This window comes from Stenotrophomonas sp. 96582_Sma (genome assembly GCF_056480905.1).
The window spans coordinates 1239380-1351371 of record NZ_CM151122.1; the positions used below are offsets into that span (position 1 = coordinate 1239380).

Sequence of the window (111992 nt, forward strand, 5' to 3'; positions counted from 1 at the left end):
GCACGCCAATACTTTCCGTTGAGTGATCTGGGTGATCCGGGTCCAGTGGCCCAAGTCGCTATATATGTATTCTACAAAAGCGCCAATACCTGGTCGCTTTCGTTGGTTCAAATATATCAGTAATGGGTATTTAACCCAGATCACCCAGATCAGTGCTCTTAAAAGCTTTGTGCCACTAGGGCTAAGCCCGATCTGGGTTGCTCTTTTTAACCCGGATCATACCCAGATCACCCAGATCACTTAAAGATTTGAATGGAGGTTAATTGCTCCAATTGATTATTGTATTAATTGAGCGGTACTTCTCATTTCTAACGATTAAAAATAAAATCTTTCTAAAATGAATTGACTTCTATTTGTATAAATGTATTGTCATTACATAGCCAACTATAAGCGGAGTAAATTCATGAGTAAGCAAGACGATTCAAAACGAGCCACTTTTCAATTCCGAGTTTCAATGTCTGAATTGCAGCGTTTCAGCGAACAGGCAAGGCGTGAGAACACGACCTTGTCCGAGTTGGCTCGACAGCTTTTAGCGGACAGGGTTGAAAAATCACAGGCATAAAAAAACCCCCTTTGCAGAGGGGGCTTAAAAAAACACGGGCACAACACAAAAGGAAAAAACATGAACTTACAGAACAAAAATAACATTGATTTCAGCGATGTCAACTTCTTTGATGACGGAGACCCTCTTGCTGCTGAATGCGGTCCATTGAGCACGGTTGCTTCTGCTTTGCCGGTGATTCAAGTTGAAGAGCCAGGCCAAGTCGCTTTGGTCGAAGAAGAGGTTGCGCCGGTCGCAGAAGTGGTTGAGTTATCGACAGAGGAGAGTTCCGAAGAGGCAAAGGGTGAGGAGAATTCTTCTAAGAAAAGAAAGCCCCCAAGTGTCCCTTTACGCTTTGCGAACCATCTTCTTTCTCAAAGAAACGGGGGCGCGTGGGGAGGTCGGGTTGAAGAAGGAGGCACGCTGATCCATAAATGGAACGGCAGCCACTATGCTTATATTTCAGACTCTGACGGCATGACTATGGCTAATAAATGGCTGACCGAGCACGCCCCAGATCAAGCCACAAAAAAAGCCGAAGAGCAAGCGTGGAAGTTCTTAGAGAGTCATCTCCGCTGGCGCTGTCCCATTCCTGCATCTGACCCTGACAGAGTTGTGATTCCCTGCCGCAATTCCTACATTCATATGAATGATGAGGGAGATATCTCAGTTCGTTCTCCCAGCCCCGCTTTTGGTTTGACGCACTCGCTGAACATTGAATTGGGTAAGCCAGGGCAGGCATACCGACCTGTTCCTTTTAAAGAGAATTCAAAGTTCAAAGCGTTCATTAATGACGCGGTCAGTTCTGCTGCAATGCATGATTTTCTACAAGAGCAGTGCGCCATGCTGCTGCTTCCCCAAAACTATCAGATGGCTGTCTGGTGGTGGGGGGAAGGAGGCACCGGCAAATCGACGCTCGCTGAATTGATGTGTCTGTATCAATCTAATCCGGCCCGACCTGATCTGCACGCGTTGGATAAGAGCTTCGGCAAAGAAGTGATTCTCGGAGCATCGCTTCTCGTGACAAGTGAAGTGACATCTGGGAAGTGGTGCGAAGAGACCTGGAAGAAGATTGTTGCGCAAGACGGCATCAGTGTTGAGCGAAAGAACATCAGCACGATCAAGACTTATCGAAATCGAGCCAAATGGCTGATTTGCTCAAACGATGCTCCGTTTGTTGTAGACAAGACGAACGGCGTTTGGCGGCGAATGACGATTCTAAAATGGACGAACGTTGTTCCAGAAGAGCAAAGGAAAAAGGACTATTACATCGAGATGTTCAAGGAGGAGGGAGATGCTATTTTATGTTGGATCTTGGAGGGGGCGCAGCGTCTCGTAAAAAGAGGGCGATTCTTGCCTGAAAGTCAGTGGCCAGCAGAAGCAATCGCTATGAAGGAAGAAGTCAAGACGGTCTCTAACAACATCAAAATGTGGATGAAAGAGGAAAAGGTGAGCAAGAGTGAAGGCTTTCAGGACAAGGCGGTCATCTATCAACGCTATCTCGACTTCTGTCAGCTTTTTCAAACTATTCCTGTTGATACATCTATTTTTTGGCGAAGTATGAGCAGCTACATCTCAGGCTTTGAGCAAAAGAGAGTTCGGATGAGGGTTGGAGGTGTTAATAAGCCGACGTATGTTGCGAACGTAAAATGGTGCACGAAAGAAGAGGGTGAGGAAATAGATCTATCTTCACACAATGATTTCAATGAAGTTCCGTTCTGACTGCTATTTAAAAAGGTGCCGCTCATGAGCAGCCAATAAAAAAGCCCCTCTGAAAAAAGGGGCTTTTTTCATGCCTGCTTGCCAAATTCCGTTCTTCTGTTAGTTGTTAAGCACTGTCTGGATTTTTTTGAGGTGCTTATGTTGAACGAAAAGAACGACGCGTTTGAAGAGCGCGCAATGTCACTGGAAGATGCGTTGGAATCATTGGACGTTGGAACGTCATACATCGCAAAGATGGAGAGCGACGGGGTTCACTTCCTCAATGGCGATTTCGCGCATTTTTGGAACGAAGAACAGATGGTCGCAGAGCTGGAAGAGCAGGAGTTCATTAAACTTTTGCTGTCTCATCTCCGAAACGGCCAACAGATCATCTTGCTGAGAGAAGGAGACATTCGATGAGCCAGATGACCGATCACACCGAAAAAGTTGCTCAACTCTTCATCGAATTGATGCAGAAAGACTTGGCTCCCTTCCAACGCCCCTGGTCCCCAGGGCAACCGCGTCACACCGCGAACCTAGCGCCAGTGAACGGCACTTCGGGCCGGAACTACCATGGCGTCAACGCGCTCTACCTGCACATGCAGCAGCTCTACCAAGGCTACGAGTCCAATGCCGGGATGACGTTCAAGCAAGCTTCTGACCTGGGAGGCAAGGTCAACAAAGGCCAGAAGGCCACCCAGGTTGAATTCTGGGACTGGCCCGACAAGAAGAACGAGCAAGAGGGGGATGCGGAAGAAGAGGCCACCCAAGGCCGCAAGGGCCCACGGGTGTTCTACGCGAACGTGTTCAACGCTTCTCAGATCTCCGGCATTCCAGAGCGCTTCTATGCGCCTCCTACCGTGATGCCCGAGGAGTGGAGGCACGAAGAAGCCGAGCGCGTGCTGCGAGAATCCGGGGCCTCGATCAAGCATGACGGCGGCAACCAGGCGTTCTATCGCCCCATGACTGACTCCATCCATTTGCCGCAAATTCAGCAGTTCAAGAGCGCTGACCTCTATTACGCCACTGCACTCCACGAATTGGGCCACTGGACAGGTCATCCGTCGAGACTCAATCGAACCTTTGGAGCGTTCGGTGATGAGCGATACGCGCAGGAAGAGTTGAGAGCCGAGATCTTTTCTTACATGTGCAGTCAGCGGCTTGATCTTCCGCACGAACCTGAAAGGCACGCCGGATACGTGAAGTCGTGGATCAAGGTCGTCCAAGACGATCCCAGGGCAATCTTCAAGGCTTGCGCGGATGCGGAGCGCATCTGCAAATTCTTAGGCGTTGAACAAGCGCTCGCGAAGCGGGAAGCGTTTCAGGTCGAAGAGAAGAGCAACGTGATTGAGTTCCCAGCACCCAGGGCAGTGAAGCGGAAGAGTCGGGGATTGGCGATGTAGAACGGGAGTTAGGGGGCTGGAAAAGTTTAATAAGCGCTTGGGTTGCGCGATTGCGCTTTCGATCTATATTTAAAGTTCAATCTTTAAATATCGGAGGCATTTATGAGTAGTGCAACTACCCACAAAGAACATCGAAAGACCGCTCCACCGTTGTTGGATAAATCCCGCATCTCGGAATTCAAGACAAAATCCGCAGCCATCAGAGCTTGGGACTTGATCGAGAAAGACGACCGTCTTCCTTCGATTCGAGCAGCCGTATTGTTTGAAGCAAGACAGAAGCCCGAGCAATACCCTGACGACCGCCCCAAGGGCGAACTCAATGATGAAGGTGTATGGATTCCAGACCCGGCAGAAATGAGTGAAGAAGAACGACTGTCGCTGACCGCTCCAACGCTCGATACACCAAAGACTTACTTCTACTCCTGTTTGTCGATTCATCACTGTGCGCTGCGCTACCAAAGCTCAGTCATCGATGTTAGAGCAATCCAATTGATTGCTTCGCTCTTGGATGTGTCGTTGGAGCAGAGTGCTTCAAGCATTTACCAACAGATCTCCAAGCTCACCCGCGTTCTTTAAAGCGGAATAATTTCACACTTTTACAGAAAGACGGGTTGACGCCCGTCTTTTCTGATCTACGTTCAAAGAAGGAAGCTAGTTTTCCGCTTCCTTCTTCCATCCCACAAAAAAGGAGTCACTCATGTTCAGTTTAATTCGCGCAGCCGCGTGCTGCGCCACCCTATTATTCGTTCTCTACCATCCGAAACTGGCGTTTAAAGACCGGGCCTTTCAAGCCCTGGACACGATAGCGATCAGCATCGCCGAGATTACCGGACAGCAAGTCAGGTCGCCTACTTCCTACAAAAGGGTCACGGCTGCTGCCGATGCGGGCGAAGACTTCTACGAAGCGATGATTTCAGGCAGAGCTTACGAGAAGCAGTAAAAAAGGGGCCGAAGCCCCTTTCCGGTCAGAACGATTCCGCCCCTTTCAGCTTCTTGTCACGCTCGCGCATCTGAGCGTTTGATACGTCGGAGCGGAAGATGATCAAGCCTTGTTCATGATTGAGCATGCCGACGTATTGCACGGAGATGCCTTGAAGTGCCCAAAACGCTTCAACGCTGTCGTAGCGAGCACCGAACCCGTTTTGAAGCTTCTCGACGTTCGTAGAACTGGGTTGACCCCATTTCGCAGTCAGAAGTTCATAGACCTCTTGTTGCCGGTCAACGCCCTGCGTTTCAAGCGTCACGTCTTCGATTTTGCCTGATATGGTTGTGACTTTGCCTACAAAGTAAATGCCGTCAGGAATGGCTTTCCGACCGAAATTCACTTCCACAGAAGTATTTTGCGGCATCTCGCCAAGTTCCAGCTTCAGCTTGCCGCCCTGGTCGAAGATGCTGGCTTGCCAGCACGGTGTGTTCGTCGGCTCATACTTGTATCGAACGGAGCCGAAGGCGCGCTCTTTCTCGCACTCTTGTAGAGTTGCGGGTTGTCCGAGTTCGATGCCTCCAATTTGCTTCGATGGAAGCTCTTTAACCGGAGTGGGCTGGGGCTGTGGGGAAGCGTCAGCGGTCTTTTCGCTCTGCCGATTGCACGCAGAGAGAGCGAGCGCCAGGAGGATTGGGGAGATCTTTTTCATGATGTATTCCATTACGGTAGGGAGGTGTTTACTTGAACGGATGCCAGCCGCTTGCACGCTCAAATCTGATGTATTTGGATAGCTGCTTTTCCAAGGTCATCAACGATCTTTCAAAGCTACCCAAGTGTTCCATGCGTTTCTCTCTGCATGACGCGGCCACTCGTGGGTCGCCGGTCGGAGAGGACTCCAACTCATGAATCATTTTTTCAAGGCCAATCGCCTGCGCGCCAGCGTCTTTAATCTTTGTAAGAGTTTCGTAGACGCCATCGCGGTCTTCAAACAGGAATTGTGACTCGCGATAGCATCGAATGAATTCGCGCTGATGAGTCTCTGCGGGCTTGTCCGACTTCCCCCAGGCCGCTTGAAAGTAGTCCAACGCGCACGTGTAGATGTTGAATCGCTTATTGTAAAGCTCTAACCGCGTCTTGGCGCTGGCAATCTTCATTTGTGCAAGTGCGACGACGAACGTTGCGGCACTTACAATGCCAGCAGATATGCTGAGCGTTAGTGTGATTGCTTCCTTGTCGATGCTCACACATTTTTCCAGAGTTCAGGCGATGAAGAATGTTAAGGGCTTTTCTGGGATCGAGCAACGATCCGACTCAAAAATAGAAAAGGGAGCCGAAGCTCCCTTGGGTTTTTTGCAATTTCATGCTGCTCTCTCAGTCAAGAATGATGCTCATGCCCACCCCACCCATAGGCTTGGTTCCGTTGCCGCCGAAGCTAAGCCCCGCTGAGAAGCTCACTTTTTCGCTTGTGCGAACGCGGTAGCCCACAGCCATGGCTGACGCTCCGCCGTTGAATCCAACGCCTGCTTGGATGGCTACCTTACCCACTGGAAGGCCTGCGCCAGACGCCGACATCATCGCCATTGCGGCAGTCTGAGCACCCAAGCCATTGAGTCTTTTTTCGATGCCGTCGAAGCGACGATTTGTGGCTTCCCATTTGTCGTTCAGTTCGTTTCTGAGATCGTAGATCTGTCCGCCGTTCACGGCGTCTGTCGAGCCTTGTTCGATGCGGCCCTCTGCAACGTTGGACACTCGCTGGTTGCCCGCGTCGATGCCATTCGCTGTCAACGACGGACCATCTTTAACCGCGACGCCATTGCTGGAAACGGTGGTTGCACCTACTTTGACGCTTCCCTGTTCTGACAGTTCCACGTTGTCAGCCAGTGCAACAAACTGAGTTCCATCTTCGTTGTCTGACACTTCAACGTTGCGTCCAGCTGTCACCTTGCTTGCTGCACCAGTGTTCGCTCCGTCTTGACCGTCGCGTCCAGGCTGGCCGCTTTCACCAGCCTCCCCGGCAACACCTGGATCTCCCTTGTCGCCCTTGTCTCCTTTGAGACTCGCAAGCCACTCTCGTTCGGTGCCTTCATAGCCGTATTGTTGCGCCAGCTCATACGCAGAGTAGCCGTCTTGCCCGGCACTACCGCTTCCGGCACGTTCAATTCGTTCGTCAAGATTGTCCAAGGCACTGCTGATGGTTGTGTGTGTGCTGTTGTCTCTGAAATACCAGGTAGGTGTGACTAGGTTGCCGTTCTCAAAGCGGGTGCCACCCCCGATGATTCGCGCCACCCCTGTCAGTTGCCCCATTGCTGCCGCATCTGTGTCTCTCACGCCGTTCGCGATGTTCGTCAGTCGAGTGTCGCCAAACGCGGTGGTCTTCGATTCCACACACATTGCTCCCGCGCCTACGGCTGTGCAGTCGTCAGCAAGTGCGCTTGCGCCTGCACCTAGCGCAACAGTGCGGCTTCCTTGAACGCCTGCGTTTTTGCCGAACGCAGCGGCATCTGTGATTTTTCCGCTGGCGCTGTTTGCGTAGATGTTGCTTCCGACGAACACAGAGTCGGTTATGACCACGCCGCTCGCATCTAAAAGGTTGCTGTTTCCTACAATGGCGTTGTTGCTGCCCTTTATGCTGTTGTCGTTCCCGAACACTGCACTTGAAACGCTGCTTGCTGCTGCGTTGTCGTCCGTCCTGATGACGTTGCGGTTGCCGTGAATGTTGGGGTCGTCCATCACGCTATTGAGCATGATGGTCTTGTTGTCATTACCGACAATATTGCCCCTAACATCTTTGTTTCGATTGCCGAAGATGTTCGCGGACGTTGCGTTGTTCTCATTGCCGAACACGTTGACGTAATCGCCTGCTCCCACGGATTGGGTTCCGACGATGTTGCCATTACTTCCGTAGCTTTGGCTCGAATCATCGCCTATTACCACACCACCGTTCGACTTAACGTTTTTGCCGATTGTTACTCCGCCATTTTTTGCGCAGATGATGTCGCTATTGGCGTTGACGCCAATAGCCACCCCATCGGGGCAGGCTCGCACGTCTTCACCAATTTCGATGGGTTCTGCGGCGTTTGCAGTAGATATGGAAAAAAGAATCGCCAAAGCGATAGCAGATAACGCTAATTTGTTTTTCATTGAGTGCTCCTGTTTTTTCTGGACATTCTTTATTTCTAACACTGAATTCCAATTTGACAAGAGCACTCAAAGCCGGTTTTGCAGTAGGTGACGCGAGAGAGGTTTGGCGTGCTGCGCACAGGTCAACGAACGCGATAAAGAATGCGAATTCCTCCATTAATCACGGTGCCGTCAGAGGTTCCGAAAGTCCTGAAATCGATGTCCACCAGCGTCCCGTTAAAGTTGAGGGTTCGGATTTCCGATGAGTTGATAGAGTTGCCAGGACTAGGGGTATTCCCGTTTGCTGCTTGATAGAAGCCTTGCGTAGAACCGTTAAAGGTGAAGCTCACGTTTGCCCATGCACGCACGGGCCCATAAGATTGGGGCCAGTCGCTCGACACACTCGCGAGAGTGGTCCACTCCGAGCTTTGAACAAGAACCAAGCCTTCCTGGATGGTTCGAGTCGTGTTCGTGTTTGAGATGAAGAGCTTGCCGCTCGCAACCGTCAGGCCTTCCGCGCGGCACGCGCTCTCATCTTTGGATAGCACTTCCCCGGTCTCGATCCAGACCCAATCTGTGTAAGAAGGCGAAGGCGCATTGGTCTGACCCACAGGGCACGCGTAAGAAACGTTCCGTGTGGCTTTGAGCCGCGTCTGATACGTCATCGAACCGGTCATGCCGGACGGGCACGAGCCGCTTCTGGTGACGGTCTGATAGCTCTCTTCTTGACTGCTGCCAGGGCAACTTTGACAGCTGCTTCTGTCCGTTTCCCATCCTGTCCATACCGGTTGCCCCCATGCTTCGGGGCACGTCTTTTGACGTGTAGAAGTTGCATTCCCATAGCTGCCAGCTAGGCAGGCTGCTGGCTGAGACTCAGAAGAAGCACTGCAAAGCGCCGGGGGTGTGGAAGGAAGGGTTGGAAGAGGAACGGGCGCAGGTAGTGCCGGCAGAACGGGAGCCGGGGTTGGATCTGCAGGAAGAGCGCAAGAGCCAATCAGGTTCCAGCACTGGGGAAACGTTGTGGCTTCCCAGGCCTGATTGCTGATCCCAGGACAAGAGGGCAGTGCTGGCTTTGGACCGCACTGCGGGACGTATGGGTGGACTGGGGTAGCTTCCTGTCCACCGACCGCCGAGTCAGGAGCAGTAGGGCTGCGGCTCTGAGGCGGGTTCTTCTGCGCCTGATCGCTCTGAGGAAGGTTCAAAGGCGTGGCAATGAACTGACCGATGTTTTCGTTGTGATAGACGAAGCTCACGACACGAGCGCTCGCACATGCTTTCGTTAATGCAGCAACATCCAACCGATCGTTGTTGTTCTTCACGATGCTTGTGCCGTCGATCACGACATCGTGAGCATTGCCCGCGTTGGCAGAGACGAAATCTGAGCAGCTGGCAGCTCTGACGTTGGTGTAGTCGAGCGTAAACGCGTCTCCAAAATGCCGAATGCCGAACGGCTGTGCATCAACGACGCCGCCCCAGGCGTTTCGGATTTTGCCGCCCTCAAAGTGCTCTGGCTTGATGAAGCGCTCTTCAATCAAGCGCTCACTGCTGACGCCTTCATAGCTTCCAACCACTCCAAACGCCTGCTGGATTTCCGATGACAGTTTGTTGAGTCGCTCGCTTTCGGCGCGCGTCTGTGCACGCGCTTTCACGGGTTGGTAGAGCACGAATGCGACAGCGCCAATCACACTGACGATGCCAGTTGCAATGAGCAGCTCTGTCAATGAATACCCTTTTCGTCTTTTCATGCGTGCGCTCCCTTTCTCTTGGCCTTCTTTGATTGAAAGCGATTCAGGCAAGAGCGCAAGGAGAACGTTTTGACTAAACAGAAAAATTGAGAAATATCTCTCGTTTTTCAAGCTAGACAGTTTTCAGTCCTCTGTTTAACTGGATTTATGAGTAGTCGCACTACCCATAAATTCAAATGAAAACAGGAGACGATTTATGAAGTTGGAGCATTTATACAGAAACGAAGCCGCATTCTCGCTCGAAGACAACGCATTTGCGTTTTTCAGGCAATCGCAAAAGTCGAAGCGCGATGCACGCAGAAGCTTGAAGCAGCGCTATGACCGAAAAGCGCCAAAGGAAAACGTGCTGAACGCAATGGAGCAGGGGGTGTGGGAATGAACTACTCATACCTGCTACTGCCTGCTGTGCAGACCAAGAAATTAGACGTGGTGAAAGCAGCGGTTGGAACCGCAGTATTGCATCGCCCCCAGCACGACTTCATCAATGATGCCGATTCGCGTGGCATCACCGCCCTCGCGCTTGCCAGTATCTTATGGAACCAGGAGCCGGATGCAAACGCACGCGAAGAACTGGACGCGATTACGGCATTTCTCTTGGAATTCAAAGCGAACCCATTCCAGGAAGTCGGCGTGACGCTTGTGAAACACTACCACGCATGGACCGGACGCAGAGAGTTCGAAAGACGCCCTGGGAAGACCATTGCTGAGATCTGCGGAGGCCGAATCCCGCCAGCATTAAAAGCCTTCATCAAAGCCGATGCGGAGCGCGTTCCGGTCCCAGGAAAGCGTGTTGAAGAGCACAAGGAGGCCGCCTGATGTTCACCATTCTTCTTGCTCTCGCCATCGTCTTCGCTTTGATCATCGGCCCCATTCAACCAAATCGAGGTGACTCATGACCGTCCGTTTATGCCTGCTATCCGCGAAAGGTGGGGTAGGGCGCACCACTCTTAGTCTTGCTCTTTCAAGCTTCTTCGCTGAAATCGAAAAGAAGCGAGTCCTGTTGATCGACCAAGACCCCCAGGGCAGCGCTTTGGCGTGGTCAGCGTTGGCCGATGAAACACCCTTCACTGTCGCTCGCTCGCGCAGCAAAGGGTTCGACGTGGAAATCATCGACACGCCGCCACGTCTCAACGACAACGAAGTCCTTCCGGACGCTGATCTCTACATCGTCCCCACCGCCTTGGATGCCGTTTCTTATGTTGTGTTCTTGCGCACGATTGACCTCTTAAAACGGAAAAAGAAGCGCTTCATCGTTGTTGCGAATAGGGTCAACAAAGCGAGAGCAGAGCATAGGGAACGGCTGTCCAGCACCGAGTTGAAAGGCGCTGTTGTCATCCCGGACAGAGCCGGGTTTTCCCGCGCGTATGCAGAGGGGACAACCATCTACCAAATCAAGGGGAGAGGGATTCGACACGTCAAGTTCGACACGCTCTCCATCATCAAAAAAATCAAATCAGAGGTGAACGTATGAAAAAAATGAAAGACCTGTCTGCTGCACTCACTGTCGTGCATCAAAGCCGACACGACGCAGTGATGCATGAGAGCCTGGAAAACGTGCTGCCTGGGGACCGGTTGGCTGCCGGGGATGAATCCAGGCGTAGAACGTATTTTCAGTTCAGTGAAGAGGCGTTGACTCGCAGAAACGCACACACAGGAATGCCGGTTCACCTGAGATTTGGGATTCGAGGTGACTTAGACACCAAGCCATCCTTGCATGACTACCGGAACGACGATGGAAAACGGGTGAATCGAATGATGATGACGGTGCCGCCAAAGCTTCGGGAACAGCTGCGTAGGCTGACCGGCGCTGAGTTTGACTATGAGGTGCCCATTGCGACTTCTATCATTGCCCTTGCGTCATATGCCGCTCAAAAGCTTGTTGATGAGCGTAAGTCATTGACCGTAAAAGCTTGGGAAGACGACAGAAAGAGCCAGCGGCAGCTTTACAGGCGAGTAGTGAAGAAGCGGAACGGGCGAAATTAAAGGAAGACAGAATTCTTTTGGAAAAGGGCTTGCTAAAAATTGCAGGTCCTTTTAGGATCGATTTCACACCACTACCCGCTGCAATTGGAGCAACAGAAATGGCAGAGAAGAAGACCAACCTCGACAATCTGGCAGCTCAGAAGCAGAAGCTTCTGGAAGAACTGCGCAAGATTGAAGAACAGGAAAACAAAGAGCGTCAGGCGGAAGCCGAGAGTGCACACAGCAACATTGTGAGCCTGCTCGAAGATTTCGCTGAATTCTTTGATTCGCGTCAGCGGGCTGAAATCGCGCGTTACGTGGTATCCGGTGCTACTCGTGGTCGTAAGTCCGTCAGCAATCAGGGCAGCAAGACTCCTGTGGCTGCAAAATTCAAGCTGCCGAATGGCGAGACTTGGAGCGGTCGTGGCCGCACGCCTACGGCATTCGTGGAATGGGAAAAGTCTGACGCCGCCAAGAAGTGGCGTGAAGCTAACCCGGAACAGAAGTGGCCTGCTGCCTGAGTTCTAATGCAGTTCACGCATGATAAGCCCACCTTTCGGTGGGCTTTTTTGTGCCTAGAAAGAAGCGCTAAAAGCAACCGCTTGGACCGCTGGTCCTGGTTGCGCCTGCGGCGCGGCTCCGCCATTAAACGTGGGTAGTCTACCTACCCACAACGGAACTATTTCACGGATCTTCGTTTTAGTCGGAAAGCGCCTCTTGCGTCTTTTTCTTCGCGTTTTAAGGTCTCAGTATGAGATGACTTTTCATCTCTGCCCCTTAAAAACCGGAGAAAACTATGAACACGACTACTTTCGCACTCAACGTTGCCGATAACTTTTGGCCCCATTTCTCAGCCGGGCTCATGTTCGCATTCATTGCGATCTCAGCTTTAACGCTCTTTGTCATTCTCTACAAAGACACGTCATCTAAGAAACTCGCACAAGGCTTCCTGGAAGCCCGCGAAGTCTCTTCGAAGATTCGTCCAGGTCAACGCTACGAAGGAATTGACCATAGCGTGCACTACATCGCGACAGACCGACGTAGGCCGTATTTGGTTGTGACTGAACACGCAGAGTTCTTGTGCGACTTCGACCGCCTTGCGCGTTTTTACGCAGGCGAGAGGTTCTTCTTATGAAGCATTGCGGTTTGGCACCCCTGGTTACCAAACCTCTGATTGCGTTCCATCGCCGTGGATTACCGTAGTGGTCATAGACATTGAAAGGTGAGGTGCCCCTCCTTGCAACGGAGGCGACTGAACATCGTGAATTGGGAAGAGGCTCGATATGTCCCGATATACAGCGTCGATCAACCTGTATAGAGCATCGAACCCCATCGTAAGTCCCCGAAGCCTCATGCCGTCGCCATTGTCAGACAGCGCCACGAGGATTGGACCATCGCCCGTTTGTCCTGCGGCGATTTGAGAGTGCATATGTTCCTGCTGCCTGCGAAAAGCATTCAGGGACTGCTGCTCGCTATCTAGTGCCAGGACGAATTCGGATGTCATTTCCCCTTTTTTTGACAAAGCGCGGATGCAGGCTATCGCTTTTTCAAGCGACGTGATGCAGTCTTCCATGGCGAATGCAAAGTCCAACAGAGGCAAAGATCGGCCTTTGGCCATCTCGGCAGAAGATCGTTGGCCCTCACTTACTTGGTCAAGTATCAAGGACCGCGCTTCGTTGTAATGTCGTGCCGTTTTGACGAGGCAGTGCACCAGCCATGAACGCCACTTCCGTTTTTCGGCTGAAACGCCTGGTTCTGGAATAAATATGCTCATCATCAGGGCATGCGAGCGGAGGCCTTCAATGTTTAGATGAAGCGGCGGCATGCCGCAATGTGTCGGTATGGTCACTCGGCGTCTCCAATATTGTGAAATATTACCGGTTTTGCGTTTTAGTCTAATCTGGTTCGCCCAACGCCATTGCCAAATCTCCGCTCCGGTTTACATTGATTTTAAGGAAGTCATTTTATTGCTTCCTCCTTCAATCTTACAAAAAAATACGGAGCAGAACTCATGGGCGCGATTGCACAACAGGCATCTTCAAAACACTATATCAGCGAAAGAAAAATCATCAGCGATTTGCACGTCTTGTTTAACGCTGCATCAGCGGGAGGAGCACGCGTGTCTGACAGAGCAGTGATTTACAGCGCAGAAGCCTTCGCAAGCTTCTTCGACTACCGCGAATTCGGCAACATGCATCAAGCCGTTTACAGCCAAGACCTAGAAGGTGTGCAGATCTTCAAGGGGTTGCAGATGGGTAAATACCGCTTCTTCTACGTCTCCGCAGACAGCAACGCAGTCTATGGCTTCTACTCTGCTCACGACAAATTCTTTCAAGAATTGATGCGAGAAGAAAGAGCGCTGAACAATCACTACTTCCTGGAAGAGTGTGCCGCATGACCGCAGTATTCGCAGAAATGCCAATTCAGAGGCTTTCTTGCTCGCTACCCAGCGTTCGCATGCACGCAGGCCTGGACGCTGATCTACGAGCTTTGGCAGAGCTTCAACAGAAGCCGCTAGTGCAAGTCATGCGCAACATTCTCTATCACTACTTGCAGATCGAAGAAGAACCGATGCGGTTGGAAATTGAAGATGCTCCCATTCGGCGTTCTGCGAAAGCAGAACAGGTGATGAGTCAAAAGGTAAGCGTGACAGCGGAGGTCAAAGACGCTTTTGTTCAACGTGCCCAGGCTCTCTATCTGCCGCAGACCACTATGCTACGGATGATCTTTGAAGCGGGGGTAGAGCGCTGGAAACGCAGGCTATGAAGACCATGCAAAGCGCAAAAAGAAAGAGAGCACCTTGCGGTGCTCTCTTAGATATCATTACTGAGCAATAGCACTACTCGGGTCGGGATTCTCAAACACTGCGCTCGCGACAATGGTTTTGCCTTCGGTCATATCACTGCCCATCTGGACAAAGCCGTCAATCGTGGCGTCGCTATACTTTCTCAGATCCGGAAAAATTGCGCGCATCTGACTGGGAGTCACCCCTGCATCAGCGGCATTTTTCAGCGTGCTGAACCCGGACAAGAGTCGAGCAGTCCCATTGGGTGAATCGATAACACTTTTTGCTGCCTTTACATAAGTTGTGATGTATTCCTTAGAAGACATAAATCCCCCTTTACAGGTCAATAGCGTGGATGGTTGGGTTTGCCGGACGGCTGCGCCGATATTGGGGCGAAATGGACAAATTCAAGGGGCGGGACTAAGCCCATATGCTCACCGACTTCTCAGTCTATCTCTTAGCAACGCCAGCTCAACATCAGCACGTCCAAGTGTGCTCAGCTGATCGGTGTCTCTGAGCATCATCATCTCTTGTCTTTGCCGCTTACTGATGCCCCGTTTCGGTGTCTTCTTTTTAGCGCGTTTCAACTCGCCCAATGTGCCACTTGTGGGTAGTCCGCCTACCCAACAGTTCAGTGCAGCGAGCACGCTCTTTGCTCTTTCGAGGTGTTGCAGCGGCACGCGCACTTTCACTTCTCCGGCCCGTTCGTCAATGATCCCTGCGAACTGGCTCCGCAAGACAACCAGGGCGGCTCCGCGCCCGTGCTGTTCCCTATCGAAGATCAAGGTGCTGTCTTCGACCCTCACTCTTACTCGTGGGCTCTTCCACCGCTCTTCCAGCGCTCTTCTTACCGCTTTTCTATGCGCGGAGTGGGCAACCGGCAGCTGATGGTTCTGGGCTTGCTCAGCGGCTTCCAAGCGCTTCACCAGCAAGCTTGGGGCGTTCTTCGGAAGCACGCGGTGAAAGGGCGTAGCCAGCCACCCCAATAGGTCTGACTGGCTCTTGCTTCCCAAGCACTCATTGCACGCGAGAACAATGCCTGCGTTCTTAGATCCACCAACCTGGACAGGAATGAGCAAAGAGCTTTTCGCTCGCGCTGGAAGTGGCTCACCGCAATAAGCGCATAAGCTCTTTTGTTGCTCTCTTAAACTTCGTCTGATCCATGTCTTAGCCATCGTGCTTCTCCAATTAAAGAATTGATAATTAATTGGTAGCACGTAAGCCGATTCTGACAAGAGCAAAAGCCAGAAAAAGCGGCTAAAGGCAAAAGCCTGGAAGCTGTCGCTCAGTTGCGCCTTTGGCGCGGCTTCGCGCTTTCACGAGTTTATTAAACTTTTTCAGTGCAATCCGTGTTCTCTCTTCAACCCCATATTCTCTACATCCTGCTCCTTCCAAGAACGTGAACTATTCCCGCTTTTTAATTCTGGTGCTCGTTTCGCTCTTGCCAACTCTTGAATCCGATCTACTCTCAAAGAGCAGGACTCAATTGAGCCACAATCCAACACATAAGGAGAGCTATGAAAAGAAACCTAGAACCGAAAGACGAACAGCTGAACCGCGTTGCCCCAAATCCCCGCGTCAGCTTTCAATTGAACGAAGACCTGCGGGATTGGAGCGCAGAAGCGCAATGCCGCAAAGCCAAACTCCAACGTCAAATCATTCAGCACTACTTGAACAACTTCGATGATGAAGAGCTACGGCTTGAATTGGACTTGGCAGAATCGAAAGAGACTTACGAAGATGCCCAGGCTCAGAGCGGGAGCTGGTTGCAGATGACTCGGATCTCAAAGGAAGACCAGGCTGCAATTCGGTTGCGCGCAGATGCGCTTGATCTTTCGAGAACCACTATGGTTCGGCTGATGATGCAAGCGGCGGTGAAGCGCTGGAAAGAGCAGAGCGAGAACAACTCAATTTTTTAACAACAATAGGAGAATGATATGAGAGACATTACCAAACGCCCAAAACCCGTAATCCTGGCTGAGATCAAACGCCGTCTGTCCGTTTGCCTGCCGCTCGCCTTGGTTCGGGTCTTGAACGAAGAACAGAACCGAGTCGAAATTGCCGTTCGAGACGCGCTCAAAAAACTTGATTCAAATCCTGGACTTGAATCGGTTCAGATGGATAGCTCTGAGCGCTTCGCAATCAAGCAAGAGCCAATCGTCATTACCAAAGAAGGCGAAGACCGCTATCTCGTTCGCGATGCGTGCTCTGTCTATGCTGATAAGACGCGAGTGTCTTGCGTTGAAGACATCGTTCTCTACCTGATGTTTTCCAAGCTGAGACTCTTTGCGCCCGACTTAGCGGCGGACATTCAGATGTTTGAGCGGAAAAGACTGACCAAGGAGGAGTGTATGTTGCTGTCTGAGCGTCAAAGTCAGCTGGAAACGGAGTTGCGATACATCCGCCAGCGGCTAGCCCAGTAAAAAGGAGAAGGCATGAAATGCCTTGACTGAGAAGCCCCGCATTAGGGGCTTTTTTATTGGGTGAACGAAAAGGGAGGGGGTTGAAAAAGTTTAACAAGCACTTCTTCACTCGAATCTGTGAACTATTCCCACTTCTGATGTTTAGTCATTTCTTCCATCTTGCCATTTCCACTTTTTCTAATAACCTTTAATTAAGAGTCTCGTATCAATTGAGTCTCGTTCAATCAACTAAAAAAGGAACAGCATCATGAGAAATATTATTGCATCTCAAAAATTATCAGAATCCAAAACAGTCGTTATCGTTGAGATGGTTTTAAAGTCGAATAGATGGTCAAGTAGGCGTGGAGTTGTAAAGCTCCTGGTCACTGACCAAGAAGGCATCGACAACTTGTATGAAGCGGGAAAGCTTATCGGTAATCCGCACTACCTCGAAGTTGACTCGTTCTGCTTCGACTTGGAAAAGGTCGGCCCTGGCAGCGAATACAATGAGAAACTCGCTGACATGGAGGCTCAGCTTGAAGAGATCATCTCTGAAAGCATGAGGGCTGACTTATGAGAAGGCACTCACTCAGCATCATCAAGGAGCTAGTCATCGCGCATCCCGAATTCTCAGCTCAGACCTTCGTTTTGAGCTATCTGCCGCATCAGGGTGTGGTCTTCAAAGAATACGAGAGCGTGACAAAAGCCATTGAAGAGATGGTCTACGAAGAGACAAAACGCGTCATTGCGACGGGCCAGTCAAAAGTAGCGGTGTTCGTGGAGCGACAATCGGGTGACCACCTGGTAACCGACGCGGAACTCTTAGAAGCGTTCGATGCGTTTGCGGATTACAGCCAAAAATTCGGCCGAAAGGAGATTGAGACGGTGGTCAATTTTGCTTTCCAGATCATGAATGAGGATTACAAAAACGTCTGGGAATAAGGATATTTGGGTTGGATTGATATATAATTAAGCCTCACCCCAACCAAAGGAGATAAAATGAGCGTGGTATACATCAAAGAGCGTTTCGAAGATTTTTGCAATTGGTTCACCAAGACCCCGGAAGAAAGGCAGGCGATTAGGATCATGAGGGCGGTGAAGAGGGCTCAGCAAGAGCAAGGTCATGATAAACCTCCCCGCCGGGGTAGGAAGATGTAAAAGGTGGAGTGAAATGAAGAGCGTGAAATAAGGCCTCCCTAACCGGAGGCTTTTTCTTTGGGCGTCTGTCGGTCATTTAGCACTTTTGACTGGCCCATCTGTCAGACTTTTCTGACATGTGACTGGCTTCACGCAACGCTTACAATGAAGCGGTCATCAGTGAGAACAGGGGAAGTTCGTGCGCTCTATCATCTTCGGGGCCGTAGGCCTGGCACTAGGCCTGGCTGGTTGTCAGCAGGAGGAAGCGTCTCCGCGCTCCGCGCCGCAAGGCACAGCCAAGCCCGCTCAGCCACCCCTAGTGCTCACGCAGGAGGCTTGGGCAGGGAAGGCGTTCGACGACAAAGAGGTTCGACTCAACACACCGGAGCGCTTCTACCAAGAGATCGTCAACGCTCGAAACGGGGTCAGCAAGAACGAGTTCGAAACGACTGCTGCCTACGAGAAGAGAAAGGCAGAGTTGGCTTTGCCTACCGGCATCAGGGCCGATGCGGTCTACCTTTTTGAGTCTGGTAGCCGCGTAAAATACGACGCCGACCGGGGCGCGTATGTCGCGGAAAAAACGTATTGCACGGACTACGAATTCTCGGACTTGAAGAACGTCTTGGCGTGCAGCATCGGTTCTGTGGAAGGGAAGCCGATGGTGAACAAGCGTGACGTATACGGACAAGTTCAGCTCTTCGAGAAGCGAACCGATACGCAGTATTCGATCCTGATGCCACTCGCCCAGGTGCGCAAATTTGGCACGCGCACGTCGCAATACGCGAGCTATGAATTTCCGGGCAAGTGCCCGGTTCCCGTCGAGGAGGCGAGGAAGATTGGGCCGGTGGCCATCGCTTACGGAGTCACGTTTAACGCGCCGGATTTCGTCAAGACCACCGTTGATCTGCACACATACCCCGAATACAGAAACGAATGGTCGGTTGACCGAGTGGGTGTCTCTGGAAAGGTGGTTTCGCTTGTTTGCTACACCGATGATCAAACGAAGCGCATCCTTTACCAGCGAAAGTTTTGACGACAGCACACAGGGGGTAACGTGGAAAAGACCAAGAAGAAAAAGCGGTTAGGCATGTGGAACCGTCTCGCAATTGTGGGGGCGTTCCTGGCGATTTTTGCGTGGCCGGTTGCTCTTGCCTTCATGTCCGATTCGAAGCTTGCGGAATACCGAACGTCAGACATGCAGCGCTGCAAGGAGAGGCTGATTGGTTCGGGGGAAAGCACTCATTCGGAGGCGATACGCATTTGTCTCGATGAGATGTCAAAGCAGCAAGACGATGATCTCGCGTATGTCTTCAAGGAGCAGTTGCCGGGTTGGATGATCGTCTACGCGCTTGCTTACGCTTTCGCATATCTGCTGATTTTGGCAGTCGTCAAGACGTGTAAGTGGGTGATGGCTGGCCGAAATCAGGAGAGCGAATAGTGAGCAAATGGATGTTGATTGCCGCTCTTGTCGCTACACCCTTGGGCGCAAGTTCGGCAGAGCCCGACCCGCTGTCGTGCGGAGCGTTGACGGCAGGCAAAAGCAAGAGCGACGAAGAAAAGATCGAGACTTTTGCGCGCATCATTCCCAATAGCGCGGCCAAACACCTGACTGATGTCTATCGTAAAGAGCTAGTGAAAAAAGGAGCAAATGACTACTCCGCGTTCTCGGCTTCACTCGACTACTACGCGAAAATAGCCCTGCCTCTTGCGGAAGAAGTCACCGCTCAGTTCGCGTTGATTGCGAAGGAAGAAGGCTCTTACGTGAAGAGCGTGAAGGGTTATTGCAAAGACAAAAGCATGAACATCTCTGAGTTTTTCAACCGTGCGTTTGATGCGGCGCTGATCGACAAAGTGAAAGAATTGCCAGACGAAGACAATTGACTAAAAGCGGACTTCGCTCCGCTTGACCTGAAAAAGCCTCCCATTCGTGGAGGCTTTTTTTTGTGCTCGGATTTTGGCAGGCGCTTATTTAACTTTTCCTGTCCCATCCTCCCAACCCCTTCCCACTCATGTTCGCCCTCTCACTTGACTAAAACGCGGGCTGAGGCGTGGATTTCGGCAGGCGCGAGTAGTCATTGAAGTTGGCCGGAAGCGAGGGGAGTGGCGGACGGAAGTGAGTGTGGGCGGGTGGTGATTGTCCAGGACGAAGGTGGATGGTGATGAGGCGGTCGTGCGGGAGTGAGGGGCGTTGGATAGGTGAGTGAGGCTGGGGAAAAGGAAGAGGCGGGCGATGGGAAGGGGGACGGGAAAAGTTTAATAAGCGGATGCAGGCTTAGAAGGTTGACAGGTAGGTAATGCGAAACGCGGTAGAGCGAAGAGCAGAAGCGTAAAAGCAAAAAATCAAAAGCCGAACCTGACGTGTCCAATCCGGGAATGCTGGCTTGGAGGTTAGCGGCTGGCGATGGCTAGCGGCGACTTTTTTCAAAAGTCTTGCGCCATCACTTGCAGCCTTCATGAGAAAAACCTGACGCGTCTCCCCCTGATGGATCTAAGGGGTTAGAACATACACAAGACGCACCGTGGTGTTTTCGTCTTGCGTCCAATTCTGCGTGAGTACCGCCGCAAAACTCTTAGAGCCGTAAGCGTTAGCCGGTGAATCCAATGTGTTGCACTCAATCTGACGCTGAAAAGCGGCCAGAGCCTTGTCGTGCTTGAAAGAAAAGCTGAGTGCAATGGTATTGACGAATTTGAAATCCGATCTATACCTAAACCATAGAGTTGAAGAAAGTAAAAGGAGAGAGCATTGAAGAAGCGAAAAACATACAACATTGATGCGACAACGCTCAGTCAAATGAGCGAGAGAGCGAAGCAGTTGCGGATTCCAGAAAACGCCCTCGCGCGCCTTTATTTCGAGCGGGGCCTTTCTTCAACTGACGATCAGACGAAAAAAGAATTGACGAATCTGTCCAAGAAGATTGAGCGCGATTCGATTGAAAACCAAATCAAAATCTACGACGCAGTTCAACTCATGCGACGTTCGCACGATGAATCGATTGCGCAGACGAAAGAACAGATGAGTCATTTCATCAATGCAATGAGCGAGATCCTTTTAGCATCTCCTCGCATTCAAGAACAGCCAGCTCAGAAGCATCAGACGGGCAAGAGTTTGGCTGATCAATAACCCGTCAAAAACATTTATCACACACAGGAGAACCATCTATGAAATCTAAATTATTAGTCACATCCATCGTTACCGCTCTGGCTTTGAGTGCATGCGCGACCGCCCCAGGTGTCTTCCACGCCGACAAGGGCCGTGTCGCAAGAGCCTCAATCGTGGGCTGTGCGGGAGGTGCTTTGCTGGCGAAGTTCACGGGCAACAGCGACAACGCCCTCAGAGCTTGCGCGGGTGGCGCTGTCGTTGCCGGTGTCGCGTCTTATTCGGCTCAGCTCAAAGAAGCCAAGGCCGTCGAAGAAGCAGCGAAGCGCGCGGGATTGCAAGCGCAAGTGAAGACCGAAGAAGTGGTGCAAGGAAGTGAACGCAAGAGCGAATTGAAAGAATTGCGATTGCAATACGACCCCAATGATCTTCGCAACCCGTCGGCTGAAACAGCAGCGGTCTTCGACAAGCTTGCGAGCTTGATCAAGAACAAGAAGCCCGACTCGAAGCTGGAAGTTGAGTTGAGAGGATCAGACAAAGCGATGTGCTTGAAGCCCGCTGAGCTTTTGAGAAACAGGGGAGTCGGGTTGCTTGATCTTGGCGCTTACTCAACTCCCCCCAAAGCAATCGTTTCAGGGGCGGTTGTTGGTGACGCACAAATGCCGCATGCCACCGTTTCGGCGAATTGTATCGGGGTGCACGAGATTGTCATCAGCCCAATCACCAGCTTGTAAGCAAACCATAGGAGCGGTTAGTCATGCGCTGACCGCTCTTTCTAAACAAGGAGAAATGAAATGAAGAAATCATCAATAGCCACTGCCCTTCTGCTGTTTTCATCGGCGATTGTGCATGCCGAACAAATCAAGAATGAGACTGTTGCCGTCTCATCAACGGCGAAGTGCCAAATTTTCGTCGGAGCTAAGGGTGCAGCAACCACTTCTGAACCTAACTATCGATATAGCAGTCTGCCGTTTTGCGATACGAACGCTACTCACGATCAAGAACTAGGCATCGACGGTGTAGTGATTGCCGTCTCATCAACGGCGAAGTGCCAAATTGTCGTCGGAGCTAAGGATGCAGCAACTACTTCTGAACCAAACTATCGATATAGCAGTCTGCCGTTTTGCGATCTGGAACGGCCACAGGAAGAGATGACAGACGGGTTTTTTATCAAGAAAATTGCGAATGATGGTTCGGTGATCTTATGAATACAGAAACGAGAGAAGAACGCATCAAGCGACTAATGAAAGAGAGAGAAGAGGGAACGCTCACTGAGAAGCCTGCGCCCGTTCGTGCGGAGGAAAAGCGCGTTGAGCCGGAGCCGGAACTGGATTGGGAAGAAGAGTCTCGCATCATCTCTTCAAAGAATCGGGAGCGCATCAAGAAGAACGCCGACTTGGCTGCTGCGCAAGCAAAAGCAGCAACTCAATTCGCGGAGAAAGGAGCGAGGATTGCAGTGAAATCTCTGCAGGCGTTCAAGGAAAAGACGGAAGCGAAAATTCAAGCGGAGAAAGAGAAGCGGCGGCTGAAACGCGAAGAGCAAGAGGCGATTAAGGGTGCAGACGTTGAAGCTCTGGCAACCAAAAGCAGTCGAGAGCCATCAGCGGGAAACAACAGTGTGCAGCGTCAGACACGGACAAAGTTTTGGATGCTGTGCAGTATTCCAATCGCCCTCAGCATCGTTCTTGTCGGAGCTTGGTTGTTCAAAACCCGAGACACTGTTGAAGTCACTAAGGCTTCATCGACAGAGCAAACAAAGACGGAGCGCGCAGCCGAGCCAACGCAAGTGCTCGCACCGATCCAAGCAGTTCTTCCAACGGTTGAAGAGCCACCCCGAGCGTTGCCGCCGCTTCCCCTGCAACCAGGTGTAGAAGAACAGCTCGTATTGGAAGCTCCAACTGCTGTCGCGCAGAAAAGACCGGAAGCAAAACGGCCAACTGTAAAGGGCGAACGCGCTGCAAAGCCGGTGGAGAAGAGGGCAGAGCCCGAGAAGAGCCAATGGCAAAAAGAAGTGGCTCAAAAGCTGGAAGGCTATCAATTTTAGTCTTTAATTTTCTGTGAGTAGGGGTTGTCACTCACAGAATTCGTTGTATACATAAATAATGATTCAATTAAAAGGAGAAATCAATGTTTGAGAAGTCAAAGAAGAAAATTCACTTCGGGTCTAAGTTCCTCGCCCTTCACGGGCGCTTGCTTATTGCAAGCCCAACAGAATTTTTGGGTATACGAAAAAATATGGAAGGTTCTGTGGCGCAGTCGTTCTACTATTTGCAGCAAGACCGCTACCTCCCCACTGATAAAAAGAGTGCTGAGATTTGGGAGCAAGATCAATTGTTGGCTACCCAGGTTGTCGAGGAATTCAGAAGCGTGATAGGGATTCGAGCGGTAGCTCTCGCCCTCCTGCTTTCCCTTGCGCTCGGGACAGCAGGAGCTTTCACTAAGAAAGCCGTCTCCGCAGGAACGGGTTCTGGGTCATTCATTCAATCCCTTGTGCAGAAAGCGGTCGTGTCTTCCAAGACCCAAGAGCAAGAGGAAGCCCCATCGCATCCAGATCCAATGTCCAGATATTAATAAAAAGGAGGTGCTTATGTTAGTTGGAAAATTTACAAGAAATACAGATGTAAGAATTTTGCAGAGGGCGGTAGATCGATATGAAGATGTGACGATTGACCCCAATTCAATTCACATTGTCGAGTCCAGATACCTGGACGTCCCTCTTGAAGAAGAAGAAGCCGCAATCCTGGCGGGAGCCAATTACGATTCCGACATTCGTTGTTTTGTCGTTCCAGAGAATCTCGATTTGCAAGCGTTCAAACGCTGGTTCCCCAGAGTCGAAGCGGACCTAATACCGCCCAAGGACACGAAAAACTACTTGACGAGAAGCGGGAAGCCTTTGGAGTCGTATCGACTTCCGCAAGACTCATCAACAGGCGTTACATCGCTCGCAATGCCTCTCATGTATGCCGCTTTGCCTGCCATTGCAGCACTGGCTTTCTTTGGATTCCAAGTCACCGGGTCTCTTCTCCTGAGTATCCCGCTTTTGTTTCTGTCGGCCCCATATCTGCTGACGATCTATCAAAGAGCCTGGAACGGGCAGGTTGAAATGATGAAGTCAGCCCTTCTTCTGCTGCTTCTTCCTTATTCCGTTGCCGCATCATCCGCAATGGGTAGCTCAGCGTCTCTTTCAATGATTGGATTCTTATCGACTGCGTGTTTGGCATGGGTTTTTGTAAGTGTTTTGCCGTTCATTTTTGGAAAGCAGAACGACATGGCTTTTCTGAGAGTTCGACGACTTTGGATGGCGGTCAGCGTTAGTGTGTTGATTACCCTGACTGCTGTGGTATCGGCTTCTGCGTTCGCAATTAGCGGATTTCTAGGCTCCGTGCTTTCGTCTTTCATCTTCGGTCTAACGTCTCTTTATGCGCTCTACTATTGCAAGCAGCAATCCAACGTGCGTGCCGTGAATTTGGCGAATTTCAGCAACGACAATTCAATGAGCAGGTTGGGATCGGAGCGAGAAGCGTTCCAAATTCAAAAAGCTCGGCAGGCGAAAGCTTCGGTTGAAGACCAGTCGTTGCGCATTCAAATCGGCCAAAGCAAAGGCATCGTCTCTCAAAAAGGATATGCGAATTCCCCAGCCCCTGGGGTAGGCATCAATTTCAGCATCAACGATGCGGGACGGGGAGCTGTCACCATGGGGCCGACTGGCTCTGGTAAGACGGTCGTTATCAACAACATTACTTACTGTGTGCTTGCAAACAATATTGCATACGATTTAACCCATCAAGAAAAACCAAATTCTCAAAACAACGGAGGTGAACAATGACTTTACTAGAAAGCACAAATTTTAAACCAACCACTCTTACTGGAACGGACGATGAGTCGTCTTTGAGACTAAGCCAAGTGCTCAAACTGGGGTTGGCCAACAAGAACGATAGAGATATTAAGAAAAAGGTCGTCAGTCAATTGCTTAGAACCAAATCTGGAAGACAGAAGCTTGGCCTTCTCGCCTTATGCGGGAAAGGGGCGCTTGGCGCTGAGTATGCGAATGCTTTCGATCAAGTTCTTCGAAAAGGCATTCGGTTCGGCATGTTCGAGGGTTTAGACATCGAACAAATCGAAGCTGGGTTGTTCGACGTTGGGGGTTCGGAAGTTGATGCAAGATCCAAACTCTGGGATGACGGTTCAAGAACGCTGTGCAGGTATGCCATTCACATCTGGTCTGCTGCGTCAAGAGATATGGAATCAAAGATGCGCAACTATTACTGCGACAAGCTGATTGAACACGACGAAGAATTGGCGTTCTTGCAGCTTAAATCTCACCAGGCCTATTTAAAGGGAGAAGAGAGCATATACGACGAACGCATTGTTGATCTTCACGAAGAAGTGCAGACAATCACCGAACTTCTTCTTGCAGAACCCTATCGAGATTCGGCACAAGGTCTAATCTCTATCTATCAAATTCTACGTTCAGGGGTTCAGTCGAGCACCGATAAAAATGGTGTCACTAAAACTCACTACTCCTCAGACCTCGTTAGACTATTCGACTTCATCGGCTATCAAGACGAGAATCTGTCGATTTCCGACTTTGAAGAAAGAAAAGCAAGGGGTCTCATTCATCCTGAGCTGGCTCGCCCTGGTTCTCTTTTGACTCGTGCAATCGGGCACTACACTAGCGAGTTTCAAAAATTGAGTGCGGAACAACAGACGAGTTTCACGTTGTCGCTGCAAAACAAGTTCGATCAGCTCGCACAGGGCACTAAGCTTGTTTGCTCTGAAAACGTGCCTTGGATGCTTCATGAGAAGGGAGACTTCCACCCCGAGGAAGTGATCAGAGGCAAAAGCGTCACCATTGACCTCAACGAAGCTGTTTATGGAGCAGCATCAACGATCATCAATTCACTCGTAAAACAACGGGTTTTCCGTCTCATCAAGTCACGCGGAGAAAGGCCGCAGTGGTCGAAAACAGAAACGAAGGTCGTCTGCATCATTGATGAAGTTCACTTGATTTGCGGGCTCAAAGACGCGGAGTTCTTCTCGATTTGCAGAAGCCTTGGAATGACCATTTTTGCGGGCACGCAAGGGGTCGAATCACTTAGAATCGCTTTGGGTAGCAACAACGCCGCCGACGCCTTCTTGCTTCAAATGACAAGCGACGTGGCATTCAACGTGTCTGCGGAGACCTTGGCTTACATTCAAAAGAAATACGGTAGGGCAAAGCTGACTTCTTCTGTTCATCAAGTCCAAGGCGTTGACTATTCGTCTACCTACGATGATTTGTCAACTTCGATTATGAATGACGTGAATCATCCTAATTACTCGAATTTGCGTGAGATGCGCAAATACGAAGTGTTGATGAATCGAAACTCAGCAGCGGATAAGCTGGATAGAAATCCGGACAAAATAAACTACGAAGAAGTAGCGCTCATGAGAAAGAACTCGGCTCGTGTGCAGCATAAAGAGCAGGAAATCGTCAAGCAAGAGCAGTTTGCCGCGCATGTCGGTCTCGGGGAGCCCTTTATGGGTCTTCATCGTGCTGGCGTCAAATCAGTTGACTACATCACTGTTGATTTTGTGCAATCGAAAGACATTGACGACTTGTCAAAACCGGAAACTGTGCAATATTTAAAAGACTGTTTACTTGAATTTGGAGGTATCTAATGAACGACATTGAAAGACAACAAGACGGTTTAGATAGAGCAAACGCTCTTGCAGAGGCCGCAGGTAGGCGCAGACAACTTCTCGAACAAGAAGTGAATCTGTTACGCGAGAAGCCGTCAGTGATTCCATCAGAGCGAGCGAAGCAGGAAGAAGCGTTGAAAGAAGTGCATGCAAAACAGGTCCAAGGTCAACGGAGGTATGAGAAAGAGGTATCTTCGTTTCAAACTCCGGAAGACGTTGAGCACGTGATGAGGTCTCAGTTCGGTCGCACTGAACCTCGCAACATCGAACTCGTTGAGACCGACGTTCTGCAAAAGTTGAAAGATCGTCGCGTGCGTAAGGGTATGGTAATCGATGAAAGAGCGCCGAAGCAGGTTACAACTAACCGGTGGGCTGCATTCCAGGAAGAGGAAATCGAACGCTATGAAGAGCGTCAAAAAGAACAAAGGGCGTTGGACAAGAAGTATGACGGTCCAGGTCGCGGGGACAAAGGTCCATCGTTCTCCTGAAATTGAAGCGCGGTTTGAGTAAAAGGGTCGATTGAAAAATCGGCCCTTTTTCACATTTACGGGTTTTAGTCATTCATCAATACTTGTCCATTTTCTGTTCTCTGTTTCAATTAATTTATGGGTAGTCTGACTACTCACAAACAACATTTGAAATATAGGAGAACATGACAATGAAAAAGACGCTATTACTAACTTCCCTCGCTCTTCTGCCGCTGTCAGGCAACGCTTTTGTGCTCACCACGAGTTTAGATGCGCCAGCCCGCAGGGCCCTCGAAGCAATTCAGTGCGCTGGTCTAGCCCCAAGGCTCCTGCTTATTGCAGACATGACCAAATCCAAGGACTCGCCGCGTCTCCGTGTGTTAGACTTGGACACTGGAAAAATCATCCTCACTGACTACGTAGCTCATGGCGTTGGGAGTGGCGCAGACGTGCCTCAGCGCTTCTCAAACGTCGAAGGGAGCCTTGCCACCTCTCTTGGGCTCTACCGCATATCTGAGCGCTATCAAGGCGTCTCGGGCTGGTCGAGGCGCTTAGACGGCCTTACCCAAGGCTGGAATACGAACGCCCGGCAGCGTGCCGTAGTTATGCATCCAGCCACCTATGTTCGCCCTGGACGGGTGGGGCGCTCGGAAGGTTGTCCCGCTGTCAGAAATGAAGTCCTGATGAGCTTAGAGAAGCAGGGGCTTTCTGATGCGGTCCTCTGGATTGACGGTGGAAAAGCGGTAGAGACGTGTTCCACCGGCAACCCTCTACCGCTGATTTGGAATCGACGTGTCAAAGAAAACCGATGCTTGGTCAACAACCTGAAATGGCCCTCGCCTTCATCGTATGACCAACAGAAATGGTTTGCGAACAATTGACGAATGCCGAATCTGAAATACCCTTTTTCTAACGCATTGGGGAAAGGGGTGTTTTTATGGCAAGAAATAGAAGAAGGGTCTACCAGCATTTTTTTGGGTCGGTTCCAGGCACAGTTGAGCCGTCTACACCTGTTCGCTACTGGAATGAAGGCCTCTTGGTCTTCCTTCTCATCCTTTGCGCTGCCTACCCACTGTCGCTGTTCGCGACTCAATTCATTCCCAATCCAACCCCACTCCCTTTTCGGATGCTTCTTCCTGGAAGCCTGCTGACATCGTTCGACGTGTTCGCCCTGGGAGGTTACCAAAGCCCCGTCTTGTCTGAATTCCTGCGAGTGGTCCGAACAGAGACGGTCTATCCCGCCCTCATCTATCTCCAAATCGGGTTGGCATGGGGAGCAGCGCTTTCTTTAAGCTGGTTTGCGTCTCGCTCTGCGTTCAAGCCTCGCAACAACGAGCGAGACATTTCCGGGCCACGGCTGCTGAAAGACAAGGAAGCCGTTAGCGAGATGCGGCATCGCTCGTTGTCAGTCAAAGAGCAGCAGACAGACCCACATTCCGTTCTTATCCATCCGGAATTGGTCATCTCGAAGAAGCAAGCGAGCAGGCATGTCCTGGTCGTCGGAAGCCCAGGCTCCGGCAAGTCGGTCATCATGAGTCAGACCATCCGGCACGCGATCAAGAAGAACCAAAAGTGCTTTATTTACGATGTAAAAGGCACCTACACGTCCATATTCCGGCAACCGATCATCGTCTGTCCGTTCGACCAACGGTCATACGTTTGGGACGTGGCGAAAGACGTGGATACGCCGATTAAGGCTGAGGTCTTTGCCGCGTCAATCATCAACGATCCAGGGAACGACAAAGGCAATTTCTGGATTCTCGCTGCCCGATCATTGTTAGTGGGCGCAATCAAAGAGCTGCAAGCCACTAAGCCCTTAGCCTGGGGTTTTGCAGACCTCGCCGCGTCTATCAACCGCTCGCAGGAAGAGTGGGTGGTGACGATGATGACGTGGCACAAACAAGCCACAAATCTAGTAGCTGGCGGCGGAGAGACCGTCCAGTCGATCCAAGCCACCCTAGCGGGGCTCAGCCGCATGATCAACGACTTGGCAACCGCTTGGCCAACGGTCGGCAAGCGCCGTTTTGCGATGTCAGAGTGGGTCAAAGACGGCTATGAGGGGCGTAAGCAAGTCATCGTGCAAGCTGGCCCGGACGCAGGGCTGACGGCTGCATACATCGGCGCGCTCATCAACTGCGCAGTGCCCGAGATCCTCTCGCCAAGTTTGCCGGACAACGAAGAAGGCCGGTTCCTGGGGTTCTTCTTCGATGAGTTGACCTCTATTGCGCGTCTCAACATCGATGGGCTGTTCGAAATGGGCCGGTCAAAAGGCGTAGTGGCATACATTGGCTTCCAAGACTTTATGCAAGTCCAGCGGGTGTATGGAGACAAAGAGGCGGCAACGCTTCAATCAATGATTGGAACGCACATCGCGTGTCAAATTCAGCCGTCTGAAACCCGTGACCTGATTTCTCAGCGCTTTGGGAAGAAGAAGGTGTCTTGGTATAGCCACCAAGACAAAGCTGTCGTGCACGAAGAAAGCCGTAACGCTGTGTCTCCGCATGAATTGACCGCAGAACTCGGGCCGATCAAGAGCAAGAAGATCAAACCGGACGGCTTTGGAGTCAAAGCCATCGTCTCAATCTCCGGTTGGGACCCGATGTTGCTTCTCTTTCCTGGTCGCAAATACCCGAAACGCAGAGAAGGGCAGGTGGAAGCAAAGTGGATGCGAGAAGTCGCAAAGCCCAACGTTCCAGCGCCAAAGATCGAGGTGATAGCGGGGGATAACGGCGAAGGGTATAGCGTTGAAACCATCAAGGAAGCAGACACCCAGGTGCAAGATGGAGCGCCTTTTTCCGTTGCTTCTATTCTTGAAAAGCACTTGAAGCGCAATGGTGCGAGAGACGTTGTGCGAGTCAAAATTGATAAGCCGCCCGTTGGTGATGAGAATCCGTTTGGGTTTGATTGATTGCCTTTTTTCTAACTCATGTTACTTCTATTTGATGTGCAAATAAAAAAAAATAGGAGTGACACATGCAAAACGTAACTGCGCTAAAACAAACAAGAGCGGGTGTGCAGAACGCCATCGCGTATCTCAAAAACGAGAGCAGTGATGCTCACGCCGTGGGCTACTACTATAAAGAAGATGGGAAAGAGCGGAGCGGTCTGACGTATTGGGGTGGCAATCTGACTTTGGCTTTAAAGCTCGAAGGAAAAGAAGTCACGATTGAAGCAATGACAAAGCTGGCCGAAGGCTTTGCTCCGGATGACGGCAGAGCGCTTTGTCAGAACGCAGGCCAGAAACCCAAGCTGGAAATCAAAAAGGACAAGCAGGGCAAGGTGGTTCTTGACACCAACGGAAAGCCGATTGAACTGATCAAGGGAGGTCATCGCATCGGCTTTGACATCACCATGTCAGCGCCCAAAGACATCTCCATCGCTCTAATCATTGCAGACGAAGAAGAGAAACGGCGCATCGTGAAGGCGCACAACGATGCGTGTCGCGCCGCAATGAAATACTACGAAAGCAAGGTCGAAACGCGACGAGGCCACAAAGGAAAGACCGTGATCGATACGGAAGGCCTGATCTATTCGGCGCACACGCACTTCGCTAATCGGAATTTGGAAGCGCAGCTGCACACGCACCATTTGGTTTATGGTGTGGCGCGCGGGGTTGATGGGGTATGGGGCACGTTTGACGCGTTTGAAATCTACAATCACGCGCGAACGGCTGATGAGATCTACAAAGCACATCTTTACAGCAACATGCACGAACTAGGCTACAAGCTTGAACGTTTCAACGAATTGGACGACTCACGCCGCGAAACGGGTAAAGTCATCACTCGGATTGCAGGCGTAGACGCAGACTTGATCGAGAGCGCGAGCAGCCGTCGCAAAGAGATCCTGGCTTATCAGAAAGAACATGGAGTCAGTGCCCAGGCGGCATGCATGGCAACGCGTCAGAACAAAGACGAACCACCGTTGGAAGAAATGTTCGAAATGTGGAAGGGGTGGCTCGCATCGCAAGAAGGCGACTTCATTCAGAACACTGCTGAATTGAAGGGCATCGAACAAAAAGAGTTGCTGGCAGCAAAGACGAACGAGCAAATCGTTGAGCGTCTGCACGAAAACGAATCGGTGTTCACTCACAGAGACGCAGTGCGCGAGATCTATCACGAGAATTGCGGTCTCATGTCTGCTGCTGAGATAGAAGGACAGTTGACTGCGTTTTTGAAGGAAAAAGAACTGGTTACAGTTGGAGCCAAGAAGCTGGCAAAGGAAGATCACGGGCCGCATCTGGCGCGGCGTTTCACTGAGAATCGCTACGCCGCAGGCTGGATGGCAGACCAAGAGATCGTGGTGCTGCAAAGCGCGCAGCGTCGAATGAAAGAGGACCATCATGAGATCCCGGCAGCCGCCGTTCTTTCTAGCATCGGCCACTTCCAAAGAGAGGCGGGCTTCAAGATTTCCGATGAGCAGCGACTCATTGTCAACCACGTCACCTCAAACCAAGGCGTAGTGCTGGTAGAAGGGTTGGCAGGAACCGGCAAGACAACTATTACCAAGATCACGAACGCCGCGTTCCAAAGCCAGGGCAAGCGCATGTTCGGCATCGCTGTCTCCAATGCTGCGGCGAAGAAGCTGCAAGAAGAGTCAGGCATGGAGTGCAGTTCTGTCGCTCAATTGCTTGCTGACGTAGACCGAGGCAAGGTCCAGTTCCACCGCGACGATGTTGTGGTGCTGGATGAGTGCGGCATGGTCTCAACAGGGGACTTGCTCGAAATCATGGCGTTGACGGAGAAGGCCGCTTGCAAACTTGTTCTGATGGGAGATGCAGAGCAGCTCCAACCCATTGGCGCTGGTAGTGGAATGACCCTGGTAAGGGACGTGATCGGCTCTGAAAAGCTCACGGAAATCCGCCGCCAGAAGGCGCAAGCAGACTTGGACATTGCGAAAGCGTTCTACGTCAACAACGGGCACGAGCGTCTCGAAATCGGAACGCGGTCTCATCGCGAAACGCTGGAAAAAGGAGTGGGCATTGTCGGTATGCTGGAAGCACGTGGTGCGATTGACGAATACGAGAAGAAGTCTCAGTCGATTGCTGCCCTGATCAAGGATTTCATGGCAAGCAAAGAGCCGTCATCCGACAAGATCATCTTGGCTCACGCACGCGCGGAGGTCCGGGCGATCAATAAAGGGATTCGCGAAGAGCTTCGTAAGCTGGGGCAGCTGGGCCCCAAAGATGTGGTGGTCAAGACGCTGCAAAACGGAAAGTTTGAAGGCCGGGAGTTCGTCAAGGGAGACCGCATCCGCTTCAACGTCAAGAACCGAAATCTTGGGGTCATCAACGGCACAGAAGCGGTCATTGAAAAGCTGAGCCGTTCGAGAAATGACGACAGCTTGAACATCCACGTCAGGACAGCAGACGGGCATCGCTTTCACTTCAACGAGAAGTTCTACAACACGTTCGATCACGCTTACGCGATGACCGTTCACAAATCCCAGGGGCAGGGGGCTAAGGAGGTTTTCCACTTAGGCAACATCGGGATGACCGACAACGCTTCTGCGTTGGTGGCGTTCACTCGACTGACTTCCGGGAAATACCGTCTCTACGTGACCAGCGATGAGAAAGAGCGGTTGCACACGCGTGTCGCGCTGGAACGTCTCAAAGAGAACGTGTTTGAGACCGGTTTGTGCGAGGAAGCGGATGGAAGACAAGACGCGATGCAGCGACTCAGGCTTCATGCGATGAAGTTGAGGAAGGAGCGAGAGGAAGCGGAAAAGCAAAGCCTAATCGCAGAGCGTCCGATGCCTTCCCAGTCTTTCAGATTCCACTGACCAGCAAGAGTGTTGCAGCCCACGGAAGGGCTGTTGTCATGACCAGGAGAAGCCCAATACCCATTCCCAATCCCTTCCACGGGAAGCGACTCGGTGGCAGTGGCGTCATCCCTGTCTTCCATTCCAGCTTCCTGGCCTTCCAGCGCTTCCAGAGGCCCGCTCTCCGATAGGGGTTGATAAGGATGCCGGGAGGGAGGCCATAGACGCGCCAACCCATCTGGACGGCTTTGCAGCGCCATAGCTCTTCCATGGCTTCTGCTTCGTGCTGAGTCATCTCATAAGCCGCCAGCTCCACCGGACGAAAGTGCCGGTTCCATTTCCCTGCCGCTGACCGGTGTTGTGCCCAGCGCTTCTTTAAATCGACTGATTGGCCGATATAAACGGCTCTCTCGTTGTCAAAGAAGAGCGCGTAAAGATAGCGAGTGCGCTTATAGTATTTTTGGCTGCGACCCCATTTCTTTTTCTGCATTCGTGTTCTCCTTAAAAAGTTTAATAAGCATCTTTTAAGAAGTAACGTAAAATGCGAATTGCGCAAGATCGTCAGGCATAAAAAAGCCCCGCCGGAGAAGCGGGGCGAAGGACACCGGGGCGATTGATTGATTCGATTACGAAAAGATTGACCAGCCGCGCAGCAACAACATCTGCGGAATGCCGAGCAAGAAGATGTAGAAGACGCCAAACAGAACCGCAGACCAAATAACCACAGTTTTCCATTGCTGCTTACGCAAGAACTTCGCGTGCAGAGGGACTTCACGCATATGACGCGGGTTCGAGAAGAAGAAGTAGACGAACAGAATCGAGAGCGAAATCATCGCTCCGACGATTGGAAGGATGGAGAAGCAGACAAGAGCCGTCAGCATCGTCGTCGCGAACGATTTCGGCTTGGCAATGTAATACATGTCGCACCCCCTTTCTGTTTTGATATTTTTGGATCGTTGATCGACTTTCAGTCGTTGTCAAGATCATCAGAGAGCATTTGTAGAGCCAATTTCTTCCGCTCCTTGGGTGAAAGCGATTTCAGCTGCGATTCCAGCGAATCAGGGGCCTCAGCTCTGACCCCGCCAATCTTCTGGCGTTGCTTGTCCGCTTCTGAAATCTGTCGAGCCACTTCACTGGACACGTGCGTGTAGCGCATGAACGTGCGGGGGTCAGAGTGACCGGTCACTGCCATGGCCTGGGCGGGCTGAATCGACTTGGAGAGTTCAGTGGTGCGGGTGTGACGCAAGTCGTGCAGACGAGCATGCGGCACCCCGGCGCGGTTCACCGCTCTCACAAAAGCTTGGTAAACCGAATCGCGAGAGATGCTTTTGGTCGGGTCAGTCGGTGACTGGAAAACCAATCCTTTTCCAGGCTTCGTTCCCGTAAAGAGGGTCCGCAGCGCTTCTTCTGCCCCTTCGGGGAGTGGGATGCGGCGTTCGCGGTAAGCACCGCGCCTTGGAGTCTTGGTTCCAACGAAAAGAACTTCCCCTAGTTCACCGGGGCGGGATGGCAAGAACACGTGCTGCCATTCCAGTTTTTTCATTTCGCCTGCGCGAGCGGCAGTCCACCGCAAAAAATGGATAGCAGCCAAGGTGGTCGGGTGAAGCGCTTTCATCGCTTCTTCGACCCGATGCAATTCTTGGACGGAAAGGGCGCGAGTGGTCTTCGCGTGGTGGCTCGACACGATTTCAAAGCCTGCCCACGGCTTCGGGTAGTCTGGGGCATCGTCTGCTTTCCAGAAGTCATTCGCATGCTTCCATACCATACCTAATAAAGCCAATGCTCGACGCTTTGTGGCAGCCGACGCCTCTGGCTTTTTCTCTGGAACCTTGGGGTTTGCTCTTTTCGGTGCTCGCCCGGTCAGCATGCTGAGCAAGCCCTCTTTTCCCACAAAATCGGATTTCTTCAAAGAGCGAATCGACTTCTCCATGATCGAGGCAGTCCCATGCTCTTCTGCATAAGCATCAGCAATGAACACGAGTCGTCGAATTTGTTTCGAGTCTTCTTTTGCCCCTTTTCGCTCAACCATTCCGGAAAGAGGTTGGCCATCCAGTCCAATGCGCTCACATGACTCTCGAATCCAGGCTTCAATCCAATCTCGGAGACGGTGTTCGCTGTATATTTCGTCCACCGGCTTATCGTAAAAATGAGAGAGGGCTTCAAAGCGAGCTTTGCAATGCTTTGCGTCCTTTAAAGCTCTCAGACGGCTCTTCTCATGAATCGCAGGGAGACCGGGAACGTAGGGGAAGCGGAAGGTCTCGCTCTGACCCTTGGAGCGCAGCTTGACTTGGAAATAAGGGCTGCTGCTTCCGATGCCTCGCTCATAGACCCCTGGCGACTTGGTTTGCGTCTTCTCACGCTTTGTTTTGCCAGCGTTCATTTTCAAAAACCCCGTTTGCCGGGTTGTGTCCCGAGAATGTCCCAAGCGTAGCTAAGTGCTTGTCTGTAAACAAGTGTTCCCGCATTCGTAATGCGTAGGTCGCAGGTTCGACTCCTGTTTCCGGCACCAGTTGTAATGAAAAGCCCCGGCCTTGGTCGGGGCTTTTTGTTTGCGCCCGCCGGTGATCATTGGATTACCACCTCACCGAAGGCTGCAAGCCTTCATCAACGCCTCGTCATCCCTGCGCCTCGTGCCAGCCACCACGCGAGCTGCCGGAGATAGCCACCTGCTGCTCCCGCCGATGCGCCGATCAGCAGGCGTGCGAGCACTCTGGTCCCGCGCGCGGCTCGCTCCCGCACCCAAGGCAGTACCGCCACCACCTGCGCACCCAGCAACAGCATCAGCACGTCCAGCCCAAGCGCATCCAACACCGGCAGCAACGGCGACAGCGCCGGATTGCAGGCCAGCACGATCACCAGCGCAGCCCCAAGCGTGGCCAATAGCCGGCGCCCGGCGGGCAGGGTGGTCCAGTGCAGCAGTCGGCTGATCAGGCGCATGGCATTCCTTGTGTCATGAGCGCGAACCTCAATCAGGTCCAAGCGCGCGCACCGGCTGCCGCAGCACGGTCTTCAACCGCGCCGCGTCGGTCTTGCGCGGATCGCTCAGGTAGATCTCGTGATGGGGGCCGGCGAAGGCGTAGCCCAGCGAAGGCATCAGTTCGTTGTGCAGATGGGCCAGGGCCGGACCCTCGTCATCGTAGGCGCCTACATGCAGGGTCTGCAGGCAGAGGCCTTCTTCAAGAACTTCGTGGCGAAGGCTGGCCGGAACGTCGCCCAGTTTCTCCGCCGCCTTGGCGATGGCAGCCTCCAACTGCGCTGGACTGATCCCGTCCGGCGTGCGGATCATCACCGTCCACTTCCACTCATCCTTGCGGCGAGCCACAAAGCTCGACGGATCCTCGGCGGTCCACAGGGCTTCCAGCGGTGGCACCACGTAGTCCTGGCCCCCGGCCTTCAGTGCGAACTTCAGTGCATAGCTCACCGCGTACAGCCACTGCACCGCCTCCAGATAGGCTGGCGCGATATTCGGATCGCCGTGGCCGTCGACCATCAGGTAGGGCAGGGGCGGCACCTGCACCGGAACGAACTGGCCTGCCGGTGGCTGGTACAGCGCCCGGTCGCGTTTCTTGAAGTCGATCTTGTCCATGCACCTTCCTCCTGTGCCGAGCATCCCACGCCTTGCTTTCGCAGGCATGCCTGAACATGTTCAGGCGACTTTGCCGAACACGGGCGGAGCAGCCGCCATCGCCCGATGCTAGGATGCCGCCCCCGGGTGTTCTGCCCGCCGCGGTTGCGCGGTGCGACAACGTGTCGCAGCCAGAAACGGGCCTTTCCTGCGCTCGATCATTGTCAATGCCTTTCTTAAATGGTGGGTGACGGCCTAAAATTGAAAGGCTGACTCGACCCCACCTCCCTACCTGTCTTCCGGACCGGTGGGACCGGCTTTGGCCGGAACAGGCAGGACGGGGAACGGCATTCCCTCGCAATTGGATCGACCGATGATTCCGTTGAAAACCCTTGGGCGCTGGTTGCGCCCGGGCCTGCTGCTGTCGTTGCTGGTGATGCTCACTGGCTGCGATGCGGTGGCCATCCTCAGTCCGAAGGGCCAGATCGGCCAGGATGAGAAGACCCTGCTGATCACGGCCACCGTGCTCATGCTGCTGGTCGTCATCCCGGTCATCATCATGACCCTGACCTTCGCGTGGAAGTATCGCGCCTCCAACACCAAGGCCCGCTACGAGCCGAAGTGGTCCCACTCGACGGCGATCGAGGTGGTGGTGTGGTCCATTCCCTGCATGATCGTGCTGGTGCTGGCGGTCCTGACCTGGCGCTCGTCGCACGCACTGGACCCGTACAAGCCGCTGGATTCGGACGTCAAGCCGGTCACCATCGAGGCGATCTCGCTGGACTGGAAGTGGCTGTTCATCTATCCGGAAGAGAAGGTGGCGGTCGTCAACGAAATCAAGTTCCCGGTCAACACGCCGCTGAACTTCAAGATCACGTCCGATTCGGTGATGAATGCGTTCTTCATCCCGCACCTGGGCAGCATGATCTACTCGATGGCTGCGATGGAGACCAAGCTCCATCTGATCGCCAACGAGACCGGTGAATTCCCGGGCATGTCCTCGCACTACAGCGGCGCGGGCTTCGCCAAGATGCACTTCACCGCCTACTCGGTCACCGATGCCGAATACCGCCAGTGGCTGGACCAGGTCCGCGCCGGCGAGCAGACCCTGGACAAGGCCTCGTTCAAGGCGCTGGGTGAAGCACGCAACGCCGAGTGGTATCCGGTCACCTACTTCGGCAAGACCGAAGAAGGCCTGTTCGACTGGGTCATCGCCAAGCACATGGGCGACAACAAGCATTACGGCATGAAGCACGAACACGCCGGTGCCGCCGCTGCCGATGCCGCCAGCCATGAAGCGCACGAGGGCCATGCCCCCAGTGACGCGCATGATTCCAAGGAATCGGGTGAAAACCTGGATGCCAACGAACACGAACACGCAGGCCACGCCGGCCATGCGGGCTCGGGAGAATGAACATGTTGGGTAAACTCTCAATTGAGTCGATCCCCCACGATCCGATCGTGCTGACCACCCTGGTCGGCGCGGTGCTGGGTGGCCTGGGCGTCATGGCCCTGATCACCAAGTTCAAGCTGTGGGGCTATCTGTGGAAGGAGTGGTTCACTTCGGTGGATCACAAGAAGATCGGCGTGATGTACCTCATCGTCGCCTTCGTCATGCTGCTGCGCGGTTTCTCCGACGCCATCATGATGCGTACCCAGCAGGCGCTCGCCGTCGGCGGGTCCGAGGGTTACCTGCCGCCGCACCACTACGACCAGATCTTCACCGCCCACGGCGTGATCATGATCTTCTTCGTGGCGATGCCGCTGATCACCGGCCTGATGAACCTGGCCGTGCCGCTGCAGATCGGTGCGCGCGACGTCGCGTTCCCGTTCGTCAACTCGCTCAGCTTCTGGCTGTTCGTGTCCGGCGCGGTGCTGATCATGCTGTCGCTGTGGATCGGTGAGTTCGCTGCCACCGGCTGGCTGGCGTTCCCGCCGTTGTCGGGCATCGAATACAGTCCAAGCGTCGGCATGGATTACTACATATGGGGTCTACAGGTCGCAGGCCTGGGTACCACGCTGAGCGGTATCAACTTCTTCATCACCATCCTGAAGATGCGTACCCCCAGCATGAAGCTGATGCAGATGCCGGTGTTCACCTGGACCGCCCTGGTGACCAACGTGCTGATCGTCGCTGCCTTCCCGGTGCTGACCATCACCCTGGTGCTGCTGACCCTGGACCGCTACCTGGGTACGCATTTCTTCACCAATGACGGTGGCGGCAACGCCATGCTGTACATCAACCTGATCTGGATCTGGGGTCACCCGGAGGTGTACATCCTGGTCCTGCCGGCGTTCGGTGTGTTCTCCGAAGTCATCGCGACCTTCTCGCGCAAGGCGCTGTTCGGCTACAAGGGCATGGTCTACGCCACCGCCTGCATCGGCGTGCTGTCGTTCATCGTGTGGCTGCACCACTTCTTCACCATGGGCTCGGGTGCCAACGTCAATGCCTTCTTCGGCATCACGACGATGATCATCTCGATCCCGACCGGCGTGAAGATCTTCAACTGGCTGTTCACCATGTTCCGCGGTCGCGTGCAGTTCACCACGCCCGTGCTGTGGACCATCGGCTTCATGGTCACCTTCACCATCGGCGGCATGACCGGCGTGATGCTGGCGATCCCGGCCATCGACTTCGTGCTGCACAACAGCCTGTTCCTGATCGCCCACTTCCACAACGTCATCATCGGCGGCGTGGTGTTCGGCATGTTCGCCGGCATCACCTACTGGTGGCCGAAGATGTTCGGCTTCCGCCTCAATGAGTTCTGGGGCAAGTGCGCGTTCTGGTGCTGGTTCATCGGCTTCTACGTGACCTTCATGCCGATGTACGTGCTGGGCTTCATGGGCATGACCCGTCGTCTGCAGAGCACCGTCAACCCGGCCTACGAGCCGCTGCTGCTGGTCGCTGCCGCAGGTGCCTTCATCGTGGGTGCCGGCATCCTGTGCCAGATCATCCAGGTGGCCGTGTCGATCCGCGACCGCAAGAAGACCGCCGACCTGACCGGCGACCCGTGGGATGCCCGTACGCTGGAGTGGGAAACCTCTTCGCCGCCGGCCTTCTACAACTTCGGCAGCCTGCCGGAAGTCACCGAGCTGGACGATTTCTGGGAGCGCAAGCAGCGTGGTGAAGCCTGGCCGAAGCCGGCCAAGTACACCGACATCCACATGCCGCGCAACACCGGCACGGGCGTGGTCATCGGTGCCTTCAGCCTGGTGTTCGGCTTCGCGATGATCTGGCACATCTGGTGGCTGGCCATCGTCGGCTTCGTCGGCATGATCGCCACGTTCATCTACCGCACCTTCGACCAGGACGTGGACTACTGGGTCCCGGCCGCCGAGGTGGAACGCATCGAGAACGAACACCGCAAGCACCTGGAAAACCAGGGCCTGGTGAAGTCGGAGCTGAAGGCATGAGCACCAATACCTCGACCCTGAGCCACGGGCACGCCGCGCAAGCGGCGGCCCATGGCCATGACGACCACGAGCACCACGACACCGGCGGCAACACCGTCTTCGGTTTCTGGGTGTACCTGATGAGCGACTGCCTCATCTTCGCCTCGCTGTTCGCCACCTACGTGGTGCTGGCCGGCGGTACCGATGGTGGCCCGACCGCGAAGGACCTGTTCGAACTGCCGTTCGTGGCATGGGAAACCGCGCTGCTGCTGACCTCCTCGCTGACCTTCGGCCTGGGCATGATTGCCATGCACCGCAAGCAGATGGGCCAGATGTACCTGTGGCTGGGCATCACCTGGCTGCTGGGCTTCGGCTTCATGTGCATGGAAGTGTGGGAGTTCCAGCACCTGATCCATCAGGGCTACGGTCCGGACCGCAGTGCCTTCCTGTCGGCGTTCTTCGCCCTGGTCGGTACCCACGGCCTGCACGTCAGCGCCGGCCTGCTGTGGCTGCTGGTGATGTTCGTGCAGCTGAAGAAGTACGGCCTGACCCCGACCAACAAGACCCGCATGGCGTGCCTGAGCCTGTTCTGGCACTTCCTGGACCTGATCTGGATCGGCGTGTTCTCCGTCGTCTACCTCAATGGAGCCCTGTAATGGCACATGACAACCATGCACACGACCACGGCACCGGCGGCGAAAGCCATGGCACCGTGAAGTCGTACCTGATCGGCTTCGTGCTGGCGGTGGTGCTGACCGTCATCCCGTTCTGGATGGTGATGTCGGGCGACTTCTCGCGCACCGTCAACGGTGTGGTGATCGCGATCACCGCGGTGCTGCAGATGCTGGTCCACCTGGTGTTCTTCCTGCACCTGGACCGCTCTTCGGAAAGCCGCTGGAACGTCAACGCTGCGGCCTTCACCGTGGTGGTGATCGGCATCATCGTGGTCGGTACCCTGTGGGTCATGCACAACATGAACGTGCACATGATGCACTGACGTCCTCGCGACGTTGCCACGCAGAAAGGCCGCCCTCGGGCGGCCTTTTTGTTTGTCTGCGGATGGGTAGTGCCGGCCGCTGACCGGCAATCGCGGGAAGCCGGCCGGCGGCCGGCTCTACCCCGCCACCCGGCGCAGGAACTCTTCGGCATCCATAGGCCGGCCCAGGTGATAGCCCTGCAGCTGGTCGCAGCCCAGTTCGCTCAGGTATTCGCGCTGCGCCTGCGTCTCCACGCCTTCGGCCACCACCTGCAGCTGCAGGGTGCGTCCCAGCGCAATGATCGACGACACGATGGCGGCGTCTTCGTCGTTGCGTTCCAGGTCATGCACGAACGCGCGGTCGATCTTCAGTTCGGTGGCCGGCATCCGCTTCAGGTACAGCAGGCTGGAGTAGCCGGTGCCGAAATCGTCGATGGCGATATGCACGCCCATCGCGGTCAGGTCGTTGAGGATCGCCAGGCTGGCGTCGACATCCTTCATCGCCGTGGTCTCGGTGATCTCCAGGGTCAACCGCGCCGGCTCGATCCGGTGCCGCTGCAGCGCCTCGCGCACACTGTCCAGCAGCGCCGGCGAGGCGAACTGCAACGGTGACAGGTTCACCGCCATCGACCATTCGGAATGTCCGGCATCGTGCCACGCGCGCAGCTGTGCACAGGCACGGTCCAGTACCCAGTCACCGATCGGCAGGATCAGACCGCTGCGTTCGGCGATGGGAATGAACACATCCGGCGCCAGCAGGCCCAGCTCGGGATGCTGCCAGCGCAGCAGCGCTTCGGCGCCGGTGGCCGGTGCGCCGGCGGCAGGGAACTTGGGCTGGTAGTGCAGCACCAGCTCGTCGCGGGCGATGGCCTTGCGCAGGTCCTGCAGCAGGCGCAGCTGGCGGTTGGCACTGAGCTGCATCGAGGGGGTGAAGAATGTATAGCCGTTCCGGCCGGTCTCCTTGGTGTGGTACATCGCTGCATCGGCGTGTGCCATCAGCTCGCGCTCGTTGCCGGCATCAGCCGGATACAGGGCGATGCCCAGGCTGGCGCTGACCTGCAGCTCGGCTGCATCCAGCAGGAACGGTTCGCCCGCCGCCGCGATGATCCGCTCGGCGACCACCACTGCATCGTCGGGAACATCGATGGCCAGCACGATCACGAACTCGTCGCCGCCGAGGCGGGCGAAGGTGTCCTGCGGCCGCAGCAGGCCGCCGATACGCTGCGCCACCGCCACCAGCAGGCGATCTCCCAGCTGGTGTCCGTACGCATCATTGACCGCCTTGAAGCCATCCAGGTCGCAGAACATCACCGCCACCGCCTGGTTGCGCCGCCGCGCCTTCTCGATGGCCTGCTCGATGCGGTCCTGCAGCAGCATGCGGTTGGGCAGCTGGGTCAGCGGGTCGTGCAGGGCGGCCTGGATCAGCCTGTCGTTGGCGTGCGCCAGTGAATCGGCCAGCAGCCCGGTGCGCACGCGCATCTGCCGGTCGAACAGCGAGGCCACCAGGGCGATGCCCAGGGTCGCCACCGTGGTGACGATCACCAGCACCGCCAGCCAACGCGTGTCGATGCCGCCGCTGCCGACCGCGCCGCAGATGCTGCCCTCCGGGAAGCGCGCCGCGGCCATGCCGGTGTAGTGCATGCCGACGATGGCCAGGCCCATCACCAGTGAGGCGAGCAGGCGCAGGCGCGTGGTGTTGCGCTGCTCGGCACGCAGGCGGAAGGCAATCCACAGCGCCGCACCGGCGGCGCCGATGGCAACCGCGATGGAGGCAGCGAACCAGCCCGGGTGATAGTCGATGCCCGGCTGCATGCGCATCGCGGCCATGCCCAGGTAGTGCATGGTGGCAATGCCCAGGCCCATCAGCACGGCGCCGGCCAGCAGACGTCGCCAGGGCAGGCTGGACCGCGACACCAGCCACAGCGCATAGGCCGAGGCGCCGATCGACACGGCCAGCGAGTACAGGGTGATGCCGAGGTCGTAGCCGACCGGAATCGGCAGGTCGAAGGCCAGCATGCCGATGAAATGCATCGACCAGATACCCAGGCCCATCGCCGCCGCGCCGCCGGCCAGCCACCAGCGGGCCACGCGGCCCTCGGCGGTGGCCAGGCGGCCGGCCATGTCCAGCGCCGTGTACGAAGCAAGAATGGCCACCAGCAGGGAGATGGCGACCAGGCTCTGACTGTAACTGCCAGTCATGTTGAATCCAGAGGGGGAGGGAGGGGGCGCCCGCAAGGCGCACGCCCGCGACAGCTATCGGCGCGGGCAGGCGGGACTTGAGCGGTCGCAGCACCTGCGACCCGGCTCGGCTATCCTGCCACGCCTGTTCCCGTTGCTGGAAATCATCCGATGGCCAAAGCCCGCACCGCCTACGTCTGCAATGAATGCGGCGCCGAATTCAGCAAGTGGCAGGGCCAGTGCACCGAGTGCAACGCCTGGAACTCGCTGTCGGAAATCGTGCTGGAGAGCGCGGCGGCGGCCAAGGCGCCGGCGTCGCGCCGTGCGGGTTGGGCGGGCAAGATCGATCCGCCGAAGATCACCGCGCTGAAGGACGTGGAGCAGACCGAGCACCGCCGGGTCAGCACCGGCATCGGCGAGTTCGACCGCGTGCTCGGCGGTGGCCTGGTCGAGGGCGCGGTGGTGCTGGTCGGCGGTGACCCGGGCATCGGCAAGTCGACCCTGCTGCTGCAGGCAGTGGCGAAGATGGCGGCCGAACTGCCGGTGCTGTACGTCACCGGCGAGGAGTCGCTGGCGCAGGTGGCCGGCCGTGCGCACCGGCTGGAACTGCCACTGGATGGGGTCAACGCGCTGGCCGAGACCGGCGTCGAGTCGATCCTGCAGCATGCCTCCAGGGCGGGCCCGCGGCTGATCGTGGCCGATTCGGTGCAGACCCTGTGGACCGAGAGCCTGACCGCCGCGCCGGGTTCGGTCAGCCAGGTGCGCGAGAGCGCGGCGCGGCTGGTGCGTTTCGCCAAGGAGACCGGCACCGCCGTGTTCCTGGTCGGCCACGTGACCAAGGAGGGCGGCATCGCCGGCCCGCGCGTGCTCGAACATATGGTCGATGCGGTGCTGTACTTCGAAGGCGAGAGCGGCAGCCGCTTCCGTTTGCTGCGCGCGTTCAAGAACCGCTTCGGTGCGGTCAACGAACTGGGCGTGTTCGCGATGGGGGACAAGGGCCTGAAGGAAGTCTCCAATCCATCGGCCATCTTCCTGTCCGGCGGCAGCACCCATCAGCCGGGCAGCTGCGTGATGGTCACCCGCGAGGGCACGAGGCCCCTGCTGGTGGAGGTGCAGGCACTGGTCGATGCATCGCCGCTGTCGAACCCGCGCCGTGTCGCGGTCGGCCTGGAGCAGAACCGCCTGGCCATGTTGCTGGCCGTGCTGCACCGTCACGGCGGCGTGCTCGTCGGCGACCAGGACGTGTTCGTCAATGTGGTCGGGGGTATCCGCGTACAGGAGACCGCGGCCGACCTGCCGGTGCTGCTGGCGGTGCTGTCCTCGCTGCAGGACCGGCCGCTGGCGGAAAAGACGATTGCGTTTGGCGAGGTTGGCCTGTCCGGCGAGATCCGCCCGGTGCCCAACGGCGAGGACCGCCTGCGCGAGGCGGCCACCCATGGTTTCAAGCGCGCCATCGTGCCCAAGGCCAACGCGCCCAAGGGCGGTTCGGTGAAGGGCATGGAAGTGATCGCGGTGGAGCGCCTGTCCGAGGCCATTGACGCGGCGTGATGCGCGCGGCCCTGCCTCTACAAACGTCATATACGGCAACGGTCAGCCTGCCTGTGCTAGTTTTTCCCGCTCGACGAAGGCGCCCTCCGGCGTCTTTCCGTGCCCAGGAGTAAACGATTACATGCAGGACACCGCGCTCACCGCCCCCAACGCTGAAATCCGTCGTGCCGGGGTCGATCTCAATGGACTGATGACGGTGCTGGGCAAGCACCTGTACTCCACTCCGGTGGTGGCGCTGCGTGAGCTGGTGCAGAACGCGCACGACTCGATCATCCGTCGTCGCATCGAACAGCCCGGCATCGAAGTGCCTTCGCGCATCTCGGTACAGGTCGATGCCGCTGCCGGCGTGCTGCGCATCACCGATACCGGTGCTGGCCTGACCCGCCAGGAAATCCACGACTACCTGGCTACCGTGGGCGTCGGCTACACCCGTGGCCTGCGCCAGGGCGGCGAGGACGATGAGGGCCTGATCGGCATGTTCGGCCTCGGTTTCCTGTCGGCCTTCGTGCTGGCGCGCAGGGTCAGCGTGCGTACCACCTCGTACCAGACGCCGGAACTGGGTCATCTGTACGTGTCCAGCAATGCCGAGCAGTACACCGTCAGCGAAATGCCGGCGCGCGCGGTTGGCACCGAGGTGGAACTGGAGCTGCATCCGGATTTCCTGCCGCTGGCCAACGAGGCGCGCCTGCACGAGGTGCTGGGCCGCTATTGCGCGCTGCTGTCCGAGCCGATCTTCATCGGTGCTGCGGCCGAGGCGCTCAACCCCGAGCCGCCGCCGTGGCGCAGCCAGGGTGACGTCGTCGTGCATCCGGTGCAGGCGCGTCGCCAGGCGCTGCAGTTCGCTGCGCGCTTCGAGCATGATTTCGAGCCGATCGTCACCGTGCCACTGCGCGCGGATGGCGACAGCGATGCCACCGGCCTGTTGTGGGTCCAGGACGGCGCTACCTACGGCACCAGTGACAACCGCAATCTTTCGGTGTTCGTGCGCGGCATGCTGCTGGACGACGATGCGCGCGACCTGCTGCCGCCGTGGGCCGGTTTCATCGGCGGGGTGATCGAATCCTCGCGTCTGACGCCGACCGCCAGCCGCGAAGACCTGCAGCGCGATGACCAGTACCGGGCCGTGCAGCACGCGCTGCTGGAGGCGCTGATTGATGGCCTGGCCGACGTCGCACGGCAGCAGCCGGAAGCCTGGCGACGCGTTCTCACGCGCCATAATGAGGCCTTGCTGGGCGCGGCGCTGTGCGATGACCGCCTGTTCGACCTGCTGCTGGAGCACGTGCGCGTGCCGACTTCGCAGGGCGACCTGCCGGCCAGTGCGCTGCCGGCACGGGGTGCCGTGCATGTGATTCTCGACAATGGCGGTGGCTTCGAGGAGATGCTGTTCCGCGCGATGGGGGTACCGGTCGCGCATGGCCACCGCTATGCAGTCGTGCCGTTCCTGCGTCGCTGGGCCCAGGCCAAGGGACTGCGCCTGGTTGAACTTGGGACCGAGCAGGGTAACCGTGCACTGTTCCGAAGCGATGACAGCCTCGACGAGGCGCAGCTGGCATGGCTGCGCGAGCAGCTGGGTGACGGCGAACAGTTGCTGCCGGCACGCTTCAGCCCCGAGTCGCTGCCGGTGGTGGTGGTGCCCGACCGCGAAGCCGAGCTGAAGCAGCGCCTGGAAGACGACGAGAACGACAAGCGCGTGTCGATGGCCGCGCTGCGCCTGGCCCGGCAGTTCACCGCCCGCATCGAATCGCGCGCGCCGTCGCGGCTGTACCTCAACCTCGACAACCCGGCAGTGCAGGCGCTGCTGCGCGCCCAGCGCGAGGGGCATCCACAGGCCGAAGCCGCAGCCCGTCTGCTGCGCTCACTGAAGATCATCGTCGCCGCGCAGGGCCGCCCGCTGGCACGCGCGAACGCTACGCCCGGCCCGGATCTCAACGGTGCCTTTACCGATATTGCCGGTGCCCTGCAGCAGATGCTGCGCTGAGCACCGTACCTTCTCATCCAGCCTTCGCTAGACAGGAGCACTTACCCCATGGACATCTGGAACTGGGTCGAAAAACTGCAGGGTGACCTGCGCCAGGCCGGCCAGGCGCAGAACGCGCACCTGCTGAACCGTCTCGCCGACGAGGTGAGTGAACTGCAGATCGACCGCGTCGATGCATTGCTGCCCGAAGCGCGTGCGCTGGGCAAGGCGCTGGACAACCCGTGGGTCGACGTCTATGTCGGCCACTGGGCGCTGCGCAACCGCGTCGGCAACCGCGTCGAAGGCGAGAGCGCGCTGGGCGAAGCGGTGGCGCTGTTCGAACGTGCGCACCGTGATGACACGCTGGAATGCCCGCAGTCGATCTGCGTGACCCAGGATCTGGCTGCCTGCTATGGCAACATCGATGGCCCGGGCTGGGTGCCGGAGCGCATCGAGGTGTGCGATGAAACACTGGGCCGCATCGACCCGAGCTGGGCCTGCTTCCAGTGCCTGAGCTGCGAGAAGGCCGATGCACTGCTTGATGATGGCCGCGGCCAGGAGGCACTGGATTACCTGCAGGTGCAGTCCGACGCGATCGAGGCCTGCGGCAAGGAAGTGTTCGACAGCTTCCCGGAGATGCAGATCAAGATCCTGCTGGGCATGGGCCGCGCCGAAGAAGCGCTGCTGCTGATCGAGAAGCGCGAGGCCGAAGTGGCCGCGTCCGGCGAGTACGAGCCGGCCAACTGCACGGTGCCGCGCCGCCTGTCCAAGGCGTGGGCGCTGGCCCAGCTGGACCGCGACGAAGAGGCCCTGCAGCAGCTGGTGCCGTGGAGCGAGCTGACGCCTACCTACTGGCGGCTGTGGGCGAACACCGCCGCAGCGCTGTGCCGGCGTGATCCCGCACGCAATACCTGGGACCTGGGTACGCGCTTCAACACCATCATCGAACACTTTGCCGAGGTTGGCTCGCACCGCCTGCTGATCGAAGTCACTGCGCTGAGCCTGGAGCTGGCCCTGCAGCGTGGCGCACGCTGGGTGGCGCTGCGCCAGCTGGAACTGGCGCGTACCCATCTGGCACAGCTGCGCCAGGACCGGGGTGCGGCTGCGCTGGTGGCCGGCCTGGCGGCACGCATCGATGCATTGCCGGATGTGGCGCCGCTGCCGGTGCCAGCCGCTGAACTACTGGTTTGGCTGAACGAGCAGGGAGAGCAGAATCAGTCGCGCGATCCCGAACGTGAGGCGCAGTGGCTGCTGCAGGCACAGGCGCAGCTGCCAGATGACGAGGCGCTGGCCGAGATGGCTGCCTCCGCGCTGAGCGCCTGTGGGGCGCAGACGGAAGCGCGCGCATTGCTGTGGCGCTTCGTGCGCGCACATGCGCAGGATGATGGCCCGGCCGCCTACACGCTGATGCGCTGGCTGACCGAGCAGGGCGACGATGCAGGCCTGCGCCAGTTGGCTGATCTCTATCGTGGCAGCGTGCCGGTGTTCGCGCACTGGTGCGAGGTGCAGCGCGCCCGTCGCGTGTCCGACTGGCCGGCACTGGAGCAGGCCGCGCAGGCGCTGCTGGCGGCCTCGCCGGGCTCGCATGGCGCACGCGGTACGCTGGCGCGGATGTACATGGAAACCGGTCGCTTCAGCGAGGCGCAGGCCTGCTATGCGCAGCTGGTGGAGCTGCTGGAAGAACCCAACGCCGCACACTGGGACCACATGAGCGCGGCCAGCGCGGCACGCGACTGGGATGCGGTGCGCCGCTCGGCGGCTGCGATCGGCATGGAGCTGTCCAGCCAGGACGGCGTGGTCGAGGAGCCGTGGGGCTGGGTGATCATCCGCAGCGAAGAGAACGGCGAGCCGATGGAGTACTACGCGCGCCGCAGTGGCCCGGTCACCGCACGTATCGTCGAGAACGCACCGGCCAACCGTGCCCAGCAGGTGGGCGACTGGGTGGTGTTCGATGCTGCGCTGGTGCACCCGGCGCCGGAGGAGGAGGAAGCGCGCGAGCATTTCATCCCGACCTATGCGCAGGTGCATGTGCTGGAGCGCGGCGGCTTCGCCCGCAGCTGGCTGATCGACGGCGCGCACCCGGGCGAAGACGCGTGGAATGCCTTTGTCGCAGCGGCCGAGGGGCAGGGCTGGCAGGTGTGGTCGCACAGCCGCCCGGACTACACCGTGACCGATCCGGACGAGGAGGAGGGCACGCTGCCGGGCCTGCTGTTCACCGTCGCCCAGCCGCAGGACCATGCACCGCTGGCGCTGCACCGCTTCCTGCAGCAGGAAACCGCGAAGTGGCAGCATCCGCATTGCTGGCTGCGGCTGGCCGAAGCCTGCGACCAGGATCGCCAGCCGCACCTGGACGTGATCGAGCGTTACGGCTTGTAAGCCTGGTATCGGGTAGTGCCGGCCGCTGGCCGGCAGCGCCGGGATATCCTGTGTTGCCGGCCAGCGGCCGGCACTACCTCAAGGAGAAATACATGCGGAAGACAGGGATGTTCATGATCGCCGGGCTGCTGCTGGCCCCCGCCGTGCAGGCCGCACCGGCCTGCCAGGAACCAGTGGCTGTCGCCCGTGCCTTCTACGAGGCAACCACCGGCAATGGCGATCTGCTGGAACCGCCGCCGGCGCTGGTCAGCCCGGCCTTCGGCAAGGCCCTGCGTGGCGAGCGCGCCTGCCAGACGCGCGAGGAAGGCATCTGCACCATCGATTCGGACCCGTGGCTGGATGCGCAGGATGGCGACATCGAGAGTCCGGTGCGCTACATCTGGAAAGAGGTCTCGGCGACGTCCGGCCAGGTCGAGATGCGCTATTCGGTATGGAAGAAGGCCTACGTGACCCGGTTGCCGATGGTGCGCCAGGGGCAGGGCTGCTGGCAGGTGGATGACATCCTCACCAACAGCGGTCGCTCGGTACGGAAGATCCTGGCCCAGCCGCTGCCTTGACCGTCTGCGGCATACACGCAGGGTGCGGTCCTGTTGCCGGCCAGCGGCCGGCACTACCGGGGTGGGTGCCGACCGTTGGCCGGCACACCGCTATCGCGAATGCCCGAACACCAGTTCGATCACGAACTGGCTGCCGAAGAAGGCCAGCAGCAGCAACAGCATCGCCGCCAGCGTCCAGTGCACCGCCTTCATGCCGCGCCAGCCGTAGCGGCGACGGCCGATCAGCAGCACGCCGAACACGATCCACGACAGCACGCTCAGCACGGTCTTGTGCACCAGCTTCTGCGCCAGCAGGTCGTCGACGAACAGCACGCCGGTGACCAGGGTCAGGGTCAGCAGCGCGAAGCCGACGGTGATCACCCGGAACAGCAGCGATTCCAGATCGGCCAGCGGCGGCAGGGCGCGCAGCCATGGCCGGAACTCGCGGCGGCGCAGGGCGCGTTCCTGCAGCCACAGCATGATCGCCAGCAGCGCGGCGATGCTCAGCGTGGCGTAGGCCAGCAGCGCCAGCCAGGCGTGGCTGGCCAGGCGCCAGCCCAGCACCTTGCTCGGTTCGTGGCCGTAGCCGTGGTAGGCCAGCAGCAGTACCGCGGCCAGCGGGAACACCACCACGCCCAGTGCCGACATGCGCCCGCGCGCGCCGACCAGCGAGGTCAGCCAGGCCATGCCCAGGCCGACCAGCGACAGCGCAGCGAAGAAGTGCATGTCCGGCCCGCCGTTGGTGCGCATCGCCACCATCACGTGGTAGCCGCCGTGCAGCAGCATCGCCGGCAGGGCGGGCCACAGCCAGGCGGGGGAGCCGGTGCTTTCATCGCGGCCAAGCGCACGCACCAGCAGGGCGCTGGCGGCCAGGTAGAGCAGGGCGGCGATGAGAACGATTAACATCGTTGCAGTTTCGCATACCCCCGTGATGCTGGCGACGGCCCCGTGGTCGCAGTCCGGAGAGGGGAGCGGACCCGTTATACTGTCTGCCTTATTGTCCCCCGCTTTCAGACAGGTTGCGCCGCATGTTCGAGTCACTGACCCAGCGCCTTTCCGGCACCATCGAGCGCCTGCGTGGCCGCGGCCGCCTGACCGAGGAGAACATCCGCGAGGCCACCCGTGAGGTCCGCATCGCGCTGCTCGAAGCCGACGTTGCGCTGCCGGTGGTGCAGGCCCTGATCGAGCGCATCAAGGTGCGCGCGGTCGGCCAGGAAGTGCTGAAGTCGCTGACCCCAGGCCAGGCCCTGATCAAGGTCGTGCGCGACGAGCTGACCGCGGTGATGGGCGCCGAAGCCAGCGACCTGAACCTCAATGTGCCCGCTCCGGCCATCATCCTGATGGCGGGCCTGCAGGGCGCCGGCAAGACCACCACGGTGGGCAAGCTGGCCAAGCACCTGAAGGAAAAGCGCAAGAAGAAGGTGATGGTGGTCTCGGCCGACGTCTACCGTCCGGCCGCGATCGAGCAGCTGAAGACCCTGGCCGAGCAGGTCGGCGTGCTGTTCTTCCCGTCCAGCGCCGACCAGAAGCCGGAAGCCATCGTCCGCGCCGCCATCGACGATGCGCGCAAGTCGTTCGTCGACGTGCTGCTGGTCGATACCGCCGGCCGCCTGGCCATCGACGAAGCAATGATGGCCGAGATCAAGGCCCTGCACGCGGCGGTGAATCCGGCCGAAACCCTGTTCGTGGTCGACGCCATGACCGGCCAGGACGCGGCCAACACCGCCAAGGCCTTCGGCGACGCCCTGCCGCTGACCGGCGTGGTGCTGACCAAGACCGACGGTGACGCCCGTGGCGGTGCCGCGCTGAGCGTGCGCTACATCACCGGCAAGCCGATCAAGTTCGTCGGTGTCAGCGAGAAGCCGGAGGGCCTGGACGTATTCCACCCGGACCGTATCGCCAGCCGCATCCTCGACATGGGCGACGTGCTGTCGCTGGTCGAGCAGGTCGAGCAGCAGGTCGACAAGGACAAGGCCGCCAAGCTGGCCGAGAAGGTCGCCAAGGGCAAGAAGTTCGACCTGAACGACATGCGTGACCAGCTGGAGCAGATGCAGAACATGGGCGGCATCGGCGGCCTGATGGACAAGCTGCCGGGCCTGGGCAACATCCCCGACCATCTGAAGCAGCAGGTCAGCCAGGGCAAGGAAGTGCCGCGCATGATCGCCATCATCAGCTCGATGACCAAGAAGGAACGGCGCAACCCGAACCTGCTCAACGGCTCGCGCCGCGCGCGCATCGCCAAGGGCTCGGGCGTGACCCCCGCCGACGTCAACAAGCTGATGAAGCAGTACATGCAGATGGAAAAGATGATGAGCAAGATGGCCGGCGGCGGCATGAAGGGCATGTTGCGCAGCATGAAGGGCATGATGGGTGCCATGGGCGGCCGCGGCATGCCGTTCCGTTGATGCGTTGAACACCGGCTTTTTTTGTAGAGTCGAGCCATGCTCGACTACTTTTCTGCCGGTGCCCGGGTCGAGGTAGAGTCGAGCAAGCTCGACGCCACCCCTGTCCTGCGCGCACCATGGGGGCCTGTCCGAAACGATGGGCCGTCATGCAGAGTTCCGCTGTATCTGTATCTTCCCGCGTCGAGGCGTTCTGCCGGCGCTTTGGCGTATCCGTTCCGATCCTGCTGGCCCCGATGGCCGGCGCCTGCCCGGTGCCGTTGTCGGCTGCGCTGGCCAATGCCGGCAGCATGGGGGCGATGGGCGCAGTGCTGTCGTCATCGGCCGATATCGGCCACTGGATGGATGACTTCCGCGCTGCCTCGACGGGCCCCGCACAGGTGAACCTGTGGGTGCCGGACCCGGCACCGACCCGTGATGTCGCCGCTGAAGCCGCCAGCCGCGCCTTCCTCGCGCAGTGGGGTCCGGACGTGCCGGCCAGCGCCGCCGATGCCACGCCCGCCGACTTCGAAGAACAGTTCGCCGCACTGCTGGCGGCGCGCCCGGCGGTGGCCTCGACCATCATGGGCGTGCTGCTGCCGCGCCACGTACAGCAGTTGAAGGATGCCGGCATTGCCTGGATCGCCTGTGCGACCACCTTGTCCGAAGCGCGTGCGGCACAGGACGCCGGTGCCGACGCGGTGGTGGCACAGGGCGTGGAAGCCGGTGGCCATCGCGGCGCGTTCGATCCGGCGATGGCCGAGCGTCAGTTGGTCGGCCTGTTTGCGTTGTTGCCGCGCCTGGCCGATCACCTGCAGATTCCGGTGATCGCCGCCGGTGGCATCGCCGATGGCCGTGGCATTGCTGCCGCACTCACCCTGGGGGCCAGTGCCGTGCAGATCGGCACTGCCTTCCTGCGCACGCCCGAAGCGGCGATCGCTTCAGCGTGGGCCGATGGATTGGCGGCCAGCGAACCCGAAGATACCTGGCCGACCCGCGCCTTCAGCGGCCGCCTGGGCCGTGGCCTGGCGACACCCTATGTGCGCGCCGCCGCTGCGGAAGGCGCACCGGCGCCACGCCCGTACCCGGTGCAGCGCGGCCTGACCGCGCCGATGCGCAGGCAGGCCGTGCAGGAAAATCGTCTGGCAGCGATGCAGGCCTGGGCCGGGCAGTCGGCGTGGATGGCCCCGGCACAGCCGGCCGCCGACGTATTGCGCGGCATGTGGGAACAGGCGCAGGCGCTGCTGCGATGACGGTGACCTGCAACGGCCAACCGGTGCAGGTGGAGGATCTGCTGCCTGCGCTGGTCAACTATGGCCACTTCACCTCGCTGCAGGTGCGCGGTCACGCCGTGCAGGGACTGGACCTGCATCTGGCGCGGCTGTCGCAGGCCACGCGCGAACTGTTCGGCAGCGAACTGGATGCGGCGCAGGTGCAGGGCTGGATGGCGCAGGCGCTGCAGCAGGCTGGCCTGGCCGATGCCTCGCTGCGGGTGACGGTGTACTCGCGCCGCTTCGATTTCCGCAATCCGCTGGCGGCCGTACCGGTGGACGTGCTGGTGGCGGTGTCCGCGCCGGTGGCGCTGACCGCACCGAAGCGGGTGCGCAGCGTGGTGTGGCAGCGCGAACTGCCGCAGATCAAGCACGTCGGCACCTTCGGCCTGTTTGCCGAGCGCCGTGCGGCGATGGCGGAAGGGTTCGACGATGTGCTGTTCGTGACCGCTGATGGCGTGATGAGTGAAGGCAGCACCTGGAACCTGGCCGTGCACGATGGTGAGCGCCTGCTCTGGCCACAGGCGCCGGCCCTGCGCGGTACTGCCGAGACGTTGTTGAAGCAGCATTGGCAGGGGGCACAGCTGACGCGGCCGTTGGCACTGGCTGAACTGGATAGCGTGAAGGCCGCTTTTGCCTGCAACGCCAGCGGCCTATGGGCGCTGGACGCCATCGACGGGCATGTCCTGCCGGGTTCGCAGGCACTGGCTGAACAGGGCAGGGCAGTGCTGGCGGCGGTGGCTTGGGACAGATTGGGGTGAAAACCCCCGCCGGGCATGGCCCGGCGCTACCGTGAAGGTAGGCCATCCTTGGGGTTGGCTCGGCCGGGCTCTGCCGCTATAATCGCCCGCTTACCTCGCCATCCTGGCGACTGGGCAATAGGAAAAACACCATGGTCAAGATTCGACTGACCCGCGGCGGCGCCAAGAAGCGTCCGTTCTACCACATCATCGTCACCGACGTGCGCAGCGCGCGCGACGGCCGCAACATCGAGCGCGTTGGCTTCTACAACCCGGTCGCCCAGGGCGCCGAGAAGCGCATCGAGCTGGACCTGGCCCGCGTTGACCATTGGGTCAAGAACGGCGCCCAGCCGACCGACAAGGTCCGCAACCTGATCAAGGAAGCGACCAAGTCCCAGGCCGCTGCGGCCTGATCCTGACGGGCCACGCTTCGGCGTGGCCCTCTTGGTTGAAGCAGATGAAAGATATCGAGCGCCGCATCCTGCTGGGCAGGGTTGTCGGCGCTTTTGGTGTGCGCGGCGAGATCAAGCTCGAGTCCTGGACCGAGCCACGTTCCGCCATTTTCCGTTACCAGCCGTGGATCGTGCGCAGCCCGTCCGGCGTGGAAACCACGATTGAAGGTGTACGCGGCCGCGACAGCGGCAAGCACCTGGTCGCCCGTTTCCCCGGCGTCGAGGACCGCGATACCGTTGAAGCGATGCACGGCACCGAGATCTACGTGGCCCGCAGTGCGTTGCCGCCGCCGAAGCCCGATGAGTATTACTGGGTGGACCTGGAAGGCCTGGACGTGAAGACCACCGAGGGCGTTGCCCTGGGCCAGGTCTCGCACCTGTTCAGCACCGGCGCCAACGACGTGGTGGTGGTCCGTGGTGACCGCGAACGGATGATTCCGTTCGTGCAGCCGGACTTCGTCAAGTCGGTCGACTTCGAGGCCAACCTGGTCGTGGTCGACTGGGATCCCGAGTTCTGAGTGTGAGCATGCGTTTCGACGTCATCACCCTGTTCCCCGAGTTCCTCGCCCAGTCCGCTGGACTGGGCGTGGTCGGGCGCGCGCAGGAGAAGGGCCTGTTCAGCCTGCATGGCTGGAATCCCCGTGATTACGCCGAAGGCAACTACCGCCGGGTGGACGACCGTCCGTTCGGTGGTGGCCCGGGCATGGTGATGCTGATCGAGCCGCTGCAGGCCTGCCTGCAGGCGATCCGTGATGCTGATCCGACCCCGGCGCGGGTGATCTACCTCAGCCCGCAGGGGGCGCCGTTGACCCAGGCCAAGGTGCGGGAATTGGCGGCACTGCCGCGCATGGTCCTGCTCTGTGGCCGCTACGAAGGCATCGACGAGCGTTTCCTGGAGGCCAATGTCGACGAGGAGATTTCCCTCGGCGACTACGTGCTGTCCGGTGGCGAGCTGGGCGCGGCGGTGATCATCGACGCCGTGGCCCGCCTGCAGGACGGTGCCCTGAACGACGCGGAATCGGCGGCGCAGGACAGCTTCGAGGGCGACCTCGGCCTGCTCGACTGCCCGCATTACAGCCAGCCGGCCCAGCACCCGCTGGGTGATGTGCCGGACGTGCTGCGCTCGGGCAACCACGCGGCCATCGCGGCCTGGCGCCGCCAGCAGTCGCTGGTCCGTACCGCCCAGCGGCGCCCGGACCTGCTGGATGAACAGGCGCTGGGCAAGTCCGACCGCAAGCTGCTGGAGCAGGGCCGTCAGGCCCAGAAACACAAGGCCAGCCCCTAGCGCAGGGCTGGCGTTATCGGCTATCATGGCCAATTCCCGTCGGCCCCGGCCGGCGCGCGCAGTACCCAAAACAAACGTGCAGCACAGTCCGGTGACTGCATGAGCCTACGTTGTCGATACGACACGCCCACCCGAACAAGAATCGGTGTAACCCATGAGCAAGCTGAACAAGTCCATCGTCGCGGAATTCGAATCCGCCCAGATCACCCGTGAACTGCCGAAGTTCAGCCAGGGCGACACCGTTGTCGTCAACGTGAAGGTGAAGGAAGGCAGCCGCGAGCGCGTGCAGGCCTACGAAGGCGTTGTCATCGCCACCAAGAACGCCGGCCTGAACTCCTCGTTCACCGTCCGCAAGATCTCGCACGGCTACGGCGTCGAGCGCGTTTTCCAGACCCACAGCGCCATCATCGACTCGGTCGAAGTGAAGCGTCGTGGTAAGGTCCGCGCCGGCAAGCTGTACTACCTGCGTGGCCTGGAAGGCAAGGCTGCCCGCATCAAGGAAGACCTGGCTGCCGCTGCTGCCGCCAAGGCTGCCCGTCTGGCCGAAAAGGCCTGATAAACAACTTCGGTTGTTGCCGCGACGGCCACCTTCGGGTGGCCGTTTGCGTTTCCGGTATCGCATCGGCCACGATCAGGTGATGAACGACATCAACCCGCGCTACCCCGCCGTGATCCAGTCGGCGCTGCGCTTCCTCGACGGAAAAGGGCTGGCGCGCGTGCAGTCGGCACCGCTGCTGCATCGTGTGCTGTGGCGCATGGGCATCGCACTGCCACCGCCGATCCTGGCCGGCTTCGGCACCAATGCGCTGGTGCAGGGCCTGCTGTTCGGGCTGTTCTGGACCGCGCTGATGTGGCTGATGCTGTGGCAGGGCAGTGAACGCCCGCTGGCCCTGCTGCTGGCGGCCGGCCTGGTGGCCGGTGCGCTGTTCGGCGTGGTGATGGCGGCCTTGATGCGCTCGCTGCGCCGCCACCGCAAGCTGCCGGACTGGCAGCAGTTCCGGGCGCGGCAAGCGGACTGAGCCGATGGCGCACTGCGCCGTGACCGTTGGGGACAGGCCGCGCTAGGCTGCGGTTTCATCCCGATGGACGTGCCGTGCGATGCCTGCCAAGCGAACCGCACCTTCCACCGCGCCCGCGCTGTTGTCAGGCGGCAACCCGCAGATCGCCAAGGGCGAAGGCGATGCGCCGGTGCAGGCCTATATCGCGGCGATGCCGGACTGGAAGCGGCCGATCGGAGCACAGCTGGACGCGCTGATCGAACAGGCTGTACCCGGTGTGCACAAGGCAGTGAAGTGGAATTCGCCGATGTATGCGGTTGCGCCGGGCGAAGGCTGGTTTCTCAGCTTCCACTGCTTCACCCGCTACATCAAGGTGGCGTTCTTCCGCGGCGCTGCGCTGAAGCCGGTGCCGCCCGAGCCGTCCAGGAGTGCCGATACGCGCTACCTGCACATCCAGCAGGAGGGTGCGTTGGATGAGGCGCAGTTCCTCGACTGGGTGCGCCAGGCCGCGGCATTGCCCGGCGAGCGCATGTAAGTGCATCGTTCCGATCTCCCTGCCGACGAGAACCGCTGATGGCCACGCATGCACCGAACCCTGCCGATGCCGGAACCCCGGCCGCTGAACTGATCGATGCACGCATCGCCGAGCTGGGCGACTGGCGTGGCGAGGCGCTGGCACGCGTGCGTGCCTTGATCCACGAGGCGCTGCCGGACGTGCAGGAAACCTGGAAGTGGCGCGGTACACCGGTGTGGGAGCACAACGGCATCCTGTGCACCGGCGAAACCTACAAACAGGCGGTGAAGCTGACCTTTGCCAACGGTGCGGCGTTGGCCGATCCGAAGGGTCTGTTCAACGCCAGCCTGGACGGCAACACGCGACGTGCGATCGACATCCATGAAGGCGCGATGCCGGATGCCGCCGCGTTGAAGGCACTGCTGCGCGCGGCGGCCACGTTCAACGTTGCCAAAAAGAAGAAACGGTAGAGCCGGCCGCTGGCCGGCTGTTGCGCGATGCTTCCGGAGGAGTTTGAGGTTGCCGGCCAGCGGCCGGCAGTACCGCGCATTGAACGGCCCATGAGGTTGCCGGCCAGCGGCCGGCACTACCGCAGTGGCGCGGTATCCGGGTCGGCCACCGGCGACGGCGGGCAGGCCGGAATCTCCGACGGCGTGGCCAGTTCCTCGGCGTGCGAGGGCTTGCCCATCATCTTCGCCTTGCGCCAGCCGCCCCAGCGGTAATAGGCCAGCGACAGCAGCATCGACACCAGCGAGCTGACCGGGAAGCTCCACCAGATCGCATCGGCGCCCCAGTACGGCTGCAGCAGTTCGGCGAACGGCACGCGTACGCCCCACAGCGAACCGGCCAGGATCAGCAGCGGCGGAATCACTGCGCCGGTGGAGCGAACCACGCCGGAGATCACGAAGCTGACGCCGAAGAACAGGAACGAGCCGATCACCACGTGGTTGAGGTGGCGGGCGATGTCCAGCGCCTGGCTGGCCGGTGGCAGGAACAGTGCCAGCAGCTGGCGATCGAACACCACCAGCGGCAGGATCAGCGCGCCGGTCAACAGGAAGTTGAACAGCACGCCCTGGCGCGCGGTGCCGCGCACGCGATCCCAGCGCTGCGCACCGACGTTCTGTGCCGCCATCGAAGAACACGCCGCACCGATCGCCATCGCCGGCATCTGCAGGTAGTTCCACAGCTGCAGGGCAGCGCCGTAACCGGCGCCGGTGTCGGTGCCGTACTGGTTGACCATGGTCATCAGCAGGATCACCGACAGCGAGATCAGCACCATCTGCAGGCCCATCGGCACGCCCTTGATGACCAGCGCCTTGAGGATGGTCAGGTCGAGCTTGAACAGGCGCATGTCGGCGCGGCCCAGCCACAGGGTGTGGCGCTTGTGCCGCATGTACAGCAGCAGGCCGGCCAGCGACAGCGTCTGCGCGACCAGCGTGGCCCAGGCCGAACCGGCAATGCCCAGCGCCGGGAACGGCCCCATGCCGAAGATCAGCACCGGGTTCAGCACGATGTCCAGCGCCACCGACACCATCAGGAAACGGAACGGCGTGCGTGAATCACCGGCACCGCGCAGCGCGGCGGTGAGGAAGGCGAACGCGTACAGCGTCGGCATCGCCAGGAAGATGATCTGCAGGTAGGCCTCGGCCAGCGGCAGCGAGGCGGCCGGCGTGCCCATCGCCGCCAGCAGCGGATGGGCCATGAACCAGCCGGCGATGGCGATGATCACCGACAGGCCGATGAAGAAGGTGGCGCTGGTACCGACCACGCGCCGTGCCTGCGCGATGTCGCGCGCACCGATCGCCTGGCCGATCAGGATGGTCGAGGCCATGCCGAAGCCGAACACCGAGCCGATCAGGAAGAACATGATGTTGTTGGCGTTCGCGGTGGCGGTCAGTGCCGCCTCGCCGAGGAAGCGCCCGACCCAGACCGCATTCACCGAACCGTTCAGCGACTGCGCGATGTTGCCGGCCAGGATCGGCAGGGAAAACAACAGGAGATTGCGGCCGATCGGGCCGGAGGTCAGGTCAAGCGGCGCTTTGGCCATGGAGTGGTGATCGAATCCCGGGAGGCGCACACTAGCACCAAGCCGGTTTGCAGGATGTGGCAATGCATCAACGACTGCAGGTGAAGCGAAGGCTGGCGCTGGCCTTGATCGGCGCCGCGCTGGCCGCATGTTCGACAAGTGACCGGCTGGGCGATACCCAGGTGCGGCCAACCGACCGCGCCGAGTGCCTGGTCGGCAGCCAGCGCCAGGATCTTTCCGCCGGCGTTCCCACCCTGATCGGGGGCAGCGGCTGCCGCACCGACCCCGACAACCCGCGTCCCCTGAACAAGCGAACGGAGTAGTCCCTGCCGATGACCGAGCTTTCCCCGCTGTCGCCCAGTGTCCGCCTGGACATCTGGCTGTGGGCGGCCCGTTTCTTCAAGACCCGCAGCCTGGCCAAGCAGGCCATCGAGACCGGCAAGGTCAGCGTGGCCGGGCAGCGCCCGAAGTCCTCGCGCGCGGTGCGCGTGGGTGAGCAGCTGCAGGTCGACCGCGGCGAGGAGCATTTCGAGATCCAGGTGCTGGGCCTGAGCGACCAGCGCGGGCCGGCGCCAACGGCACAGCAGCTGTACGCCGAGAGCGAGGCTTCGAAGGCGCGCCGTGCCGAACAGCGTGCACTGCGCATCGCGGCACGCGATGGTTTCCAGCCGCCGGAACACAAGCCGGACAAGCGCGCGCGGCGTTTGATCCGGGCCTTGGGTGACATCGACGCGCTCTAGCGAAATCCTGATTCCAACGGATTGTTCCTATCGCGGTGCGAAACAAGGCGCCGGTCACGGTACGTTCGGATTGCGCTGGGCAGGCTGGTTTTTCACCTATCGAAGGCCTGCCCATGCGTCGTCTGCTGTTATGCCTGTCCCTGCTTGCTGCTGCGCCACTGCACGCTGCCGACATCACCTTCTGGGACGTTCCGCAACGCGGTGGCAACAGCATGAACATGTCGCCTCCGGACCGGAAATACTTCGAGGCGCTGCGTGCGACCGGTGCGACCTGGGTGCGGCTGGTGCCGGACAAGTGGAAGGGGCAGGGCGGTCGTGACTTCCTGATCGGCAACGCCGATGACTATCGCGGACTGGTTCCGGCCGATCTGGCCACGCTGCGGCGGGTGCTGGATGACGCCGATGCGGCCGGACTGAAAGTGGTGCTGACGCCGCTGTCGCTGCCGTTGCTGCGCTGGAAGCAGCACAACGGCGATGTGGTCGACCAGCGCCTGTGGCAGTCCTTCGACAACCATGTGCCGGCCCGTCGCTTCTGGCATGACCTGGCCACGGCGCTGAAGGGTCATCCTGCCTTGGCCGCCTACAACCTCATCAATGAGCCGGTGCCCGAGTACGGTGCAGGCCTGGCCGAGCATGCGTCCACTGAGGCGATGCAGCGGTGGTATGCCGGTGTGCAGGACGGCCCACGCGATCTGCGCCGCTTCTACTCGGAACTGATCGCCAGCATCCGCGAGGTCGACACCGCGATGCCGCTGATGCTGGATGCGGGCTGGTATGCCGCCGCCGACGGTTTCAACTACTGGCCGGCACCGCTGGCGGATTCGAAGCTGCTGTACAGCGTGCACATGTACGAGCCGTATGCAGCAACCAGTGCACCGAACCAGACGCGTGCCAAACCCTGGCGCTATCCGGCGCAGGTGCCGTTCGGTGCAGGCAGCGAGCATTGGGATGCGGCGCGTGTACGCCGTTACCTGCAGCAGCCGATGACGTGGGCCGCCTCGCATGGCGTCGGTGCCAACCGCATGGTGGTGGCCGAATTCGGCTGCATGCGGCGGTGGCCGGACTGCAGCCGCTACCTGCAGGATGTGCTGCAGGTGCTGGAGCAGGACAAGGTGCACTGGGCCTTCTACGCCTTCCGCGAGGATGGCTGGGACGGCATGGACTACGAACTGGGCGACAAGCCGCTGCCGTGGTCGTACTGGCAGGCGCAGGAAAAGGGCGGCCATGTCGAGCCGCCGCGTTCGATGCAGGCGCCCCTGTTCGCACCGATCCTGCAGCGTTTGAAGGCGGGCAACCGGTAAGCCGCCGGGCATGGCCCGGCGCTACCCATGGCGATGCCGGTAGCGCCGGCCCATGTCCGGCCAGGCTTTCCCTCAGCGCTTGCCGCCGAGCAGATTGCCGCCCAGCTTGAGCAGATCGCCCACGCCCAGCTGACCATCACCATCCTGGTCCAGCAGGCTGCCGAGCAGGCCACCGGCAAGACCGCCCTGTTGCTGCACCTGCTGCTTTTCCTGGCCCAGGGCCTGGCTGAGCGAGCCGGCATCGGCCTGGCCGCCGCCGAGACGCTGGGCGAGGAAGGCCATCACGATCGGGGCAAGAATCTGCAGCAGCTGGCTGGTGCGGCCGCTGTCGAGCTGGGTGGCCTGGGCCAGGCCGGTCTCCACCTTCTGCTGGCTGCCGCCGAAGATGTGGCCGAGGATGCCGGCACCGTCGCTGGCGGCACCACCGCCACCACCACCCAGTACCGAGCCGAGCACGCTGCCCAGGTCCAGGCCGCTGTGGTTGTTCTGCAAGGCGCCGAGCAGGGCCTGCGCGCCCTGCGGCTGCGAGGCGTTGTTGCCCAGCGCGCCCATCAGCACCGGCAGCGCGGCACTGATCGCGCCGGAAGCCTGGGTATCGCTGATGCCGAGCTGCTGCGACACCTGCTGCAGCGGGGCGCCCTGCAATTTGGCGAGAAGTTCATCGGTCAGGCTCATCTGCGGAATCCTTGATTGGGGTTGGGCGTGCAGAAGGTACGACGCGGACCGTTAAAACGGCGACGCCGCCTCACGGGGAGGCGGCGTGCCGTTCACGGGGAAGGGCGATCAGAGCTCGATGTCTTCAGCGCCCGGGGTGGCGGTGGGGAAGTCCGCTTCCGGCTGCGCCGGCTTGAACGGATCCGACGGCTGGCTGGCCAGCGCCTTCAGCGCCGCGGCAACACCGGCACCGTAGGCCGGGTCGGCCTTGCTGCAGTTGTCGATGTGGCGCTGCTTGATGAAGTCCGGCGCATCGCCCAGGGCGCGGGCGGTGTTGGCGAACAGGCGGTCCTTCTGTGCCTGGTTGTAGCTGCGGAACAGCGCACCGGGCTGGCTGAAGTAGTCGGCGTCGTCCTCACGGAAATTCCAGAAGTCGGCGTCGCCGCGGATCTTCATCGGCGGTTCGCGGTACTGCGGCTGTTCCTGCCACTGGCCGTAGCTGTTCGGTTCGTAGTGCGGCAGACCGCCGTAGTTGCCGTCCACGCGCATCGCACCGTCGCGGTGGTTGCTGTGCACCGGGCAGCGCGCTGCGTTCACCGGAATCTGGTGATGGTTCACGCCCAGGCGGTAGCGCTGCGCATCGGAATAGGCGAACAGGCGCGCCTGCAGCATCTTGTCCGGCGACGGGCCGATGCCCGGCACCAGGTTGCTCGGTGCGAACGCCGACTGCTCCACGTCCTGGTACCAGTTGACCGGGTTGCGGTTCAGTTCGAACTGGCCCACTTCGATCAGCGGGTAGTCGCTCTTCGGCCACACCTTGGTCAGGTCGAACGGATGCACGCGGTAGGTTTCCGCGTCCAGCTCCGGCATGACCTGGATGAACAGCTTCCACTTCGGGAAGTCGCCCTTCTCGATCGCGGCGAACAGGTCGCGGCCGTGGCTTTCGCGGTCATGGCCGACCAGGATCTGCGCTTGCGCGTCGGTCAGCGATTCGATGCCCTGCTGGCTGACGAAGTGGAACTTCACCCAGAAGCGTTCGCTGTCGGCGTTGGTGAAGCTGTAGGTGTGCGAGCCGAAACCGTGCATGTGGCGGAAGCTGCGCGGAATGCCGCGGTCGCTCATCACCACGGTCACCTGCAGCAGGGCTTCGGGCAGCAGCGTCCAGAAATCCCAGTTGTTGCGCGCGCTGCGCAGGTTGGTGTGCGGGTCGCGCTTCACGGCCTTGTTGAGGTCGGCGAACTTGCGCGGGTCGCGCAGGAAGAACACCGGGGTGTTGTTGCCGACCAGGTCCCAGTTGCCTTCTTCGGTGTAGAACTTCAGCGCGAAGCCGCGGATGTCACGTTCGGCGTCGGCGGCGCCACGCTCGCCGGCCACCGTGGTGAAGCGGGCGAACATCTCGGTCTGCTTGCCGACCTTCTCGAACAGCTTGGCGCGGGTGTACTTGCTGATGTCGTGGGTGACGGTGAAGGTGCCGAACGCGCCCGAGCCCTTGGCATGCATGCGGCGCTCGGGAATGATCTCGCGGTTGAGGTTGGCCAGCTTTTCCAGCAGCCACACGTCTTCCATCAGCAGCGGGCCACGCGGGCCGGCGGTCTTGCTGTTCTGGTTGTCCACCACCGGTGCGCCGAAGGCCGTGGTCATCGGCGTGACCGGATCATCGCCGTGCTTCTGCTTGGGCGTGGTGCTCAGCTCGCGCTGCTGCTCGGCGCCCTGCTCCGGCGACGGGGCGGTGTGATACGGGCACTTGGCGTTGTTGTTGTCGGACTGGCTCATCGGCTGGCTCCTGGTGGCGGTGAAGACGTGGGAGAAACATCTTCACTCGACTTTAGCTATGGCCAGATGAAATGAATAATCGAATGATCCATTCAGGTTGATAGATTCTGTCAATTGAAACGCAGAATCGGATTTGCACAGTCTTTCAACAGGCCTCCCGCAAGGCGAGCGGGAGGCCATGGGCGTGCGCTGCGGCTACAGCAGTGCCTTCAACCGGTACAGGGCTTCCAGCGCCTGCTTCGGCGTCAGTTCGTCCGGGTCGATCGCCGCCAGCGCGTCCTGCGCCTTGCTCGACGGTGCTGCGAACAGGCCGAACTGCTGCGGCGCATCCAACGCCTGCGGCGCCAACTCGGCGGCATGGCTTTCACCACCGCGCTGTTCCAGCTCGGCCAGGCGACGCCGTGCCTGTGCCACGGTGGCGCGCGGCAGGCCGGCTAGTGCCGCCACCTGCAGGCCGAAGCTGCGGTTCGCCGGGCCATCCTTTACCGCGTGCATGAACACCAGCGCCTCACCGTGCTCGACGGCATCCAGGTGCACGTTGGCGATGCCGCTGCGGCCACCCTCGTGCTGCTCGTCGGCCAGCGCGGTCAGCTCGAAGTAGTGGGTGGCGAACAGCGTGTAGCAGCGGTTCTGGTAGGCCAGGTGGCGGGCCACCGCGTCGGCCAGCGCCAGGCCATCGTAGGTGGACGTGCCGCGGCCGATCTCGTCCATCAGCACCAGCGAATGGGCGGTGGCGTGATGCAGGATGTAGCTGGTCTCGGCCATCTCGACCATGAAGGTCGACTGCCCGCGGGCGAGGTCGTCACCGGCGCCGATGCGGGTCAGGATGCGGTCGATCGGGCCGATCAGCGCACGGCTGGCCGGCACGAAGCTGCCGATGTGGGCCAGCAGTACGATCAGCGCGTTCTGCCGCATGTAGGTCGATTTACCGCCCATGTTCGGGCCGGTGATGACCAGCATGCGACGGTCCGGATGCAGATCCAGATCATTGGGTTCGAACGGCTGCTCGCGCACCGCCTCGACCACCGGGTGGCGGCCACGCTCGATCTTCAGGCACGGCTCGGCCTGCAGCTCCGGGCGCGCCCAGTCCAGCGCCTGCGCGCGTTCGGCGAAGGCGGCCAGTACGTCCAGTTCGCTCAGCGCGGCGGCGCATTGCTTCAGCGGTTCCAGTTGGCCGCCGAGGGTGTCCAGCAGCTGCTCGTACAGGTACCTCTCGCGCGACAGCGAGCGGTCACGCGCGGACAGCACCTTGTCTTCGAACGCCTTCAGTTCTTCGGTGATGTAGCGCTCGGCATTGGTCAGCGTCTGGCGGCGGGTGTAGTGCACCGGCGCGCGGTCGGACTGGCCCTTGCTGATCTCGATGTAGTAGCCGTGCACGCGGTTGTAGCCCACCTTCAGGGTGGGAATGCCGCTGCTTTCGCGCTCGCGCTGTTCCAGGTCGACCAGGAACTGGTCGGCGTGGGTGGACAGGCGGCGCAGCTCGTCCAGCTCTTCATCGAAGCCATCGGCCAGCACGCCGCCATCGCTCAGCTTCAGCGGCGGCATTTCGGCGATGGCGCTGGCCAGCAGCTGCGCGCACTCGTCGTGTTCGCCCAGCGCCGCATGCAGCGTCTGCAGGCGCGGCGAATCCAGTGGTGCCAGCACCTCGCGCACCGCCGGCAGCAGGCCCAGGCCGTCGCGCAGGGTGGAGAAATCGCGCGGCCGCGCCGAACGCAGCGCGACACGGGTGAGGATGCGTTCCAGGTCACCGAGGCGGCGGAACTGCTCGCGGATGTCCGCATCGCTGCCGCGATCGATCAGGGTTTCCACCGCATGGTGGCGCTGTACGAGCACCTCGCGCAGGCGCAGCGGGCGGTGCAGCCAGCGCCGCAGCAGGCGCCCCCCCATCGGCGTAACCGTGCTGTCGAGCACACCCAGCAGCGTATTGCGGGTGTCGCCATCAACACGCGTATCCAGTTCCAGATGGCGGCGGGTAGCGGCGTTCATCGCGATCGCCTCGCCGGCGGTTTCCATCGCGATCGAGGTCAGGTGCGGCAGGCGCTGCTTCTGGGTTTCCTCGACATAGCCAAGCAGGGCACCGGCCGCAGCGGTGGCGCGCGGCTTGTCGTCGATGCCGAAGCCGCTCAGGTCATGCAGCTTGAAGAAATTCAGCAGCTGGCGGCGGCCGCTGTCGGCATCGAACAGCCACGGCGCGCGGCGACGCACGCCGGTGCGCTGGCGCAGGAACTCCGGCCAGTTCTCCTCGTCGGGCACCAGCAGCTCGGCCGGCTCCAGCCGCGCCAGTTCGGCTTCCAGCGCGTCGTCGGTTTCCACCTCGTTGACCAGGAAGCGGCCGCCGGCCAGGTCGGCCCAGGCCAGGCCGTAGCCCTGCTTGCTGCGCGACAGGGCCATCAGCAGGGTGTCGCGGCGTTCATCCAGCAGCGCCTCGTCGGTGACCGTGCCGGGGGTGACGATGCGCACCACCTTGCGCTCGACCAGGCCCTTGGCCAGCGCCGGGTCGCCGATCTGCTCGCAGATCGCCACCGACTCGCCCAGCGCCACCAGCCGTGCCAGGTAGCCTTCATAGGCATGTACCGGCACGCCGGCCATCGGGATCGGTGCGCCGCCGGAGCTGCCGCGCTGGGTCAGGGTGATGTCGAGCAGGCGCGCCGCCTTGCGGGCGTCGTCATAGAACAGTTCGTAGAAGTCACCCATGCGGAAGAACAGCAGCAGGTCCGGGTAATCGGACTTGGCCGCGAAGAACTGCTTCATCAGCGGGGTGTGTTCCTTGGACGCCTTGGCGTTGCTGGTGTTGTCTTTTGTATCAGTCACTTGGGGCGTTTCGCGTCTTGGGCAGGGCGTCGGGGCGTGGCCATGCGCAGGCATGGCCGGAGAGGACATTAGTGTAGCGACCTGGGGCGGTCGATGATCCGCGGCACCCGCGCTGGGCCCGGGGGCTGTCCGTGTGCCAACGCCTGCGCCCCTGCGCCGGCACTTTGGTTGATTTCCCCAGGGGCCCACGGTAGTGTCAGCCCCGGCGATTTCCGCCAAGCGGCCTCCATGGAAACCGGGGCGACTTATCCCCCGGGCGGGCGTTGATGGAAAGAACAAGCATGACTGCAGCCTGCATGGCCGCCGAACCTCGTTACACCTGGCGTACCGTCCTGCTGAGCATCCTGGTCGCCATCGTTCCGCTTGCCGGCTCCGCACCCTACACCTTGCTGAAGGCGGTGCTGCTGCTGGCCCTGCTGGTCACCGGCGTGGTTCTGATCCGCCGCCAGCCCGATGTCCGCCTGCGCTACCGCATCGCCCGGTTCATCGTGATCGTCTGCTTCCTGCGCCTGGCCTATGCCTTCTACAGCATCCTCTGGCACGGGCTGCGCTGGAACGAGCTGGATCTGCCGGCGCAGACACTGCTCTACCTGGGTACCGCTGCCGTGTTCGCCACTGCGCTGGACTGGCGCCTGATCTGGAAGATCTTCGCCGTGTCCACCCTGGTCTTCGGCGGGTCGTGCATCGTGCAGCACCACGTGATGGGCCTTGAACGCGCGCACGGTTTCAGTGGCGGCGAATGGACCGCCATCGAGTTCACCATGGTGACGCTGTGCATGGCGTTGTTCTCGGTCATCCGGTTGATCCAGCCCAATGTGCATCCGGCCGAACGCTGGCTGCACGGCGTGGCCATCGCCGTTGGCGTCTACGGTTCGATCCTGGCGCAGAGCCGCGGGCCGATCCTGGCGTTCATTCCCGCCATGCTGATGGTGATTGCGGTGCACGTACGGCGCACCCGGCGCTGGCGGGGGGCACTGGCCTTCGTCGGTGCCCTGGTCATTGGCGTGGTCGGTGCCACCTCGGTGCTGAACCATGAGGTGATCCAGCGCTTCGGTGAGGTCAGTGGCGAGATCTCCGGTTTCAACCAGGAAAACGAGGTCGGCTCGGTCCGTGAGCGCATCGCCATGTGGGGCGTGGCGGTCGACGCCTTCGCCGAGCATCCCGTGGCGGGTGTGGGCCTGAACCAGTTCGGTACCTATGCACGTGAGGGCATCGCCCGCGGCGAGGTGTCCGAGTCGATCTTCCGCTACAACCACCCGCACAACGAGTACCTGGAAGCGGCGGTGACCGGTGGCGTGCCGTTGCTGCTGATCATGCTGCTGGTCTTCATCCTGCCCGGCATTCATTTCGTGCGGCGCCTCGGCCACGCCGACGACATCACCGCGATGATCGCCACCGCCGGACTTGCCGTGGTCATCGTCTATGCGCTGTCGGCGTTCACGGACAACGTGTTCTACCGGGCGATGCCCCATTCGTTCTATTTCTACCTGGTGCTGGGCTTCATGCTGGCGACCGCCTTGCCTGCGCGCGACCTGCGCCGGCCAGGGAGTCCCTCCTGATGGCGCATATCCACCTGCTGGCCGCCGACAACCAGCGTGGCCTGTCCCATGACATCCAGGTGATCGAGCGCTCGTTGCAGCAGCTCGGGCACACGGTGACGGTCAGCCGTCTGGACGCGGTGCGCAATGGGGGGGCCTGGAAGCTCCGCGGGATGCGCCTGCGCAGGCTGCTGGCCTCGTGGCTGAGCCTGGGGCGCACGCCGGCCCGGTTCGACATCAACATCTCGCTGGAGCATGTCCGGCCGGCAAGCTTCGGACTGGCCGAGGTCAATCTGTTGATTCCGAATCCGGAATGGGTGTCCGCACGCAGCCTGCGGATCCTGCCGCGGTTCGATGCGTTGTTGACCAAGACCGAAGACGCTACGCGCATCTTCAATGCGCTGGGCATGCGCGCGCTGGAAGTCGGTTTCTGCAGCCGTGACCGCTACGACCCGGCGGTGCCGCGCAGACCGCGCAGCTTCCTGCATGCAGCTGGTACCAGTCGCATGAAGGGCACGGCAACGCTGGTCGAGGTCTGGAAGCGCCATCCGGAGTGGCCCTTGCTGACCATCCTGCGCGGCGGCCCTTCGGACGAAGATGAGGGCGGGGCCGCGAACCTGCGGATCGTCCGCGAGCGCCTGCCCGACCAGGAGGTGCAGCGCCTGCAGAACGAACATGCGTTCCACCTGTGCCTGTCGCAGACCGAAGGCTGGGGCCATTACCTGGTGGAAGCGATGAGCTGCGGGGCGGTGGTGATCACCTGCGACGGCGCGCCGATGAACCAGATGATCGACGACAGCCGCGGCATCCTGGTTGCCGCGCACGAGGGCGAGCCCTGCCATCTGTCCAGGACCTGGCATGTGGATGAGAAGGCGCTGGAACAGGCCGTCGAGCGTGCGCTGGCGATGGATGAGGCCGAGTGGACCCGGCTGGGCGCCAATGCACGCGCATGGCACCTGGCCAGCGAAGTGGCGTTCCCACGCCGGCTGGGCGAGGCCCTGGCCAAGCTTTGAGTTGATGCGGCTGGTTGCTGCAGAGTGCTCAGCCTGGCACCAGGGTGATCTGCGGATGGCTGCCGAAGATCTCCATGACGATCTCGAAGTAGGTCTGTCCCTGGCCAAGTGACAGTGCCGTCAACTGAGCGTGGATGGCCGGACCGTTGAACCTGCCGCCCTGATCGAGTTTCGACTGCAGCCAGGCGCGTGTGGTCTCGCGGCCCAGTGCCTCGCGGCTGTGGGCGATGTCGCGCCACACTACCGTGGCGGTGGCATGACCGGCGAGCGCGCCGTAGCCCCCGTGCAGCAGGTCATCAAGCGCGTCCAGGCTTGCGCCCAGCTGCCAGTCTTCGTCGGCCATGAACACACGATTGATTTCCACGTAGAGGCTGGCGATGTCGTTGATGGACGCGCCTTCGATGTGCAGGATCCGTGTCATCTGCAGACTGTAGCCCTCCGGGGCGACGGTTGTGTCCGGCGCAGATAATCCGGGCCGCGCTGGATGGGGAGGCGTTATTATGGTGTTAATCCTGCGTGATTTTCATCGGACGCTGGCGTGTCAGCGCTATTCGATAAGGATATGGCGCCATTATCGGTCGCCGCATTTTCTGACTGCCTGCACAGTTCCATATATTTGGATCGGTCCATATATAAAGTCCCGTAAAGTTTCCCTCCGCTGCGCCGCCATCGAACGTACGGCCACGATCAAGGGAATTGAGATGCTTGCCTTACGTAATCTCCGTGTGGGATCCCGGCTTGGCGCCGGCTTCGGTCTGCTGCTGCTGTTCATCATGGCCATCGTCGGCCTGGTGCTGTATGGGAATCAGCTGAAATCCGCCCAGTTCGAGAAAGTGGTGGACGTCAACATGGTGAAGATGCGCCTGTTGAATGACATGCTTGATACCAACAACGCGGTGCTGATGCATCGTCGCCTGATGGTGATCAAGCGGGGTGACGAGTTCGACAAGGATTACCAGCGTGCCCAGGAGTTGTCGCGGACCTATGACGGTATCTGGGCCAAGTACATCAAGATTCCGCGTGACGCTACCGGCGATACCCTGGTCGCGCGCATCGAGGCGGCCCGCAAGGCCACCGATGCATCAACCCAGCAATTGCATGAGCGCATGAAGGCGGGGGATTTCGATGGTGCAGCGAAGGAGCTGCTGGCCGAGCACGGATTGGCAACGGCCTGGAATGAATCCATTTCGGCCCTGCTGCGCCACCAGGAAGCACTGACCGAACGCAGCCGCGAAGAGTACCGCGCAACCGAATCGTGGACCGGCACGCTGTCGATCGCGTTCGGGGCACTGAGCCTGTTGCTGGGGACGTTGGCGGCCTGGGCGATCACCCGCAGCCTGACCCGCCCGCTGGAAGGAGCGGTGAAGCTGGCCGACGGCATCGCCAGTGGCCGCCTGGACAGCAGCATCGACGCCACCGGCAACGATGAGGTGACCCAGCTGCTGAAGTCGATGCAGCGCATGCAGGCACAGCTGCAGTCGGTGATGGCGGCACAGGGGGAGCTGGCCCGCCAGCACGATGCCGGCAGCCTCAGCTACCGCATGGACGAGAGCGCGTTCCCCGGTGACTACGGGCGCATGGTGCATGAGACCAATGCGCTGGTTGGATCGCACGTGCAGGTACAGAACCGGCTGATCGAGGTGATGAAACACTACGCACGCGGCGATCTGTCGGTGGACATGGACCCGCTGCCCGGCGAGAAGGCGGCGATCACCCAGGCGATGGACGAAACCAAGTCCAGCCTGTCGGCGATCAACAGCGAGATCCGCCGGTTGGCGACAGCGGCTGCGGCAGGCGACTTCAGCCTGCGCGGCGACGAAGATCGCTTCGCCTATGATTTCCGCGACATGGTGGCTGGGCTCAATCGCCTGATGCAGACCACCGACGAGAACCTGGTGCAGGTCTCGACCCTGCTGCAGGCCATCTCGCGCGGCGACCTGACCGTGCGCATGCAGGGTGATTTCCATGGCGTGTTCGCCCGCATGCGTGATGACTGCAATGCCACCGTCGACCAGCTCAAGCAGATCGTCGGCCGCATCCAGTCCAGCGCCTCCAGCATCAATCTGGCCGCAGGTGAAATCGCTTCGGGCAACACCGACCTGTCGCGGCGTACCGAACAGCAGGCGGCAAACCTGGAAGAAACGGCAGCATCGATGGAGGAACTGACCTCCACCGTGAAGCAGAATGCCGAGCATGCACGGCAGGCCAACCAATTGGCCATCGGCGCGCATGGTGTTGCCTCCCAGGGCGGTGAAGTGGTGGGCCAGGTGGTCACCACGATGTCGGCCATCGAGGCATCGTCGAAGAAAATCGCCGAGATCATCAGCGTCATCGACGGCATCGCCTTCCAGACCAATATCCTCGCGCTGAACGCGGCGGTCGAAGCTGCGCGTGCCGGGGAACAGGGCAGGGGCTTTGCAGTGGTGGCCAGCGAAGTGCGTACGCTGGCGCAGCGCTCGGCGGGGGCGGCCAAGGAGATCAAGGGCCTGATCGAGGATTCGGTTGGCAAGGTCGCCGACGGCTCGGCGCTGGTCCGCCAGGCGGGCACCACGATGGGCGAGATCGTGGCCTCGGTGCAGCGCGTGACCGACATCATGGCCGATATCTCTGCTGCCTCCCAGGAGCAGAGCTCGGGCATCGAACAGGTCAACCAGGCGGTGGTGCAGATGGATGAGACCACGCAGCAGAATGCGGCGCTTGTAGAAGAGGCCAGTGCGGCGGCACGCTCGATGGAGGAGCAGGCCAACCTGCTGGCCGAGGCGGTTTCGGTGTTCCGCACGGGGGCGGTGACCGCTGCCGCCGCGGTGCGCCCGGCGCTGGCAGCCGTGGCGGCATCGGTTGCGCCGGTGCGCCGGCCCGCGGTGCTGTCGCCGCGGATCGAGCCGACGCTGGCCGCCAATGCGGGTGGTTGGGAAGAGTTCTAGAAGAGAGCAAGGCCGGCAGGGAGACGGCGCCCATCGCGACGGCTGGTCGCGATGGGCGCGGATTTTCTTCCTGAACGTGCGATGGCCGATGAAGTGGCGGACACGCGCATTTCACTTCCGGTTGCCAACCGCGGGAGGACACTGGCGCCATACCGGAACTCAGGAGATGGCCATGAAGACCTCGACCCGATTGCTTGTGCTGGGCACCCTGCTGGCAGCTTCGTCGGTGGCCGGCGCGCAGACCTATGGCCCGCGCGATGAGGGACGCAAGTTCAACGACGGCAGCCGCGTGGTCTGCAAGAACGTGGAAGTGCAGCGCAACTCGCGCGATCCGAACCGCATCACGGGTACCGCTACCGGCGCGGTGATCGGCGGCCTGCTCGGCAACCAGGTAGGTGGCGGCAACGGCAAGAAGCTGGCCACCGTGGCAGGCGCCGTTGCAGGTGGTGCGGCCGGTCGCCAGATCCAGGGCAACAGCCAGCAGAAGAACGGCGACCGCGTGGTGGAACGTCGCTGCGAACGCGTCTACCGCTGATTGACCGACCTGGTTGGCCCTTCCACGATGCAGTATCCGAACGCCGGCCTCGCGCCGGCGTTCTTCGTTGCAGGAAAAGGGGACGGAGGGGATTAAGTCGTAATTCCCCAAACCGGCCGCTTACGACTTAATCCCCTCCGTCCCCTTTTTTGCGAGGAGGCGCCAGCTGGCGAGGCTGCCGTAGAGCAGCAGGGCGGTGAGGGTGATCAGTTCGTGGCTGACTTCGGTCAGGCGGGCGTCCATCTGGTTCAGGCGCACCATCAGGTTGATGCCCGAGGTGGTCGGCAGAAGCTGCGCAAGCCAGACCAGCGGTTGTGGCGTCATCACCGCCGGCCACGACAGGTTGGCCAGGAAGAACAGCGGGATCGAGGTGGCGATGATGTACTGGAAGGCGCGTTCGCGGGTTCGGAAGAAGCTGCCGACGAACAGGCCGAAGGCCACGGTGGCGGCGATGAACAAGGTGCCGCCGAGCAGCTGGCCCAATGGGTTGCCGCCGCGCGGATAGTCCTGCACCCAGGCGGTGAAGCCGGCGTAGTAGAACAGGCCGAACAGGCCGATCAGGCCGAAGCCCAGTGCCATGCCGGCCAGCGTCGGCAGGTCGAAGCGCAGGCGCCGGCCGAGCGCGAGACGACGGCCGCCGAGCAGGACGCCGATGCCCATCAGCAGCGTCTGGTGCACGATCAGCTCGGCCACGCCGGGCACGATGGCGCTGCCGTAGCCTTCCTGGGTGTTGTACAGCGGGCGCTGCACCAGGGTCACCGGTGGTGCCTGCGGCGCGCCCATGAAGGCGGCCTGGCCGACCACCGCCTCACGTCCGAACGCACCCAGTGCATCGGCCACGCTGCCCAGCACCCAGCTGGCGCGGCCCAGGTAGGCGCCGTTGCCGAGCAGCACCAGCTTGGCCGGGTGGCCGCGCAGGATGTCGCGCTCCAGGTTGGCCGGGATCAGCACGATGCCTTCGGCATGACCGGCTTCCAGCTGCTGGCGCGCGCTGTTGATGTCCGCAGGCTGCCCGACCACGCGTGCGACCCGCAACGCGTCGAGCTTCCGCAGCAGCTCGCGGCTGGTCGCGCTGTGGTCTTCGTCCACCACCAGTACCGGCAGGTTGCCGGCCACCTGGTGGCGATACGCGGCCGGGTAGAAGAACGAGTACAGGATCACCGCGCCGACCATCACCACGATCGCATAGCGGTCGCACAGCACCGCCATCAGGGTCTGCCGCAGGCTGCGCCACAGTGCGCTCATGCGTCGGCTCCTGCCGGTTGTGCGGCTTCGGGCGTGCGCGCGAAGGCAATCAGGCGCAGGCCACCGATGCCGCCAGCCACCACTGACATCAGCAGCAACGTGGCCAGCGGCCATACCGAAACCTGCAGCGGCGAACCGATGAACTGTTGCTGGGTCTGCAGCTTGATGTAGGCGCTCAATGGCAGCAGCTGGTGCCAGATGCGGGTGAACAACGGGCCGTCCAGCACCGGGAAGGTGGCGCTGGAGAACGCCAGCGCGGTGCCGATACTGAGGCCGACCGCAGACAGTGCGGTGCCCATGTCGCGGGTGACGCCGACGAAGAACAGCGCGTAGGCGGCGGTAGCCAGATAGAACAAGGGTTGTGCGAGCAGCAGCATGAGCACGCTGCCCGCCACGCCATCGCCGCGCAGCCAGGCGAGGTAGCCGATGCCGAGTGCGCCATACAACGAGAACAGCAGGACGTACGGCGCGATCTTGCCGGCAATCGCCGGCCACGGTGTGCGGCCGAGCCAGGCGGGCAGGCTGCCGTCGCGGATCTCGCGGCCGAGACTGCCGGCCACGGCAAGCGCCAGTACCAGTGACAGCACCGCTGGGAAGATCAGCGGCAGCAGGAACAGCTCGTAGCTGCGCGCCGGGTTGTACAGGATGTCCGACTGCACCGCGATCGGTGCCGCACGCAGCTTGCCCGGGCCGACCTGCAGGCCGATGCGCTCGCGCAGCAGGCGTGCGTTCCAGGCCGAGACCGCGTCGCCGATATCGCGCGCTGCGGACTGGCCGGTGGTCATGTAGGTGGCGTTGTAATAGGCGAACACCGTGCCCTGGCGTCCACGCAACGCCTGCCGGGTGACATCGCGCGGCACCAGTACGATGGCGAATACATCCAGCCGACGCAGCTGCGAACGTGCATCTTGCATGTCCGCAGGCTGGCTGGCGATGCGCACGCCGGGGCTGGCATCGAGCATGCGCAGCAGCAGGCGGCTGTCGCTGCTGTGGTCGAGGTCGACCACGGCGATCGGGATGTCGCGCATCACCGAGGGCGTGAACATCCACGCCATCACGGCCAGCATCAGCAGCGGCAGCAGGGTGACCAGCAGCAGGTCGGCGCGGTTGCCGCGCAGCGACCGCAGCTCGCGCCGCCAGCTGGCGGCGAAGCTGCTGCTGTCGGGGCTCAGTGCTGGGGCCATGCGAACAGCACGCTCATGCCGGGGCGGAAGCCCTCGATGCGGCGTACCGGGCGCACCCGCACCTCGAAGCTGCGGACGTCGTAGCCGGACGACTGGCGGGTGGTACGCCAGGTTGCATAGTCGCCGGCCGGGTTGATGAAGTAGACCTCGAATTCGCCGTCCTGGCCGAGCGCCGGCACGCTGCCGCGCAGCTTGCTGCCGACCTTCAGGCCCTGCATCTGCGATTCGCGCAGGTTCATCGCCACCCACATGCGGTCGATGTCGACCAGGGTGAACACCGGGTAGCCGGCCGGTACCAGTTCGCCGGGGTCGGCCATGCGCTTGTTGATCTCGCCCGCCACCGGCGCGCGCCCTTCCACTTCGACACGTGCGGCGTTGACTTCGGCCACCGCGCCCTGTGCCTGTTGCACCTGGCCCTGCGCGGCACGCTTGTCCTGCTCGCGTGCGCCGGCCAGCGCCATGTCGTACTGCGCGCGGGCGGCACGGGCCAGTTCGCGCGAGCTGGTGGCCTGGGCGTGCGCTTCATCGCGCTTCTGCCGGGTCATCACCCCTTCGTTGAACAGGTTCTGCACGCGCTGGTAGGTCGCTTCAGCCAGCGTCGCACCGGCTTCAGCCCGCTTCCAGTTCGCTTCAGCGGCGCGGATGTCTTCGCTGCGCGCACCTTCGTCGGCCTTGTCGGCCACCGCCTGTGCGGCGGCCAATGCGCCGTGCGCCTGTTGCTCCTTGGCGGCCACTTCGGGGCTGTCGAGCAGGAACAGCACCTGCCCGGGCTGCACGCGGTCGCCCTCGCGCACCTTCAGTTCGGCCACGCGCGCGGTGATCTTGGCGGCCACGTTGATGGTATCGGCGTCGGCCATCCCCTGGATCTGGTCGGCCGGGCTGCGCCAGGCCAGCCACAGGCCGAGCACCACCACGACCAGCAGCACCACTATCAGGATCGGGCCCAGGCGGCGCTTGGCCGGGGGCGTCGTTGCATCGTCGTGCAGCACATCACTCATGGTCGATCACCTCGTCCGCACGCCGCCGGAACTCTTCGAAACGGTCCATCTGTCCACTGACCTCCAGCAACTGTGCCAGCGCAATATCGTATTGGTAGGCGGCCTGTGCGCGCTCGACGCGGGCACCGCCCAGGCCGAGCCGCGCGTCGATCACATCCAGCGAAGTCGCCTGGCCTTCGCGGAACGCCAGCTCCTGCAGGCGCAGGTTTTCCTGTGCCTGGGTGATGCTGCTTTCGAGCAGCACGTATTGCTGGCGTGCGGTTTCCAGCTCGTTCCAGGCCTTGCGCACGCCCAGTGCGACCTGGTTCTCGGCCTCGCGCAGGCCCGCTTCGGCCTGTTCCTGCTGTGCACGCGCGGCGCTGATCTGCGCCGGCCGCGAGTTCGGCGACAGGAAGGTGTACTTCAGGCCGATGCCGAACGCCCAGTCCGGATCGGTCAGCATTTCGTCGCGGCGGCGGAAGTCGTACTGGCCGAAGGCGAAGATCTGCGGCTTCAGCTTGGCCTGCTGCACGCGCACGCCCTGTTCGGCCTGCGCCACCATCGCCCGCAGGCGTGCGATCTGCGGCTGGCGCGCCTGCGCAGTGCGCTCGAAGCTGGCGACCGGTTCCAATGGCACGCGCTGCACGAACAGCGGCGACACCGGCTGTACCTCGCCACCACTGCGCAGCAGCGTGGCCAGCGCCGCCTTCAGCGTGGCCAGGTCGTTCACCGTTTTCTGGTATTCGCGCTCGGCCTTGTCGCGGGCCACGGTGGCCTGCAGGCGCTGGGCGCGGGTGGCGAAGCCCTCGCGTTCCAGCTTCTCCGCGTCGGACAGGTGGCGGTTGAGGCCATCGCGTACGTCGCGCCGCACATCCACTGCCTGCTCGGCCAGGCGCTGGCCGAAATAGGCCTGGGCCAGCTGCACGGTCAGCGATTGGCGTTGTGCTTCGCGTTCGGCACTGGCCTGTTCGTGGGCGGCGCTGGCCGCACGTTGCGCGGCCGGAATCACACCGCCGGTGTACAGCGGCAGCACCGCGGTCACCACCGGGCGGGTACGCCAGTCGCGTTCGGTGAACGACAGCGGCGAGTCGATGCCATAGGCCTCGGCCACCGGTGCCAGCGAACCCAGTGGCAGGGTGAGGGTCTTCTGGAACTGCAGGCGGCGCACTTCGCCGGTGATCTCCGGCAGGCGCAGCAGGCGGGTGGCGTCCTGCAGGTCCTGCTTGTTGCGTACCGCTGCATCGGCGGCGGCCAGTGCATCGGAGACCTGCTCCAGGCGCTGCCGTGCCTGCTCCCAGTCCAATGCGGGTGCATCGGTGAGGGTCTGCGCCTGCGCAGCCAGTGGCAGGCAGGTCGTCAGCGCCAGCGCCAGCGCGGCCTTCGCGCAGTGCATCCTTGTACGTCGGCCGATCACGCTCATGCCGTCCCAATGGTGAAGAAGTGCGCAAACGGTAGTGCGCGCGGCGTGAAGCCCGGGTCTGCGGTCATTGGATTGTCCTCAACGAAGGGTGCCGCTGGCTGCAGTGCGCAGCGCCTGGGTGATGTGCTGCAGCGTGCTTGAACGCACGGCAGCATGCTGCCAGTACAGCGGCACGTCGAGCCAGCGGCGGGGTTCCAGTACCACCACGCGGCCGGCGCGCACGGCGGGCGCGACCAGGGTTTCCGGGGCCATGCCCCAGCCGAGTCCGCACGCAGCGGCTTCGACGAAACCGGTGGAGGAGGGCAGGTAGTGTAGCGGCGGCTGCAGTCGCGCGCGGGTCAGCCGCCGCACGAAGCGCCACTGCAGTTCATCCTTGCGGTTGAACACCAGCATCGGTGCGCTCGCCAGGGCCGTGGCCTGCATGCCGTCGCGGAAGTACTGGCGGGCGAAGCCGGGCGAGGCGACAGCGTGGTAACGCATGGCGCCGAGCGGATGCACGTTGCAGCCCTTCACCGGTTGGCTTTCGGCAGTGACCGCGCCGAGCACGCTGCCATCGCGCAGCAGCTGCAGGGTATGGTCCTGGTCATCCATGCGCAGGTCGAACAGGTAGCCATGGCGCTGGTGCAGGTCGGCGATGGCCGGCACGAACCAGGTATCGAGCGAGTCATCGTTGACCGCCAACGGGATCGGCGTGCGCGCGGCATCGCTGCCGCGTTCGGGCAGCAGTTCGGCCAATGCCTCGGCCTCCAGCGCCTGCATCGGCCGGACCCGGCGCAGCAGCGCTTCGCCTGCGGCGGTGGGCCGGCTCGGTGCCTGGCGCACAACCAGCACCTGGCCGAGCCGATCCTCCAGTGCCTTGATCCGCTGCGACAGGGCCGACGGACTGATCGACAGGCGGCGCGCCGCAGCCTCGAAGCTGCCTTCTTCCAGCACCGCAGCAAACGCGGCCAGTTGCGGATGTACCAGATCCATGCCGGTGCCTCTTCAGTTTTCCTGCACAGGATAAAGAAAAATCAGATTGTCTAAACAGGGTCAGCGGCCGCACCCTGCGCGTCCTCTCGCTGCCTGGCCTGTCCTGATGTGGATCGCCGCTACCGCCGCCGGCCTGTTCGCAGGTGCCGGCCTGATCATCGCCATCGGTGCGCAGAACGCCTTCGTGCTGCGCCAGGGCCTGCAGCAGCGCCATGTGGGCAGGGTGGTGCTGGCCTGTGCCGGCGCGGACATCGTGCTGATCCTGGCCGGCGTCGGCGGCATGGGCGCGCTGGTGCTGCAGTGGCCGCTGCTGCTGCAGGTGCTGCGCTTCGGTGGTGCGGGCTTCCTGCTCTGGTATGGCCTGCAGGCGGGGCTGCGCGCATGGCGCGGTGGCAGTGCGCTGGCCGCCGCCGAGGCGCAGGGCGGCAGCGGACGGCAGGTACTGCTGACCTGCCTGGCCTTCACCCTGCTCAACCCGCACGTCTATCTGGATACCGTGGTGCTGCTGGGCAGTCTGTCCACGCGTTACCCGGGCGATCTGCGCTGGGCCTTCGCCGCCGGTGCCTGCATTGCCAGTGTGGTCTGGTTCTGCACGCTGGGCTATGGCGCGCGCCTGTTGCAGCCGGTGTTCCGCAGGCCGGGCGCCTGGCGTGTGCTGGATGCAGGCGTGGCGATCTTCATGTTCTGCCTGGCGACGTTGTTGCTGCTGCGTCCTTTATCGCCATGAGTGCGTGACGTACGCCGGTGTTGCGTATGTGTTCCACCGGTACGGTTCACGTGGCCGGATACAGCGCGGATAATGCGCGCCTGGTCGCGACCCCGCCGCGCATGCCGTCGTTCGGCAGCCCCCCGGTCGCCTGTGTTCTCGTTGTACGACCGCCACGGCGCGGCATCGGTGTTGCATGAAAGACAATCTACAGCTGCTCCTGTCCCACCTGGGGCGCACCTTCCTGTTCGGCCTGATGATGGCGCTTCCGCCTGCGTTGGCCTGGCTCGACATCCATTGGCTGGGCAATGCAGTCGGCGAGTGGTCGCTGGTCGAACTGACCCAGGAAGGCTTCCTGGTCGCCAGCGTGGCTGCCTTCGTCCGGCTTGCATTGCGACGTGCCGATGATCGGGCCTTTGCCGTTCTGGCGGCCGCGCTGTTCGCCTGCATGCTCCTGCGTGAAATGGATGAGGCGCTGGACCTGATCGCACACGGCTTCTGGAAGTACCCGGTGGCCGTGCTGATCATCGGTTCACTGGCCTGGGCCAGCCGCGACTGGCGCCGGGCCATGCCGGCGCTGGTGCGTTTTCTCGTATCCCGGCCGGGTACCGTGATGACGATCGGCCTGGTTCTGCTGCTGTTCTATTCGCGTCTGATCGGCATGACGTCGTTGTGGACCGGACTGCTGGGTGACCAGTACATCCGCGTGTTCAAGAACACCATCGAGGAGACCACCGAACTCCTTGGTTACACCTTCATTCTCGCAGCCAGCGTCGGCTACGTGGCACAGCGGGTACGCGAACCGCTGACGGCACGGAAGCGCGCCGTGCACGAGGGTGCCGGGATGCAGCAACGGCCACTCTAGGCGGCATCCACCGCGCACAACGGCGTCTCGCCGGGGCGCAGGGTCAGTACCCGCACGCCGGTGCGGGTGACCGCCACCGTATGCTCGAACTGCGCCGACAGCTTGCCGTCGCGGGTGTACACCGGCCATTCGTCCGGCTGCTGGCGGATGGCCGGCTTGCCCTGGTTGAGCATCGGTTCGATGGTGAACACCATGCCTTCTTCCAGCACCATGCCGGTGTTGGGATGGCCGTAGTGCAGGATCTGCGGTTCCTCGTGCATCTCCTGGCCGATGCCGTGGCCGCAGTATTCCTTCACCACGCTGTAGCCGTGGCTGCGCGCGTGGCGGGCGATGGCGTGGCCGATGTCGCCCAGGCGCGCACCAGGACGCACGGCGGCAATGCCTTTCCACATCGCCTGGTAGGTGGTCTGCACCAGCCTGCGCGCGGCGTAGTCGACCTCACCGACCCGGTAGGTGGTGCTGGAGTCGGCGATGTAGCCGTTCTTCTCCAGGGTGATGTCGAGGTTGACGATCTGGCCGTTGCGCAGCACGTCGGTGGTGCTGGGTACGCCGTGGCAGACAACGTTGTCGATCGAGGTGTTGAGCACGTACGGGAAGCCGTACTGGCCCTTGCTGGCCGGCCTCGCCTGCAGCTCATCAACGATCATGCGTTCGACGAAATCGTTGATCTCCATGGTGCTTCGGCCCTGCAGCGGCAGCTGGTCGAGTGCGGCGAACACCTCCGCCAGCAGGCGGCCGGATTCGGCCATCAGCGCGATCTCGTCGGGGCGCTTGATGATGCCCATCGGCTCAGACCTGGCCCGGCGGCAGCAACGGGGGCTGCACGCCAGCCGCGCGCAGCTCGCTGGCGACGATGTCCTGGAAGCTCAGCGTGGGGTTCAGCTCGCAAAGCATGCCGACCCGGATCCAGAAGTTGGCCTGGGCGTTGATCGAGCGGCTGGAGACGGTACAGGCACGGCGCAGCTGGTCGTGCAGGGTGTCATCGATGTTGACGATGCCCATGGGCGGTCCTGAAGGAGGGGGTATACGAAGCGTATATGTTTCGTATATCCGGCTCAAGGCCGCCCGGTTCAGCTCGCGTCGGTGGCGAAGCGCAGACGGTTGCCGTCGGGGTCGACCAGCAGCATCTCGCGGCTGCCCCATTCGGTGTCATGCGGCGGTTGCTCGATCGGCACGTTGGCGGCGCTGAAGGCGCGGTGCAGGGCGTCGACGTCCTCTACGATGAAGTACACCGCGCCGCCGACCTCGCAGTCGCCGCTGTGTTCGGTGAGGAAGATCGTCTGGCCATCGCGGGTGAGCTGGGCGAACAGCGGGAAGCCGGGTTCGAAGCGGTGTTCCCAGTCAACCACGAAGCCTAGTCCCTGCACGTAGAACGGCAGGGTGGTGTCGGCGTGGCGCATGCGCAGCTGCGGGATGACGGTCTGGGCCATGGTGGCGGCTCCTGGGGCGGGAACCCAGTGTAGTGCCGAGCCATGCTCGGCCATCGCCCCCTGTAGAGTCGAGCCATGCTCGACTGCTGTTTGCCGTCCGCTGAGTCGAGCATGGCTCGACTCTACAGAAAGCGATAGCGATAGCCGAGCATGGGCCCGGCACTACCGAGGCGCTCAAAGGGCGGTCGGCACCGCGGCCATCGCCGCCAGCAGTTCGCGGTTCACCTGCTGGTGCCGGGCCTGCCACACCGGCAGATCCCCGGCGCTGACGTCAGGCTGGCCATCCAGCGACGACAGCCAGCGTTTGAAGCGGCTCTGGTAGCTGGCCAGCGACACCTCACCGGTGATGTCACTGCCGACCAGGCCGCCGGCACGCAGCGCTTCAATCACCACCAGCGCGTGTTCCAGCTGGAAGCGGCCCTGATCCCAGTTGCTGCGGGCCACGTCCTCGGCAAACACATCCTTGTCGATCGACAGGTAGGTCGGCTGCGGCGACTTGGCCTGCTCGGCAGCGAACGCAGCCACCAGCGCTTCGGGATGCTCGAAACGGCGGAAGGCGTGGCCCATGCCGAGACGATGCCCCCAGCCCACGTCCACATCCATGCACCAGTACGTCAGCCGGCCGCTCATCAGCGGGCGCCAGTGGTTCTCCCAGGCATGGCCGAGGCCGATGTCGCTGGAGGTGATGCCGAGCACGTGGATGTGCGAGATCTGCGGCAGCTTGCTGGCGGCGTTCACCCACGAACCGCAGTGCATGCCGAACGGGAAGCGCATGTTGTCCGGATGGTTGTCCAGCACCACCAGCTGGAACGGCGCCTGCGTGCGCATGCGCTGCAGCAGCGGCAGGCTGAGGTGGTGGAAGTCGCCACTGCCGAGCATCACCGTGCCGAGCTGGGCCGGCAGCGGTGCCAGCACTTCAGCGGCGAAACGGTCGAGGGTGGCATTGCTGCAGGCGAAGCGCAGTGGACCGTGCCATTGCGGCAGGGCCAGCGTCTGCGCCTGGGGCAGCGGCAGCACGCCACCGTCCAGGTCCAGGATCAACGGGGAACGCAACGGCATCGTTCAACCGCCTCCATCAGGTTCGCCCTGCAGGTACGGGGCCAGCCTGCGCAGGGCGGCGCGCAGCAGCGGGGAACGGGCGTGGATCGCATGCCGGGTGGAGGTGAAGCTGGCACCCAGTTCGGCCTTGATCCGCGAATCGGTCCAGCCGGCCACGTAGTGGCTCAGGCTGTGCTGCAGCGCGTATTCGAGGTTGTGCATCCAGCTCACCGCGTACAGGTTGTGCTCGCGGGACTGCGGATAGGCCAGGCCGATGTACTTGTCCACCAGCTTGCCCGCATGCACGTAACACAGGTTCCAGCCGATCAGCTGGCCCTGGTGGCGGTACAGGAACATCCGTCCCTGGCCCTGGCTGTCGGCCAGAAGATGCTGGAAGTAGGGCAGGTCGAGCTGGTCGAAATGCACCGCGCTCTGCGCGTACACGCCCAGGTACAAGGCATACAGTTCGGCCTGGAGCTGCGGGTCGGCCAGGGCCGGATCGCCGGTGGCGATGCAGTCGATCTGCAGGTCGTCGCGCGAGCGCAGCTTGCGCCGGATGTTCTTGCGGCGCGAAGACGACAGGCGGCCGAGATAGCCATCGAGCGAATCGAAATCGATCGCCACCCAGGCCAGCGGCATGCCTTCCAGTTCGACGAAGCCGCGTGCCAGCAATGCCTGCAGGAAGGCGCCGCTATGTGCGTTGGCGGCATCATCCAGCAGCGGTGAATCGATCGCCAGGTCCTTGACCACCAGCAGGCGGGTATCGCCGATCGCGTGACGCGTCACGTCCTCAGCCAATGCTTCTGGTGCGACGTGCGCGGGCAGCGGGGTGTACTCGGTGCTGGTGGCACCGACGAAGCGGGTCTTCCAGGTGATCCATGGCCGCCACAGGCGCGACAGCGGCAGGCCAAGCAGCTTGCCGCGCAGGTCGTCGTCCATGGTGGTGGTCAGATCCAGCGGCGCACGGAAGGTCGGCAGGCCACTGGGCAGGCGGCCTGCCTCGAACCCGAGCGGCGGGTGGGCCAGGAAGCCCTCCAGCAGCGCGGCCGGTTCCAGCGCGGTGCTGGATGCGCGTGACGTCATTTCCATCGGCACGGGAACCGGCAGCGCATCGGACCTCAGCCCTTGGCCTTGGTCAGCGCCTGGTCAAGCAGGGTGATCGCCAGGTCGATCTCTTCGTAGCTGATGTCCAGCGACGGCGCGAAGGTGATCACGTTCTTGTACCAGCCACCCACGTCGAGCACGAGGCCCATGCGCTTGCCGTCGTGCAGCAGGTCACCGGCCAGGCCGATGTCGACCATGCGGTCCAGCAGTTCCTTGTTCGGGGTGTAGCCGTCGGTCTGGCAGATTTCTGCACGCAGGGCCAGGCCCAGGCCGTCGACGTCGCCGATTTCCGGGTGGCGCTTCTGCAGGCCACGCAGGCCATCGAGGAAGTACGCGCCCTTTTCCGGCACGGTGCGCTCGTAATCCATTTCCTTGCCCAGCTTCAGCACTTCCAGGCCCAGGCGGGTGCCCAGCGGGTTGGAGTTGAAGGTGGAGTGGGTGGAGCCCGGCGGGAACACGGTCGGGTTGATCAGCTCTTCGCGCGCCCACAGGCCCGACAGCGGGTTCAGGCCGTTGGTCAGCGCCTTGCCGAACACCAGCACGTCCGGGGTCACGCCGAAGTGCTCGATGGCCCACAGCTTGCCGGTGCGCCAGAAGCCCATCTGGATTTCATCGACGACCATCAGGATGCCGTACTTGTCCAGCACGCGCTTGAGGCCGGTGAAGAAGTTGCGCGGCGGGATGACGTAGCCGCCGGTGCCCTGGATCGGTTCGACATAGAATGCGGCGTACTCCGCCTGACCGACCTTGGGATCCCACACGCCGTTGTATTCGCTTTCGAACAGGCGCTCGAACTGCCACACGCAGTGGTCGGAATACTCTTCCGGGGTCATGCCCTTCGGGCGACGGAAGGGGTAAGGGAACGGAATGAACATCGCGCGCTCGCCGAAGTGGCCGTAGCGGCGGCGGTAGCGGTAGCTGGAGGTGATCGACGACGCACCCAGGGTACGGCCGTGGTAACCACCTTCGAAGGCGAACATCAGGCTCTTGCCGCCGCGTGCGTTGCGCACGATCTTCAGCGAGTCTTCGATGGCCTGCGCGCCGCCGACGTTGAAGTGCACGCGGCCGTCGAGGCCGAACTTTTCGTGCATGTCCACGGCGATCGTCTTGGCCAGCTGCACGCGGGTCGGGTGCAGGTACTGGCTGGCGACCTGCGGCAGGGTGTCGATCTGGTCCTTGAGCGCGTCGTTCAGACGCTTGTTGCTGTAGCCGAAGTTGCAGGCCGAGTACCACATCTGCAGGTCGAGGTAGGGCACGCCCGCACCGTCGAACATGTAGCTGCCTTCGCCGCGCTGGAAGATCTTCGGCGGGTCGACGTAGTGGACGGTGTCGCCGAAGGAACTGTAGCGGGCTTCGTCGGCCAGCAGCTGCGCGTCGGAGGCGGCGGCGTCGGCGTTCTTGTCAAAAATGTTCATGCAGTTCGGTTCCGTGAAGGACGTTCGAAAGAGGTAGCGGGGGCGTGCTTGGAAGGGAGTGCTCAGGCGGTGGCCAGCAGCAGGGGCAGTACGGCGGGCTGCGGGCTGGCGTCGATACGACGTGGCTGCAGCAGGCTGCCATCGAGCAAGCGCGGCAGCAGTGCGATTGCATCGTGGAAGGTATCGATGGCGGCATGCTCGATGCCGGCATGGGTGCAATGGGTGATCAGGCGACGCTTGGCGAACACGAAGTCGGCATCTTCGGAGACGCAGAAATCCGAACTGCCATCGCCGATCATCAGCACACGCGGTGCTTCGTTGGCGCGCGCCTGCGCAGCGCAGGTGCACTTGCAGGTGCCGCTGCGGCAGCCTTCGGCCTGGTAGGGCGATTCCAGTTCCCAGTGGTCATCGCACCAGCGCAGGTGGTTGGCCACCACCGGCAGTTGCGACAGGCCGTGGTTGGCGAGGATGCGGTGGATCGCATAGTCCAGGCCGTCGCTGACGATGCGCAGCGGCACGCCCAGCTGTTCGGCACGGCTGACAAAGGCGGCAAAGCCCGGATCGATCTGCACCTGGTCCAGGTGGGCGTCGAGCGTGGCCGGGTCCAGCTTCAGCAGCCTGACCTGGCCCTGCATGCATTCGCGCGAGCCGATCTCTCCCGCTTTCCACTGGTCTTCCAGTTCCTGCCAGCCCGGCTGGCCGTATTTCTCCAGCAGCGAGTCAATGACATCTTCGAGGCTGATGGTGCCGTCGAAGTCACACAGGATGCTCCAGTGCATGGGCAGGTCCGTCGATGAAAGGAACGTCCGGCGCGATGCCGGGCCAGGCTCAATGTAGGCAGGCAGCCTTTCTCGTTCCTTTCCTGTTGAAAGCCTGCATTGCAGGGCGCGGAAAGCGTTCAGGAAGGTGCATGGATGAATGCGTGAGGCGCACTCCATCCGTGCGTCCTGGCGTCACGCGCGGGCCAGTGCCCGCAGTATTTCGGCGGTCTCTTCACGGGTCTGCCAGGCGCTGTTGCCGAGGGTCAGCATGCGTGCGGCGAAGTCGCGTGCGTTGGGCATGTCGTCCTGCGGCACGATGCCGCGCAGGTAGGCATAGCCGGGCAGGGCATGGATGAACATGCGGCTGGCGCCAAGCCCGCGTGGCCACAAGTCCTTCAGTACCGCATCGCGGGCGCGTTGGCTGGGCAGCAGCAGCATTAACAGTGGCCAGGTGCCACCGCTACCGGCCAGCCCATCGACCACCTCAACGGCGGGCAGCTGTGCCAGCTGCACCCGCAGCTGCAACGCACGCAGCCGACCGGCCTGAAGGAATGCCGGCAAGCGCCGCGCGGCATGCGCGCCGATGTTCTGCCGCCACTGGCTGACCCGGTGCTGCGGGATATCCAGCGGGAAAATGTCACCGACCGCATCTTCCAGATCGCCACGCTGAAGCGCATTGCGCAGTGGATTGCCATACACCAGTGACAGCAGCGAAGGGCGATAGCAGGCAGCAAGGCCCAGCAACTGCAGGCTCCGCAGCAGCTCCCAGCGCAGGCTGGAGCGAACGTGCTGGACGGCATGTTCGGCCAGCGCAGCACGCAGTTCGTCATCGCGGCTGACCAGCAGGCCGCCTTCATGCAGGCTCAGGCCCTTGCCGGCGGCCAGGCTGAAGAATCCGATATCGCCGCGCAGGCCGACACTGCTGTTGCCGACCCGTGCGCCGAGTGCCTGCGCGGCATCTTCGATCACCCAGGCGCCGGCGTTGCGGGCGACTTCGCAGGCCAGCTCGACATCGGCAATGCGCCCGCCCAGGTGGGTGGGCAGGATCGCCAGCGTGCGCGCATCGGCCAGCCGCTTAAGCTGGCCGGGGTCGAAGTCGAAATGACCGCGCCGGGTATCGCACAACTGCACGCGCAGGCCCAGGCTGTGCACCGCGATCGGCACCAGCGGGCAGGTATAGGCCGGCATGATCACGGTGTCGCGCTTTGGCGCACGCTTGCGCAGCGTGCGCAGGGCGATCAGCAGCGCGTGCGTGCCGGAACAGGTCAGCTGCAGCGGCGGTGTGCCGAGCTGGCTGGCAAGGATGTCACGCAGGTCGCCGCCACCGGGAAGGAAATCGCTGGCCTGCATCGGCAGGCCGGCGGTTGGTGGCAGTTCGCGCGCGAACAGGCTCATCGCAGCGCGCTCACGGGGTGCTTTCGGCAGGGCTGTGCGGGTCGTGCGCCTCGGCGCGGCCGAGGCAGACGATGCCGGCCACGATCAGTACCGCACCGAGCAGATGGTGCAGGGTCAGCGGCTCGTTCAACAGCCACGCCGACAGCAGCAGCACGCTGATCACTTCCAGGTGCGAGGCAGCAAAGGCGGGACCGATCGGCGCATGGCGCAGCAGGCTCATCCAGGTGAAGAATGCACCCACGTAGCCGAGGATGGCGCCGTAAACCCACGGCTGCGACAGCACGCGCAGCAGCCAGGCGGTGTTGGCCTCGACCGGCAACGCGGCGTCACCGGCGTACTTGAAGCACAGCTGGGCCAGCGTGTCGAAAGCCATCAGCAGCGGGAAGCCGATCACATACAGGCGCCTCATGAGCCGGCCCCCACCACGGCTACGCCGGCGGTGACCAGCAGCATGCCGGTCACCCGCAGCGGCGTGAGTTTCTCGCGGAACAGGAAACGGCCGGCGATCATCAGCGCGACGATGTTGATCGAGCCCAGCAGCACGCCCTTGGACAGCGGCACCAGCGACAGGAACGCGATCCAGGCGACGAACTCAAGCACGTAGCAGGCGATGCCGATCCACAGCCAGGGACGGCTGAGCATGTGTTTCCAGCGCTGCAGTCCTTCGCCCTCCTGCGGATCGCTGGCGGCGGCCTTGAAGGCGAGCTGGCCACCGGTATCGAGCACGACATTGGCCAGCCACAGCAGCGTGGCAAGTGCCCCCATGTCAGGCCACCGCCTTGAGCACGCCAGTGCGTTCACCGATTTCGGTGAAGAAGCGCGCGCTGCGGCGGATCACATCGCGGCGTTCGCGGTCGATGGTGATCATGTGGTAACTGTCTTCCAGCACCACCAGTTCCTTCGGGCCGCTGACCCGCGACATCACCAGCTCGGCGTTGCCCATGCTGGCCACGTCGTCCTCGCGGGCGTGCATCACCAGGCACGGCGCGGTGACCTGGTGCAGGTGGCGGCGGGTCCAGTTGCTCAGGGCGCGCATTTCGGCCAGGGCGTGCCAGGGGTTGCCCGGCAGGCCGGCGGCGGCGCTGTCGCCGGACAGCATGGCGGCACTGACTTGTGCACGCAGGCGCTCGTCACGCAGGCCGTACGGCGGCTCTTCCATGAATATGCGGTCGCGGCCGATGTTGAAGCGCTTGAACCACGGCAGCAGGAACGAGAAGCGGGCCACGGCGGGGATGTTCCAGCCGTCATAGCGGAAGGTGGCGCCGTACACGCCAACCCCGGACACCCACTCGGGGCGACGTGCAGCCAGTGCCAGCGACAGCACCGCGCCCATCGACAGGCCGCCGACGAACAGCTGGTCGACCTTGCCGCGCAGGGTTGCCGCCGCATCTTCCACGCCCTGGTACCACTGTTCCCAGGTGGTCGCCAGCAGGTCATCCACGCTGCCGCAATGGCCGGGCAGCTGCACGCCGTGCACGGTGAAACCGGCGTTGTTCAGCCCTTTGCCCAGCATGCGCATTTCCGCCGGGGTGCCGGTCAGGCCATGGACCAGCAGCACGCCCTGTGGGCCACCGGGGAGGAAGAAGTCGTGCGATTCGGTCACCTGGCGGCTCCGGGACGGCAGTGGGGATGGCAGGATCGCAAGCGCGATTTTCGCCAGCCTTTCAGCGCCCCGGGCCGGGTCAGGGCGCCTTCAGCAGCGGCAGCGTGATGGCGACTTTCAGTCCGCCACCTGGGCGGTTCAGGAAGCTCAGGCGGCCGCCGAAGTGCTCCACCGCCTCGTGCGCGATGGCCAGGCCGAGGCCGGTGCCGCTGGCAGCGGTGCCCGGCGCCCGGAAGAAGCGCTCGCCCAGCCGTGGCATCACGTCGTCGGGCACGCCAGGGCCGTTGTCTTCCACATACAGTTCGACATCATTGTCGTCCAGCGCGTGCACGCCCACCGTGACGGTTGCATTGCGGCCGGCATAACGCAGGGCGTTGTCGATCAGGTTGTCCAGCGCTTCCTGCAGCATGGCGCCGTTGCCCAGTACACGCAGCGGATGGGGACTGCCGCGGTAGCCCAGATCGATGCCATCGCGGATCGCCTCCGGTACGCGCATGCCGACCCACTGCGGTACCAGCTCGCACAGGTCCAGTGCCTCCACGGTATCGGGCACGGTCTGCGCCCGGCTCAGTGCCAGCAGCTGGGTGCTGACCCGCGCGGTGCGCTGGTTGAGCCGGCGGATGTGCTGCAGCGCCTCGCGCACTGTATCGGGGTCGCCATGTGCCAGTGCCTGGTCCACATGCAGGGCCATGCCCGCCAGCGGCGAACGCAGCTGGTGCGCGGCATCGGCGATGAAACGGTTCTGCAGGGTGATCATTTCCGCCTGGCGGGCAAACAGATCATCGATGGTGCTGATCAGTGGCTGGATCTCCTCGGGCACGTCGGCATCGGAGATCGGCGCCAGTTCGCCGCGGCGCTGGGCCAGGCGGGTCCTCAGCGGGGTCAGGATACGCAGGCCATAGGTCACGCCGAACCAGACCAGCGCTGCGGTACCCAGCGCCAGCATGGTCATCAGCGGGATGATGATCATCAGGATCTCGCGCGCACGCTGCCGGCGGTCGGCCATGCTCTCGGCCACGGTCACCGCCAGCTGGTCCTGCGGATCGTTCATCGCCTGCGTGCAGACGGTGGCCATGCGCACCTGCTGGCCATTGAGGTTGCCGTCGTACAGCGCCGGATGCACGCCGGTGCAGTCCTGCGAAGGGGCGTACGGGCTGAAGTCTGCATTGCCGCTGAGCGTACCCATGCGGCTGCTGTCGACGTTGAAGTAGCGATGGCCGTCGGGGTCGTACTCGATCAGGAAGCGCGCCTGCGGAGACAGGTCGCTGGTCACCGGCATGGTGCTCAGCATCTGCGCGAACGAATGCGTGTCGTCGATCAGGTTGCGGTCGTGGATGCGGTTGGAATAGTCCAGCGCAACGTAGTAGGCCAGGATCGTGTTGAACGTGAGCAGGCCCAGCATCGGCAACGCCAGGAAGGCGAGCAGGCGCCGACGCAGGCTGGGTGGTCCACTGATCACGGGGCGCTGTCGTCCTGCGCGTCTTCCAGCATGTAGCCCAGCCCGCGCACAGTGCGGATGCCCATGCCGCCGGGCTGCAGCTTGCGGCGCAGGCGGTGCAGGGCGATGTCCAGGCCGTTGTCGGTGAGGTCCTGGCCCCAGTCGCACAGCGCTTCCACCAGTTGCGCGCGCGACACGATGCGCTCGGCGCGTACCGCCAGTGCCGACAGCAGGCCGAACTCGCGCGCGGTCAGTTCCAGCGACTGGTCGTCGATCCACACCCGGTGCCCGGCCAGATCGATACGCAGGCGGCCGATGCGCAGGTCCGGGTTGCCATTGCTGGTGACCCGCCGCAGCTGCGCACGCACGCGTGCTTCGAATTCGTCCAGCGCGAACGGCTTGACCAGGTAGTCATCGGCGCCCAGGTCGAGCACGCGCACGCGTTCGGCCAGGCCATCGCGGGCGGTCACCACCAGCACCGCCAGGCCATCGCCGCGCTGACGCAGGCGCTGCAGCACATCGCGGCCATCCAGCTGAGGCAGGCCCAGGTCCAGCACCAGCAATGCGTACTGGGTCGAGCCCAGTGCCGCGTCGGCGTGCGCGCCGTTGTCGACGTGGTCAACCACGTGCCCCTGCCGGCGCAGCGAGGCGCACAGGCCGGAGGCGATATCCGGGTCGTCTTCAGCAATCAGAACGCGCATGCGCGGGGGCTCCTGTAACGGTCAGGCCCACCGGATGGACGGGGTGGGCCTCTCTCGGCTGCCGAGGGTAGCCGCAAACCGGGTGAAGGTGGAGCGCGCCGCCGCCGCCCGGTGCCGTCGCGCTGTCCCTTCATTCAGTCCTGCAGGCCCGGCTCACCCGGCGCCAACGGCACCCGCGAGCCATCCAGCAGGCCACGGCTGAGCCTGCCATTTTCGATGAACAGCAGTTCGCCGTTCTCGCCGTTCTTGATGCTGCTGTCGATGGCGATCACGCGGTCGCCATGGAAGCTGCTGACGTGTGGCATCGAGGTGTGGCCGACCACGATGCGTTTGAGCTGCAGGCGGTCGAGTACGGTCTGCACCCCCGCGGTGTCGAGGCGGCCATCGAAGTAGCCGCGGTACCAGATCGGGCTGGTCTTGCCGTCATACAGCGGTGCGGTGGCCGGGTCGGCCTTTACTTCGGCCTTGGGCAGCCCCAGCGACGCCTGGTAGGCCGCATTGGTGCGCGCCGGGTCCAGCGCCAGCTGCACTGCCTCGGGCGAAATGCCGCCGTGCAGGAACAGGGTGTCGCCGATCTTCAGCAGCACCGGGCGGGTGCGCAGCCACTGCCCGATCACCGAATCGGCACCGTACAGCTGCGGGTAGCTGCGGCCGAGCAGCTGCGCGCTGCGCAGGTACTTCGGGTTGACGTAGCGCAGGTCGTCGTACAGCACCATGGTTTCGTGGTTGCCGAGCACGAAGTGCACCGCGCCGCCGGCGGCGGCCGCCTGCAGCTGCAGGCCATACAGCAGCCAGAAGGCCTCGGTCACCTGCGGGCCGCGGTCGAACACATCGCCGGCGATGACCAGCGTGTCCTTGCCCAGCGCCCAGCGATCCTGGGCATCGATGACCTGGTGGGCGCGCAGCAGGCGCACCAGCAGCCCGTACTGGCCATGGATGTCGGACAGCGCAACGATGCGCGGCACGGCCGGCAGCACGGAAACCGAAGGCGCATTCGGGGCAGCCACGTGCACCGAGTGCTCGTAGCCGCAGCGCGGGGCGATGTCGGTACCTGCGGCCTGCGTGGCAAGCGTGTGCGACTCGACCTTGTCGTCGCAGATCCACTTGGCCTGCAGCTGGTCGCCCTGGCGGAACACATAGGGGCCATCGGCCTGCACGTGGTCGGCGGGCGCGGCAACCTCGCGGGCCTGCGTGGTTGCTGTGGCGCAGGCCAGCAGCGGCAACAGCAGGGCGGTCAGCAGGGAAGGGCGATCGCGCGACATCGGCGGCATCCAGTGGCGGAAAGGTCTGATGCTAACCGGCGCGGATGTTCGTCGGTGTGCGCGAATGGGCGGATCAGGTGTCGCGCCCGTCGTCCCTGAGCTTGCGCACGCGGGTGGCGCTGGGCTGAAGTGGCTGGCCGTCGCGCCCGCGCGGCTGCATGTAGGGCAGTGGCCGCCGTGTCGCCGATTCGATCAGCTGTGAATGGGCTTCACCGGCCTCGAAGCGATGGCGTTCACCCCATTGGCGCAGCGCGACCAGCAGCGGGAACAGTTCCTGGCCAGCGGCGGTGAGCACGTATTCCTGGTAGGCCGATCCATCGGAGGCCGGCTGCAGCTGCAGGACGCCGGCCTCTACCAGCCGGCGCAGGCGGTCGCTGAGGATGTTGCGCGCCGCGCCGAGGCTGCGCTGGAAATCACCGAAACGGGTGACGCCATCGAAGGCATCACGGATGACCAGCAGCGCCCAACGGTCACCGAGCAGATCGGCGCTGCGGGCGACGGGGCAGGGGCTGTCGGTGTGCATGGTGGACCTCTCTGATGTGGTTGCAGTTTAAAACCAATGGCAGTAGCCTGCATCAAGTTTCAAATTGCAACCACATCATGAGTGCCATATCACTTCCCCGCCCGCTGCTGGTCCTGCTCGCGGTTGCCGCAGGTGCCAGCGTTGCCAACGTCTATTACGCGCAGCCGCTGCTGGATCAGCTTGCACGCGCCTTTGCGCTGGACCGGGCCATGGCTGGCGCGGTGCTGGCTGCTACCCAGGCCGGTAGCGTGCTGGCGTTGCTTGGCCTGCTGCCGCTGGCGGACCGTGGTGACCGGCGACGCCTGCTGCGGCTGCAGTTGATCGCATTGGTGCTGGCGCTGCTGTGGCTGGCAGCGTCACGCACGGCGGGCTGGCTGTTGTCGGGCATGCTGCTGGCCGGCTTGCTGGGCACGGCGCTGACCCAGGGCCTGATCGCCTATACCGCCATGCTGGCACCGCCCGAGCAGCGCGGTCGCGTGGTCGGTGTGGTGCAGGGCGGCGTGTTCATCGGCCTGCTGCTGGCGCGCGTGGTGTCCGGTACGGTGGCGGCGGCCTTTGGCTGGCAGATGGTCTACCTGTTGTCAGCAATGGTGATGGCGGGGTTGGCGGCGCTGCTGTGGCGGCGCCTGCCCCCAGTACCGGTGCCGTCGGTTCCCCCACGCTGGCGCGAGCTGCTGGGCTCGATGCTGGCCATGCTGCGCCGCGATCGAACGCTGCGCGAGCGTGGGCCGCTGGCACTGCTGCTGTTTGCCGGCCTCAATGTGTTCTGGGCGGCGGCACCCTTGCCGCTCTCGGCGCCACCGCTGCATTGGTCGACCGCCGCCATCGGTGCACTGGGCCTGGCCGGGGTGATCGGTGCGCTGCTGGCGGCGCGGGTAGGGCACTGGATGGACCGTGGTTTCGCGCATCCGGTCAGCGTCGGTGCGCTGTTGTTGATGCTGGTTGCGTGGTGGCCCTTGCTGGGCCTGCCGCAGTCGCTGTCGTTGCTGCTGTTGGGCGTGATTGTGCTCGACCTGGGTGGGCAGGCACTGCACGTATCTAACCAGGCATTGCTGCTGCGCGCGCCGGCTGAACAGCATGGACGCCTGGTGGCTTTGTACATGCTGTTCTATGCGGTGGGCAGTGGTGCCGGTGCAGCGGCCGGGCCGTGGATGCAGGCGCGCCATGGCTGGCCGGCGGTATGCCTGTTGGGGGCGGTCATCGCGTTGCTGGCACTGCTCTGGTGGGCAGCGTGGTGGGTGGTGGCGGTGAAAGCAGCGGCCGGCGGCCGTATCGGTAGTGCCGGCTGTCAGTAGAGTCGACTGTCAGTCGACTGCTCTTCGCCCTGCGTGCGAAAAACCCCGCGGTGCGCGCGATAGTCGACCCGCGGTCGACTCTACCTGTCCTGCCGTCATCGCTGCAGTGCGCGCCGTCCCGGCGCTTCCTGCAGGTCCGCACTGGCCACCACCACGCGGTTGCGGCCGCTGCGCTTGGCCTCGTACATTGCCGCGTCGGCACGGGCCATCAGCCGCTCGTAGTCCGGATGGCCGTCGTGGCCGGCCACGCCGATGCTGGCGGTCAGTGCCAGCACCTGGCCGTTGGCCAGTGCCACCGGCGACTGTGCGATCTGCCGCCGCAGGCTCTCGGCGATCACGGTCGCCTGCGATTCGCTGGCAGCCACCAGTACCACCACGAATTCTTCGCCGCCATAGCGGAACAGGTAGTCGCTGCCGCGCGTGAGCTGGCCGAGCAGGCCGGCGACGTGCTGCAACGCGCGGTCGCCGGCATCGTGGCCGTGGCCGTCGTTGATTGCCTTGAAGTGATCCAGGTCGAGCAGCAGCAGCGAGAATGGTGTGCGGTTGCGTGTGGCCAGCTCGATTTCCCGGCGCAGCACGGTGGGCAGGAAGCGACGGTTGAGCAGGTTGGTCAGCGCGTCGCTGCCGGCATCCAGTTCGCCGATGCGCTCGAACAGCAGTGTCATCAGGGTGCGGATGGCGGCCAGGTCCTCGCGGATGGCCGGCAGCACCGCCAGTCGCTGCGCCGGAGCATCGCCGCTCGCGCGCTGCAGGTGGCCATCAATGCGGGCCATCAACTGGCCCACCTGCTGCGTTTCGCTGCTTTCGCCGAAGCTGGGGATGCCCTTGTGGGTGAACCACAGGCCGAACTCCGAGGTAGCCAGGCTGGCGTTGTCGCTGGCCTGCACGTGGCCGGCCAACGCGTAGAGCAGGGCGTTTTCCCAGTCCAGCAGCAGTGCGCGCTGGCGCTCGCGTTCGGTACCGACGTTCTGTACCAGCGAGAACAGCCGGTAGGCGGCGTCGGCACGGGTGGAGCGCTCGCGCGCGTGGGTGTAGGCCAGGGTCATGCCTTCCATGGCGATATCCATGATCGCGCTGAGGCAGTCGATGGCGGCAAATGCGGTGTCGCTGTCCGGTGCATCGTCGCGCAGGCGCACGAACAGTTCGTGCTTGAGCACACGCGCACCGCGGGTAACCAGGTCGACCGGAATGCCGACGCGGGCGTGCACGTCGCCGATGATCCGCTGCGAGGCCACGGTGTTGGCGATGCCGCTGGCATCAGTGGTCAGCAGCTGCGCCAGCCAGCGCTGCATGGCCGGCTGCAGGCGCTGCTTGACCTGGTCGTGGGACAGGAAACGGCGCGCACGGGTGTCCTGCAGCAGTACTTCGTAAAAGCGCTGGGCCAGCGCGGGTGGGGCATCGGTAGCAGCGGCCGTGAGCAGCGCGGTGGCGGCAGGGCCGGCCTGCAGCAGACACTGCTGCCAGGCCTCGGCCAGCGGCTGGCTGGCATCGTCCAATTGGGGTGGTTCCACGTCGATCTCTGACTGCGTACGGCAAACCACGGGTATCGGCCGCGGCGGCATACGGTTGATGGCGGGTTAGCCGGCCAGTTTACGCGCGGTGCAGGGTTGCACGGTGCGCAAACCACATCGGCGCCGCTGCGGCAATGAGTGAACGCATTTGAGAATCAATCGCATTGATGGGAGAATGCGCGCACGGAACGGGCTGCAGGTGCCTGCTGCAGGACTGCTCCGCCTCCCCCTCGTCGTTGCCTCAAGCCCTTTGCCAGAGGCCCCGTAGCCCTGCCAGAAGGTCCTGATCATGTCCCCTGCCGTTGTCCTTTCGCCGCGCCCGCTGGCGCTTGCCGTTGCCGCCCTGCTGGCCGGCAGCGCCCTGACCGCCCACGCCGAAACCGACGCCACCGATATCGACACGGTGCACGTCACCGCCTCGCAGATCGCGCGCCAGGCCCTGGGTACCTCGACCATCACCGCAGAGGACATCGCCAGGCGCCCGCCGGCCAACGACATCGCCGAGCTGCTGCGCACCATGCCCGGCGTCAACCTGACCGGCAACAGTGCCTCGGGCCAGTACGGCAACAACCGCCAGATCGATCTGCGTGGCATGGGCCCGGAAAACACCCTGATCCTGGTCGACGGCAAGCGCATCGGTGCGCGTGATGCCGTGCGCATGGGCCGCAGCGGTGAGCGCAATACCCGCGGCGATACCAACTGGGTGCCGGCGGAAATGATCGAGCGCATCGAAGTGCTGCGTGGCCCTGCAGCGGCACGTTATGGCTCGGGTGCTTCCGGTGGCGTGGTCAACATCATCACCAAGCGCCCGACCGGCGACCTGACCGGCGCGGTCGACCTGTATGGCCTGGTGCCCGAGCACAGCGCCGAAGGCGGCAGCGAGCGCGTCGGCCTGCAGCTGAGCGGGCCGATGACCGACACCCTGTCGTTCCGCCTGTACGGCAATCTCAACAAGACCGACGCCGATTCGCTGGAACTCAATCGTGACTTCGCGACGAATCCGAACGCGGTGCCGCCGGCCGGTCGCGAGGGCGTCAAGAACCGCGATGTCAACGCGCTGCTGCGCTGGGACGTGACCGCCAACCAGGTGGTCGAATTCGAAGCCGGCACCAGTCGCCAGGGCAACATCTATGCTGGCGACCGCGCGGTCAGCACCACCGGTACCTCGACACCGATCGATCTGGGGGCGTTGGCCGAGCAGCAGGCCGAGACCAACCGCATGTACCGCAACACCGGCGCGATCACCCATCGCGGCCGCTGGGGTGATGTGACCTCGCGGGTAACGGCTGCAGTGGAGGCGGTGAACAACTCGCGCATCAACGAAGGCCTGGCCGGTGGCCCGGAGGGCAGCTTCAACGGCACCGACTGGTCGACCTCGCGCCTGCGCAACTACCAGCTGGACGGCGAAGTCAGTTTCCCGACCACGCTGGGTGGTGCCGAGAACATCTGGACGCTGGGCTTTGAATACCTGGACAGCCGCCTGACCGACCCGTACTCGATGAGCCAGTCCAGCAGCAGCGGCGGCGGCATCCCGGGGCTGTCGGCCGATCGCGCACGCGGCAAGTCCGACGCGCAGACCACCGCCGTGTTCGTGGAAGACAACATCTACCTGGGCGAGCGCTGGATCGTCACCCCGGGCCTGCGCTTCGACCACCACAGTCAGTTCGGCAACAACACCAGCCCCAGCCTCAACGCGCAGTTCCGCATCAACCGCGACTGGGTGGTGAAGGGCGGTATCGCCCGTGCATTCAAGGCGCCGAACCTGTACCAGTCGAATCCGGACTATCTGTATTACACCCGGGGCAATGGCTGCCCGAATGCACTGCCGAGCCTGGGCGCCGGCTGCTACATGCGCGGCAACTCGGACCTGAAGGCGGAAACCAGCCTGAACAAGGAACTGGGTATCGAGTGGGCACCGCAGAGCGGCTGGCAAGCGTCGTTGACCTACTTCCACAACGACTACAAGGACAAGATCCAGGCCGGGTACAACCAGATCGGGCTGACCGCCGACACCAAGGGCCGCATCTTCCGCTGGGAGAACGCACCCAAGGCGATCGTGCAGGGTCTGGAAGGCAACCTGGTGGTCCCGCTGCTGGGCGAGCAGGGCAACCGCCTGAAGTGGAGCAACAACTTCACCTACATGGTGGAGAACGAGAACAAGAGCACCGGCCAGCCGCTGTCGGTGATTCCGAAGTACACCGTCAACACGATGCTGGACTGGCAGGCCACCGACAAGTTGTCGCTGCTGCTGACCGGCACCTTCTACGGCAAGCAGAAGCCGGCCACCACCAACATCAACAATGATCCGCGCTGCACCGGCACCTGCGATCCGTCGATCGCGCTGCAGGACCGTGGTGCGTACAACATCTGGGGCGTGAGCGCGCGCTACAAGGTGACCGAGACGGTCAGCTTCGGTTTCGGCGTCAACAACCTGGCCGACAAGCGCCTGTTCCGCGAGGCCAACAGCAGCGATGCCGGCGCGGCGACCTACAACGAGCCGGGCCGCGCGTACTGGGCCAGCCTGCGCTTCGGGTTCTGACCGCAGGCGGACGTCGGTCCGCTGCGTTCGCCAGGCGTGGCCTGGCGTTGCCGGCCGCGCTCCGGTAGCACCGGGCCATGCCCGGTGAGGGACCGCGTGGCCTGCAATGTTATAAACACCGTGATAGTTTCCCAACGCCCTCCGGCGTAGCCTGCCTCCCATCGCAAAGGAGCTGTTGCCATGGGCCACGACCACGATCACCTGCCATCCGAGATCCGCCACGAGAAACCCTTGTGGTGGGCACTCGGCCTGACCTCCACCTTCCTCGTCGTCGAGGTGGTGGGCGCGTTCTGGACCAACAGCCTGGCACTGCTGTCAGACGCAGCGCACATGGCCACCGATGCGCTGGCGCTGATGATCGCACTGGTCGCGGTGCGGCTGAGCCGGCGCCCGCCGGACGCGCGCCGCACCTACGGCTATGCGCGCCTGGAAGCGCTGGGCGCGATGATCAACGGCGCGATGCTGTTCGTGGTTGCCGGCTATATCCTGTGGGAGGCCATTGGACGTTTCCGCGAGCCGCAGGAGATTGCCTCGTCGGGCATGCTGGTGATTGCCGCGGCGGGCCTGGTCATCAATCTGATCTCGATGCGCCTGCTGCAGGCCGGCAGCGGCGAGAGCCTCAACGTGAAGGGCGCCTACCTGGAAGTGTGGGCAGACATGCTCGGCTCGGTGGCCGTGATTGCTGGCGCGCTGTTGATCAAGTGGACCGGCTGGAAGCCGATCGATCCGATCCTGGCGGTGCTGATCGGCCTGTGGGTGTTGCCGCGCACCTATGTGCTGATGCGCGAGGCGATCAACGTGCTGCTGGAAGGCGTGCCCAAGGGCATGGACGTGGCCAAGGTGCGCAACAGCCTGTCCGGCCACGCTGCGGTACTGGACGTGCATGACCTGCATGTGTGGGCGCTGGCCTCCAGCACCCCGGCGCTGACCGCGCACATCGTGATGCGCGACGGCACCGATGCCGATGCGCTGCGTCGTGATCTGGGCGGGCGCCTGCACGATGACTTCGGCATCGAGCACGTGACACTGCAGATCGAAGCGGACCACTGCGGCGAAGCCTGTGGTGAGCCGGCGCCGGCCAAGGCCGGCGAGCACGAGGGCCATGAAGGCCATGACCACGGCGAGGACGCGCAGGGCCACCGCGGCCACGTGCATCGCTGAACGAGGATGGCGACCGCGCCGGGTGATGCCCGGTGCGGTCATTCGTCCCGTCGCGAGGCCAGCCGATCCGCCAGCCGGGTCGGTTCCGGCAGCCGGTACCCGCGCAGGGTGCGCTGTACCCAGTCCAGCGCGGTATCCGCACTGACCCGATGGCCACCGGCCACGAACAGCGGCTTGCAGCGAATCTTGCTGCGCAGCACCCAGCCCAACTGTTCATCGCCATCCAGCAGCGGCGTATGCGCACCGGCCTCGGCGCCCGGTTCGACGAACCTGCCCACCAGCTTCGACTTGGCCACGCCGATGCTCGGCAGGTCGGTGACCACGCCCAGATGCGCGGCCACGCCCAATCGTCGCGGGTGGCTGATGCCATGGCCATCGACGAACACCAGGTCCGGCGTATGCGGCAGCAGCGCCAGCGCGGCCAGCAGTGCCGGCAGCTCGCGGAAGCTGAGCAGTCCGGGGATATAGGGCATCACCGTGGGGATGCGCGCGATCTCCTGCGCCACGGGCTGCAGCGTCTCTGCGTCCAGCAGTACCGCCGCGGCGCGGGTGATGGCGCCATCGTCCTCGAAGCCGACATCCAGCCCGGCCAGCCAGCGCACGTTGCGTGGCAGGCGGTCCTGGCGCTCCACGCGGCCAGCCAGCTGGATCTGCTGCTTGCGTGCCGCGGCGACGCTGCCTTCCCAGCGCCCGGGGTCGATCACCGTATTCATTGGTCACAGCATCGCATGCGCGGTGCCACGGCCCGGTGAGCGGCGCCCGGGGCTACAATGGCGGCCTGCCTTTCCTCGCGTTGGAGACCCTGCAGTGACCCGTAAACTCGTACTGTTGCGCCATGGCCAGAGCCAGTGGAACCTGGACAACCGCTTCACCGGCTGGGTCGATGTCGACCTGACCGAGCAGGGGCGCCGGGAAGCGGCTGCCGCGGGTCGCCTGATGCGCGAGGAAGGCCTGCAGTTCGACGTTGCCCACACTTCCGTACTCAAGCGTGCCATCCACACCCTGCAGGGTGCACTGGCCGAGCTGGAACAGGACTGGCTGCCGGTGAACAAGTCCTGGCGCCTCAACGAACGCCATTACGGCGGCCTGCAGGGCCTGGACAAGGCCGAGACCGCCGCCAAGCACGGCGAGGACCAGGTCAAGGTGTGGCGTCGTTCGTACGATATCCCGCCGCCGGCGATGGACCTGGAAGATCCGGGCCACCCGATCCATGACCGCCGCTACGCTGGCCTGGACCGCAACGCACTGCCGGGCACCGAATCGCTGGCCACCACGCTGGACCGCGTGCTGCCGTACTGGCACGACGCCATCGCGCCGCAGCTGAAGGACGGCAAGACCGTGCTGGTCACCGCCCACGGCAATTCGCTGCGCGCGCTGTACAAGTACCTCAACAACGTCTCGCGCGAGGAAATCCTCGAGCTGAACATCCCGACCGGCATCCCGCTGCTGTTCGAACTGAACGACGACCTGACGGTGAAGTCGTTCCGCTACCTGGGCGACCCGGAAGCAGCGCGCAAGGCCGCTGAAGCCGTGGCCAACCAGGGCAAGGCGAAATAAAACAGAAGGCCGGCGCAAGCCGGCCTTCGCTTTTTGTAGAGTCGAGCCATGCTCGACTGCTGTTGGCCTCTTGCCGCAAGGACAATAAACCCGGAACGGAGAGCAGTCGAGCATGGCTCGACTCTACATAAGCGCGTCCTGTGACCTTTGGCCGGTCCCACCGCAGGCCCCCCCGGCTACCCTGTGAAATTACCTGCAGGAGAGCCTCATGAACGTCCGCAACCTGGTCCCGCTGGGCCTGACCATCGCCATCGCTGCCTCGCTGGCGGCCTGTGGCAAGAATGAAACCGCGCCGGCGGCCAGCGCCGACGCCAAGCCGGCCTTCGACCTGTCGCAGATCAAGACGCCGCTGATCTCGCTCAACAGCGCCGACCTGGATCCGGCCATTTCGGCCTGTACCGACCTCAATGGCTTCGTCAACAGCAAGTGGCTGAAGGCCAACCCGGTGCCGGGCGACCAGACCACCTGGGGCAGCTTCGAGATCCTGCGCGAGCGTTCGCTGGAAGTGCAGCACACGCTGGTGCAGCAGGCCGCCGCCAGCCAGGCCAAGGCCGGCTCGGTGGAAGCCAAGATCGGTGACATCTGGAAGACCGGTAACGACGAGGCCAAGATTGAAGCCGCCGGCCTGGCGCCGCTGCAGCCGCAGCTGGACAAGATCACCGCGCTGAACGACACCGCCGCCATCACCCAGTACCTGCGCGACAGCCAGGCCGAGGGCAAGGGCGTGCTGTTCTCGCTGTTCGCCAATGCCGACTACAAGGATTCGGCCAACGTCATCGCCTACGTCGGCCAGGGCGGCCTGGGCCTGCCGGAGAAGGGCTACTACTTCGACGATGCGCAGGCCAAGATCCGCGATGCCTACGTGGCCTACATCGCACAGGTGCTGACCCTGTCCGGCGTGGACGCGGCACGGGCCGCCGAGCAGGCCAAGGCCGTGATGGCCTTTGAAACCCGCCTGGCCAAGGCCTCGATGTCGCGCATCGAAATGCGTGACCCGGCCAAGCGCTACAACCCGCTCAGCGCCGCCGACGCCGACAAGCTGACCCCGAACTTCAGCTGGACCGCGCTGTTCGACACCCTGAAGGTGCCGGCCGCGCAGAAGTTCTCGCTGGCCCAGCCGGGCTTCTTCAGTGAAATGGACAAGATGCTGGCCGATACCATGCCCAGCACCTGGCAGGCCTACCTGCGCTTCCACACCATCGACGACGCCTCGCCGTACCTGAGCAGCCAGTTCGAGAAGGCCAACTTCGATTTCTACGGCACCACCCTGCGTGGCCAGAAGGAAATGCAGCCGCGCTGGAAGCGTGTGCTGGAGTCGGTCAACGGTGGCATGGGCGAAGCCCTGGGCCAGCTGTACGTCGACGCCGTGTTCCCAGCCGAATCCAAGGTGGCCATGCAGCACCTGGTGGAAAACCTGTCGCAGGCGCTGAAGGCGCGCCTGGAGCAGCTGCCGTGGATGGGCGAAGAAACCAAGAAGAAGGCCCTGGAGAAGTGGGCCAGCTTCACCCCGAAGATCGGTTACCCGGACAAGTGGCGTGACTGGGCGGGCCTGCAGACCAACGGCGACAGCTACCTGGGCAACATGCAGGCGGCGCGTGCGTTCAATTACCGCTACATGCTGGACAAGATCGGCAAGCCGGTGGACAAGACCGAGTGGGGCATGACCCCGCAGACCGTCAATGCCTACTACAACGCCACCAAGAACGAGATCGTGTTCCCGGCGGCGATCCTGCAGGCACCGTTCTTCGACGCCAAGGCCGATCCGGCGCTGAACTACGGCGGCATCGGTGCGGTCATCGGCCACGAGATGATGCACGGCTACGACGACTCGGGCAGCCAGTTCGCTGCCAACGGCAACTTCGACAACTGGTGGACCGACGCCGACCGCAAGGCCTTCACCGAACGTACCGACCAGCTGGTCGCGCAGTTCGATGGCTATGAATCGGTGCCGGGCGTGTTCGTGAAGGGCAAGCTGACCCTGGGCGAGAACATCGGCGACCTGGGCGGCTTGACCGTGGCCTACGACGCGTTGCAGATGGCGCTGAAGGAAGATCCGAAGGCGAATGTCGAAGTCGATGGTCACAGCCAGGACCAGCGCTTCTTCATGAACTGGGCTACCGTGTGGCGCCGCAACTTCACCGACGGTGAGCTGCGCGTCCGCCTGAACACCGACCCGCACGCGCCGGCCAACTTCCGTGCCAACGGCGCGCCGTCGAACATGCCGTCGTATGCCGCTGCGTTCCAGTGCAAGGCCGGCGACGCGATGGTGCGTGCCGACGACAAGCGCGTGGTGATCTGGTAACCGATCGCAGGTGATGCGTGATGCAGAAGGCCCGGCGAACGCCGGGCCTTTTGTTTGTCTGATCGGTAGCGCCGGGCCATGCCCGTCTCAGGCCAGCGCCGGCTCCTGCGCCAGCATGCGATGGAAGCGCTGCAGCACGTAGGGATCGATCAGGCCGCCGGATTGCTCGTCAATGATCCGCAGCACCTTTTCGTGCTCCATCGCGGTGCGGTAGGGACGCACGCTGGTCATCGCGTCGTAGGCATCGGCGATGGTGACGATGCGTGCACCGAGTGGAATGTCTTCGCCGCGCAGGCCATCGGGATAGCCACTGCCATCGAAGGCCTCGTGATGGGTGCGGATCAGCCGTGCCACCGGTACGGCATCGCTGCGGCCGGTGGCCATGAAAATGTGCTCGCCACGCACCGGATGCTCGCGCATGATCGCGCGCTCCTCGTCGGTATGCCGGCGCGGGGCCAGCAGCACATCGTCGGGAATGCCGATCTTGCCGATGTCGTGGAAACGGGCGGCCAGGCCGATCTGCGCGCAGGCTTCATCGTCGAGATCGCAGCGTGCGGCCAGGCGCTGCGCGAGCAGTCCGACGCGATCGCAGTGGTGGCGGGTGTAGGCGTCGCGCATCTGCAGCGACATCGAGAGGGCATCGATCAGGCAGGCCTGCGCGTGCAGCAGGTCGGGGGCGGGTACGGCGTCAGGAAACATGGTCATCCGCCCGCACCGGGTGGGGACCGGTGCGGGGTATTCGGGGGCGATCAACCCGGGGCGAGGGTGGTCAGAAGGGCGCGGGCCGCATTGAAGCGGTCTTCCGGCAACGGCAGCGGGTGCTTGATGCGCAGCTTGTCAGGCCCTTCCATGGCGTAGAGATTGGGTTGTTTCTGGATCAGCTGGATCACCGCCATCGGATCGATGTTCGGCTTGGACTCGAACACGATGCGGCCACCGTTTTCGCCCAGGTCCAGCTTGCGGATGCCCAGCGTATTGGCCTTCAGCTTCAGCTCGGCGATGGCGAACAGGTGCTTGGCCGCATCCGGCAGCAGGCCGAAGCGATCGATCATCTCCACCTGCAGTTCGCGCAGCGCATCGCTGTCGCGCGCGCTGGAAATACGCTTGTACAGGGTCAGGCGGGTATGCACGTCCGGCAGGTAGTCTTCCGGAATCAGCGCCGGCACATGCAGCTCGACCTCGGCACCGCGCACTTCCTCGCCGGCATCCAGGTCGGGCAGTTTGCCCTGCTTGATGCTGCGCACCGCGCGCTCCAGCAGCTCGGTGTAGAGGCTGAAGCCGACCTCGGCCATCTGCCCGCTCTGGTCCTCGCCCAGCAGTTCACCGGCACCGCGGATTTCCAGATCGTGCGTGGCCAGGGTGAAGCCGGCACCGAGCTCGTCCATCGACGCGATCGCTTCCAGGCGCTTTTCCGCATCCGGGGTGATCGAGCGGCGGTCGGGCGCCACCAGGTAGGCGTAGGCGCGGTGGTGCGAACGACCGACGCGGCCACGCAGCTGGTGCAGCTGGGCCAGGCCGAAGCGGTCGGCGCGGTTGATGATGATGGTGTTGGCGTTGGGGATGTCGATGCCCGATTCGATGATCGTGGTCGACAGCAGTACGTTGAAGCGCTGCTTCTGGAAATCAAGCATCACCTTTTCCAGCTCGCGCTCGGGCATCTGCCCGTGGGCGATGCCGATGCGCGCCTCCGGCACCAGCTCGGACAGCTCGCGCTGCATGCGGCCGATGCTTTCCACGTCGTTGTGCAGGAAGTACAGCTGGCCACCACGCGCCAGCTCGCGCTGGAAGGCTTCGCGCAGCAGCGCATTGTCCCACTGGGTGATGAAGGTCTGCACCGCCAGCCGGTTCGGCGGCGGCGTGGCGATGATCGACAGGTCGCGCAGGCCGGCCATGGCCATGTTCAGCGTGCGCGGAATCGGCGTGGCGGTCAGTGTGAGCAGGTGCACGTTGGCGCGCAGCGCCTTCAGCGCTTCCTTCTGGCGTACGCCGAAACGCTGCTCCTCGTCGACGATGACCATGCCCAGGTCCTTGAACTTCACGTCCGGCTGCAGCAGGCGATGGGTACCGACGATGACGTCGATGGTGCCGGCGGCGACCTTTTCCAGCTCGGCCTTGATTTCCTTGGTGGTCTTGAAGCGCGACAGCACCTCGACCTTCAGCGGGTAATCGGCGAAACGGTCGCGGAAGTTGCGGTAATGCTGTTCGGCCAGCAGCGTGGTCGGCACCAGCACGGCCACCTGCTTGCCGGCACTGGCGGCGGCGAATGCCGCACGCACCGCCACCTCGGTCTTGCCGAAGCCTACGTCGCCGCAGACCACGCGGTCCATCGGCTGGCTGCTGGCCAGGTCGCGCAGGGTGGCGTCGATCGCGGCCAGCTGGTCCGGGGTTTCCTCGAACGGGAAACCGGCCGCGAACGGTTCGTACATCGCGCGGTCTACCTGCAGCGCCAGGCCAGCACGGGCCTGGCGGCGGGCCTGGATCTCCAGCAGCTCTGCAGCCACGTCGCGCACCTTCTCGGCGGCCTTGCGCTTGGCCTTGCTCCACTGTTCGCCGCCCAGCGAATGCAGCGGCGCGGTTTCCGCCGAAGCACCGGAGTAGCGGCTGATCAGGTGCAGCTGGGCGACCGGCACATACAGGCGGTCGCCCTTGGCGTATTCGATTTCCAGGAACTCGCCGGGCATGCCGCCGACGTCCATCGCAATCAGGCCGCGGTAGCGGCCGACGCCATGATCCTCGTGCACGATCGGCGCACCCTCGGTCAGTTCACCGAGGTCGCGGATGATCGCTTCCGGCTCGCGGCCGGCACGGCGCGTGCGGCGGGTGCTGCCGGCGCGCTCGGGAAACAGCTGGCGCTCGGTCAGCACCGCGATGCGCGGATCGTCCAGTGCGAAGCCATCCTCCAGCGGCGCCACCGCGATCGCGAAGCGCGCATCGTCGGCGAGGAAGCTGGGCAAGTCGGCCACCACCGGCGGCTTCAGCTCGGCGGCCTGCAACACTTCCAGCAGCGCCTCGCGACGCCCGGGCGAATCGGCGGCAATCAGCACCCGGCCCGGATAATGGCCGAGGAAGGATTTCAGCGCGTCGCCAGTGGGGGCCTCGCGCGCGGCCACCGGCAGCGGCGGCAGCGGCTGGTCGCCCAACGCATGGGCATCGGCGATGCGCGCGTGGTCAGCCGACCACACTTCGATGCGCGGGGCATCGTTCAGACGCTCGCGCAGTAGTTCCGGCGACAGATACAGCGCCGACGGCGGCAGCAGCGGCCGTTCCACATCGTGGCGGCGCTGCTCGTAACGCTCGCCGGTCTGCGCCCAGAACGCCTCGGCGGCTTCGCCGGCACCGGCGCAGACCACCGGCAGGCTGCCGTCGGGCAGGTAGTCGAACAGGGTCGCGGTGCGTTCGAAGAACAGCGGCAGGTAGTACTCGACGCCGGCCGGGGCCAGCCCGGACTTCAGATCCTGGTACAGCGCGCTGCGCCGGGTATCGACATCGAAGCGTTCGCGCAGCGTGGCCAGCACGCGGGCGATGCTGGCTTCGTCCATCGGCACTTCGCGGCCCGGCAGCATGTGCACCGCCTCGACCTTGTCGAGCGAGCGCTGGCTTTCCGGGTCGAAGGCACGGATCGAGTCGATGTCCTCGTCCAGCAGCTCCACCCGCAGCGGCTCGTCGGCGCCCATCGGGAACACATCGAGCAGGCCGCCGCGCACGGCGAAGTCACCCGGGTCCATCACCTGCGGGACGTTGCGGTAACCAGCACTTTCCAGGCGACGCTTCTCGGCTTCCAGATCCAGGCGCTGGCCGACCTTCATGTCGAAGCTGCCACCGATCACGTAGCTGCGCGGGGCCAGCTGCTGCAGCAGGGTCTGCACCGGCACGATCACCAGGCCGCGCTTCAGCGTGGGCAGGCGGTGCAGGGCGGACAGGCGCTGCGAAATGATGTCCGGATGCGGGCTGAAGCGGTCGTAGGGCAGGGTTTCCCAGTCCGGGAAGGCCACCACCGGCAGGGCCGGATCGCCGCCGAGCAGGGTCTGCAGGTCGGCTTCAAGCTGGTTGGCTCCGTGGTTGTCACGGGCGATCACCAGCAGCGGGGCGTCGTGCGCACGCGCGGCCTGGGCCAGATACCAGGCCAGGGCGGTCGGCGATGCGGGGGCGCGCCACCAGGCGCGGAGCTGGCCGGCGCGCGGCAGCGGCGGGGCGGGGTATGAGGTACGCGACATGGACCCCGGATTTTAGCAGAAGCCCGATCGAAGCCCGGCGAGTCGTGCCGGCCGTTGGCCGGCCGCCTCATGTGCGGTTGGGGGAACGCAATGCCGGCCAGCGGCCGGCACTACCGGAATGACGCGCCGGGCGATGCCCGGCGCATCCATCAGTTGTCCAGCTCCAGCACCATCCGCACCAGGCCTTCGGCACCGGTCGGGTGCGGGACCGGCTTGAAGCCCAGCGAGGCGGCCAGCTGCTTCATCGGCTCGTTCTCGGCGGCAACGTCGCCGTAAAGACGGTCCAGGTACTTGCCGCGGCCCCACTTCACCAGCTTGCGCATCAGCTGCCGGCCGAGGCCCTGGCCAATGAGGAAGCGGCTGATCAGGATCGCGTACTCGGCTTCACGGGTACCGGGGATGATCGAGGCCCGGGCGACCGCGCCGACCACCGCTTCGCCAGCGGGCAGGGATTCGGCTGCGACCAGGGTGATCTCGGTCTTGGGATTCGGGTGGGTCAGGCGCTGGGTGGTTTCCGGCGACAGCTCGGTCACCGCCTGCAGGAAACGATCACGGATTTCTTCCGGCCCGAACAGGCTGAACGCCGCTTGCAGCGGCGCGCCATCTTCCGGGCGGATGGGGCGGATCAGCAGCTCGTGGCCGCTGGGAGCCTTGAAGATCTCATGCCAGGGCGGCATGCGGTTGCGAGTGGCCATACCGGGTGATTCCTTGGTGGTCCATCGATTGTGGCATCACCGGGGCTGCATTCCGTGAACGAAAGGCTCACAGCGGTACAGCCTCGTGAAGGCCGTTATTCGGGGGCTTTGAGCCAATCCAGGCGGGTGCTGGCACCGGGTTCACCCAGGTGCTGGCGCAGCGCCGGCAGGGCCGGGCCGACCACCCGGTCGAACTGCCAGGGCGGGTTGAGCAGCAGCATGCCGCTGCCGTTGAGGAGCAGCGGCGAGTCGTCCGGCCGCACCAGGAACTCGATCGTCATCGCCGATTTCACCGGCAGGGCGGTGGCCTTGCGCAGGAAGTGCAGGATAGTGCGGCGCTGCTTGATCGGGAACCACACCGCGCAGGTAGCCTGCGGCCAGCGCGCCAGGGTCTCGGCCAGCGCGGCCAGGACGGCCTGGTATTCGGCGTCCTGGGCCTCGTAGGGCGGGTCGATCAGCACCAGGCCGCGGCCGATCTTGCTGCCGTTGAACTTCGGCGGCAGCAGCGAGCGCAGCAGCGCATAGCCATCGCCCGCCCGCACGTCGACGCGGCTGTCATGGGCGAACAGGGCCTTCAGCGTGGCCGTTTCGGCTTCCTGCAGCTCACAGACCGCCATGCGGTCCTGCGCGCGCATCGCCTGCGCGCTCAGCAGCGGCGAGCCCGGGTAGTTGGTCAGGGCGCCCACCGGATTATCGGCCTGCACCGCCTTCAGATAGCGCTCGACCACCTCCGGCAGCTTGGGCTGGGCCATCAGCCGCATGATCCCGGATTCAGCCTCGAGGGTCTTGCGGCTCTCTTCGCTGGCCAGCAGGTAGCGGCCGGCGCCGCCGTGGGTGTCGAGCACAAAGAACGGGCTGTCCTTGCGCTTGAAGCTGTCGATCAGGGCCAGCTGCACGATGTGCTTGAGCACATCGGCGTGGTTGCCGGCATGGAAGGCGTGGCGATAGTTCATGGGCGGCAGTGTACGGGGCGGCGGCCGCAGCGGCTATGCTGCGCGCCATGACAGCTCCTGTTGCCCATGTCCTGGTGGTCGAGGACGAAGCCGCCATCGCCGAAACCGTGCTCTATGCGCTGCGCAGCGAGGGCTATGCCGCCAGTCACTGCCTGTTGGGCGGTGAGGCCCTGCAGCGGCTGCAGGCCGGCGATATCGATGTGCTGGTGCTGGACGTGGGCCTGCCCGATCTTGGCGGCTTCGAGGTCTGCCGGCGGCTGCGTGCGCAGCCGGGGCCGGCGGCGCAGCTGCCGGTGATCTTCCTGACCGCGCGCAACGACGAAGTGGACCGCGTGCTCGGCCTGGAGCTGGGCGCCGACGACTACATGACCAAGCCGTTCTCGCCGCGCGAGCTGGTCGCACGGGTGCGTGCACGCCTGCGCCGTGCGGCGCCGGTCGTCGCAGCGCCCAGCGCCGATGCGGGCTGGCAGGAGCATGGCGCGTTCGCCATTGACCGCGAGGGCCGGCGCATCCGCTTCCGCGGCCATGCGCTGGACCTGACCCGCTATGAGTACGCACTGCTGGAAGCGCTGCTGCAGCGCCCGGGTGCCATCCTCAGCCGCGCGCAGCTGATGGACCGGGGCTGGGACAGCAGTGCCGACAGTGCCGACCGCACCGTCGACACCCACGTCAAGACGCTGCGCGCCAAGCTGCGCGCGGCCGGTGCCAGCGACGACCCGATCCGCACCCACCGTGGCCTCGGCTACGCGCTGGAGGTCTAGCCGATGCGCCTGGTACTGAAGCTGTTCCTCGGCTTCTTCCTGATCACCGGCATCGCCGCGTTCTTCGTGATGCGCGTGTTCGTCAACGAGGTGAAGCCCGGTGTGCGCCAGGCGATGGAATCGACCCTGGTCGATGCGGCCAACGTGCTGGCCGAGATGGCCGCCGCCGACGTCAAGGACGGCACCATCCGCAGCGGCAGCTTCACCCGCAACCTGGCCAAGGCGCGGCAGCGCGACCTGAAGGCAATGGTCTGGCGTTTCCCCAAGCGCTCGCTGGATTACCGGGTGACCATCACCGATGCCAAGGGCATCGTCATTTACGACTCGCTGGGTCGTGACCTGGGCCGCGACAATTCGCGCTGGAACGATGTCTACCGCACCCTGCGCGGTGAGTACGGCGCGCGTTCCAGCCCCGAGATTGCCGGCGAAGAGGGCGATACGGTGATGCATGTGGCGGCGCCGGTATATGACCCGGCCGACGGCCGCACGCTGATCGGCGTGCTCAGCCTGGCCCAGCCGAACCGCAGCATCGATCCGTTCATCGCTGCCAGCCAGCGCGCCATCATCGAGCGTGGTGCGTGGCTGATCGGGCTGTCGGCGCTGGTCGGCGTGCTGGTGACGATGTGGCTGACCACCGGCCTCGGCCAGCTCAGCCGCTATGCACGCGCGGTCAGCGCGGGCGAACCGGTGCCACCACCACGGCGCCGCCGCGACGAGATCGGCGATCTCGGCCAGGCGCTGGAAACGATGCGCCAGAAGCTCGAAGGCAAGGCCTACGTCGAGCAGTACGTGCAGTCGCTGACGCACGAGATGAAGAGCCCGCTGGCGGCGATCCGCGGTGCCGCCGAGCTGCTGCAGGAGCCATTGCCGGAGGCCGATCGCGTGCATTTCGCCCGCAGCATCGTCGACCAGCAGGAGCGGCTGACCGAGACCATCGACAAGCTGCTGGCGCTGGCCGAAGTGGAACAGCACGGCTGGCTGCAGACGCGTGACCCGATCGCGCTGCCGGCATTGCTGGCCGATGCGGCGGCGGCCGCGCAGGTGCGCGCGCAGGCGGCCGGCGTGCAGGTCCGCATCGGCAGCGTGCCCGACCTGCGGGTGCAGGGCGACGCCTACCTGCTGCGGCAGGCACTGCACAACCTGATCGACAACGCGATTGCCTTCTCGCCGGCCGGCGCGGAGATCGCGCTGCAGGCCGAGGTGGACGGGCAGGGCGTGCGCCTGCAGGTGGCCGACCGTGGCGCCGGCATTCCCGACTACGCGCGTGAGCGGGTGTTCGAGCGCTTCTATTCGTTGGCCCGCCCCGGCAGCGGGCGGCGCAGCTCCGGCCTGGGCCTGCCGTTCGTGCAGGAGGTCGCGCGCCTGCATGATGGGCGTGCCAGCGTGGATATCCGCGAGGGCGGCGGCACCGTGGCCAGCCTGTGGCTGCCTTTGGGTGTGCCAGGCCAGCGCCCGCGCCGCTGACTTCACACTCGCTTCAAATTCGCCACAAACCCTGCTCACCGCGGCGGTCCATCCTGCAGCCCTCTCCAACGAGGATGGACCATGAAATCCCTGAAGATGCTGCTGCGGTTCGCCATTGTCGGCGGGCTGATCCTGCTGCTGCTGGTGCCGCTGACGATGATCCGCGGGGTCATCAACGAACGTAGCGCGTACCGCGACGAGGCCTTCTCACGGGTGGCCGACAGCCGCGCCGGTGCACAGCAGCTGGTGGGCCCGGTGCGGGTGGTGCCGTGGGTGGAACGCAAGCAGGTTGAACTGGTCGACCCGCTGGGCGTCAAGAAGACCGAGGTGCAGGTCACCGAGGGGCACTGGCTGCAGATGCCGGCGTCGCTGGAGGTGGGCGGCGAGATGCTGCCGAGCCAGCGTGAGGTCGGCCTGTTCAAGGTGCCGGTGTACAGCTGGAACGGCCAGATGAAGGCGACGTTCGCTGCAGACGACTATCCGGTGAAGGCCGGCCGCAGCTATGGCCAGCCGTATGTGGCGGTGGGCATTTCCGATGTGCGTGGCCTGGTCGGTACGCCGAACCTGCGCGTGGATGGCAAGCAGCTGCGCCTGCTGCCTGGCGTTGGTGCGGCCAGCGAGGTGGGGCGAGGCCTGCACGCACCGGTGGCCGGATTCGCCGAAGACCATGGCGGCACGCTGGCTGCCAGCACCGTCGAACTCGAGCTGCGCCTGGATGGCAGCCGCATGCTGTCGGTGGTGCCGGTGGGCGATGACACCAAGATCGCACTGCGTTCGAGCTGGCCGCATCCGTCATTCAGCGGTGCGTTCCTGCCCAACGAGCGTCGCGTCGACGCACAGGGCTTCGATGCGCGCTGGGCGGTGTCTTCGCTGGCCTCCGATGCACAGCGACAGCTGCGCAATGATGGTGCGGTCGAGTCGCAGGCGGTGACGGTGTCACTGGTTGATCCGGTCGATGCCTACACCCAGGCCGACCGTGCCTCGAAATACGGCGTGCTGTTCGTGCTGCTCACCTTCGTCGGCTTCATCCTGTTCGAGCTGATCAGGTCGCTGCGCATCCACCCGCTGCAGTACCTCATGGTGGGCCTGGCGCTGGCGATCTTCTTCCTGCTGCTGATCAGCCTGTCCGAGCACATCGCGTTCTGGAAGGCCTACCTGGTCTCGGCGGTGGCCTGTATCGGCCTGCAGGCGGTGTACCTGGCCAACGTGCTGGGCCACTGGAAGCGCGGCCTCGGCTTCGCTGCGCTGCTGACCGTGTTGTATGGCGCGCTGTATGGCCTGCTGGTGTCGGA

The 111992-nt window shown here is 62.0% G+C and carries 112 protein-coding genes (1 of these 112 cut by a window edge); 67 read left to right on the forward strand and 45 right to left on the reverse strand.

What is annotated here, in order from left to right; all coding sequences use genetic code 11:
- Positions 1 to 403: 403 nt before the first annotated feature.
- The 6 genes from ACZK2R_RS05680 to ACZK2R_RS05705 all read left to right on the forward strand — a co-directional run bounded on the left by ACZK2R_RS05680 (position 404) and on the right by ACZK2R_RS05705 (position 4585).
- Positions 404 to 562, forward strand: a complete 159-nt coding sequence (locus ACZK2R_RS05680; protein WP_478487810.1) for a hypothetical protein — start codon at positions 404 to 406, stop codon at positions 560 to 562.
- Between the two features lie 60 nt (positions 563 to 622).
- Positions 623 to 2263 (forward strand): DNA primase family protein, encoded by a 1641-nt coding sequence (locus ACZK2R_RS05685; protein ID WP_478487812.1) that lies wholly within the window; start codon positions 623 to 625, stop codon positions 2261 to 2263.
- Between the two features lie 138 nt (positions 2264 to 2401).
- Entirely contained in the window at positions 2402 to 2662 is a 261-nt protein-coding gene (locus tag ACZK2R_RS05690; protein WP_478487813.1) for a hypothetical protein, read from the forward strand.
- Positions 2659 to 3645, forward strand: coding sequence for an ArdC family protein (locus tag ACZK2R_RS05695; RefSeq protein WP_478487814.1), 987 nt, complete (start codon positions 2659 to 2661; stop codon positions 3643 to 3645). The genes ACZK2R_RS05690 and ACZK2R_RS05695 overlap by 4 nt, the downstream gene beginning before the upstream one ends.
- Positions 3646 to 3747: 102 nt before the next feature.
- On the forward strand, positions 3748 to 4221 hold the full coding sequence (locus tag ACZK2R_RS05700; RefSeq protein ID WP_478487815.1) for a hypothetical protein: 474 nt from the start codon (positions 3748 to 3750) through the stop codon (positions 4219 to 4221).
- Between the two features lie 121 nt (positions 4222 to 4342).
- Positions 4343 to 4585 (forward strand): hypothetical protein, encoded by a 243-nt coding sequence (locus ACZK2R_RS05705; RefSeq protein ID WP_447904155.1) that lies wholly within the window; start codon positions 4343 to 4345, stop codon positions 4583 to 4585.
- 25 nt (positions 4586 to 4610) lie between these two features.
- On the opposite strand, the gene ACZK2R_RS05710 is transcribed toward ACZK2R_RS05705, so the two are convergent.
- From ACZK2R_RS05710 to ACZK2R_RS05725, 4 genes are all read right to left on the reverse strand, one after another.
- On the reverse strand, positions 4611 to 5279 hold the full coding sequence (locus ACZK2R_RS05710; RefSeq protein ID WP_478487817.1) for a hypothetical protein: 669 nt from the start codon (positions 5277 to 5279) through the stop codon (positions 4611 to 4613).
- A gap of 28 nt (positions 5280 to 5307) precedes the next feature.
- Positions 5308 to 5814, reverse strand: coding sequence for a hypothetical protein (locus tag ACZK2R_RS05715; protein ID WP_478487819.1), 507 nt, complete (start codon positions 5812 to 5814; stop codon positions 5308 to 5310).
- Positions 5815 to 5941: 127 nt separating this feature from the next.
- Positions 5942 to 7711: a YadA-like family protein gene (locus ACZK2R_RS05720; RefSeq protein ID WP_478487820.1), complete on the reverse strand. Its 1770-nt coding sequence runs from the start codon at positions 7709 to 7711 to the stop codon at positions 5942 to 5944.
- Positions 7712 to 7833: 122 nt separating this feature from the next.
- Complete coding sequence (locus tag ACZK2R_RS05725; protein WP_478487822.1) at positions 7834 to 9546, reverse strand: type 4 pilus major pilin; 1713 nt, start codon at positions 9544 to 9546, stop codon at positions 7834 to 7836.
- Between the two features lie 85 nt (positions 9547 to 9631).
- On the opposite strand from ACZK2R_RS05725, the gene ACZK2R_RS05730 reads away from it, so the two are divergent.
- The 6 genes from ACZK2R_RS05730 (at position 9632) to ACZK2R_RS05755 (ending at position 12532) form a co-directional block, all read left to right on the forward strand.
- The gene (locus tag ACZK2R_RS05730; RefSeq protein ID WP_478487824.1) at positions 9632 to 9814 is read left to right on the forward strand and encodes a hypothetical protein; all 183 of its coding nucleotides are present in this window, start codon (positions 9632 to 9634) and stop codon (positions 9812 to 9814) included.
- Positions 9811 to 10251, forward strand: a complete 441-nt coding sequence (locus ACZK2R_RS05735) for a hypothetical protein (protein ID WP_478487826.1) — start codon at positions 9811 to 9813, stop codon at positions 10249 to 10251. Before ACZK2R_RS05730 ends, ACZK2R_RS05735 begins: the two co-directional genes overlap by 4 nt.
- 76 nt (positions 10252 to 10327) lie before the next feature.
- Positions 10328 to 10906, forward strand: a complete 579-nt coding sequence (locus tag ACZK2R_RS05740) for a nucleotide-binding protein (protein ID WP_478487827.1) — start codon at positions 10328 to 10330, stop codon at positions 10904 to 10906.
- A gap of 5 nt (positions 10907 to 10911) precedes the next feature.
- Positions 10912 to 11418, forward strand: a complete 507-nt coding sequence (locus ACZK2R_RS05745; RefSeq protein ID WP_478487828.1) for a hypothetical protein — start codon at positions 10912 to 10914, stop codon at positions 11416 to 11418.
- Positions 11419 to 11516: 98 nt separating this feature from the next.
- Positions 11517 to 11918, forward strand: coding sequence for an H-NS histone family protein (locus ACZK2R_RS05750; RefSeq protein ID WP_329841741.1), 402 nt, complete (start codon positions 11517 to 11519; stop codon positions 11916 to 11918).
- Between the two features lie 275 nt (positions 11919 to 12193).
- A complete protein-coding gene (locus ACZK2R_RS05755; protein ID WP_478487830.1) occupies positions 12194 to 12532 on the forward strand; it encodes a hypothetical protein in 339 nt (112 codons plus the stop codon).
- A 24-nt stretch (positions 12533 to 12556) separates the two neighbouring features.
- Here ACZK2R_RS05755 and ACZK2R_RS05760 read toward each other — a convergent pair whose 3' ends face one another.
- On the reverse strand, positions 12557 to 13246 hold the full coding sequence (locus ACZK2R_RS05760; protein ID WP_478487831.1) for a hypothetical protein: 690 nt from the start codon (positions 13244 to 13246) through the stop codon (positions 12557 to 12559).
- A 162-nt stretch (positions 13247 to 13408) separates the two neighbouring features.
- Here ACZK2R_RS05760 and ACZK2R_RS05765 point away from each other — a divergent pair, with 162 nt between their 5' ends.
- The gene (locus ACZK2R_RS05765) at positions 13409 to 13795 is read left to right on the forward strand and encodes a hypothetical protein (RefSeq protein WP_478487832.1); all 387 of its coding nucleotides are present in this window, start codon (positions 13409 to 13411) and stop codon (positions 13793 to 13795) included.
- Complete coding sequence (locus tag ACZK2R_RS05770; RefSeq protein ID WP_478487834.1) at positions 13792 to 14163, forward strand: hypothetical protein; 372 nt, start codon at positions 13792 to 13794, stop codon at positions 14161 to 14163. Before ACZK2R_RS05765 ends, ACZK2R_RS05770 begins: the two co-directional genes overlap by 4 nt.
- Before the next feature lie 57 nt (positions 14164 to 14220).
- Here the strand turns inward: ACZK2R_RS05770 and ACZK2R_RS05775 are convergent, their stop codons facing one another.
- Positions 14221 to 14508: a hypothetical protein gene (locus tag ACZK2R_RS05775; protein ID WP_478487836.1), complete on the reverse strand. Its 288-nt coding sequence runs from the start codon at positions 14506 to 14508 to the stop codon at positions 14221 to 14223.
- A 108-nt stretch (positions 14509 to 14616) separates the two neighbouring features.
- Positions 14617 to 15357 (reverse strand): hypothetical protein, encoded by a 741-nt coding sequence (locus ACZK2R_RS05780; RefSeq protein WP_478487837.1) that lies wholly within the window; start codon positions 15355 to 15357, stop codon positions 14617 to 14619.
- Positions 15358 to 15699: 342 nt separating this feature from the next.
- Here ACZK2R_RS05780 and ACZK2R_RS05785 point away from each other — a divergent pair, with 342 nt between their 5' ends.
- From ACZK2R_RS05785 to mobF, 18 genes are all read left to right on the forward strand, one after another.
- Positions 15700 to 16101 carry a hypothetical protein gene (locus tag ACZK2R_RS05785; RefSeq protein WP_478487838.1) on the forward strand — a complete coding sequence of 134 codons (402 nt, stop codon included), beginning with the start codon at positions 15700 to 15702 and terminating at the stop codon, positions 16099 to 16101.
- An 18-nt stretch (positions 16102 to 16119) separates the two neighbouring features.
- Complete coding sequence (locus ACZK2R_RS05790; protein ID WP_478487840.1) at positions 16120 to 16605, forward strand: hypothetical protein; 486 nt, start codon at positions 16120 to 16122, stop codon at positions 16603 to 16605.
- 247 nt (positions 16606 to 16852) lie between these two features.
- Positions 16853 to 17161, forward strand: coding sequence for a hypothetical protein (locus tag ACZK2R_RS05795; RefSeq protein ID WP_478487842.1), 309 nt, complete (start codon positions 16853 to 16855; stop codon positions 17159 to 17161).
- A complete protein-coding gene (locus tag ACZK2R_RS05800) occupies positions 17158 to 17526 on the forward strand; it encodes a hypothetical protein (RefSeq protein ID WP_478487844.1) in 369 nt (122 codons plus the stop codon). The genes ACZK2R_RS05795 and ACZK2R_RS05800 overlap by 4 nt, the downstream gene beginning before the upstream one ends.
- 394 nt (positions 17527 to 17920) lie before the next feature.
- Positions 17921 to 18754, forward strand: coding sequence for a hypothetical protein (locus ACZK2R_RS05805; RefSeq protein ID WP_478487845.1), 834 nt, complete (start codon positions 17921 to 17923; stop codon positions 18752 to 18754).
- Positions 18755 to 18775: 21 nt separating this feature from the next.
- Positions 18776 to 19159 carry a hypothetical protein gene (locus ACZK2R_RS05810; RefSeq protein ID WP_478487846.1) on the forward strand — a complete coding sequence of 128 codons (384 nt, stop codon included), beginning with the start codon at positions 18776 to 18778 and terminating at the stop codon, positions 19157 to 19159.
- Positions 19159 to 19602: a hypothetical protein gene (locus ACZK2R_RS05815; RefSeq protein ID WP_478487848.1), complete on the forward strand. Its 444-nt coding sequence runs from the start codon at positions 19159 to 19161 to the stop codon at positions 19600 to 19602. Before ACZK2R_RS05810 ends, ACZK2R_RS05815 begins: the two co-directional genes overlap by 1 nt.
- A gap of 862 nt (positions 19603 to 20464) precedes the next feature.
- Positions 20465 to 20842 carry a hypothetical protein gene (locus tag ACZK2R_RS05820; protein WP_478487849.1) on the forward strand — a complete coding sequence of 126 codons (378 nt, stop codon included), beginning with the start codon at positions 20465 to 20467 and terminating at the stop codon, positions 20840 to 20842.
- Between the two features lie 38 nt (positions 20843 to 20880).
- A complete protein-coding gene (locus tag ACZK2R_RS05825) occupies positions 20881 to 21552 on the forward strand; it encodes a hypothetical protein (RefSeq protein WP_478487850.1) in 672 nt (223 codons plus the stop codon).
- Positions 21553 to 21612: 60 nt separating this feature from the next.
- Positions 21613 to 22026, forward strand: a complete 414-nt coding sequence (locus tag ACZK2R_RS05830; protein WP_478487851.1) for a hypothetical protein — start codon at positions 21613 to 21615, stop codon at positions 22024 to 22026.
- A complete protein-coding gene (locus ACZK2R_RS05835; protein WP_478487853.1) occupies positions 22023 to 22862 on the forward strand; it encodes a hypothetical protein in 840 nt (279 codons plus the stop codon). Before ACZK2R_RS05830 ends, ACZK2R_RS05835 begins: the two co-directional genes overlap by 4 nt.
- Before the next feature lie 83 nt (positions 22863 to 22945).
- Complete coding sequence (locus ACZK2R_RS05840; protein WP_478487855.1) at positions 22946 to 23389, forward strand: hypothetical protein; 444 nt, start codon at positions 22946 to 22948, stop codon at positions 23387 to 23389.
- Between the two features lie 16 nt (positions 23390 to 23405).
- Entirely contained in the window at positions 23406 to 24644 is a 1239-nt protein-coding gene (locus ACZK2R_RS05845) for a DUF5710 domain-containing protein (RefSeq protein WP_478487856.1), read from the forward strand.
- Entirely contained in the window at positions 24641 to 26479 is a 1839-nt protein-coding gene (locus ACZK2R_RS05850; protein WP_478487858.1) for a TraM recognition domain-containing protein, read from the forward strand. The genes ACZK2R_RS05845 and ACZK2R_RS05850 overlap by 4 nt, the downstream gene beginning before the upstream one ends.
- Positions 26479 to 26988 (forward strand): hypothetical protein, encoded by a 510-nt coding sequence (locus ACZK2R_RS05855; protein ID WP_478487859.1) that lies wholly within the window; start codon positions 26479 to 26481, stop codon positions 26986 to 26988. Before ACZK2R_RS05850 ends, ACZK2R_RS05855 begins: the two co-directional genes overlap by 1 nt.
- A 170-nt stretch (positions 26989 to 27158) precedes the next feature.
- Complete coding sequence (locus ACZK2R_RS05860) at positions 27159 to 27848, forward strand: murein L,D-transpeptidase catalytic domain family protein (protein WP_478487861.1); 690 nt, start codon at positions 27159 to 27161, stop codon at positions 27846 to 27848.
- 155 nt (positions 27849 to 28003) lie between these two features.
- A complete protein-coding gene (locus ACZK2R_RS05865) occupies positions 28004 to 29875 on the forward strand; it encodes a type IV secretion system DNA-binding domain-containing protein (protein ID WP_478487863.1) in 1872 nt (623 codons plus the stop codon).
- 65 nt (positions 29876 to 29940) lie between these two features.
- Positions 29941 to 32745: a MobF family relaxase gene (gene mobF, locus ACZK2R_RS05870; RefSeq protein WP_478487865.1), complete on the forward strand. Its 2805-nt coding sequence runs from the start codon at positions 29941 to 29943 to the stop codon at positions 32743 to 32745.
- Here the strand turns inward: mobF and ACZK2R_RS05875 are convergent.
- From ACZK2R_RS05875 to ACZK2R_RS05895, 5 genes are all read right to left on the reverse strand, one after another.
- Positions 32732 to 33214, reverse strand: coding sequence for a GIY-YIG nuclease family protein (locus ACZK2R_RS05875; RefSeq protein ID WP_478487867.1), 483 nt, complete (start codon positions 33212 to 33214; stop codon positions 32732 to 32734). The two genes, mobF and ACZK2R_RS05875, sit on opposite strands and share 14 nt — an antisense overlap.
- Positions 33215 to 33350: 136 nt before the next feature.
- Positions 33351 to 33644 carry a hypothetical protein gene (locus tag ACZK2R_RS05880; RefSeq protein ID WP_478487869.1) on the reverse strand — a complete coding sequence of 98 codons (294 nt, stop codon included), beginning with the start codon at positions 33642 to 33644 and terminating at the stop codon, positions 33351 to 33353.
- Positions 33645 to 33691: 47 nt separating this feature from the next.
- Positions 33692 to 35104, reverse strand: a complete 1413-nt coding sequence (locus ACZK2R_RS05885) for a tyrosine-type recombinase/integrase (protein ID WP_478487871.1) — start codon at positions 35102 to 35104, stop codon at positions 33692 to 33694.
- A 224-nt stretch (positions 35105 to 35328) separates the two neighbouring features.
- Positions 35329 to 35661, reverse strand: coding sequence for a hypothetical protein (locus ACZK2R_RS05890; RefSeq protein ID WP_125895440.1), 333 nt, complete (start codon positions 35659 to 35661; stop codon positions 35329 to 35331).
- Between the two features lie 28 nt (positions 35662 to 35689).
- Complete coding sequence (locus ACZK2R_RS05895; protein WP_125895441.1) at positions 35690 to 36310, reverse strand: GyrI-like domain-containing protein; 621 nt, start codon at positions 36308 to 36310, stop codon at positions 35690 to 35692.
- Between the two features lie 352 nt (positions 36311 to 36662).
- Here ACZK2R_RS05895 and cyoA point away from each other — a divergent pair, with 352 nt between their 5' ends.
- The 4 genes from cyoA to cyoD are packed head-to-tail and all read left to right on the forward strand — an operon-like array spanning position 36663 to position 40679.
- The gene (cyoA, locus tag ACZK2R_RS05900; protein ID WP_032127566.1) at positions 36663 to 37703 is read left to right on the forward strand and encodes a ubiquinol oxidase subunit II; all 1041 of its coding nucleotides are present in this window, start codon (positions 36663 to 36665) and stop codon (positions 37701 to 37703) included.
- 2 nt (positions 37704 to 37705) lie between these two features.
- Positions 37706 to 39703 carry a cytochrome o ubiquinol oxidase subunit I gene (cyoB, locus tag ACZK2R_RS05905; protein ID WP_049462341.1) on the forward strand — a complete coding sequence of 666 codons (1998 nt, stop codon included), beginning with the start codon at positions 37706 to 37708 and terminating at the stop codon, positions 39701 to 39703.
- On the forward strand, positions 39700 to 40338 hold the full coding sequence (gene cyoC, locus ACZK2R_RS05910) for a cytochrome o ubiquinol oxidase subunit III (RefSeq protein ID WP_012510428.1): 639 nt from the start codon (positions 39700 to 39702) through the stop codon (positions 40336 to 40338). The genes cyoB and cyoC overlap by 4 nt, the downstream gene beginning before the upstream one ends.
- Entirely contained in the window at positions 40338 to 40679 is a 342-nt protein-coding gene (gene cyoD, locus ACZK2R_RS05915) for a cytochrome o ubiquinol oxidase subunit IV (RefSeq protein ID WP_005408584.1), read from the forward strand. Before cyoC ends, cyoD begins: the two co-directional genes overlap by 1 nt.
- Before the next feature lie 117 nt (positions 40680 to 40796).
- On the opposite strand, the gene ACZK2R_RS05920 is transcribed toward cyoD, so the two are convergent.
- Positions 40797 to 42857: a putative bifunctional diguanylate cyclase/phosphodiesterase gene (locus tag ACZK2R_RS05920; RefSeq protein ID WP_180838544.1), complete on the reverse strand. Its 2061-nt coding sequence runs from the start codon at positions 42855 to 42857 to the stop codon at positions 40797 to 40799.
- A gap of 150 nt (positions 42858 to 43007) precedes the next feature.
- Here ACZK2R_RS05920 and radA point away from each other — a divergent pair, with 150 nt between their 5' ends.
- The 4 genes from radA to ACZK2R_RS05940 all read left to right on the forward strand — a co-directional run bounded on the left by radA (position 43008) and on the right by ACZK2R_RS05940 (position 49274).
- Positions 43008 to 44384, forward strand: coding sequence for a DNA repair protein RadA (gene radA / locus ACZK2R_RS05925; RefSeq protein WP_005408586.1), 1377 nt, complete (start codon positions 43008 to 43010; stop codon positions 44382 to 44384).
- A gap of 121 nt (positions 44385 to 44505) precedes the next feature.
- A complete protein-coding gene (locus ACZK2R_RS05930) occupies positions 44506 to 46362 on the forward strand; it encodes an ATP-binding protein (RefSeq protein ID WP_180838545.1) in 1857 nt (618 codons plus the stop codon).
- Between the two features lie 48 nt (positions 46363 to 46410).
- Positions 46411 to 48717, forward strand: coding sequence for a tetratricopeptide repeat protein (locus ACZK2R_RS05935; RefSeq protein ID WP_180838546.1), 2307 nt, complete (start codon positions 46411 to 46413; stop codon positions 48715 to 48717).
- Positions 48718 to 48809: 92 nt separating this feature from the next.
- Positions 48810 to 49274, forward strand: a complete 465-nt coding sequence (locus ACZK2R_RS05940; RefSeq protein WP_125894531.1) for a YqhG/Tai3 family protein — start codon at positions 48810 to 48812, stop codon at positions 49272 to 49274.
- A 90-nt stretch (positions 49275 to 49364) separates the two neighbouring features.
- Here the strand turns inward: ACZK2R_RS05940 and ACZK2R_RS05945 are convergent, their stop codons facing one another.
- Positions 49365 to 50159 carry a cytochrome C assembly family protein gene (locus ACZK2R_RS05945; protein ID WP_032127560.1) on the reverse strand — a complete coding sequence of 265 codons (795 nt, stop codon included), beginning with the start codon at positions 50157 to 50159 and terminating at the stop codon, positions 49365 to 49367.
- Positions 50160 to 50281: 122 nt separating this feature from the next.
- Between ACZK2R_RS05945 and ffh the strand changes: the two genes are divergently transcribed.
- The 10 genes from ffh (at position 50282) to ACZK2R_RS05995 (ending at position 57364) form a co-directional block, all read left to right on the forward strand.
- Positions 50282 to 51658, forward strand: coding sequence for a signal recognition particle protein (gene ffh, locus ACZK2R_RS05950; RefSeq protein ID WP_005408591.1), 1377 nt, complete (start codon positions 50282 to 50284; stop codon positions 51656 to 51658).
- 146 nt (positions 51659 to 51804) lie between these two features.
- Positions 51805 to 52887 carry an NAD(P)H-dependent flavin oxidoreductase gene (locus ACZK2R_RS05955; RefSeq protein WP_049424473.1) on the forward strand — a complete coding sequence of 361 codons (1083 nt, stop codon included), beginning with the start codon at positions 51805 to 51807 and terminating at the stop codon, positions 52885 to 52887.
- Positions 52884 to 53666, forward strand: a complete 783-nt coding sequence (locus tag ACZK2R_RS05960; protein WP_125894525.1) for an aminotransferase class IV family protein — start codon at positions 52884 to 52886, stop codon at positions 53664 to 53666. Before ACZK2R_RS05955 ends, ACZK2R_RS05960 begins: the two co-directional genes overlap by 4 nt.
- A gap of 131 nt (positions 53667 to 53797) precedes the next feature.
- Entirely contained in the window at positions 53798 to 54058 is a 261-nt protein-coding gene (gene rpsP, locus ACZK2R_RS05965; protein WP_005415733.1) for a 30S ribosomal protein S16, read from the forward strand.
- Positions 54059 to 54102: 44 nt separating this feature from the next.
- The gene (gene rimM, locus ACZK2R_RS05970) at positions 54103 to 54615 is read left to right on the forward strand and encodes a ribosome maturation factor RimM (RefSeq protein WP_010483256.1); all 513 of its coding nucleotides are present in this window, start codon (positions 54103 to 54105) and stop codon (positions 54613 to 54615) included.
- Between the two features lie 8 nt (positions 54616 to 54623).
- The gene (trmD, locus tag ACZK2R_RS05975; protein ID WP_125894523.1) at positions 54624 to 55382 is read left to right on the forward strand and encodes a tRNA (guanosine(37)-N1)-methyltransferase TrmD; all 759 of its coding nucleotides are present in this window, start codon (positions 54624 to 54626) and stop codon (positions 55380 to 55382) included.
- A 154-nt stretch (positions 55383 to 55536) separates the two neighbouring features.
- Positions 55537 to 55938 (forward strand): 50S ribosomal protein L19, encoded by a 402-nt coding sequence (gene rplS, locus ACZK2R_RS05980; protein WP_005408597.1) that lies wholly within the window; start codon positions 55537 to 55539, stop codon positions 55936 to 55938.
- Positions 55939 to 56020: 82 nt separating this feature from the next.
- Positions 56021 to 56401, forward strand: a complete 381-nt coding sequence (locus tag ACZK2R_RS05985; RefSeq protein WP_125894521.1) for a DUF6404 family protein — start codon at positions 56021 to 56023, stop codon at positions 56399 to 56401.
- Between the two features lie 79 nt (positions 56402 to 56480).
- The gene (locus ACZK2R_RS05990; protein ID WP_125894519.1) at positions 56481 to 56915 is read left to right on the forward strand and encodes a DUF1801 domain-containing protein; all 435 of its coding nucleotides are present in this window, start codon (positions 56481 to 56483) and stop codon (positions 56913 to 56915) included.
- Positions 56916 to 56953: 38 nt separating this feature from the next.
- A complete protein-coding gene (locus ACZK2R_RS05995; RefSeq protein ID WP_125894517.1) occupies positions 56954 to 57364 on the forward strand; it encodes a DUF1801 domain-containing protein in 411 nt (136 codons plus the stop codon).
- 116 nt (positions 57365 to 57480) lie between these two features.
- On the opposite strand, the gene ACZK2R_RS06000 is transcribed toward ACZK2R_RS05995, so the two are convergent.
- Entirely contained in the window at positions 57481 to 58941 is a 1461-nt protein-coding gene (locus ACZK2R_RS06000) for an MATE family efflux transporter (protein WP_125894515.1), read from the reverse strand.
- 62 nt (positions 58942 to 59003) lie between these two features.
- Between ACZK2R_RS06000 and ACZK2R_RS06005 the strand changes: the two genes are divergently transcribed.
- From ACZK2R_RS06005 to ACZK2R_RS06015, 3 genes are all read left to right on the forward strand, one after another.
- Complete coding sequence (locus tag ACZK2R_RS06005; RefSeq protein ID WP_125894513.1) at positions 59004 to 59243, forward strand: hypothetical protein; 240 nt, start codon at positions 59004 to 59006, stop codon at positions 59241 to 59243.
- A 9-nt stretch (positions 59244 to 59252) separates the two neighbouring features.
- A complete protein-coding gene (locus ACZK2R_RS06010; RefSeq protein WP_005408603.1) occupies positions 59253 to 59660 on the forward strand; it encodes an RNA-binding S4 domain-containing protein in 408 nt (135 codons plus the stop codon).
- A gap of 113 nt (positions 59661 to 59773) precedes the next feature.
- A complete protein-coding gene (locus tag ACZK2R_RS06015) occupies positions 59774 to 60961 on the forward strand; it encodes a glycoside hydrolase family 5 protein (protein ID WP_032127549.1) in 1188 nt (395 codons plus the stop codon).
- Positions 60962 to 61033: 72 nt separating this feature from the next.
- Here ACZK2R_RS06015 and ACZK2R_RS06020 read toward each other — a convergent pair whose 3' ends face one another.
- From ACZK2R_RS06020 to mutS, 3 genes are all read right to left on the reverse strand, one after another.
- A complete protein-coding gene (locus ACZK2R_RS06020) occupies positions 61034 to 61636 on the reverse strand; it encodes a DUF937 domain-containing protein (protein ID WP_049424483.1) in 603 nt (200 codons plus the stop codon).
- Positions 61637 to 61744: 108 nt separating this feature from the next.
- A complete protein-coding gene (locus ACZK2R_RS06025; RefSeq protein WP_049399631.1) occupies positions 61745 to 63388 on the reverse strand; it encodes a catalase in 1644 nt (547 codons plus the stop codon).
- 195 nt (positions 63389 to 63583) lie between these two features.
- Positions 63584 to 66253: a DNA mismatch repair protein MutS gene (gene mutS, locus ACZK2R_RS06030; protein WP_428993067.1), complete on the reverse strand. Its 2670-nt coding sequence runs from the start codon at positions 66251 to 66253 to the stop codon at positions 63584 to 63586.
- 227 nt (positions 66254 to 66480) lie between these two features.
- Between mutS and ACZK2R_RS06035 the strand changes: the two genes are divergently transcribed.
- A complete protein-coding gene (locus ACZK2R_RS06035) occupies positions 66481 to 67758 on the forward strand; it encodes an O-antigen ligase family protein (RefSeq protein WP_032127545.1) in 1278 nt (425 codons plus the stop codon).
- On the forward strand, positions 67758 to 68750 hold the full coding sequence (locus ACZK2R_RS06040) for a glycosyltransferase (protein WP_121503891.1): 993 nt from the start codon (positions 67758 to 67760) through the stop codon (positions 68748 to 68750). The genes ACZK2R_RS06035 and ACZK2R_RS06040 overlap by 1 nt, the downstream gene beginning before the upstream one ends.
- A 28-nt stretch (positions 68751 to 68778) precedes the next feature.
- On the opposite strand, the gene ACZK2R_RS06045 is transcribed toward ACZK2R_RS06040, so the two are convergent.
- The gene (locus ACZK2R_RS06045) at positions 68779 to 69171 is read right to left on the reverse strand and encodes a barstar family protein (protein WP_049462356.1); all 393 of its coding nucleotides are present in this window, start codon (positions 69169 to 69171) and stop codon (positions 68779 to 68781) included.
- A 280-nt stretch (positions 69172 to 69451) separates the two neighbouring features.
- Between ACZK2R_RS06045 and ACZK2R_RS06050 the strand changes: the two genes are divergently transcribed.
- Both ACZK2R_RS06050 and ACZK2R_RS06055 read left to right on the forward strand, forming a co-directional pair.
- Positions 69452 to 71674 (forward strand): methyl-accepting chemotaxis protein, encoded by a 2223-nt coding sequence (locus ACZK2R_RS06050; RefSeq protein WP_032127542.1) that lies wholly within the window; start codon positions 69452 to 69454, stop codon positions 71672 to 71674.
- Positions 71675 to 71840: 166 nt separating this feature from the next.
- Entirely contained in the window at positions 71841 to 72209 is a 369-nt protein-coding gene (locus ACZK2R_RS06055; protein WP_032127541.1) for a glycine zipper 2TM domain-containing protein, read from the forward strand.
- Between the two features lie 120 nt (positions 72210 to 72329).
- Here the strand turns inward: ACZK2R_RS06055 and ACZK2R_RS06060 are convergent, their stop codons facing one another.
- From ACZK2R_RS06060 to ACZK2R_RS06080, 5 genes are all read right to left on the reverse strand, one after another.
- Entirely contained in the window at positions 72330 to 73454 is a 1125-nt protein-coding gene (locus tag ACZK2R_RS06060; protein WP_478487874.1) for an ABC transporter permease, read from the reverse strand.
- Positions 73451 to 74638 (reverse strand): ABC transporter permease, encoded by a 1188-nt coding sequence (locus ACZK2R_RS06065; protein ID WP_180837958.1) that lies wholly within the window; start codon positions 74636 to 74638, stop codon positions 73451 to 73453. The genes ACZK2R_RS06060 and ACZK2R_RS06065 overlap by 4 nt, the downstream gene beginning before the upstream one ends.
- Positions 74623 to 75636, reverse strand: coding sequence for an HlyD family secretion protein (locus ACZK2R_RS06070; RefSeq protein ID WP_004149835.1), 1014 nt, complete (start codon positions 75634 to 75636; stop codon positions 74623 to 74625). Before ACZK2R_RS06070 ends, ACZK2R_RS06065 begins: the two co-directional genes overlap by 16 nt.
- Positions 75629 to 77035 (reverse strand): TolC family protein, encoded by a 1407-nt coding sequence (locus ACZK2R_RS06075; RefSeq protein WP_180837959.1) that lies wholly within the window; start codon positions 77033 to 77035, stop codon positions 75629 to 75631. The genes ACZK2R_RS06070 and ACZK2R_RS06075 overlap by 8 nt, the downstream gene beginning before the upstream one ends.
- A 78-nt stretch (positions 77036 to 77113) precedes the next feature.
- Entirely contained in the window at positions 77114 to 78007 is an 894-nt protein-coding gene (locus ACZK2R_RS06080; protein ID WP_180837960.1) for a LysR family transcriptional regulator ArgP, read from the reverse strand.
- A gap of 106 nt (positions 78008 to 78113) precedes the next feature.
- Here ACZK2R_RS06080 and ACZK2R_RS06085 point away from each other — a divergent pair, with 106 nt between their 5' ends.
- Together ACZK2R_RS06085 and ACZK2R_RS06090 are read left to right on the forward strand one after the other, a co-directional pair.
- Positions 78114 to 78734 (forward strand): LysE/ArgO family amino acid transporter, encoded by a 621-nt coding sequence (locus tag ACZK2R_RS06085; protein WP_032127535.1) that lies wholly within the window; start codon positions 78114 to 78116, stop codon positions 78732 to 78734.
- A 175-nt stretch (positions 78735 to 78909) separates the two neighbouring features.
- The gene (locus ACZK2R_RS06090; RefSeq protein ID WP_032127534.1) at positions 78910 to 79578 is read left to right on the forward strand and encodes a hypothetical protein; all 669 of its coding nucleotides are present in this window, start codon (positions 78910 to 78912) and stop codon (positions 79576 to 79578) included.
- Here ACZK2R_RS06090 and map read toward each other — a convergent pair.
- From map to ACZK2R_RS06165, 15 genes are all read right to left on the reverse strand, one after another.
- Positions 79575 to 80357: a type I methionyl aminopeptidase gene (gene map, locus ACZK2R_RS06095; protein ID WP_180837980.1), complete on the reverse strand. Its 783-nt coding sequence runs from the start codon at positions 80355 to 80357 to the stop codon at positions 79575 to 79577. The two genes, ACZK2R_RS06090 and map, sit on opposite strands and share 4 nt — an antisense overlap.
- Before the next feature lie 10 nt (positions 80358 to 80367).
- Positions 80368 to 80580, reverse strand: a complete 213-nt coding sequence (locus ACZK2R_RS06100; protein WP_005412680.1) for a ParD-like family protein — start codon at positions 80578 to 80580, stop codon at positions 80368 to 80370.
- Between the two features lie 68 nt (positions 80581 to 80648).
- Positions 80649 to 81008 carry a bleomycin resistance protein gene (locus tag ACZK2R_RS06105; RefSeq protein ID WP_180837961.1) on the reverse strand — a complete coding sequence of 120 codons (360 nt, stop codon included), beginning with the start codon at positions 81006 to 81008 and terminating at the stop codon, positions 80649 to 80651.
- Between the two features lie 174 nt (positions 81009 to 81182).
- Positions 81183 to 82067 carry an arginase family protein gene (locus ACZK2R_RS06110; protein WP_180837962.1) on the reverse strand — a complete coding sequence of 295 codons (885 nt, stop codon included), beginning with the start codon at positions 82065 to 82067 and terminating at the stop codon, positions 81183 to 81185.
- 3 nt (positions 82068 to 82070) lie between these two features.
- On the reverse strand, positions 82071 to 83135 hold the full coding sequence (locus ACZK2R_RS06115) for a GNAT family N-acetyltransferase (RefSeq protein ID WP_180837963.1): 1065 nt from the start codon (positions 83133 to 83135) through the stop codon (positions 82071 to 82073).
- 29 nt (positions 83136 to 83164) lie between these two features.
- Complete coding sequence (locus ACZK2R_RS06120) at positions 83165 to 84565, reverse strand: aspartate aminotransferase family protein (protein ID WP_032127529.1); 1401 nt, start codon at positions 84563 to 84565, stop codon at positions 83165 to 83167.
- A gap of 62 nt (positions 84566 to 84627) precedes the next feature.
- The gene (locus ACZK2R_RS06125) at positions 84628 to 85344 is read right to left on the reverse strand and encodes an MtnX-like HAD-IB family phosphatase (protein WP_180837964.1); all 717 of its coding nucleotides are present in this window, start codon (positions 85342 to 85344) and stop codon (positions 84628 to 84630) included.
- Between the two features lie 174 nt (positions 85345 to 85518).
- Positions 85519 to 86721 carry a DegT/DnrJ/EryC1/StrS family aminotransferase gene (locus ACZK2R_RS06130; protein WP_125894494.1) on the reverse strand — a complete coding sequence of 401 codons (1203 nt, stop codon included), beginning with the start codon at positions 86719 to 86721 and terminating at the stop codon, positions 85519 to 85521.
- Between the two features lie 10 nt (positions 86722 to 86731).
- On the reverse strand, positions 86732 to 87130 hold the full coding sequence (locus ACZK2R_RS06135) for a DMT family transporter (protein ID WP_125894491.1): 399 nt from the start codon (positions 87128 to 87130) through the stop codon (positions 86732 to 86734).
- Positions 87127 to 87486 (reverse strand): EamA family transporter, encoded by a 360-nt coding sequence (locus ACZK2R_RS06140; protein WP_012479558.1) that lies wholly within the window; start codon positions 87484 to 87486, stop codon positions 87127 to 87129. Before ACZK2R_RS06140 ends, ACZK2R_RS06135 begins: the two co-directional genes overlap by 4 nt.
- A gap of 1 nt (position 87487) precedes the next feature.
- On the reverse strand, positions 87488 to 88324 hold the full coding sequence (locus ACZK2R_RS06145) for an alpha/beta hydrolase (RefSeq protein ID WP_180837965.1): 837 nt from the start codon (positions 88322 to 88324) through the stop codon (positions 87488 to 87490).
- Between the two features lie 79 nt (positions 88325 to 88403).
- Positions 88404 to 89783 (reverse strand): sensor histidine kinase, encoded by a 1380-nt coding sequence (locus tag ACZK2R_RS06150; protein ID WP_005412674.1) that lies wholly within the window; start codon positions 89781 to 89783, stop codon positions 88404 to 88406.
- Positions 89780 to 90463: a response regulator gene (locus ACZK2R_RS06155; protein WP_014646433.1), complete on the reverse strand. Its 684-nt coding sequence runs from the start codon at positions 90461 to 90463 to the stop codon at positions 89780 to 89782. The genes ACZK2R_RS06150 and ACZK2R_RS06155 overlap by 4 nt, the downstream gene beginning before the upstream one ends.
- Before the next feature lie 134 nt (positions 90464 to 90597).
- Positions 90598 to 91725 (reverse strand): metallophosphoesterase, encoded by a 1128-nt coding sequence (locus tag ACZK2R_RS06160; protein ID WP_180837966.1) that lies wholly within the window; start codon positions 91723 to 91725, stop codon positions 90598 to 90600.
- Between the two features lie 73 nt (positions 91726 to 91798).
- Positions 91799 to 92248, reverse strand: coding sequence for a winged helix-turn-helix transcriptional regulator (locus ACZK2R_RS06165; protein ID WP_180837967.1), 450 nt, complete (start codon positions 92246 to 92248; stop codon positions 91799 to 91801).
- A 77-nt stretch (positions 92249 to 92325) separates the two neighbouring features.
- Between ACZK2R_RS06165 and ACZK2R_RS06170 the strand changes: the two genes are divergently transcribed.
- Positions 92326 to 93543 (forward strand): MFS transporter, encoded by a 1218-nt coding sequence (locus ACZK2R_RS06170; protein ID WP_180837968.1) that lies wholly within the window; start codon positions 92326 to 92328, stop codon positions 93541 to 93543.
- 95 nt (positions 93544 to 93638) lie between these two features.
- Here the strand turns inward: ACZK2R_RS06170 and ACZK2R_RS06175 are convergent, their stop codons facing one another.
- Positions 93639 to 95054 carry a GGDEF domain-containing protein gene (locus tag ACZK2R_RS06175; protein WP_125894485.1) on the reverse strand — a complete coding sequence of 472 codons (1416 nt, stop codon included), beginning with the start codon at positions 95052 to 95054 and terminating at the stop codon, positions 93639 to 93641.
- A 289-nt stretch (positions 95055 to 95343) separates the two neighbouring features.
- Here ACZK2R_RS06175 and ACZK2R_RS06180 point away from each other — a divergent pair, with 289 nt between their 5' ends.
- Both ACZK2R_RS06180 and ACZK2R_RS06185 read left to right on the forward strand, forming a co-directional pair.
- Positions 95344 to 97593 carry a TonB-dependent siderophore receptor gene (locus ACZK2R_RS06180; RefSeq protein ID WP_180837969.1) on the forward strand — a complete coding sequence of 750 codons (2250 nt, stop codon included), beginning with the start codon at positions 95344 to 95346 and terminating at the stop codon, positions 97591 to 97593.
- Between the two features lie 180 nt (positions 97594 to 97773).
- Complete coding sequence (locus tag ACZK2R_RS06185) at positions 97774 to 98754, forward strand: cation diffusion facilitator family transporter (protein ID WP_180837970.1); 981 nt, start codon at positions 97774 to 97776, stop codon at positions 98752 to 98754.
- A 38-nt stretch (positions 98755 to 98792) separates the two neighbouring features.
- Here the strand turns inward: ACZK2R_RS06185 and nfi are convergent, their stop codons facing one another.
- A complete protein-coding gene (gene nfi, locus ACZK2R_RS06190) occupies positions 98793 to 99467 on the reverse strand; it encodes a deoxyribonuclease V (RefSeq protein ID WP_125894481.1) in 675 nt (224 codons plus the stop codon).
- A gap of 94 nt (positions 99468 to 99561) precedes the next feature.
- Here nfi and gpmA point away from each other — a divergent pair, with 94 nt between their 5' ends.
- On the forward strand, positions 99562 to 100311 hold the full coding sequence (gene gpmA / locus ACZK2R_RS06195; RefSeq protein ID WP_004150217.1) for a 2,3-diphosphoglycerate-dependent phosphoglycerate mutase: 750 nt from the start codon (positions 99562 to 99564) through the stop codon (positions 100309 to 100311).
- 208 nt (positions 100312 to 100519) lie between these two features.
- Complete coding sequence (locus ACZK2R_RS06200; protein ID WP_125894479.1) at positions 100520 to 102613, forward strand: M13 family metallopeptidase; 2094 nt, start codon at positions 100520 to 100522, stop codon at positions 102611 to 102613.
- An 87-nt stretch (positions 102614 to 102700) separates the two neighbouring features.
- Here the strand turns inward: ACZK2R_RS06200 and ACZK2R_RS06205 are convergent, their stop codons facing one another.
- The 4 genes from ACZK2R_RS06205 to ACZK2R_RS06220 form a co-directional block, all read right to left on the reverse strand.
- A complete protein-coding gene (locus ACZK2R_RS06205; protein WP_046983231.1) occupies positions 102701 to 103318 on the reverse strand; it encodes an HD-GYP domain-containing protein in 618 nt (205 codons plus the stop codon).
- A 44-nt stretch (positions 103319 to 103362) separates the two neighbouring features.
- Complete coding sequence (gene mfd / locus ACZK2R_RS06210; protein ID WP_478487876.1) at positions 103363 to 106827, reverse strand: transcription-repair coupling factor; 3465 nt, start codon at positions 106825 to 106827, stop codon at positions 103363 to 103365.
- A gap of 149 nt (positions 106828 to 106976) precedes the next feature.
- On the reverse strand, positions 106977 to 107522 hold the full coding sequence (locus ACZK2R_RS06215) for a GNAT family N-acetyltransferase (RefSeq protein WP_004150340.1): 546 nt from the start codon (positions 107520 to 107522) through the stop codon (positions 106977 to 106979).
- A 95-nt stretch (positions 107523 to 107617) separates the two neighbouring features.
- Positions 107618 to 108475 (reverse strand): 23S rRNA (adenine(2030)-N(6))-methyltransferase RlmJ, encoded by an 858-nt coding sequence (locus ACZK2R_RS06220; RefSeq protein WP_180837972.1) that lies wholly within the window; start codon positions 108473 to 108475, stop codon positions 107618 to 107620.
- A 35-nt stretch (positions 108476 to 108510) separates the two neighbouring features.
- Between ACZK2R_RS06220 and creB the strand changes: the two genes are divergently transcribed.
- The 3 genes from creB to creD all read left to right on the forward strand — a co-directional run.
- Entirely contained in the window at positions 108511 to 109236 is a 726-nt protein-coding gene (gene creB, locus ACZK2R_RS06225; RefSeq protein ID WP_080355454.1) for a two-component system response regulator CreB, read from the forward strand.
- Positions 109237 to 109239: 3 nt separating this feature from the next.
- A complete protein-coding gene (creC, locus tag ACZK2R_RS06230; protein ID WP_125895781.1) occupies positions 109240 to 110700 on the forward strand; it encodes a two-component system sensor histidine kinase CreC in 1461 nt (486 codons plus the stop codon).
- Between the two features lie 81 nt (positions 110701 to 110781).
- Positions 110782 to 111992, forward strand: partial view of a cell envelope integrity protein CreD gene (creD, locus tag ACZK2R_RS06235; protein ID WP_110711667.1) — the 5' portion only. The gene runs 109 nt beyond the window's last position; 1211 of the gene's 1320 nt are visible here — the first part of the coding sequence; its start codon is at positions 110782 to 110784; the stop codon falls past the right edge of the window.

Bases quoted from the DNA above. Each gene is read 5' to 3' on its own strand.
- ACZK2R_RS05680 (WP_478487810.1), top strand. From the start codon at position 404: ATGAGTAAGCAAGACGATTCAAAACGAGCCACTTTTCAATTCCGAGTT.
- ACZK2R_RS05685 (WP_478487812.1), top strand. From the start codon at position 623: ATGAACTTACAGAACAAAAATAACATTGATTTCAGCGATGTCAACTTC.
- ACZK2R_RS05690 (WP_478487813.1), top strand. From the start codon at position 2,402: ATGTTGAACGAAAAGAACGACGCGTTTGAAGAGCGCGCAATGTCACTG.
- ACZK2R_RS05695 (WP_478487814.1), top strand. From the start codon at position 2,659: ATGAGCCAGATGACCGATCACACCGAAAAAGTTGCTCAACTCTTCATC.
- ACZK2R_RS05700 (WP_478487815.1), top strand. From the start codon at position 3,748: ATGAGTAGTGCAACTACCCACAAAGAACATCGAAAGACCGCTCCACCG.
- ACZK2R_RS05705 (WP_447904155.1), top strand. From the start codon at position 4,343: ATGTTCAGTTTAATTCGCGCAGCCGCGTGCTGCGCCACCCTATTATTC.
- ACZK2R_RS05710 (WP_478487817.1), bottom strand. From the start codon at position 5,279: ATGAAAAAGATCTCCCCAATCCTCCTGGCGCTCGCTCTCTCTGCGTGC.
- ACZK2R_RS05720 (WP_478487820.1), bottom strand. From the start codon at position 7,711: ATGAAAAACAAATTAGCGTTATCTGCTATCGCTTTGGCGATTCTTTTT.
- ACZK2R_RS05730 (WP_478487824.1), top strand. From the start codon at position 9,632: ATGAAGTTGGAGCATTTATACAGAAACGAAGCCGCATTCTCGCTCGAA.
- ACZK2R_RS05735 (WP_478487826.1), top strand. From the start codon at position 9,811: ATGAACTACTCATACCTGCTACTGCCTGCTGTGCAGACCAAGAAATTA.
- ACZK2R_RS05740 (WP_478487827.1), top strand. From the start codon at position 10,328: ATGACCGTCCGTTTATGCCTGCTATCCGCGAAAGGTGGGGTAGGGCGC.
- ACZK2R_RS05745 (WP_478487828.1), top strand. From the start codon at position 10,912: ATGAAAGACCTGTCTGCTGCACTCACTGTCGTGCATCAAAGCCGACAC.
- ACZK2R_RS05750 (WP_329841741.1), top strand. From the start codon at position 11,517: ATGGCAGAGAAGAAGACCAACCTCGACAATCTGGCAGCTCAGAAGCAG.
- ACZK2R_RS05755 (WP_478487830.1), top strand. From the start codon at position 12,194: ATGAACACGACTACTTTCGCACTCAACGTTGCCGATAACTTTTGGCCC.
- ACZK2R_RS05765 (WP_478487832.1), top strand. From the start codon at position 13,409: ATGGGCGCGATTGCACAACAGGCATCTTCAAAACACTATATCAGCGAA.
- ACZK2R_RS05770 (WP_478487834.1), top strand. From the start codon at position 13,792: ATGACCGCAGTATTCGCAGAAATGCCAATTCAGAGGCTTTCTTGCTCG.
- ACZK2R_RS05775 (WP_478487836.1), bottom strand. From the start codon at position 14,508: ATGTCTTCTAAGGAATACATCACAACTTATGTAAAGGCAGCAAAAAGT.
- ACZK2R_RS05780 (WP_478487837.1), bottom strand. From the start codon at position 15,357: ATGGCTAAGACATGGATCAGACGAAGTTTAAGAGAGCAACAAAAGAGC.
- ACZK2R_RS05785 (WP_478487838.1), top strand. From the start codon at position 15,700: ATGAAAAGAAACCTAGAACCGAAAGACGAACAGCTGAACCGCGTTGCC.
- ACZK2R_RS05790 (WP_478487840.1), top strand. From the start codon at position 16,120: ATGAGAGACATTACCAAACGCCCAAAACCCGTAATCCTGGCTGAGATC.
- ACZK2R_RS05795 (WP_478487842.1), top strand. From the start codon at position 16,853: ATGAGAAATATTATTGCATCTCAAAAATTATCAGAATCCAAAACAGTC.
- ACZK2R_RS05800 (WP_478487844.1), top strand. From the start codon at position 17,158: ATGAGAAGGCACTCACTCAGCATCATCAAGGAGCTAGTCATCGCGCAT.
- ACZK2R_RS05825 (WP_478487850.1), top strand. From the start codon at position 20,881: ATGAAATCTAAATTATTAGTCACATCCATCGTTACCGCTCTGGCTTTG.
- ACZK2R_RS05830 (WP_478487851.1), top strand. From the start codon at position 21,613: ATGAAGAAATCATCAATAGCCACTGCCCTTCTGCTGTTTTCATCGGCG.
- ACZK2R_RS05835 (WP_478487853.1), top strand. From the start codon at position 22,023: ATGAATACAGAAACGAGAGAAGAACGCATCAAGCGACTAATGAAAGAG.
- ACZK2R_RS05840 (WP_478487855.1), top strand. From the start codon at position 22,946: ATGTTTGAGAAGTCAAAGAAGAAAATTCACTTCGGGTCTAAGTTCCTC.
- ACZK2R_RS05845 (WP_478487856.1), top strand. From the start codon at position 23,406: ATGTTAGTTGGAAAATTTACAAGAAATACAGATGTAAGAATTTTGCAG.
- ACZK2R_RS05850 (WP_478487858.1), top strand. From the start codon at position 24,641: ATGACTTTACTAGAAAGCACAAATTTTAAACCAACCACTCTTACTGGA.
- ACZK2R_RS05855 (WP_478487859.1), top strand. From the start codon at position 26,479: ATGAACGACATTGAAAGACAACAAGACGGTTTAGATAGAGCAAACGCT.
- ACZK2R_RS05860 (WP_478487861.1), top strand. From the start codon at position 27,159: ATGAAAAAGACGCTATTACTAACTTCCCTCGCTCTTCTGCCGCTGTCA.
- mobF (WP_478487865.1), top strand. From the start codon at position 29,941: ATGCAAAACGTAACTGCGCTAAAACAAACAAGAGCGGGTGTGCAGAAC.
- ACZK2R_RS05875 (WP_478487867.1), bottom strand. From the start codon at position 33,214: ATGCAGAAAAAGAAATGGGGTCGCAGCCAAAAATACTATAAGCGCACT.
- ACZK2R_RS05880 (WP_478487869.1), bottom strand. From the start codon at position 33,644: ATGTATTACATTGCCAAGCCGAAATCGTTCGCGACGACGATGCTGACG.
- ACZK2R_RS05885 (WP_478487871.1), bottom strand. From the start codon at position 35,104: ATGAACGCTGGCAAAACAAAGCGTGAGAAGACGCAAACCAAGTCGCCA.
- ACZK2R_RS05890 (WP_125895440.1), bottom strand. From the start codon at position 35,661: ATGCGCCTGATCAGCCGACTGCTGCACTGGACCACCCTGCCCGCCGGG.
- ACZK2R_RS05895 (WP_125895441.1), bottom strand. From the start codon at position 36,310: ATGGACAAGATCGACTTCAAGAAACGCGACCGGGCGCTGTACCAGCCA.
- cyoA (WP_032127566.1), top strand. From the start codon at position 36,663: ATGATTCCGTTGAAAACCCTTGGGCGCTGGTTGCGCCCGGGCCTGCTG.
- cyoB (WP_049462341.1), top strand. From the start codon at position 37,706: ATGTTGGGTAAACTCTCAATTGAGTCGATCCCCCACGATCCGATCGTG.
- cyoC (WP_012510428.1), top strand. From the start codon at position 39,700: ATGAGCACCAATACCTCGACCCTGAGCCACGGGCACGCCGCGCAAGCG.
- cyoD (WP_005408584.1), top strand. From the start codon at position 40,338: ATGGCACATGACAACCATGCACACGACCACGGCACCGGCGGCGAAAGC.
- ACZK2R_RS05920 (WP_180838544.1), bottom strand. From the start codon at position 42,857: ATGACTGGCAGTTACAGTCAGAGCCTGGTCGCCATCTCCCTGCTGGTG.
- radA (WP_005408586.1), top strand. From the start codon at position 43,008: ATGGCCAAAGCCCGCACCGCCTACGTCTGCAATGAATGCGGCGCCGAA.
- ACZK2R_RS05930 (WP_180838545.1), top strand. From the start codon at position 44,506: ATGCAGGACACCGCGCTCACCGCCCCCAACGCTGAAATCCGTCGTGCC.
- ACZK2R_RS05935 (WP_180838546.1), top strand. From the start codon at position 46,411: ATGGACATCTGGAACTGGGTCGAAAAACTGCAGGGTGACCTGCGCCAG.
- ACZK2R_RS05940 (WP_125894531.1), top strand. From the start codon at position 48,810: ATGCGGAAGACAGGGATGTTCATGATCGCCGGGCTGCTGCTGGCCCCC.
- ACZK2R_RS05945 (WP_032127560.1), bottom strand. From the start codon at position 50,159: ATGTTAATCGTTCTCATCGCCGCCCTGCTCTACCTGGCCGCCAGCGCC.
- ffh (WP_005408591.1), top strand. From the start codon at position 50,282: ATGTTCGAGTCACTGACCCAGCGCCTTTCCGGCACCATCGAGCGCCTG.
- ACZK2R_RS05955 (WP_049424473.1), top strand. From the start codon at position 51,805: ATGCAGAGTTCCGCTGTATCTGTATCTTCCCGCGTCGAGGCGTTCTGC.
- ACZK2R_RS05960 (WP_125894525.1), top strand. From the start codon at position 52,884: ATGACGGTGACCTGCAACGGCCAACCGGTGCAGGTGGAGGATCTGCTG.
- rpsP (WP_005415733.1), top strand. From the start codon at position 53,798: ATGGTCAAGATTCGACTGACCCGCGGCGGCGCCAAGAAGCGTCCGTTC.
- rimM (WP_010483256.1), top strand. From the start codon at position 54,103: ATGAAAGATATCGAGCGCCGCATCCTGCTGGGCAGGGTTGTCGGCGCT.
- trmD (WP_125894523.1), top strand. From the start codon at position 54,624: ATGCGTTTCGACGTCATCACCCTGTTCCCCGAGTTCCTCGCCCAGTCC.
- rplS (WP_005408597.1), top strand. From the start codon at position 55,537: ATGAGCAAGCTGAACAAGTCCATCGTCGCGGAATTCGAATCCGCCCAG.
- ACZK2R_RS05985 (WP_125894521.1), top strand. From the start codon at position 56,021: ATGAACGACATCAACCCGCGCTACCCCGCCGTGATCCAGTCGGCGCTG.
- ACZK2R_RS05990 (WP_125894519.1), top strand. From the start codon at position 56,481: ATGCCTGCCAAGCGAACCGCACCTTCCACCGCGCCCGCGCTGTTGTCA.
- ACZK2R_RS05995 (WP_125894517.1), top strand. From the start codon at position 56,954: ATGGCCACGCATGCACCGAACCCTGCCGATGCCGGAACCCCGGCCGCT.
- ACZK2R_RS06000 (WP_125894515.1), bottom strand. From the start codon at position 58,941: ATGGCCAAAGCGCCGCTTGACCTGACCTCCGGCCCGATCGGCCGCAAT.
- ACZK2R_RS06005 (WP_125894513.1), top strand. From the start codon at position 59,004: ATGCATCAACGACTGCAGGTGAAGCGAAGGCTGGCGCTGGCCTTGATC.
- ACZK2R_RS06010 (WP_005408603.1), top strand. From the start codon at position 59,253: ATGACCGAGCTTTCCCCGCTGTCGCCCAGTGTCCGCCTGGACATCTGG.
- ACZK2R_RS06015 (WP_032127549.1), top strand. From the start codon at position 59,774: ATGCGTCGTCTGCTGTTATGCCTGTCCCTGCTTGCTGCTGCGCCACTG.
- ACZK2R_RS06020 (WP_049424483.1), bottom strand. From the start codon at position 61,636: ATGAGCCTGACCGATGAACTTCTCGCCAAATTGCAGGGCGCCCCGCTG.
- ACZK2R_RS06025 (WP_049399631.1), bottom strand. From the start codon at position 63,388: ATGAGCCAGTCCGACAACAACAACGCCAAGTGCCCGTATCACACCGCC.
- mutS (WP_428993067.1), bottom strand. From the start codon at position 66,253: ATGCCTGCGCATGGCCACGCCCCGACGCCCTGCCCAAGACGCGAAACG.
- ACZK2R_RS06035 (WP_032127545.1), top strand. From the start codon at position 66,481: ATGACTGCAGCCTGCATGGCCGCCGAACCTCGTTACACCTGGCGTACC.
- ACZK2R_RS06040 (WP_121503891.1), top strand. From the start codon at position 67,758: ATGGCGCATATCCACCTGCTGGCCGCCGACAACCAGCGTGGCCTGTCC.
- ACZK2R_RS06045 (WP_049462356.1), bottom strand. From the start codon at position 69,171: ATGACACGGATCCTGCACATCGAAGGCGCGTCCATCAACGACATCGCC.
- ACZK2R_RS06050 (WP_032127542.1), top strand. From the start codon at position 69,452: ATGCTTGCCTTACGTAATCTCCGTGTGGGATCCCGGCTTGGCGCCGGC.
- ACZK2R_RS06055 (WP_032127541.1), top strand. From the start codon at position 71,841: ATGGCCATGAAGACCTCGACCCGATTGCTTGTGCTGGGCACCCTGCTG.
- ACZK2R_RS06060 (WP_478487874.1), bottom strand. From the start codon at position 73,454: ATGAGCGCACTGTGGCGCAGCCTGCGGCAGACCCTGATGGCGGTGCTG.
- ACZK2R_RS06065 (WP_180837958.1), bottom strand. From the start codon at position 74,638: ATGGCCCCAGCACTGAGCCCCGACAGCAGCAGCTTCGCCGCCAGCTGG.
- ACZK2R_RS06070 (WP_004149835.1), bottom strand. From the start codon at position 75,636: ATGAGTGATGTGCTGCACGACGATGCAACGACGCCCCCGGCCAAGCGC.
- ACZK2R_RS06075 (WP_180837959.1), bottom strand. From the start codon at position 77,035: ATGAGCGTGATCGGCCGACGTACAAGGATGCACTGCGCGAAGGCCGCG.
- ACZK2R_RS06080 (WP_180837960.1), bottom strand. From the start codon at position 78,007: ATGGATCTGGTACATCCGCAACTGGCCGCGTTTGCTGCGGTGCTGGAA.
- ACZK2R_RS06085 (WP_032127535.1), top strand. From the start codon at position 78,114: ATGTGGATCGCCGCTACCGCCGCCGGCCTGTTCGCAGGTGCCGGCCTG.
- ACZK2R_RS06090 (WP_032127534.1), top strand. From the start codon at position 78,910: ATGAAAGACAATCTACAGCTGCTCCTGTCCCACCTGGGGCGCACCTTC.
- ACZK2R_RS06100 (WP_005412680.1), bottom strand. From the start codon at position 80,580: ATGGGCATCGTCAACATCGATGACACCCTGCACGACCAGCTGCGCCGT.
- ACZK2R_RS06105 (WP_180837961.1), bottom strand. From the start codon at position 81,008: ATGGCCCAGACCGTCATCCCGCAGCTGCGCATGCGCCACGCCGACACC.
- ACZK2R_RS06110 (WP_180837962.1), bottom strand. From the start codon at position 82,067: ATGCCGTTGCGTTCCCCGTTGATCCTGGACCTGGACGGTGGCGTGCTG.
- ACZK2R_RS06115 (WP_180837963.1), bottom strand. From the start codon at position 83,135: ATGGAAATGACGTCACGCGCATCCAGCACCGCGCTGGAACCGGCCGCG.
- ACZK2R_RS06120 (WP_032127529.1), bottom strand. From the start codon at position 84,565: ATGAACATTTTTGACAAGAACGCCGACGCCGCCGCCTCCGACGCGCAG.
- ACZK2R_RS06125 (WP_180837964.1), bottom strand. From the start codon at position 85,344: ATGCACTGGAGCATCCTGTGTGACTTCGACGGCACCATCAGCCTCGAA.
- ACZK2R_RS06130 (WP_125894494.1), bottom strand. From the start codon at position 86,721: ATGAGCCTGTTCGCGCGCGAACTGCCACCAACCGCCGGCCTGCCGATG.
- ACZK2R_RS06135 (WP_125894491.1), bottom strand. From the start codon at position 87,130: ATGAGGCGCCTGTATGTGATCGGCTTCCCGCTGCTGATGGCTTTCGAC.
- ACZK2R_RS06140 (WP_012479558.1), bottom strand. From the start codon at position 87,486: ATGGGGGCACTTGCCACGCTGCTGTGGCTGGCCAATGTCGTGCTCGAT.
- ACZK2R_RS06155 (WP_014646433.1), bottom strand. From the start codon at position 90,463: ATGCGCGTTCTGATTGCTGAAGACGACCCGGATATCGCCTCCGGCCTG.
- ACZK2R_RS06160 (WP_180837966.1), bottom strand. From the start codon at position 91,725: ATGTCGCGCGATCGCCCTTCCCTGCTGACCGCCCTGCTGTTGCCGCTG.
- ACZK2R_RS06165 (WP_180837967.1), bottom strand. From the start codon at position 92,248: ATGCACACCGACAGCCCCTGCCCCGTCGCCCGCAGCGCCGATCTGCTC.
- ACZK2R_RS06170 (WP_180837968.1), top strand. From the start codon at position 92,326: ATGAGTGCCATATCACTTCCCCGCCCGCTGCTGGTCCTGCTCGCGGTT.
- ACZK2R_RS06180 (WP_180837969.1), top strand. From the start codon at position 95,344: ATGTCCCCTGCCGTTGTCCTTTCGCCGCGCCCGCTGGCGCTTGCCGTT.
- ACZK2R_RS06185 (WP_180837970.1), top strand. From the start codon at position 97,774: ATGGGCCACGACCACGATCACCTGCCATCCGAGATCCGCCACGAGAAA.
- nfi (WP_125894481.1), bottom strand. From the start codon at position 99,467: ATGAATACGGTGATCGACCCCGGGCGCTGGGAAGGCAGCGTCGCCGCG.
- ACZK2R_RS06200 (WP_125894479.1), top strand. From the start codon at position 100,520: ATGAACGTCCGCAACCTGGTCCCGCTGGGCCTGACCATCGCCATCGCT.
- ACZK2R_RS06205 (WP_046983231.1), bottom strand. From the start codon at position 103,318: ATGACCATGTTTCCTGACGCCGTACCCGCCCCCGACCTGCTGCACGCG.
- mfd (WP_478487876.1), bottom strand. From the start codon at position 106,827: ATGTCGCGTACCTCATACCCCGCCCCGCCGCTGCCGCGCGCCGGCCAG.
- ACZK2R_RS06215 (WP_004150340.1), bottom strand. From the start codon at position 107,522: ATGGCCACTCGCAACCGCATGCCGCCCTGGCATGAGATCTTCAAGGCT.
- ACZK2R_RS06220 (WP_180837972.1), bottom strand. From the start codon at position 108,475: ATGAACTATCGCCACGCCTTCCATGCCGGCAACCACGCCGATGTGCTC.
- creB (WP_080355454.1), top strand. From the start codon at position 108,511: ATGCTGCGCGCCATGACAGCTCCTGTTGCCCATGTCCTGGTGGTCGAG.
- creC (WP_125895781.1), top strand. From the start codon at position 109,240: ATGCGCCTGGTACTGAAGCTGTTCCTCGGCTTCTTCCTGATCACCGGC.